Source organism: Pseudomonas sp. 2725, assembly GCF_050434585.1.
In the GTDB taxonomy this organism is placed as follows: Bacteria; Pseudomonadota; Gammaproteobacteria; order Pseudomonadales; family Pseudomonadaceae; genus Aquipseudomonas; species Aquipseudomonas jessenii.
Genome location: NZ_JBNDIV010000003.1, coordinates 686,549 through 794,975, shown reverse-complemented (window position 1 = coordinate 794,975; position 108,427 = coordinate 686,549). Strand labels below are relative to the sequence as shown.

Annotated in this window: 73 protein-coding genes, 3 tRNA genes, 2 pseudogenes and 2 riboswitches; of the genes and pseudogenes, 32 read left to right on the top strand and 46 right to left on the bottom strand. The window is 60.8% G+C overall.

Features of this window, described 5'->3' with window-relative positions; all coding sequences use genetic code 11:
- Positions 1–152: 152 nt before the first annotated feature.
- From ABIE16_RS11340 to ABIE16_RS11320, 5 genes and pseudogenes are all read left to right on the top strand, one after another.
- A pseudogene (locus ABIE16_RS11340) lies at positions 153–273 on the top strand (gamma-butyrobetaine hydroxylase-like domain-containing protein); the annotation flags it as partial.
- A gap of 165 nt (positions 274–438) precedes the next feature.
- On the top strand, positions 439–1,056 hold the full coding sequence (gene lexA, locus ABIE16_RS11335) for a transcriptional repressor LexA (RefSeq protein WP_429521154.1): 618 nt from the start codon (positions 439–441) through the stop codon (positions 1,054–1,056).
- Positions 1,056–1,673: a translesion DNA synthesis-associated protein ImuA gene (gene imuA / locus ABIE16_RS11330; RefSeq protein WP_057714343.1), complete on the top strand. Its 618-nt coding sequence runs from the start codon at positions 1,056–1,058 to the stop codon at positions 1,671–1,673. Before lexA ends, imuA begins: the two co-directional genes overlap by 1 nt.
- Positions 1,674–1,680: 7 nt before the next feature.
- Positions 1,681–3,096: a Y-family DNA polymerase gene (locus ABIE16_RS11325; protein WP_429521153.1), complete on the top strand. Its 1,416-nt coding sequence runs from the start codon at positions 1,681–1,683 to the stop codon at positions 3,094–3,096.
- The gene (locus ABIE16_RS11320) at positions 3,072–6,170 is read left to right on the top strand and encodes an error-prone DNA polymerase (protein ID WP_429521152.1); all 3,099 of its coding nucleotides are present in this window, start codon (positions 3,072–3,074) and stop codon (positions 6,168–6,170) included. Before ABIE16_RS11325 ends, ABIE16_RS11320 begins: the two co-directional genes overlap by 25 nt.
- A 186-nt stretch (positions 6,171–6,356) precedes the next feature.
- On the opposite strand, the gene ABIE16_RS11315 is transcribed toward ABIE16_RS11320, so the two are convergent.
- The 7 genes from ABIE16_RS11315 to ABIE16_RS11285 all read right to left on the bottom strand — a co-directional run bounded on the left by ABIE16_RS11315 (position 6,357) and on the right by ABIE16_RS11285 (position 13,722).
- Entirely contained in the window at positions 6,357–7,019 is a 663-nt protein-coding gene (locus tag ABIE16_RS11315; RefSeq protein WP_007973324.1) for a flavin reductase family protein, read from the bottom strand.
- Positions 7,020–7,031: 12 nt separating this feature from the next.
- Positions 7,032–8,519, bottom strand: coding sequence for an amidohydrolase family protein (locus tag ABIE16_RS11310; protein ID WP_154909261.1), 1,488 nt, complete (start codon positions 8,517–8,519; stop codon positions 7,032–7,034).
- Positions 8,516–9,712 carry an amidohydrolase family protein gene (locus tag ABIE16_RS11305; protein WP_429521151.1) on the bottom strand — a complete coding sequence of 399 codons (1,197 nt, stop codon included), beginning with the start codon at positions 9,710–9,712 and terminating at the stop codon, positions 8,516–8,518. The genes ABIE16_RS11310 and ABIE16_RS11305 overlap by 4 nt, the downstream gene beginning before the upstream one ends.
- Before the next feature lie 136 nt (positions 9,713–9,848).
- A complete protein-coding gene (locus ABIE16_RS11300; RefSeq protein ID WP_429521150.1) occupies positions 9,849–10,916 on the bottom strand; it encodes an extracellular solute-binding protein in 1,068 nt (355 codons plus the stop codon).
- A gap of 16 nt (positions 10,917–10,932) precedes the next feature.
- Positions 10,933–11,721 (bottom strand): ABC transporter permease, encoded by a 789-nt coding sequence (locus tag ABIE16_RS11295; RefSeq protein ID WP_057714357.1) that lies wholly within the window; start codon positions 11,719–11,721, stop codon positions 10,933–10,935.
- Entirely contained in the window at positions 11,718–12,635 is a 918-nt protein-coding gene (locus ABIE16_RS11290) for an ABC transporter permease (RefSeq protein ID WP_090455669.1), read from the bottom strand. Before ABIE16_RS11290 ends, ABIE16_RS11295 begins: the two co-directional genes overlap by 4 nt.
- Position 12,636: 1 nt before the next feature.
- Positions 12,637–13,722, bottom strand: coding sequence for an ABC transporter ATP-binding protein (locus tag ABIE16_RS11285; RefSeq protein WP_429521149.1), 1,086 nt, complete (start codon positions 13,720–13,722; stop codon positions 12,637–12,639).
- Between the two features lie 140 nt (positions 13,723–13,862).
- Here ABIE16_RS11285 and ABIE16_RS11280 point away from each other — a divergent pair, with 140 nt between their 5' ends.
- The 4 genes from ABIE16_RS11280 to ABIE16_RS11265 all read left to right on the top strand — a co-directional run bounded on the left by ABIE16_RS11280 (position 13,863) and on the right by ABIE16_RS11265 (position 17,581).
- Positions 13,863–14,552 (top strand): GntR family transcriptional regulator, encoded by a 690-nt coding sequence (locus ABIE16_RS11280; protein WP_007973313.1) that lies wholly within the window; start codon positions 13,863–13,865, stop codon positions 14,550–14,552.
- A 226-nt stretch (positions 14,553–14,778) separates the two neighbouring features.
- Entirely contained in the window at positions 14,779–16,890 is a 2,112-nt protein-coding gene (locus ABIE16_RS11275; RefSeq protein ID WP_429521148.1) for an ATP-binding protein, read from the top strand.
- A gap of 224 nt (positions 16,891–17,114) precedes the next feature.
- Positions 17,115–17,348, top strand: coding sequence for a DUF465 domain-containing protein (locus ABIE16_RS11270; RefSeq protein WP_057714363.1), 234 nt, complete (start codon positions 17,115–17,117; stop codon positions 17,346–17,348).
- 107 nt (positions 17,349–17,455) lie between these two features.
- Complete coding sequence (locus ABIE16_RS11265) at positions 17,456–17,581, top strand: hypothetical protein (protein WP_429521173.1); 126 nt, start codon at positions 17,456–17,458, stop codon at positions 17,579–17,581.
- Positions 17,582–17,761: 180 nt separating this feature from the next.
- Here the strand turns inward: ABIE16_RS11265 and ABIE16_RS11260 are convergent, their stop codons facing one another.
- The 5 genes from ABIE16_RS11260 to ABIE16_RS11240 form a co-directional block, all read right to left on the bottom strand.
- Positions 17,762–18,841, bottom strand: a complete 1,080-nt coding sequence (locus tag ABIE16_RS11260; RefSeq protein ID WP_429521147.1) for an SMP-30/gluconolactonase/LRE family protein — start codon at positions 18,839–18,841, stop codon at positions 17,762–17,764.
- A complete protein-coding gene (locus ABIE16_RS11255; protein ID WP_218498204.1) occupies positions 18,838–19,983 on the bottom strand; it encodes a sterol desaturase/SRPBCC family protein in 1,146 nt (381 codons plus the stop codon). Before ABIE16_RS11255 ends, ABIE16_RS11260 begins: the two co-directional genes overlap by 4 nt.
- A gap of 106 nt (positions 19,984–20,089) precedes the next feature.
- Positions 20,090–20,953 carry a LysR family transcriptional regulator gene (locus ABIE16_RS11250; protein WP_057714369.1) on the bottom strand — a complete coding sequence of 288 codons (864 nt, stop codon included), beginning with the start codon at positions 20,951–20,953 and terminating at the stop codon, positions 20,090–20,092.
- Positions 20,954–21,206: 253 nt separating this feature from the next.
- Complete coding sequence (locus ABIE16_RS11245; protein WP_429521146.1) at positions 21,207–21,521, bottom strand: SCP2 sterol-binding domain-containing protein; 315 nt, start codon at positions 21,519–21,521, stop codon at positions 21,207–21,209.
- A gap of 64 nt (positions 21,522–21,585) precedes the next feature.
- Positions 21,586–22,296, bottom strand: coding sequence for a histidine phosphatase family protein (locus ABIE16_RS11240; RefSeq protein ID WP_429521145.1), 711 nt, complete (start codon positions 22,294–22,296; stop codon positions 21,586–21,588).
- Positions 22,297–22,497: 201 nt separating this feature from the next.
- On the opposite strand from ABIE16_RS11240, the gene sohB reads away from it, so the two are divergent.
- Positions 22,498–23,520 carry a protease SohB gene (gene sohB / locus ABIE16_RS11235; RefSeq protein WP_090455662.1) on the top strand — a complete coding sequence of 341 codons (1,023 nt, stop codon included), beginning with the start codon at positions 22,498–22,500 and terminating at the stop codon, positions 23,518–23,520.
- A 185-nt stretch (positions 23,521–23,705) separates the two neighbouring features.
- On the top strand, positions 23,706–27,593 hold the full coding sequence (locus ABIE16_RS11230; RefSeq protein WP_429521144.1) for a dermonecrotic toxin domain-containing protein: 3,888 nt from the start codon (positions 23,706–23,708) through the stop codon (positions 27,591–27,593).
- Positions 27,594–27,644: 51 nt separating this feature from the next.
- Here the strand turns inward: ABIE16_RS11230 and ABIE16_RS11225 are convergent, their stop codons facing one another.
- Both ABIE16_RS11225 and ABIE16_RS11220 read right to left on the bottom strand, forming a co-directional pair.
- Positions 27,645–28,139 (bottom strand): DUF934 domain-containing protein, encoded by a 495-nt coding sequence (locus tag ABIE16_RS11225; protein ID WP_057714377.1) that lies wholly within the window; start codon positions 28,137–28,139, stop codon positions 27,645–27,647.
- A complete protein-coding gene (locus tag ABIE16_RS11220; protein ID WP_057714379.1) occupies positions 28,123–29,781 on the bottom strand; it encodes a nitrite/sulfite reductase in 1,659 nt (552 codons plus the stop codon). Before ABIE16_RS11220 ends, ABIE16_RS11225 begins: the two co-directional genes overlap by 17 nt.
- 523 nt (positions 29,782–30,304) lie before the next feature.
- Between ABIE16_RS11220 and ABIE16_RS11215 the strand changes: the two genes are divergently transcribed.
- Positions 30,305–31,390, top strand: a complete 1,086-nt coding sequence (locus ABIE16_RS11215) for an ABC transporter substrate-binding protein (protein ID WP_429521143.1) — start codon at positions 30,305–30,307, stop codon at positions 31,388–31,390.
- Positions 31,391–31,396: 6 nt separating this feature from the next.
- Here ABIE16_RS11215 and ABIE16_RS11210 read toward each other — a convergent pair whose 3' ends face one another.
- On the bottom strand, positions 31,397–31,615 hold the full coding sequence (locus ABIE16_RS11210) for a DUF2970 domain-containing protein (protein WP_057714552.1): 219 nt from the start codon (positions 31,613–31,615) through the stop codon (positions 31,397–31,399).
- A 175-nt stretch (positions 31,616–31,790) separates the two neighbouring features.
- Between ABIE16_RS11210 and ABIE16_RS11205 the strand changes: the two genes are divergently transcribed.
- Entirely contained in the window at positions 31,791–38,369 is a 6,579-nt protein-coding gene (locus ABIE16_RS11205; protein ID WP_429521142.1) for an NEL-type E3 ubiquitin ligase domain-containing protein, read from the top strand.
- 117 nt (positions 38,370–38,486) lie between these two features.
- On the opposite strand, the gene metH is transcribed toward ABIE16_RS11205, so the two are convergent.
- On the bottom strand, positions 38,487–42,197 hold the full coding sequence (gene metH, locus ABIE16_RS11200) for a methionine synthase (protein WP_429521141.1): 3,711 nt from the start codon (positions 42,195–42,197) through the stop codon (positions 38,487–38,489).
- Between the two features lie 156 nt (positions 42,198–42,353).
- Here metH and ABIE16_RS11195 point away from each other — a divergent pair, with 156 nt between their 5' ends.
- Both ABIE16_RS11195 and nfuA read left to right on the top strand, forming a co-directional pair.
- On the top strand, positions 42,354–44,663 hold the full coding sequence (locus ABIE16_RS11195) for a fatty acid cis/trans isomerase (protein ID WP_429521140.1): 2,310 nt from the start codon (positions 42,354–42,356) through the stop codon (positions 44,661–44,663).
- A gap of 237 nt (positions 44,664–44,900) precedes the next feature.
- A complete protein-coding gene (nfuA, locus tag ABIE16_RS11190) occupies positions 44,901–45,485 on the top strand; it encodes a Fe-S biogenesis protein NfuA (protein ID WP_008059275.1) in 585 nt (194 codons plus the stop codon).
- Between the two features lie 194 nt (positions 45,486–45,679).
- Here the strand turns inward: nfuA and cobM are convergent, their stop codons facing one another.
- The 4 genes from cobM to ABIE16_RS11170 form a co-directional block, all read right to left on the bottom strand.
- Positions 45,680–46,426 (bottom strand): precorrin-4 C(11)-methyltransferase, encoded by a 747-nt coding sequence (gene cobM / locus ABIE16_RS11185; protein WP_057714560.1) that lies wholly within the window; start codon positions 46,424–46,426, stop codon positions 45,680–45,682.
- An 81-nt stretch (positions 46,427–46,507) separates the two neighbouring features.
- Entirely contained in the window at positions 46,508–46,921 is a 414-nt protein-coding gene (locus ABIE16_RS11180; RefSeq protein WP_102671349.1) for a cobalamin biosynthesis protein, read from the bottom strand.
- Entirely contained in the window at positions 46,918–47,625 is a 708-nt protein-coding gene (locus tag ABIE16_RS11175) for a CbtA family protein (protein ID WP_429521139.1), read from the bottom strand. The genes ABIE16_RS11180 and ABIE16_RS11175 overlap by 4 nt, the downstream gene beginning before the upstream one ends.
- A gap of 11 nt (positions 47,626–47,636) precedes the next feature.
- Entirely contained in the window at positions 47,637–47,828 is a 192-nt protein-coding gene (locus ABIE16_RS11170; RefSeq protein ID WP_057714565.1) for a CbtB domain-containing protein, read from the bottom strand.
- Positions 47,829–47,949: 121 nt separating this feature from the next.
- A riboswitch (cobalamin riboswitch) is annotated at positions 47,950–48,175 on the bottom strand.
- A 211-nt stretch (positions 48,176–48,386) separates the two neighbouring features.
- Positions 48,387–48,599, top strand: a riboswitch (cobalamin riboswitch).
- A 103-nt stretch (positions 48,600–48,702) separates the two neighbouring features.
- Here ABIE16_RS11170 and cobW point away from each other — a divergent pair.
- From cobW to ABIE16_RS11150, 4 genes are all read left to right on the top strand, one after another.
- Positions 48,703–49,773: a cobalamin biosynthesis protein CobW gene (gene cobW / locus ABIE16_RS11165; protein ID WP_218498195.1), complete on the top strand. Its 1,071-nt coding sequence runs from the start codon at positions 48,703–48,705 to the stop codon at positions 49,771–49,773.
- A gap of 3 nt (positions 49,774–49,776) precedes the next feature.
- Positions 49,777–53,619, top strand: a complete 3,843-nt coding sequence (cobN, locus tag ABIE16_RS11160) for a cobaltochelatase subunit CobN (RefSeq protein WP_429521138.1) — start codon at positions 49,777–49,779, stop codon at positions 53,617–53,619.
- Positions 53,620–53,769: 150 nt separating this feature from the next.
- Positions 53,770–54,777, top strand: coding sequence for an ATP-binding protein (locus tag ABIE16_RS11155; RefSeq protein WP_102671353.1), 1,008 nt, complete (start codon positions 53,770–53,772; stop codon positions 54,775–54,777).
- Positions 54,778–54,896: 119 nt separating this feature from the next.
- The gene (locus ABIE16_RS11150; protein WP_407516950.1) at positions 54,897–55,442 is read left to right on the top strand and encodes a vWA domain-containing protein; all 546 of its coding nucleotides are present in this window, start codon (positions 54,897–54,899) and stop codon (positions 55,440–55,442) included.
- Positions 55,443–55,588: 146 nt separating this feature from the next.
- Here the strand turns inward: ABIE16_RS11150 and ABIE16_RS11145 are convergent, their stop codons facing one another.
- The 7 genes from ABIE16_RS11145 to wecB form a co-directional block, all read right to left on the bottom strand.
- Positions 55,589–56,812: an NADH:flavin oxidoreductase/NADH oxidase family protein gene (locus ABIE16_RS11145; protein ID WP_429521137.1), complete on the bottom strand. Its 1,224-nt coding sequence runs from the start codon at positions 56,810–56,812 to the stop codon at positions 55,589–55,591.
- A 193-nt stretch (positions 56,813–57,005) separates the two neighbouring features.
- A complete protein-coding gene (locus ABIE16_RS11140; protein WP_429521136.1) occupies positions 57,006–57,734 on the bottom strand; it encodes a hypothetical protein in 729 nt (242 codons plus the stop codon).
- 186 nt (positions 57,735–57,920) lie between these two features.
- Entirely contained in the window at positions 57,921–58,997 is a 1,077-nt protein-coding gene (locus tag ABIE16_RS11135; protein ID WP_429521135.1) for a diguanylate cyclase domain-containing protein, read from the bottom strand.
- Positions 58,981–59,859: a DUF4434 family protein gene (locus ABIE16_RS11130; RefSeq protein WP_429521134.1), complete on the bottom strand. Its 879-nt coding sequence runs from the start codon at positions 59,857–59,859 to the stop codon at positions 58,981–58,983. Before ABIE16_RS11130 ends, ABIE16_RS11135 begins: the two co-directional genes overlap by 17 nt.
- Positions 59,859–63,023, bottom strand: coding sequence for an NfrA family protein (locus ABIE16_RS11125; RefSeq protein ID WP_429521133.1), 3,165 nt, complete (start codon positions 63,021–63,023; stop codon positions 59,859–59,861). Before ABIE16_RS11125 ends, ABIE16_RS11130 begins: the two co-directional genes overlap by 1 nt.
- A complete protein-coding gene (nrfB, locus tag ABIE16_RS11120; protein WP_429521132.1) occupies positions 63,020–65,194 on the bottom strand; it encodes a cyclic di-3',5'-guanylate-activated glycosyltransferase NrfB in 2,175 nt (724 codons plus the stop codon). The genes ABIE16_RS11125 and nrfB overlap by 4 nt, the downstream gene beginning before the upstream one ends.
- Complete coding sequence (gene wecB / locus ABIE16_RS11115) at positions 65,191–66,342, bottom strand: non-hydrolyzing UDP-N-acetylglucosamine 2-epimerase (protein WP_057714588.1); 1,152 nt, start codon at positions 66,340–66,342, stop codon at positions 65,191–65,193. The genes nrfB and wecB overlap by 4 nt, the downstream gene beginning before the upstream one ends.
- A 307-nt stretch (positions 66,343–66,649) precedes the next feature.
- On the opposite strand from wecB, the gene ABIE16_RS11110 reads away from it, so the two are divergent.
- The 4 genes from ABIE16_RS11110 (at position 66,650) to ABIE16_RS11095 (ending at position 70,309) form a co-directional block, all read left to right on the top strand.
- On the top strand, positions 66,650–67,039 hold the full coding sequence (locus tag ABIE16_RS11110; RefSeq protein WP_057714589.1) for a RidA family protein: 390 nt from the start codon (positions 66,650–66,652) through the stop codon (positions 67,037–67,039).
- Between the two features lie 171 nt (positions 67,040–67,210).
- Positions 67,211–67,975, top strand: coding sequence for an IclR family transcriptional regulator (locus ABIE16_RS11105; RefSeq protein WP_429521171.1), 765 nt, complete (start codon positions 67,211–67,213; stop codon positions 67,973–67,975).
- Between the two features lie 39 nt (positions 67,976–68,014).
- Positions 68,015–69,232 (top strand): amino acid deaminase, encoded by a 1,218-nt coding sequence (locus ABIE16_RS11100; RefSeq protein ID WP_429521131.1) that lies wholly within the window; start codon positions 68,015–68,017, stop codon positions 69,230–69,232.
- A 141-nt stretch (positions 69,233–69,373) separates the two neighbouring features.
- Positions 69,374–70,309 (top strand): sugar kinase, encoded by a 936-nt coding sequence (locus ABIE16_RS11095; RefSeq protein ID WP_218498187.1) that lies wholly within the window; start codon positions 69,374–69,376, stop codon positions 70,307–70,309.
- Positions 70,310–70,488: 179 nt separating this feature from the next.
- On the opposite strand, the gene ABIE16_RS11090 is transcribed toward ABIE16_RS11095, so the two are convergent.
- From ABIE16_RS11090 to ABIE16_RS11035, 12 genes are all read right to left on the bottom strand, one after another.
- The gene (locus ABIE16_RS11090) at positions 70,489–70,764 is read right to left on the bottom strand and encodes a peptidylprolyl isomerase (protein ID WP_007898282.1); all 276 of its coding nucleotides are present in this window, start codon (positions 70,762–70,764) and stop codon (positions 70,489–70,491) included.
- A gap of 65 nt (positions 70,765–70,829) precedes the next feature.
- Positions 70,830–73,367 carry a PAS domain-containing protein gene (locus ABIE16_RS11085; protein WP_429521130.1) on the bottom strand — a complete coding sequence of 846 codons (2,538 nt, stop codon included), beginning with the start codon at positions 73,365–73,367 and terminating at the stop codon, positions 70,830–70,832.
- Between the two features lie 190 nt (positions 73,368–73,557).
- Positions 73,558–75,513, bottom strand: coding sequence for an acetoacetate--CoA ligase (locus tag ABIE16_RS11080; RefSeq protein ID WP_429521129.1), 1,956 nt, complete (start codon positions 75,511–75,513; stop codon positions 73,558–73,560).
- Between the two features lie 206 nt (positions 75,514–75,719).
- Positions 75,720–76,493, bottom strand: a complete 774-nt coding sequence (locus ABIE16_RS11075) for a 3-hydroxybutyrate dehydrogenase (RefSeq protein WP_090455621.1) — start codon at positions 76,491–76,493, stop codon at positions 75,720–75,722.
- Positions 76,494–76,500: 7 nt separating this feature from the next.
- A complete protein-coding gene (locus ABIE16_RS11070) occupies positions 76,501–77,892 on the bottom strand; it encodes a GntP family permease (RefSeq protein ID WP_090455620.1) in 1,392 nt (463 codons plus the stop codon).
- Positions 77,893–78,178: 286 nt separating this feature from the next.
- Entirely contained in the window at positions 78,179–79,594 is a 1,416-nt protein-coding gene (locus ABIE16_RS11065) for a sigma-54 interaction domain-containing protein (RefSeq protein WP_349736621.1), read from the bottom strand.
- Positions 79,595–79,748: 154 nt separating this feature from the next.
- A complete protein-coding gene (locus tag ABIE16_RS11060; RefSeq protein ID WP_057714606.1) occupies positions 79,749–81,326 on the bottom strand; it encodes an ABC transporter ATP-binding protein in 1,578 nt (525 codons plus the stop codon).
- Between the two features lie 13 nt (positions 81,327–81,339).
- Positions 81,340–82,362 (bottom strand): ABC transporter permease, encoded by a 1,023-nt coding sequence (locus tag ABIE16_RS11055; protein WP_057714609.1) that lies wholly within the window; start codon positions 82,360–82,362, stop codon positions 81,340–81,342.
- The gene (locus ABIE16_RS11050) at positions 82,362–83,423 is read right to left on the bottom strand and encodes a microcin C ABC transporter permease YejB (RefSeq protein ID WP_429521128.1); all 1,062 of its coding nucleotides are present in this window, start codon (positions 83,421–83,423) and stop codon (positions 82,362–82,364) included. The genes ABIE16_RS11055 and ABIE16_RS11050 overlap by 1 nt, the downstream gene beginning before the upstream one ends.
- Positions 83,423–85,291: an extracellular solute-binding protein gene (locus ABIE16_RS11045; protein ID WP_429521127.1), complete on the bottom strand. Its 1,869-nt coding sequence runs from the start codon at positions 85,289–85,291 to the stop codon at positions 83,423–83,425. Before ABIE16_RS11045 ends, ABIE16_RS11050 begins: the two co-directional genes overlap by 1 nt.
- A gap of 134 nt (positions 85,292–85,425) precedes the next feature.
- A complete protein-coding gene (locus tag ABIE16_RS11040; RefSeq protein WP_008051985.1) occupies positions 85,426–85,707 on the bottom strand; it encodes a peptidylprolyl isomerase in 282 nt (93 codons plus the stop codon).
- Between the two features lie 106 nt (positions 85,708–85,813).
- Positions 85,814–86,695, bottom strand: a complete 882-nt coding sequence (locus ABIE16_RS11035; protein ID WP_429521126.1) for an esterase/lipase family protein — start codon at positions 86,693–86,695, stop codon at positions 85,814–85,816.
- 335 nt (positions 86,696–87,030) lie between these two features.
- Between ABIE16_RS11035 and ABIE16_RS11030 the strand changes: the two genes are divergently transcribed.
- A complete protein-coding gene (locus ABIE16_RS11030) occupies positions 87,031–88,095 on the top strand; it encodes a hypothetical protein (RefSeq protein WP_429521125.1) in 1,065 nt (354 codons plus the stop codon).
- Positions 88,096–88,155: 60 nt separating this feature from the next.
- On the opposite strand, the gene ABIE16_RS11025 is transcribed toward ABIE16_RS11030, so the two are convergent.
- A complete protein-coding gene (locus tag ABIE16_RS11025; RefSeq protein WP_429521124.1) occupies positions 88,156–89,232 on the bottom strand; it encodes a 3-deoxy-7-phosphoheptulonate synthase in 1,077 nt (358 codons plus the stop codon).
- A 653-nt stretch (positions 89,233–89,885) separates the two neighbouring features.
- Between ABIE16_RS11025 and ABIE16_RS11020 the strand changes: the two genes are divergently transcribed.
- From ABIE16_RS11020 to ABIE16_RS10990, 7 genes are all read left to right on the top strand, one after another.
- Positions 89,886–90,359: a GNAT family N-acetyltransferase gene (locus ABIE16_RS11020; RefSeq protein ID WP_429521170.1), complete on the top strand. Its 474-nt coding sequence runs from the start codon at positions 89,886–89,888 to the stop codon at positions 90,357–90,359.
- A 97-nt stretch (positions 90,360–90,456) separates the two neighbouring features.
- Positions 90,457–91,098, top strand: coding sequence for a response regulator transcription factor GacA (gene gacA / locus ABIE16_RS11015; RefSeq protein WP_032829778.1), 642 nt, complete (start codon positions 90,457–90,459; stop codon positions 91,096–91,098).
- A gap of 2 nt (positions 91,099–91,100) precedes the next feature.
- The gene (gene uvrC / locus ABIE16_RS11010) at positions 91,101–92,924 is read left to right on the top strand and encodes an excinuclease ABC subunit UvrC (protein WP_057714618.1); all 1,824 of its coding nucleotides are present in this window, start codon (positions 91,101–91,103) and stop codon (positions 92,922–92,924) included.
- Between the two features lie 32 nt (positions 92,925–92,956).
- A complete protein-coding gene (gene pgsA, locus ABIE16_RS11005; protein WP_057714620.1) occupies positions 92,957–93,517 on the top strand; it encodes a CDP-diacylglycerol--glycerol-3-phosphate 3-phosphatidyltransferase in 561 nt (186 codons plus the stop codon).
- A 63-nt stretch (positions 93,518–93,580) separates the two neighbouring features.
- Positions 93,581–93,656, top strand: a tRNA-Gly gene (locus ABIE16_RS11000).
- Between the two features lie 46 nt (positions 93,657–93,702).
- Positions 93,703–93,776, top strand: a tRNA-Cys gene (locus ABIE16_RS10995).
- 195 nt (positions 93,777–93,971) lie between these two features.
- Positions 93,972–94,058: transfer RNA gene (locus tag ABIE16_RS10990), tRNA-Leu, on the top strand.
- Positions 94,059–94,138: 80 nt separating this feature from the next.
- Here the strand turns inward: ABIE16_RS10990 and ABIE16_RS10985 are convergent.
- Positions 94,139–94,381: pseudogene (locus tag ABIE16_RS10985) on the bottom strand (integrase); the annotation flags it as partial.
- A gap of 335 nt (positions 94,382–94,716) precedes the next feature.
- Here ABIE16_RS10985 and ABIE16_RS10980 point away from each other — a divergent pair.
- A complete protein-coding gene (locus ABIE16_RS10980) occupies positions 94,717–94,920 on the top strand; it encodes a hypothetical protein (RefSeq protein WP_057714624.1) in 204 nt (67 codons plus the stop codon).
- Here ABIE16_RS10980 and ABIE16_RS10975 read toward each other — a convergent pair.
- The 5 genes from ABIE16_RS10975 to ABIE16_RS10955 form a co-directional block, all read right to left on the bottom strand.
- Positions 94,913–95,194, bottom strand: a complete 282-nt coding sequence (locus tag ABIE16_RS10975; protein ID WP_429521123.1) for a hypothetical protein — start codon at positions 95,192–95,194, stop codon at positions 94,913–94,915. The genes ABIE16_RS10980 and ABIE16_RS10975 overlap by 8 nt on opposite strands.
- On the bottom strand, positions 95,184–95,561 hold the full coding sequence (locus ABIE16_RS10970) for a hypothetical protein (protein ID WP_090455531.1): 378 nt from the start codon (positions 95,559–95,561) through the stop codon (positions 95,184–95,186). The genes ABIE16_RS10975 and ABIE16_RS10970 overlap by 11 nt, the downstream gene beginning before the upstream one ends.
- Before the next feature lie 809 nt (positions 95,562–96,370).
- The gene (locus tag ABIE16_RS10965; protein WP_429521122.1) at positions 96,371–102,808 is read right to left on the bottom strand and encodes a DUF5801 repeats-in-toxin domain-containing protein; all 6,438 of its coding nucleotides are present in this window, start codon (positions 102,806–102,808) and stop codon (positions 96,371–96,373) included.
- A gap of 558 nt (positions 102,809–103,366) precedes the next feature.
- Positions 103,367–103,579 carry a DUF1059 domain-containing protein gene (locus ABIE16_RS10960; RefSeq protein ID WP_008001113.1) on the bottom strand — a complete coding sequence of 71 codons (213 nt, stop codon included), beginning with the start codon at positions 103,577–103,579 and terminating at the stop codon, positions 103,367–103,369.
- Between the two features lie 384 nt (positions 103,580–103,963).
- Positions 103,964–108,193 carry a DUF5801 repeats-in-toxin domain-containing protein gene (locus tag ABIE16_RS10955; protein WP_429521121.1) on the bottom strand — a complete coding sequence of 1,410 codons (4,230 nt, stop codon included), beginning with the start codon at positions 108,191–108,193 and terminating at the stop codon, positions 103,964–103,966.
- Positions 108,194–108,427: the final 234 nt, after the last annotated feature.

The window sequence follows — 108,427 nt, the reverse complement described above, 5'->3', positions numbered from 1 at the left end:
TTCTTTACCAGTGGCGTGCACCCCTTCATTTATCTCGGTAGCGGAATCGTCGGCGGGATGGTCGGTTATTCCCAGACCCTTTCCCTCACGGCAATCCTCAGTGCCGTAGGTACACTGTTAATTGTTCTGGTGTCCTTTACGCTCATGCCGAGGATGCGCGGGTTCGGGTGATCGAATTGCACTCGCTATGGCTATGGCCTGCAACTGGTCTTCAGCGATGGGCATGAGCGGGGGATTTATCCGTGGGCGTACCTTGCACAACTCACCTCTTGAGTCACTGAAATCCAATGTGGGAGCGAGCTTGCTCGCGATGCGGCCCGGTCAGTCGACACACATGTTGAATGAAAGACCATCGCGAGCAAGCTCGCTCCCACAGGTCACTGGTCCTGCCACCAGATGATTGACGGTCCTTGCCAGGCAAAAGCCAAAAGAGTACAAATGTACTCCATGACGACTCTGACTCCCCGCCGTACCGCCATCCTGACCTTTATCCGCGATCGCATCGCCGAGCACGGTCAGCCTCCGAGCCTTGCTGAAATCAGCGAGGCGTTCGGTTTTGCCTCCCGTAGCGTGGCGCGCAAGCATGTGCTGGCGCTGACCGAAGCCGGGTTTATCGAGGTCAACCCGCATCAGGCCCGGGGCATTCGCCTGCTCGGGCAGCCGCCGCGTCCCGAGTTGCTGGACATCCCGGTACTCGGCCGGGTGGCGGCCGGTGCGCCGATTGGGGCCGATGCTGAGATCCATAGCCGCTTGCTGCTCGATCCGTCGATCTTTTCGCGGGTGCCGGACTACATGCTGCGGGTCCGGGGTGACTCGATGATCGAGGACGGCATTCTCGATGGCGATCTGGTGGGCGTGCACCGCAACCCCGAGGCGCTCAACGGCCAGATCGTCGTGGCGCGACTCGACGGCGAAGTCACCATCAAGCGCTTCGAGCGGGTCGGCGATGTGGTTCGCCTGCTGCCACGCAACCCGGCCTACCAGCCGATCATTGTCGAGGCCGACCGGGACCTGGCCATCGAAGGCGTGTTCTGTGGCCTGGTGAGGCAAGGCTGATGGGTGCCGTCGTTGCGCTGGATACGCTGTTCAATGGCGGCCAGGTCTGGAAGGGCCGGCCTGCGCCACCGGCCGCCAGCCCGCAACCCACCGGGCATGCCGCGCTGGACGCCGCATTGCCCAGCGGAGGCTGGCCGGAGGCGGCGCTGACGGAAATCCTCTTGGCCGGGCAGGGCGTGGGCGAGTTGCAACTGGTGTGGCCGACGCTGGCACGGCTGTCGGCGGCGGGCGAGCGCATCGTGCTGGTGGCGCCGCCTTATGTGCCGTATCCCCAGGCGTGGCAGGGTGCCGGGGTCGATCTGCGTCAGTTATCGATCATCCAGGCCAGCGAGCGCGATGCGCTGTGGGCCGCGGAACAATGCCTGCGTTCGGGCAGTTGCGGCGCGGTGCTGTGCTGGCCGCACAAGGCCGATGACCGCGCCTTGCGCCGGTTGCAGGTGGCAGCGGAAACCGGCCAGACCCTGGCCTTCGCCTATCGTCCTCTCAGTGAAGCGATCAACCCTTCGCCGGCGGCCCTGCGCATCGCCATCGATGCCCGACCGGCACAATTGCGCGTGCTCAAGTGCCGCGGCGGCCTGGCCCGTTCGGCGCCGATTGCCTTCGCCGTGGGGCATTGAGGTTGCCATGCGCTGGGTCTGCATTGTTTTCCCGCAATTGGCGCTGGACGCGGTATTGCGTCAGCGCGCCGATCCCGATGAGCCCCTGGCGTTGTTGACCGGCCCGGCTCAGCGCCGGGTGCTGCAGGCGGTTAACGACGCGGCGCGGGCGCTGGGGTTGCGTCCCGGTCAGTCCATGAGTGCGGCACAGGCCTTGAGCAAAGGCTTTGCCACGGCTGAATACGATGCCGCCGACATCGAACACTGGCAGCAGTTTCTCGCCGCCTGGGCCTATCGCTTCAGCTCCCAGGTCAGCGTGCATTACCCCCGGGCCGTGGTATTCGAGATCGAATCCAGCCTCGGCCTGTTCGGCGCCTGGCCGCAATTCGAAGCGCTTTTGCGCCGTGAGCTCGACGAACTGGGATTTCGGCACCGCATCGTGGCCGCGCCCAACCCGGTGGCGGCGCGGGTGCTGGCCAACGCCTATGACGGTCTGGTGGTGCCGGACGATCAAGCCTTGCAGCATCACCTGGGGCAAATGCCTGTCGACCGGATCGGCCTCGAAGCCTCGGTCGCCACGGCCTTGTCGCGCATGGGCTTGCGCACCTTGAGCCAGGTGCAGGCACTGCCCCGGCATAGCCTGGCCCGGCGTTTCGAGGCTCAGGTGCTCAAGCATCTGGATGCCCTGTCGGGTTTGCGGCGGCTGGCGCTGGCGTTTTACCTGCCGCCGGACCGCTTCGATGTGCGGATCGAGCTCAATTTCGATGTGCAGTCCCATCAAGCCTTGCTGTTTCCGTTGCGCCGGTTGACCGGCGACCTGTCGGCGTTCCTCTGTGGTCGCGACAGCGGCGTACAGCGTTTCGACCTGCATCTGGAACACGCCGGGTTGCCGGATACGCTCATCAAGGTCGGCCTGCTCAGCGCCGAGCGCGATCCGGCGATGCTCTTCGAACTGGCCCGGGGGCGATTGGAGCAAGTCCAGGTCGAGGCGCCGGTGCGCGGCTTTCGCTTGCGCGCCGAGGATTTGCCGACCTTCATACCCCAGTATCAGGAACTGTTTGACGATCGCCCGCAGCAGTCCTTGCTCTGGGAGCAACTGCGCGAACGCCTGCGTGCACGGCTGGGGGATGACGCGGTGCATGGTCTGCGCTTCCAGGCCGATCACCGCCCCGAGTGTGCATGGCAGGCCAGTGCCGACAGCCAGCCCTGCGCGGTGCCGGCCGCGGTGAAACGGCCGGGCTGGCTGCTGACTGAACCGCTGGCCGTGCATCAGGGCTCGGCGCGCATCCTCATGGGGCCGGAACGCATCGAGTCCGGTTGGTGGGACGGTGACGACGTACGCCGTGACTATTACCTGATCGAAACCCGTGCAGGCCAACAGGGCTGGGCCTACCGGGCGGTCGGTGAGGACGGCCCGCTGTGGTTGCAGGGCTGGTTCGCATGAGCATCGACTATGTCGAACTGCACTGCCTGTCGAACTTCAGCTTCCAGCGCGGTGCCTCCAGTGCCCTCGAGCTGTTCCAGCGCGCGAAAAAACAGGGTTATCAAGCCCTGGCGATCACCGACGAATGCACCCTGGCGGGCATCGTTCGCGCCTGGCAAGCGGCGAAGTCCGTGGAGTTGCCGCTGATCATCGGCAGTGAAATACGCATCGAGAACGGTCCGAAACTGGTGCTGTTGGTGGAGAGCCTTGAGGGTTATCAGGCGCTGTGCCGATTGATCACCCGCGCCCGGCGGCGAACGCAGAAAGGCCAGTATCAGGTGCTGCGCGAAGACTTCAGCGAACCGTTGCCGGGGCTGTTGGCGTTATGGGTGCCGGACGCTGTCGATGCCTTTGAACAGGGGCGCTGGCTCAAGCAGGTCTTCGCCGAGCGCCTGTGGCTGGCGGTGCAGTTGCACCGCGGTCAGGACGATGCCCGGCGCCTGAACGATCTGTTGAGCCTGGCCAGGGAGTTGCGTATTGCGGCCGTGGCCAGTGGCGATGTGCACATGCATGCTCGCGGCCGGCGCGCCTTGCAGGACACCATGACCGCGATCCGTCATCACCTGCCGGTGGCCGATGCCGGGTTGCGCCTGCATCCCAACGGCGAACGCCATCTGCGCAGCCTGGACGTGCTGGGGGAACTTTATCCGCCCGGCTTGCTGGCAGAAACGCTGAACATCGCCCGGCGCTGCACCTTTGATCTTGGCCAGTTGCGTTATCAATATCCTCGCGAACTGGTGCCAGAAGGGCACAGCGCAGAGTCCTGGCTGCGGGCGTTGACCGAGCGCGGCATGCGCGAGCGATGGCCCGACGGTGCAAGCGAAAAGGTTCGCGGGCTGATCGACAAGGAGCTCGGGCTGATCGCCGAGCTGGGTTATGAAAGCTATTTCCTGACCGTTCAGGACATCGTCGCCTTCGCCCGGCGCGAGAAGATTCTCTGCCAGGGCCGAGGCTCTGCGGCCAACTCGGCGGTGTGTTTCGCCTTGGGCATCACCGAGATCGACCCCGAGCGAATGAACATGCTGTTTGAGCGCTTTCTCTCCAGGGAGCGCAACGAGCCACCGGATATCGATGTGGACTTCGAGCACGAACGCCGCGAAGAAGTCTTGCAGTACGTGTTCCAGCGCTATGGTCGGACCCGCGCGGCACTGACGGCCGTGGTCAGCACTTACCATGCGGCCGGTGCGGTGCGTGATGTGGCCAAGGCGCTGGGTTTGCCGCCAGACCAGATCAATGCCCTGGCCGATTGCTGTGGTCACTGGAGTGATGAAACGCCGCCCGTGGAGCGCCTGCGTGAAGGCGGTTTCGACCCTGAAAGCCCGGTGTTGCGCCGGGTGTTGAGTTTGACGCAGCAACTGATCGGCTTCCCCCGGCACCTGTCCCAGCACCCCGGCGGCTTCGTCATTTCCGAGCAGCCGCTGGATCACCTCGTGCCGGTGGAAAACGCCGCGATGGCCGAGCGCACCATCATCCAGTGGGACAAGGACGATCTCGATGCGGTCGGGCTGCTCAAGGTGGATATCCTGGCCCTGGGCATGCTCAGCGCGATTCGTCGCTGTTTCGACTTGCTGCGCCGTCATCGCAACCGGGACTTGAGCCTGGCAACGGTGCCCTCCGAGGACTCACAGACCTACGACATGATCGGTCGTGCCGACACCATCGGCGTGTTCCAGATCGAGTCCCGGGCGCAAATGTCGATGCTGCCCAGGCTTAAGCCCCGCAAGTTCTATGACCTGGTGATCGAGGTGGCCATCGTTCGCCCCGGACCTATCCAGGGCGGCATGGTGCATCCGTACCTGCGTCGTCGAAACAAGGAAGAGCTTGAAACCTACCCCTCCGAAGAGTTGCGGGAGGTGTTGAAACGCACCCTTGGCGTTCCTCTGTTTCAGGAACAGGTGATGCAGATCGCCATCGTCGCCGCCGACTACAGCCCCGGCGAGGCCGACCAGCTACGCCGCTCCATGGCTGCCTGGAAACGCCACGGCGGGCTCGAACCGCACAAGGATCGACTGGCCGCCGGCATGAAGAAAAAAGGCTACACGCCGGAGTTTGCCGCGCAGATCTTCGAGCAGATCAAGGGCTTTGGCAGCTACGGTTTTCCCGAGTCTCACGCGGCCAGTTTTGCCTTGCTGACTTACGCCAGTTGCTGGTTGAAATGCCACGAGCCGGCGGCCTTCGCTTGTGCGCTGATCAACAGTTGGCCGATGGGGTTCTACAGCCCGGACCAGATTCTGCAGGACGTCCGCCGTCATCATTTGCAGGTTCGCCCGGTGGACGTGCGCACCAGCGACTGGGATTGCAGTCTGGAACCGATCAGCGGTGCGCAACCGGCGATTCGCTTGGGGCTACGCATGATCAAGGGCTTTCGCGAGGACGATGCCCGACGCATCGAGGCGGCACGCTCCAAAGGGGCGTTTGCCGACATTGCCGACCTCGGCGAACGGGCGCGACTCGATGCCCGCGCCCAGGAGCAACTGGCCGATGCCGGCGCGTTGCGTGGCCTGGCCGGCGACCGGCATCGGGCACGTTGGGAAGTGGCCGGGGTACAAAAGCAGCTGGGCCTGTTTGCCGGCCTGCCGAGCCGGGAGGAGGACGCGGTGTCGTTGCCAAAGCCCACTGTGGGCGAGGACCTGCAGGCCGATTACGCCAGTGTCGGCACCACCCTCGGGCCGCATCCGTTGGCCCTGTTACGCGGTGAGTTGAAGGCGCGGCGCTGCCGCAGTTCGAAGGAGTTGCTGGACGTCGAGCACGGTCGGCCAGTCAGCGTTGCCGGGCTGGTCACCGGCCGACAACGCCCGGCCACCGCCAGCGGCGTGACGTTCGTCACCCTTGAGGACGAGTTCGGCAACGTCAACGTGGTGGTGTGGCGCGACCTGGCCGAGCGTCAGCGTCAGGTGCTGGTTGGCTCGCAGTTGCTCAAGGTCGATGGGCGCTGGGAGAAAGAGGGCGAGGTCCGGCATCTGATAGCCGGGCGCTTGAGTGACCTGAGCCCGTTGCTCGATGGCATTACTGTGCGCAGTCGGGATTTTCATTGATCTGCTGCGGGAGCTTTTGTGGCGAGGGGGCTTGCCCCCGTTCGGCGGCGAAGCCGTCGTAAAACCGTTGAATGCGGTGTGCCTGAAATTATTGCGGTGATTGGTTTGGGGGCTGCTTCGCAGCCCAACGGGGGCAAGCCCCCTCGCCACAAAAGCCGCTCCCCTCAGGGTTTGTGTCAATGCCTGTTATTTGGCCAGCGGCCAAAACCGCTCGCCACCCCCCGGCGCATCCGTCCAGGCCTGCAACGAGCGTGTCGGCAAGTCGAAGTAATCCCGCGTACGCGCATAGCCATGCCCGCCCATGCGTCCGATCGCATCCAGCCCCAACTGGTCGATGTACAGGGTTTTCGGATCGATCAGTTCGTCACGCACATGGGCCATCAGCACTTCACCAAAGATAATCTCCCGGGATTGGCCGATGGACAGGGCCATCATCCGCCGACACTCCAGCGCCACCGGAGCTTCGCCGATGCGCGGGCATTTGACCGTGGTGCCGGGGATGGCAGTGAGGCCGGCGGCGGTCAGTTCATCGAAGCCGGGGGCGAAGGGCACGGCGCAGACGTTCATGGCTTCCACCAGGGCATCGCTGACGATGTTCACGGTGAATTCCTGATTGAGCTGGATGTTGCGAGTGGTGTCCTTGGGGCTTTGGTCGCCGTAGTTTTCCACGCCCAGGGCGAGGATCGGTGGATCGGCGGAAAGCGCATTGAAGAAGCTGAACGGCGCTGCGTTGATCCGGCCTTCGCCGTCGACGGTGGTGACCAGGGCTATCGGCCGTGGCACGACGCTGCCGATCAGGATCTTGTATTTGTCCCGTGGGCTCAATGTGCTGAAGTCGAAGCTTTGCATGGGCAGAAATCTCTAGAGAAGTGGATCAATCGCGCTCAGTGGCGCCTGTGCGCTGTAGTCGTCGGCGAACGGGATGGCGGGCTGGAACAGGCTTTTCCAGTCCGGTTGATCAAAGGCCCGGTCGCTGTGGCTGCGCATCAATTTTTCGAATTGGCGTTGGGCCTGGCGTTGCAGGGCGGGGTAATCGAGGCCCTCGACCTGGCCGTCCCGCATCACGCAGCGGCCGTCGATGTAGCTGGCGATACAGTCGTCACCGCGACCGGCCAGAACAAGATTTTTCAGTGGATCGAATAGCGGCCCCAGGTGCATCCCGCGCAGGTTGAACACGGTGATGTCGGCCTTGGCCCCGGGCGCCAGGCGTCCGAGATCGTCGCGGCCCAGTGCCTTGGCACCGCCGAGGGTCGCTGCGTTGTACAGGTCCAGCGTGCTGGTCAGATCGTTACCGCCTTCCATAAGGCGAGCGATGTTCAGGCCCTGGCGCATGTTGTCCAGCAAGTCCGCCGGCCAGGTGTCGGTGCCCAGGGCGAAGTTGATGCCTTTGGCCCGATAGCGTCCGAACGAATTCAGCGCCTCGCCATCCCGGGCGAACACCACCGGGCAATGCACCAGGCTTGCGCCACCATCCACCACCCGTTGCAGGTCGTCATCGCCGCGGGTGTAGATGCCGTGGGGCAGCAGGCTGCGCGGGGTCAAAAGCCCAAGCTGCTGCAGCCAGCCCAGTGGCGAGGTGCCGCGCAGTTGCTCGACCATCGCCACTTCACCGAGGCCTTGGCAGCAGTGCAAACGCATCGGTGCGTTGAGTTCGCGGCTCAGCGCGGCGGTGCGTTGCAGCAACGCCGGGGTACAGGTCTGGATGCGATCGGGCAGCAGCGCACCGCGAATCAGGCCGTTGTGCGCGCCGTCGAAATCCCGGAAAAACCGCTCGGCGGCGTCGAGCCCGGCCATTCCCCGGGCTTCGTCCCAGTGGTGCGCCAGGGTTCCATCGGCCTGCCAGTAACTCATGCCGCTCATGTAGCAGGGACCGAGGTAAGTGCGTAGCCCCAGTTCGACGGCTACACCTGCCACCGCCGCAAATTCGTCGTAGGTCTCGGCCCACTCGCGGTAATACATCGAGGTGATCGGCATGGCCGTGGTGATGCCGTTGCGGATCAGTTGGGTGAAGGCGTAGCGGTATTTGAAGACTTCTTCTTCGGGGCTGTAGCTTTCCCGCGATCCACGCGCCAGATACTGCGCCGACCACATCCGGCCCATGTCGCGCTCGTCGCCGTTGTCCAGGGTCAGCACCGTGGAATCGAGATCGCCCAAGGCATCCAGATCGATGAAGCCGGGACCGATCAGCGCATTACCGTAATCAACCCACTGATCCACCGGCCCCGCATAGCCACGCCCGACAAACTCGATGCGTGCGCCTTCGAACACCACTTCGCCATCGCGCCACAACACATGCCGCGTGCCGTCGAAACCGACCACGCAGCTGGCCCGCAAGCCGATGCGCTTCACAAACGGCTGTCCAGCAAGCGACCACCTGCAGCAATCAACTGGCCCGCGCGATAGACCTGACGCAACGGCCGCGAAACCACCGCCTCACCCAGTGTTTGTACCGGCATCAACAGGAAGTCCGCCGGCTGGCCAATCTCCAGGCGATTGGCTTGGCAACCCAGCGCCTGGGCGCCGTTGACGGTCGCCGCCTCGAACGCTGCCGCCAGTTCTTCGTCCTTGTTCAAGTCGAAGCGGAACGCCAGCAACATCGCCCGCTCCAGCATGTCGCCGTTGCCCATGGGCGACCAGGCATCACGAATACCGTCCGAGCCCAGGCACACATTCACGCCGGTTTCGCGCAGGGCCAGGAACGGCGGCACCGCGCAATCGGCCGGGGCCGAGCTCATCAGCGAAATGCCCAATGTGGCCAGACGTTCGGCCACCGGTTTGACCTGGCTCCACGGCAACATCCCCAGGCAGTACGCGTGGCTGATCATCACCCGGCCTTGGCGGCCGAAGCGCTCGGTGTAGTCGGCAATCAGGGCGATCTGCCACAGCCCCAGCTCACCTTTGTCATGCAGGTGAATGTCGACGCCCCGGTCGAATTCGCTGGCCAGTTTGAAGACGAAATCCAGTTGTGCGACAGGGTCGTTATCGATACCACACGGGTCCAGCCCGCCGACGTTCTCCACGCCCAGGGCCATGGCTTCGCGCATCAGTTCGGCGGTGCCGGGGCGGCTGATCAAGCCAGTCTGCGGGAACACCACCAGTTGCAGGTCGATCAGGTCGCGGTAGTTTTCACGCAGTTGCTGCATGGCCTCGACATGCCGCAGGCCGAATTCCGGGTCGATGTCGACGTGGCAACGCATGGTCAGCGAGCCGCGGGCGATGCAGTTTTCCAGCAGGGCGCCGGCCCGTTGCGCAATCGGTGTGGTGACTTCACGCAGGATGCGCCGTTCGTTGGCGATGTAGTCCTTGAGGGTCGGGCCGGCACTGTTGGGGCGCCAGGGCTGGCCCCAGAGGGTTTTGTCCAGGTGCACGTGGCTTTCCACCAGGGCGGGGGTGAGCAACTGGTCCTGGCCGTCGATGTCGGTGGCCGACAGGGCTTCGTTCGAAGCGGGGCGGCGTTGGCTGAAGCGGCCGTTTTCGATCAGCAGGTCTTCGGCGGTGGCGCCGTAGGGGCGCACGTTGCGCAGCCAGCGGGGTTGATTCATTGCAAACCTCAAATTCAATGGTGTCTTGGCGGGCCTCATCGCGAGCAAGCTCGCTCCCACAGTAGATCTTTGACGTTCACAAAATCCCTGTGGGAGCGAGCTTGCTCGCGATGGGCGCGACTCGGTCGAAAGGCAATCAGCCCTTGAGCTTGGCCCAAATGCGGTCCTGCAGCTCCCGCGCCTTGTTGCTGCATTCCTTTTCCGGGCGCAGGCGCGCGGCGAATTCGTCGGGCATGTTGATGGCGTCCATCACCCGCCATTTGGCGTCGATCAGCTTGTCGCTCTGGATGCCGTTGGCGTAGGCGATGGCGTTGGACACGGCGGCGGCGTTCTCCGGTTTCATCATCCAGTCGATGAAGATCTTCGCGTTGCCGGGGTGCGGTGCGCTTTTCGGTACGGCGAAGTTGTCCTGGAACATCGCCAGGCCTTCACGGGGGTAGACGTACTTGATGGTGCTCTTCTGCAAGGTGGCCCGCGCTGTAGAACCGTTCCAGTTCTGCATCATGATCACTTCACCGCTGGCCATGCGGTCGACGGTGTTGTCCGAGCTGTACATCTTCAGGAAGGGTTTCTGTTTTTGCAGCAGTTCGAGGATGCGCTTGGCGTCCTGCGGGTTTTCGCTGCACTCGTCGACATTCAGGTAGTGACTGGCGGCGTTGATCACGCTGCTGGAGGTGTCGAGGGCGGCGAGCTGACCTTGCAGTTCCTTGCGCGGCTCGAAGAACTCTTTCCAAGAGTCGTCAAGCTTGCCGCCGGGCACCCGGGCGCTGTCATAGGAGAACCCGGTGGTGCCCCACAGGTACGGTGCCGAGAACTTGCGACCGGGGTCGAAGCTCGGGTCGCGGAACGCCGGCTTGACGTACTGGAAGTTGGGCAGGGTCGAGGCGTCGATTTCCAGCAGCAGGTCCTGGTTGATCAGGGTGCGCATGATCGATTGCGACGGCACGATCACGTCGTACGCAGCGCCGCCGGCCTGCAACTTGGCCAGCAGGGTTTCGTTGCTGTCGTAGCCGTCCATGGTGACCTTGATCCCGGTCTCCTTTTCGAACTTGGCCAACAGTTCCACCGGGTAGTAGTCGGTCCAGTTGTAGAAGAACAGTTCCTTGGGCTCGGCGGCCTGGGCGCTGAACGCCGTGAACGCGGTGAAGCAACTCAAGGCCAGACCGGCAACGGCGAAACGCATGCTTTTCACTTTCTTGCTCATATAGAAGTCTCCAGGCTTATTGTTGTTTGCCGCGCTGTCCCAGCCAGAAGGCCAGCACTACCAGCACGATGGAAATCACCAGCATCAGGGTCGAAATCGCGTTGATCTCTGGCGTCACGCCGGCCTTGATGGCCGAGAAGATGTACACCGGCAGGGTTGTGGAGCCGGGACCTGCGACGAAGAAGGTCATGATGAAATCGTCGAGGCTGACCACGAACGCCAGCACCGAACCGGACAGCACCGCCGGCCACAGCAGCGGCAAGGTCACCCGGCGGAACACCTGCCAGGGGTTGGCGTACAGGTCGTTCGCCGCTTCCAGCAGGCTCTTGTCCAGGTCGTTGAGCCGCGCGCGGATCGGCAGGTAGGCGAAGGGAATGCAGAAGCCGATGTGGGCGACGATCACCGTCAGCAGACCGAGCTTGATCCCCAGTGCCATGAACAGCAGCAGGGTGGCCACGGCGGTGACGATCTCCGGCAGGATCAACGGCAGGTTGATCCCGCCCTCGACCATTTTCTGTCCGTAGAACGGCCGGTAGGTCGCCAGTGCCGCGAGCAGGGCAATCGCGGTGGCGCACACCGTGGCGATGCTGGCGACGATGATCGAGTTGAGCGCCGCGGTCTGGATCGACGGGTTGGCCAGGATTCGCCCGTACCAGTCGAACGAGAACTCGGTCCACACCGTCGCCGAGCGGTTGGCGTTGAAGCTGTAGGCGATCAATACAAAGATCGGCAGGTACAGGTAGGCCAGCATCAACAGGCTGACTTCACGGGTCAGGGGCAGTTTCTTCAGGTGCAGGGCGATCATGCTTGTGCTCCCGGGCGTTGGGTCTTGGCGGCTTTGCGGCTATAGAGGGCGTAGAGCACCAGGGACAGCAACATGATCCCCAGCAACAGGAACGACAGCGAACTGCCCAGCGGCCAGTTGCGCGCGGTACCGAACTGCTGCTGGATCAGGTTGCCGATCATCAGCGTCTTGCCGCCGCCAAGGATCGCCGGGGTAATGAAGGCGCCCAGGCTTGGCACGAACACCAGCAAGGCACCTGCGATCACCCCCGGCATCGACAGTGGCAGGATGATCCGCCGCAACGCGTGCCAGCGATTGGCACCCAGGTCATAGGCGGCTTCCACCAGACGCCAGTCGAGTTTTTCCAGGGTCGAGTAGATTGGCAGGATCATGAACGGCAGGAAGCTGTAGACCAGGCCGACGCTGACCGCGAAGTCGTTGTAGAGCAGGGTGATGCCACCGGCCTGGGGGAACAGCGCGTTGAGGCTCTGGGCGACCCAGCCGTGCTCGCGCAGGATGATCAGCCAGGCGTAGTTGCGGATCAGCAGGTTGGTCCAGAACGGGATGGTGATCAGCAACACCATCAGGTTGCGCCGACGGGGTGTCAGGCTCGACATCCACAACGCCACGGGGAAGCCGAACAGGAAACACAGGACCGTGGTGCCACCGGCCTGGAACACCGAGCGCAGCAATGCTTGGGCGTAGACCCAGTTCAGCTCCAGTTCGCCATCGAAACCTTCCTGGAAAAACAGTTGCACGTAGCTTTGCAATTGCCAGTCGGCCTGCCAGTCGACGCCGCCATAGACGTTGCGCGGCAGCAGGCTGATGTAGCCCATGATGCCCAGCGGAATGGCGATCAGGGCCAGCAGGGTCAGGACCACCGGGCTGAGCAACAGCGCGCGGTTGAGGGCTGGGGAAGTGCTGCTGACGCTCATCTCAGGCCTCCATCAACAGGCATGCGTGGGGCGGCAGGTTGACCGCGACGCGATCACCCACCACCCGCCCGTGGTTCAGGCCTTCGTTGTTCTCGCGCAGCATGACCTTGATGTCGTTGTTCAGGCGGCATTGATAGAGCGTGGCCGTGCCGACATACAGCACGGCCTCGATCACACCGCGCAGGTGATGCGGTTGGGTCGGCTCGACCAGTTGCGAGCGCTCGGGGCGGAACGCCAGTTGCACCTTGCTGCCGTCAAAGCCCTGGGCCGGGCAGGGGATTTCCACGGGCATGCCGTTGGGCACGAAGAGCTTTTCGTTCTGCTGGCCGCGCTTGAGGTGGCCGGGGAGAAAGTTGATGTCGCCGATGAATTGCGCGACGAACTGGTGTTGCGGCCGTTCGTAGATTTCATTGGGCGAGCCGATTTGCAGGATCTTGCCGGCGGACATCACGGCGATGCGATCGGACAGGGTCAGCGCTTCTTCCTGATCGTGGGTGACGAAAATGAAGGTGATCCCGGCTTCTTTCTGTACGCGCTTGAGTTCGACCTGCATTTCCTTGCGCAGCTTGAGGTCCAGGGCCGACAGCGGTTCGTCCAGCAACAGCACTTTGGGTTTTGGCGCCAGGGCCCGGGCCAGAGCCACCCTTTGCTGTTGGCCACCGGACAGTTCGGCCGGTTTACGCTTGGCCAGGTGCTGCATTTGCACCAGCGCGAGCATCTCATCGACCCGCTGCGGAATCAGTTTGCGATCAAGGCCCTGCATCTCGAGGCCGAAGGCGATATTCTGCGCAACACTCATGTGCGGAAACAGCGCGTAACTCTGGAACACCGTGTTGACCCGACGCTTGAACGGCGGCAAATCGTTGACCGGCTCGCCCGCGAGGCGGATCTCACCGTCGCTGACATGCTCGAAGCCGGCGATGGTGCGCAGCAGGGTGGTTTTGCCGCAGCCGGAGGGGCCGAGCAGGGTGAAGAATTCGTTGTCGGCAATGTCCACCGAGACGTTATCGAGGGCTGGTGCCAGCCCCGGATCGTCGGAATATCGCTTTGAGACGTTTCGCACTTCGATTGCTGTTGGACGACCCATTATGGTGCATTCCTCTAATTATTGTATGCAAAATCTGGATGCAATTTAGAAATACCCGGATTAATCTGTCCGTGCAAGCCCCTTTTTCAATGGCTGTTCATTCGCCAGGGTCGTTTGCACAGGGCGCAAGGAGTTGATGAATGACGGAAAAGAAACTGGAAACTACGGTCGACCGCGTCTACCAAGGGGTTTACGAGGCGATCAGCAAGCGTTCGTTGCGTCCGGGCATGAAGCTCGGCGAAGCCTCTTTGGCCGAGCTGTTCAATGTCAGCCGCACGTCTGTCCGGGCCGCGCTCAAGCAATTGGAAGCCGACGGGCTGGTCACCACCGAGCCCAATAAAGGTGCGTCGGTGTCGCTGCCCAGTGACGAAGAGATCCGTTCGCTGTTCGAAACCCGTCGCCTGGTCGAGATCGGCATCGTCAGCGAACTGTGCCGTCGGCGTGATACGGCGGTGACCCAGGACCTGCGCGATCACTTGCTGCTGGAAGATGAAGCGCATCAGAGCGGTGATCATGAACGGCTGATTCACCTGCTTGGCGAGTTCCACATCAAACTGGCGCGCAGCCTGAACAACCCGGTACTGCTGGACTGGTTCCAGAAGCTGATTTCCCGGGCGTCGCTGTATGCCGCCGCTCTGGATGACGACAGCCACGAAGCCTGCCGCGACGACGAACACCTGCGGCTGATCGAATACATCGAAGCAGGCAACCAGAGTGCGGCCATCGAACTGACCTGCATGCATTTGAATGGCATCGAGAAGGCCATTCTGGATGTCGCGGCCACCCTGAAAAGCAGTTACAACCCGCTAAAGCACTTGATCGAGGTGTAGTGCACGGACTCTCGGTTACCGAGGACCAAATTGTGGGAGCGGGCTTGCTCGCGAAAGCGGTGTATCAGCAGACGAATATGTTGAATGACACACCGCCTTCGCGAGCAAGCCCGCTCCCACAAGGGATCTCCAGTGGCCCGCGAGAATCAGCTATACCTCTATGAAACGAATAGCGTGCAGGATGCTCGAAACAAACGGGTGCAACTTACCGGGATAGAGCCAGCCGATGCAGTTTCTAGAGGAAAGCCACGGGTGCTCCGGGTGGAACGGCGAAATGGCCGGACGCATTCGTGCGTTCGACTGGAGCCGGACCGAACTTGGCCCGCTCGATTCATGGTCCAGGAGCCTGAGCAGCGCGGTGCAGTTGATGCTCGCGTCCCCACTGCCGATGGTGATGCTCTGGGGCCAGTCCGGGTACATGATCTATAACGACGCTTATTCCAAGTTTGCCGGTGGGCGTCATCCGTATCTGCTCGGCTCTGCCGTGGAACTGGGTTGGCCGGAAGTTGCCGAATTCAATCGCCACGTGGTCGACACCTGCCTGGCGGGCGGCACCTTGTCCTATCGCAACAAAGAACTGGTGCTGCTGCGTGACGGGGTTCCGGAAGATGTCTGGATGGACCTCTACTACAGCCCGGTGGCCGACGATGACGGGCGCCCGGCCGGGGTCATGGCCATGGTGGTGGAAACCACCGATCGGGTGATCTCCGAACACCGGCGACAGGCGGCTGAAGACGCCTACCGCGCCGACAACGAACGGGTACGCTTGGCGCTCAACGCCGGCGCCTTGCTCGGTTCCTTTGTCTGGGACATCAAGGCCAACGTGCTGTCGGGTGACGAGCGCTTCGCTCGCGCGTTCTCTTATCCACCCGGGCAAGACCTGCAAAACCTGTCTCAGGAAATCGCTGAAAGCCGGATCCATCCGGATGACCGCAGTTGGGTTCAGGAACGAGTCACACTGTCGGTGGAGACGGGCGAGCCCTACAACGTCGAATACCGGATCCGGCGTCCGGATGGCAGCTACCTCTGGGTACTCGCCAGTGGTTGTTGCGAGTTCAATGAGCAGGGCGAGGCGTTTCGTTTCCCCGGCGTGCTGATCGACATCCACGAACGCAAGACCGCCGAAGAGTCCCTGCTCAAGTTCACCCGCAACCTGGAACAGCGGGTGGCCGATGAGGTCGAGGCGCGGCTGGCGGCGGAAGAACAACTGCGCCAGTCACAGAAGCTCGAAGCCATCGGCGGTCTCACCGGTGGTGTGGCCCATGACTTCAACAACCTGTTGCAAGTGATCGCCGGCAACCTGCACCTGCTCGCGCGCCATGAGCCGGATAACGCCAATGTGCAGCGCCGGGTCTCGGCGTCGATTGCCGCCGTCGAGCGCGGTGCCAAGCTGTCTTCGCAATTGCTTGCATTTGCCCGCCGCCAACCGTTGTCACCCGCGGTCTTCACCTTGCGGCAGATTTTCGATGGCCTGGCGGAGCTGTTGCTGCGTGCCCTGGGTGAAACCCTTCAGGTTCACATGACGGCGCCCGAAGATTCCTGGAATGTGTTTGTCGATCGCAACCAACTGGAAAACGCCATTCTCAATCTGGCGATCAATGCCCGTGACGCCCTTCAAGGCGAGGGCAGGATTGACCTGTGCGCGGAAAACATCGTCCTCGATCGCAAATTTTGCGCCGCAAAGGGCATTGCCCCCGGGGACTATGTACGGGTGTCCGTGACGGATACCGGCGTCGGCATGCCGCCGCAGGTGCTGGCCCAGGCGTTCGAGCCATTCTTCACCACCAAGGCCGACGGGCAGGGCACCGGCTTGGGCTTGAGTATGGTGTTTGGCTTCGTCAAGCAGAGTGGCGGTCATATCGAAATCGCCAGCGACGTGGGGCGGGGGACTCGGGTGCAGCTGTACTTCCCGCGCACCTTGCGCGCGGCCCCCAGCGAAACGCCGGGCCCTGATGTGCCGCAACGGGGCGGGCACGAACGCATCCTGGTGGTCGAGGACAATGAGGCCGTGAGGGTATCGGCGGTGGAGTTGTTGCGCGAGGAGGGCTATCAGGTCCTCACGGCCACCAACGGTGACATCGCCATGAAAATGTTGCTGGAAGGGCTGGCGGTGGACCTGATTTTCACTGACGTAGTCATGCCCGGCCTGATCAAGAGTTCGGACCTGGCGGCCTGGGCGAAAGTGCAGGAGCCACCGGTGGCTGTGTTGTTCACCTCGGGGCATACCCGCGACATCATCTCGCGCAATCACCAGCTCAGCCCCGACACCCACCTGCTGAGCAAACCCTACAACCCCGAAGCACTGACGCAGATGGTGCGCACGGTGCTTAACGGCTGACAAAAACAGGTGATTCTCCACGCAGGTTTTCAAAGGTGACCGAGTGATCGTCAACCGGTGGAGGCGCCGGTGCAGGCAAGGTTTTATCGCATTGGCGACCGGACGACGAACGGACACCGCTGGTCTGACAGGTGGTCGACAGAACAGGCTAACCGAGGCCATTCTGATAGTTGGTGAACGCAATTGATCGCGTTTCGCTGCCGATCAACAAACGGAGGTGTTCCATGCCGGTGCCCCATGACCTTTATCAGGATCTGAAACGCTCAAAGGAAGAAGTCCAGCAGAAACGCACCAAGGATCCGTTACTGGATTCACTGCTTAACAAGTATTCCCAGGCGGATGCCGAAGTGGTGAAAGCAGAGGAGGCCAAGTCCAACGATGACACCGTAAGGAAGCTCAAGGAGGCACGTCTGCTGGTCAAGGACAAGATCGTCAAGCAACTTGGCTCGTCGTCCTGACCCAGCGAGCTGCCACCGACGACCGGTGGCGGGAAAGTTGGAACGGCATCACAACCGGCACCTCGAATGTTCAGAGACCGCTGTTATGGCTCTCAACGAGGTGCCTCATGACCCAGCCCAAATACCCCAGCGAACAACAGGGTGGCTACGACCCGATCCCCACTCATCCCGAACCCCTGAGCCCCGAACACACCACAGTCAATCCCGAGGAAGAGCCGGGCATCGATGAGTGACCGGATGATGAGGGTGTCGACATCGATCCAGAATGAACACCGCCCTCTGTAGGAGCGAGCTTGCTCGCGATGGTCGTTAACGATGCCGTATGTTTACTGACTAAACGCAGTGCATTTGAGTCCATCGCGAGCAGGCTCGCTCCTACAGGGGGGCTTCGGTGAGTTCAGGAAGGGGACTGTTCATTGCAATGCCTTACTTAGCGGCAATCGCACCATGTTCCGGGCTTTCAGCGAACCGAAATACAACCAGTCCCCATACTCGCGCACGGTAGTGATGGGGGAGTAATTGTCGCTGCTGCCGTCCTGCAGGTTGGCGATCACTTTGCCATCAAGGTCCAGGCCCAGGGCAAATCCGTGTTTTTCCACGGGCTTGGGCAACACGGTCATGGCCCGCACGATCATCTTGCGCACGAACGGATGCGCCGCCGTGGCGTCGAGCAAGGGGTTTCGGGGGGCATACAGCGCCACCCAGAACCGGTCGTGTCCATTGAACGACAGGTTGTCCGGCAGCCCTGGCAGGTTGTCGATAAACAGGTCGTGGGTGCCGGCCTTCGGACCGCTGAGCCAATAACGAGTGATGCGGTAGGCGCCGGTTTCATTGACCAGTACATAGGCATCGTCCGGTCCCAGGGTCACGCCGTTGGCAAACTCCAGCTTATCCAGCACAACCGAGGTTTTGCCGGTCTGGAAGTCGTAGCGCAGCAGTCGACCGTCGCCGCCGTGTTCGATCACGGCCTCACCGTCTTGGCCATAGCCGAAGCGGCTCGAAGCATCGCTGAAATAAGCGTAGTGACCGGGTTTGTCGATGGCCACGTCGTCGGTAAAACCGAAGGGAACGCCGTCGGCCTCTGTGGTCAAGGCCACCAGGCGTCCCTGGGCGTCGAGGGACAACAAGCCTTTGACGGCATCGGCGATCACCAGCAGGCCATTGGGATGCCGGGCCAGGCCCAGTGGCCGGCCACCGGTATCGGTCAGGATACTGGTGGTCTTGCCGTCCAGGCTCGTACGGATCAGGCGCCCGTCGTGCAGGCCGGTGATGAGCGTGTCGTTTTCCAGCAACAAGGCTTCCGGCCCGTCGATATTGGCGGCGCCGACGCGCTCCACCTCTTTGAGCCGCTGATTGTCGGCGTAGATTCCGCTGGTGAGGGACGGCGCGGCTTGTGGTGTCCAGGCCACCGGCCGCACCTTGGTGGGCATCAGCAGCAGGAAGGCGCCGATGACGACGATGACCAGCAACAGACATTTGAAGGTTCTGCTCACACGCCGACTCCTGTCGCGGCCAGATACTTCTGTGCCATGTCGCGCAATGCCAGCATCGACGCCGCCGATTCCCGGTCTATGCGCCGCTTGAGCAACAAGCGGTTGGCAATGCGCATTGCCAGGCCGCTGAACTGATATTCCAGGGTGCGGACGAAACGTGTGTCTTCGCCTGTGGCATCGCATTCATAGGTCACCACCAGCGACAGGCCGTGGTCACCCCGGGCCTCGGCGCTCCAGCGCCGCCCGGGCAGGTACTCCGCCACCTCCCAGCGCAAGTGCCCGTCGCGCCCGCCGGCACGGATGTCTTCCTCGAAACGTGCGCCGGCATGCAGCGGGCCTTTTGGCCCGTCGATGCGCAGCGACGACGGATGCCATTGCGGCCAAAGGGTCACGGTGCTGGCGTAGGCAAGTACCTGGATCGGGTTTCCGGCAATGACAACCTGATGCTGCATGCGGGTCATGGGGGTTCTCGTCGGGTTGAGCGGCTCAGGTTCCGGCTCCCAATAGAGGGTGCCGAACAGGTAGTCCATCAGCGGGAAAACGATGTTGAAATTACGCGCCTGCATCAGTTCACGGCGGTGGTGCAGTTCGTGCAGGCGGCGCATCTGGCGGATCCACGGCAGCCGTGTGAGCGGGTTGCGCGACGGCAGATGCTCGCAGGCATGAAACACTTCATAAGTCAGGTAGCCGAGGACAAGAAGGCCGCCGACCAATCCGGCGACGTTGGTATTGATGTGCTTGAGCAGCCACCAGAGGGGCAGGGCGACGGCGAGGGTGTGCAGCACGATCAGCCACGCCGGAAACAGAATTACCCGCCAGTCGCGGGCGCTGTCGTAGGTCATGTGGCCGGGGGTGAAAAAGCTGTGGTGGTCGCCTGCGTGACGGGCGTAAAACAGCCGGGCGAAGCTCTTTTTATGATGCCCCAGGTGGCGATGCACCATGTACACGCCGAGGTTGAACAACAGCAGCGTGACGGGCACCGCCAGCCATTCCGCTGGCCGCACCTGATGTACGTTGCTCCAGAAGACGCTGATCGCCAGTGCCCCGAACACCAGGACAAACGCGCCATGCAGCCAGGGGTTGTAGAGCGGATGAATGTCGGCGCGGTAACGGCCGCGGAATCCTTCGGTGGTCTGCCTCACTGCAATCACCTGTCGTTTTTGTTATCTCTTTCAGATTAGCCGATCCCGGTGATTTGACGGACCGAACCTTAAGGACACAACGGCCATGATCCGGTGCAAACCGGTCTCAGGTCAGCGGATCCCATCGCTGCGACCAGTCTTCGTCTGAGTCGATGACTTTGCGCAGCAGGTCGAAGGCGCGTTGCAGTGTCGGCGAGTCACGATCGCGCGAGTAGACCAGATAGGTCGGGTAGTTGAATTCCGGCGCCTTGGGCACCCGTTCCAGGGCGCCGCTTTGCAGATAACTCTGCACGACGCGGGTGCGGAAGTAGCCGCTGCCGCCGTTTTCGAGAAGATACTGCAAGCCCAGCGGGCCCAGATTGAAACTCAGCGCAGCCTTGGCCTTCTCCGGCAGCGCGGCGTCGTGCTGGCGTCGAAAATCAGCGCCCCAATCGATGTACACATAAGGATCGGGCTTGTCGGCCAGGCGCACTAGAATCAGTTTTTCTTCGAGAATCTGCTCGACCTGCAGGCGCGGCCAATATTCGGGCTGATACACCAGCGCGGCATCCAGAACGCCTAACTCCAGTTGGCGCAGCAGGTTTTCGCCGTCGCGGATTTCCATGCGCAGGGCATGGCTGGGGATGTTCTTGCGAATTTCGCCGGCCCAGCCGAGCATCAACGGGTTGCACAGACTCACCTCGCCACCGATGTGCAGCACATCGCGATAACCTTCGGGCAACGGCAAATCACGCCGCGCGGCTTCCCAAGTTTGCACCAGCTGATTGGCGTACACCACGAACGCTTCGCCATTGGGCGTCAGGCGGGCGCCGGCACGATTGCGCACGAAAAGGGTGCTGCCCAGTTGGCTCTCGAGTTTTTGTACCCGTGCGGTGATCGCGGTCTGGGTGACATGGAGTTTTTCCGCGGCGGCAGCCAGGCTGCCATGGCGGACGATTTCGAGGAAGGTGCGGGCGAGGTCGATGTCCATGGGGGGGCCGGTGGTGTAAGTGCCCGCATTGTAAGAGCACCACCTGACCTGTGGCGAGGGGGCTTGCCCCCGTTGGGCGCGAAGCGGCCCTTGACGTCCTTCCGATAAGTCGAAATCTCTGGTTGTGCGACTGCTTCGCAGTCGAACGGGGGCGAGCCCCCTCGCCACAGGACCAGCAAAAACGACGAATCCCGCCACTAAGGGCGGGATTCGTTTGCAGCAGGCACGCTCCCGAAGTTCGGGAACCAGGTGCTTACGACGGGAACAGCTCGGACAGTTTCATCGCCAGCATCATGTCGCCTTCAGCGCGCAGTTTGCCGCCCATGAACGCTTGCATGCCGTCAGTCGAACCGTCGACGATGCCTTGCAGGGTTTCGCCGTCCATCACCAGGGTCACCTGGGCGTCCGGGTTCTCGCCTTCCTGCAGCTCGCAGGTGCTGTCCTTGACGATCAGCGAGAAGTTTTTGCTATCGTCGATGCGGAAACCGAAGACCAGGTCCAGACCGGCGGCAGCGGCTGGGTTGAACTTGGCTTTCATTGCTTGTACGGCATCAGCTACGGAGGTCATGGTTCGATCCTTTCTTGGGTAATAAGAGCTGGGTGATTACAGCCAGGGTCACAATAATCCGGACTCAGCGAAACGTGATGAGTTCCGGGGCCTTCAACAGTTGCAGGTGCACATGACTGTTGAAGGAAGCCAGGGACACCTCGCGACCACGAAACTTAAGCTGGTTGAGCGAGGTGTTGACGATTTGCCAGTTCAATTCAAAGGCCTGCCGGGCAGGCATTTGCGTAATCAGGTGGAGCAGGGCGGTGATGGTGCCGCCGGACGTGAACACGGCGATTTTCTGGGTGTTGTCGGCCTGGTCGAGAATGCGGTGCAGACCGGCCCGTACCCGCTCGACAAACCCCAGCCAGCTCTCCAGGCCCGGTGTGTCGTAGGTGCCGGCCAGCCAGCGCTCGATGATCAGGGCGAAGATACGCTGGAACTCACCACGGTTTTGCGCGGCGTTGCGCAGGATGTCCAGGGCCTCGGGTTCGTCCGGCAGCATGGCCGGCAACAGCGCGCGGATCACTGCATCGGCGTCGAACTCATTGAAGGCGGAGTCGGTTTCCAGCACCGGCACCGGCAGGCCTGCCGCGGCGAATTGTTCCAGCGCGCTGTTGGCCGTGTGCTGCTGGCGGCGCAGATCCCCCGCCAGGCAGCGGTCGAAGCCGATCCCGAGTTCGGCCAAGTGCCGACCCAGGATTTCAGCCTGACGAATACCGGTCGGCGACAGCACGTCGTAGTCGTCTGCACCGAAGGAGGCCTGGCCATGTCGAATCAAATAGATGCTGCCCACGTCCGCGTCTTCCCGGTACGTTGAAGGTTTGGCGAGGTTATGAGGATGGCGGTGTGCTGTCAATGAAAAAACATACGCTTGTTTGAAATGCCCGTTACAGGCCTGTTACCAGAGCTTTCACGGCTGGTAGCAAGGTCGACGCATGGGTATGCTGGAGGTATCCCGCGCGCGTTCAAGCCGCGCATCGTTTGAGGAGTCCCTGTGGAGTTTTTTTCCGAGTACGCCATTTTTCTGGCCAAGACCGTGACCCTGGTGATCGCCATTCTGGTGGTCCTGGCCAGTTTTGCGGCCTTGCGCAGCAAGGGGCGGCGCAAGTCGTCGGGCCAGTTGCAGGTCAGCAAACTCAATGATTTCTACAAAGGGCTGCGCGAACGCCTGGAGCAGACGTTGCTCGACAAGGATCAGCTCAAGGCCTTGCGCAAGACCCAGGCTAAAACCGACAAGAAACAGAAGAAAAAACCCGAGGCCAAGCCCCGGGTGTTCGTGCTCGATTTCAATGGCGATATCAAGGCTTCGGCCACCGAAAGCCTGCGCCACGAAATCACTGCCTTGCTGACCCTGGCCACACCGAAGGACGAAGTGGTTTTGCGCCTGGAAAGCGGCGGTGGCATGGTTCACAGCTACGGCCTGGCCTCCTCGCAACTGGCGCGTATCCGTGAGGCCGGCGTGCCCTTGACCGTGTGCATCGACAAGGTCGCGGCCAGCGGTGGCTACATGATGGCGTGCATCGGCCAGAAGATCATCAGCGCACCCTTCGCGATCCTCGGCTCGATTGGCGTGGTGGCGCAGTTACCCAACATCAACCGCTTGCTGAAAAAGCACGACATCGACTTCGAAGTGCTGACCGCCGGTGAGTACAAACGCACACTGACCGTGTTTGGCGAAAACACCGAGAAGGGCCGGGAGAAGTTCCAGCAAGACTTGGACATCACCCATCAACTGTTCAAGAACTTCGTGTCGCGCTATCGCCCGCAACTGGCGATCGATGAAGTGGCCACCGGCGAAATCTGGCTCGGCGTGGCGGCGCTGGAAAAACACCTGGTCGACGAACTCAAGACCAGCGACGAGTACCTCGCCGAACGCGCCAGGCAGTCCGAGCTTTATCACCTGCACTATGCCGAGCGCAAAAGCCTGCAAGAGCGCATTGGCATGGCCGCCAGCGGCTCGGTCGATCGTGTGCTGTTGAGCTGGTGGAGCCGTTTGACCCAACAACGCTTCTGGTAACGGGGCAGGAGATATTGCAAAACATCCAGCCGGGGCATTAGCCCCGGTTTTTTTGCCTGCGAATACTTGCCTGATGTCCTCCACGGCCCGGCGAAATCTCTGTAGGCAGCAGGCGACCGTTCCTGCTTTCGGTAATGCGGCGGTTGGTTATGTTGGTGTTCCGGAATAATTGCCATGGAACGCATATGAATGACCATCAGACACCGCTTCATCCCGATCTTGCGCCGCTGCGCGAAACACTGAAATCCGTGGTGGGCGCGGCTTTGCCGCAGTCTCCCGAGCAGTTCGGTGCCCAGTTGATCAAGGCAAAATGGGGGCAAGACATCGACCCGCAAAAGGCCCTGTTGGTCACCCTGGATTACCGCTATCGCGGGCACCCACCGCAGGACGGTATCGAGCAAGGCCAGGTGGCAAACACGCAAACCCTGGTGCAGGCGTTGCTGGCGAACTACCAGACCGTCGGTGACGGGCGTTTTGCCGAAAGCGCATTTGGCTTGTACACACCGCCCGATGTCGGTCCGTCCGTTCGCATCGTGGAGCATGTCGATGAATTCGCCGATCACGGCAATGGCAATCACCACACCTACGAAGGCATTTATCGCCAGACCACGCCCCAGGTGTATGGACCGGCAACGCAAATTGCCCTCAGGCCAGCAGCATTCAAACAGTGGGTGTGGGAGCTGGATTTGCAAACCCGCTATCAGGCTTACCTTGATCGCACCTGGCCCTCCGATAAGCGTATCGTCCAGGCGGCGCCTTACGACCTGAGAACCTCGGCCAAGGCCGCCTTTATCATGAGCGCCTGCCTGCAACATCAGGAGGGCAGTTTGAGTCAGGAAGGCCTGGTCTTGGCCATGCAGGCCGCCGGGTTGCCAGCGCAGCAGACCTGGAATGCGTTGACCATCGGCCAGGTGCAGGCGCCCACCCGCATCAGCGCGCCGATCGAGGTCGGGCGGCTGACGATCTATCGCTATACATCGGACGATATCTGGTGTTATCGCCACCGTCACAGCGGCCGGGTCTTGCTGAACATTCCCGGCAACTCCTCACCCTTGCATGAATTCGCCGACTTCCGGCACCTGCGCCAATGGATCGTGGACCAAGGCAGGGGTGCCGCCACACGGCAAGCGCTGGTCGCGCATTTTGCCGAGGACGATCGTGAAGACGGTACCTTCCATGCGGGGGTGTCGACGGCGTTGGAGGGTATGGCGGTTTACCCGAAGGAACACTGGCTGAAAAAGAATGCAGGGTTGTTCAACAACGACGGTTTCTGGGACCCGCAGGACTATATCGACCTTGAGCGTCCGCCTGCCGACACCGATCCGTTCGCGCAATTGGTGCTGACCATGAAGCAGGCCTCCATGGCCAGCGTCAAAACCATCCGCGACGATGCCCAGGTCAATCGCGACAACCTGAGCGCGGTGGTGGAACCGCTCGTGCAGTGGATCAACCGGCTGGGGCCATTGGCACTGTTCATTCCGGGAGGTGAGGGCGTCCTGGTACTGGCCGGCCTGATCGACGCCGGTTATGGCCTCGATCAGGCCGTCAACAGTAAAACACCGGAGCAACGCTCCGAGGGCGTGACGCGCACGGTGTTCGGCTTGCTCAATGCACTCCCGCTGGCCGGGGCGGTGGCGGCACTCAAGGGCGAAGAAAAAATCGCCGGAACGTTGTACGAACCCCGGGAACCCGGGAGCGAGCCGCATCCCGAAACGCCGGCCGAGCCCGCACCCGGATCGGCTCCGGCGCCGGTGTCGACACGTGTGGAGCTGATGCGTGGCGTCTGCACACCCCTTGCTGCCTTCAGTGATGAGGTATTGGCGCAGATCGCCCGGGTCAGTACGGTCGACGACGATATGCTGCGCCTGATGCAGACTGGCCGTCCGCCGACGCCGTTGCTCGCCGACACCATCACACGCTTCAAGCTCGATCAGGAACTCGAAATCGTCGCCGACCCGCAAGCCCGGGCCGGATTGTTCAACGCCCGATATCAGGCGCTCCAGCACTCGGACAAAGAGTGGGTTCGCCTGTTTCAGCGTGAGTACCAAGGTTTGCCGAAAAGCGCCGTGGAGCAGATCCTCGACCGTTCGGGAGTTGACATCAATCGGCCCGTCGATGCTGACGAGGCGCTGCTACTGTTCAAGCGCCTGGACAGCAAGTCGCGGGAGTATCAACAACATGCACGACTCAACCGGGCTTATGAAGGTCTGTACTTGCGTTCGATCGTCCATCCGGAAACCGATGTCCTGGCGTTGCATTCCCTGCCACGCCTGCCCGGTTGGCCGAAAGACTTACGCATCGAAGTGCACGACGGGTCAATCAGTGGCCGGGTCCTGGACCGTTGCGGTCCGCCCGATTCGGCGGATTGCCGGCGCTTGATCAAGGTCGGTGATCGCTATCGGTATTCCACGATGGCGGCTACCGACGGCGAGGGTTCGGATCTGTTTACCGCACTGGTCGATCTATTGTCAGGGGAGGAACGCGCGGCGATGTCGCTGCGCTCCCCAGACGCGGCCAGCCAGTTGCGCCTGCGTATTGGCACACATGCCTTGCCCCGCTCCGAGCTGATACTCGGCTTGAATCGAATGGATTCGCGGTTGCCCTTCGAAGCCAGGGGGTTGCGCGGCGGTGGCTTTCCGAATACGCCCCAGGCCGCTGCGCTGACCCATGAAATCATGCGACTGCAGGTCAAGAATCTGTATCCGGATTTCACCGATGCCCAGGCGGATGAGCTGCTCCTGATGGCGGGTAACGGCGCTCAAGCGCTGGTGGATCGCCTGATTCTCGAGATGCAGCAGTTGCATGCCGATCTGCGCCAGTGGATCGACCAGGCCGTGCTGGATGTCGATGACATGGACGTGGATTTTCTTGCGGTGGACGATGATGACGCCGCAGGCATGAGCCCTGAGCAGGTGGCGGCACACAATGTCGAACTGCTGCAAACCGTGATTGGCTATGAGCGTGAAACGCGAATTGAATTGGGCGACGAACTGATGGGCATCTGGCAAAAATGCCCGCCCCAGATCAATAGAGTCATGTCCGGCGAGACGTTCTCTGGTTACAGGCTGGATCTGGGTTTCGAGGACTACCATAGGTTGCCAACGATGAACGTGCGCTTCAATGAGGTCGTCGAGCTATCGATGCGGGGCTTGCACCTGGTCGAGCGCGAGAGCCTGAGCGTCTTTCTCGAAAGTTTTCCGAACCTGCGTTCCCTGAACCTGGAACGTGTCGACCTGCGGCGGCTCAACGCAGACGGCGTGCTGGAAGGTGTGTTGCCTCCACCGATTCGGCAAATGCCCCACCTCACTACGCTCAACCTGAGTTCTACCTTTTTGCAGCTTCAGGAGCGCACGGCTTCGCAGTTTCGTGAGCTGGCGAGCTTGCAAATACTGGATCTGAGTGACAACCCGTTGACTGTACCGCCCGTGGTATTGGGGATGAATGAGCTGCGTGTGTTGAACCTGAGAAACACCGGAATCAGCCATTGTCCGATAGGGATCGCCGATCAGCCGTACTTCACCTCGCTCGACTTGCGAGGCAACCGGATCGGTCGGGTTCCCTACTCGATACTGAGTCAGGCGGTGTCCCGGGACCGGGTGAAACTGTGGGGTAATCCGCTGACGGATGAAGACACGTTGTTGCGCCTGGTGAGTCATCGTGAGCGTACCGGTATCAATTTGTGGTTGAGTGAGCCGGGTGCCGATTACGGCAGTGCGACGCCCTGGCTGGAGGAGGGTGATGAAAGCGTGCGCGAGGCGCGGCAACAGATCTGGCAACGATTGGCCGTCAAACCATCGGGCAGTGCGTTGCTCCGGGTCATGGATGGATTGAGCCTGACGGCGGATTTCCGGGTCGGTTATTGGTCGCTGCAGGCGCGTGTGTGGCGCTTGCTCCACGAAGCGGATGCGTCAGAAGAGTTGTGGGGCTGGTTGCTGCACTGTGTCGAAACGCGGACGGCCGATGCGGATAATCCGTTCAGGCTGTTCGTGTTGCTGGAAGATCGAGTCCGGCTGTACTGCGACTGGGTCGCCATGGGGCGTCCGATTCCGCTGGTGGATAATCCGGTGTTTTAGCGCGAAGGGTAAAACCCCTTGAACCCCGGGTCGGGGTTCAAGGGGTGACGGTCAGCGACGACGGAACAGCGGCAGCGGTTCGTCGGCAGCGGCCTGGTAGGTCACCGAGAAGTCCTTGAGGCCTTCAAGGGCTTCGTGCGGGTCTTTGTCGGCGCGAATGGCGAACGCGTCGAAACCACAGCGATGCATGTAGAACAACTGGTCACGCAGCACGTCGCCAATGGCCCGCAATTCGCCCTTGAAACCGTAACGGTCACGCAGCAGGCGGGCATTGGAGTAGTTGCGGCCATCGGTGAATGCCGGGAAGTTCAGGGCGATGACCTGGAATTGCGCCACGTCTTCACCGATTTCCTCGGCTTCTTCATCGGCGTCCAGCCAGATGCCCAGGCCGCCATCGCGGGCCAGGAGCATGCGGCTATGTTCGCGCCACAGCTGCAACGGCACGATGAGGTCGTCGCAGTTGCTGATCTCGTCGATGTTGAAGTCCTTGGGCAGCAGGTGCCAGGTTTCGTCGACGACCTCGTTGTTCTTAATGATTCGCTGCATAGACACGCTCCTTGAAGAGGTCGATACCAATACGCTGATAGGTGTCGATGAAGCGTTCGTCTTCGGTACGTTGTTCGATGTACACGTCGATCAGCTTTTCGATCACGTCAGGCATGGCTTCCTGGGCGAAGGACGGGCCGAGGATCTTGCCCAGGCTGGCGTCACGGCTGGCGCTGCCGCCGAGGGAAACCTGGTAGAACTCTTCGCCTTTCTTGTCCACCCCGAGAATGCCGATGTGGCCGACATGGTGGTGACCGCAGGCGTTCATGCAACCGGAGATGTTCAGGTCCAGCTCACCGATGTCGAACAAATAGTCCAGGTCGTCGAAACGGCGCTGGATCGATTCGGCGATCGGGATCGACTTGGCGTTGGCCAGGGAGCAGAAATCACCGCCCGGGCAGCAGATGATGTCGGTCAGCAGGCCGATGTTCGGCGTGGCGAAACCTTGCTCGCGCAACTCGCCCCACAGGGCGAACAGCTTGTCCTGCTCGACGTCGGCCAGGATGATGTTCTGCTCGTGGGAGGTGCGCAGTTGACCGAAGCTGTAGCGGTCGGCCAGGTCGGCCACGGCGTCGAGCTGTTTGTCGGTGATGTCGCCCGGTGCAACGCCGGTTGGTTTCAGGGACAAGGTCACGGCCACGTAGCCCGGCTTCTTGTGGGCCAGGGTGTTGCGCACGCGCCAGCGGGCGAAGCCCGGGTGCTGCTGGTCGAGCTCGGCCAGGGCGGCGGTCTGGTTGTCCAGCGCCTTGTAGTCCGGATCGACGAAGTGTGTGGCGACGCGCTGCACTTCGGCTTCGGTCAGCGTGGTCTGGCCACCGCGCAGGTGCTCCATTTCCGCATCGACTTTCTGCGCAAAGACTTCAGGCGTCAGCGCTTTGACCAGGATCTTGATCCGCGCCTTGTACTTGTTGTCGCGACGGCCATAGCGGTTGTAGACCCGCAGGATGGCGTCGAGGTAGCTCAACAGGTCTTGCCACGGCAGGAATTCATTGATGAACGCGCCCACCACCGGCGTACGACCCAGGCCACCGCCGACAAGTACGCGAAAGCCCAGTTCGCCGGCTGCGTTGTGCACCGGCTCAAGGCCGATGTCGTGGACTTCGATGGCGGCACGGTCGGAAGTCGAACCGTTGACGGCAATCTTGAATTTGCGCGGCAGGTAGGCGAATTCCGGGTGGAACGTGGTCCACTGGCGGACGATCTCGCACCATGGGCGCGGGTCGATCAGTTCGTCGGCGGCGACACCGGCAAACTGGTCGGTGGTGACGTTGCGCAGGCAGTTGCCGCTGGTCTGGATCGCGTGCATCTGCACGGTGGCCAGTTCAGCGAGAATGTCCGGAATGTCTTCCACGGCCGGCCAGTTGAACTGCACGTTCTGCCGGGTACTGATGTGGGCATAGCCCTTGTCGTAGTCGCGGGCAATCCTGGCCATCATTCGCATCTGGCGCGAAGTCAGTTGGCCGTAAGGCACGGCGACTCGCAGCATAGGCGCGAAACGCTGGATATAAAGGCCATTTTGCAGGCGCAGGGGGCGGAATTCTTCTTCGCTCAGCTCGCCTGCCAGATAGCGTCGGGTCTGATCACGGAACTGCTTGACGCGGTCCTCGATGATCCGCTGATCGTATTCGTCGTATACGTACATATAAGTCCTGTTCTCAGGCTTGGGCCGGTCGGAAACAGCGGCGTTTTTTGGCTTGCTGGCGTCCGATAATACCTCGGCAATTCTGCGCGCACGGCCGCGCACTCCCTACGGAGCCGGGGCACGATACCAGTTTGCAGTTATGCGTAAAAGTGATGTTTGAGCATATGTAAAGAACCAAATCGACTAATGAGCGGCGTTGTTACAAAGACCCTGTTTGTGATGCGGGCAATCGTCGTCTTTACTCTGCTCGAGTCTTTATGCAATCACCGATAAAACCGACAAGAGGCGATGCAATGAGCAACCCAACCAAAGCACGGAAAAGCGATAGCACCGTTGATGCATGGGCCATTTTGTTCCTGATCATTCTGGTCGTGGGGACCGCGGTATTCTGGGTCAGTCATCAGTAAGCGACCCCGTCCGGGCCCGGTTCCGACGATTGTCTGACAAAAACCGGAAAAGTCGCCGTTTTACGGACGTTCGCTGGCTATAATGCGCGGCGAATTTCCGGGGGCTCGGACGACACATGTTGAAGTTTCTAAGTGGTGTATTACTGGCGCTGGGCATGGTCGCGGGACCGTGCGCTCAAGCGGCGTCAGTGCTGTTCCTTAACCCGGGAACCACCAAGGAAGCTTTTTGGGTCAGTTACTCGCAGTTCATGCAGGCCGCCGCCAGGGATCTGGGCATGGACCTGCGGATCCAGTACTCCGACCGGGTGCCTGAAAACATCATCAAGCAGGCGCGCGAAGCCCTCCAGGGACACAATCGTCCCGACTACCTTGTGTTCGTCAACGAACAATCCGTTGCCCCCGAAGTGCTGCGCCTGGCACAAGGCAGCGGGGTGAAGTTGTTTCTGGTCAACAATGCCTTGACTGTGGATCAGGTAAAACTGCTCGGCGCCCGACCCGACAAATATCCCGACTGGATCGGCAGCCTGGTGCCCAACGATGAGGAGGGCGGCTACCTGATGCTCAAAGAGTTGATTCGGTTGCATCCCCCGGTGGCCCCGGGCCAGATGATTGACCTGCTGGCTTTTTCCGGTTTGAAGGTCACGCCGTCGGCGCAGTTGCGTGAGAAGGGCATGCGTCGGGCGCTGGCCGAACACCCGCAAGTGCGTTTGCGTCAGTTGGTGTACGGCGGCTGGACACGTCAGCGCGCGTACGAGCAAGCCAAACTGTTGTTCACGCGTTATCCGCAGACTTCACTGGTGTGGGCGGCCAACGACGAAATGGCGTTTGGCGTCATGCAGGCGTATGTCGAATCGGGCGGTGTTCCGGGCAAGGATGCATTGTTCGGCGCCATCAACAATTCACCCGCAGCATTGCAAGCGCTGCTCGACAACCGCCTGAGCGTGTTGCTGGGCGGGCATTTCAGCCTGGGTGGCTGGGCACTGGTTGAGCTGCATGACTATGACCAAGGGGTCGACATCAGCCAGTACGGCGGTCGGGACCGACAACTTCCGCTGTTGCAACTGATTAACCGGGCGCAAGCCAAACAACTGCTGGCGTTGGGCAGCGCACAGAATTTCGGGGTGGATTTCCACCAGCTGTCGGCGAAGGGGCGACCAGCGTCCTACCGCTATCCATTCAGCCTGCAAATCCTGATGCACTGAGCCGTTTCAGATCCCTGCCAGCAGCAACACCAGTTTGACGATGCCAAACAGCGTCAGGGCAAACACCGTGGTGAACAAAATCCCCAGGATCACGAAATGACTGGGCTTGCCGTGGGTAAAATCCCGCGCCCGGTTCTTGTTGCTCTGCACTCCGAACGCTGCCGCCATGACACTGTGCAACATCTGCCAGAAGGTTGGCGGCTTGTTGTCGACCGGATCGTCCATAAATCCCTCGCCTGTCAGTAAGTCCTCAGAGCATAGACAATCTGCCGGCCAGTGGTGCGGCCGGCCTGCGAATCGACGCATTTTGAAATCAGTCTGGGCCGATGCGATAACTATCTACCGCAGATACGGTTCACTGAAATGATGTTCTGTCGTTCCATTTTTCAGGAGCGACACAATGTCTACTCATCCCCCCTCTGTACCCCGTCAACCTTTGGTTGCGGGCCAAACCAGCATTCACCGCGAACTACTTGAACAGCTGACGCCTGATTGGTTGGTCGATGCCACGCCGCAGCGGCGGGCGGCCATAAAAGCCAGCGGCTCGCTCGCGCCGCGCTGGTACTCGCGAGCCTCCAGCGAGCAACAGCAGGCACTGAAAGACCGTTTCAACGACAGCCTGGTTTGCCAGACCCTGCTCGACAAAACCATGTCGTCGCTGCCAGATGCCGAAAGCTTTGCCGAGCCGATACTGCAAAAGGCGCTGAAGGATCAGTTCGGGGTCGAGGCCGATGTCAACAAAACCCTGGTGTGCCTGAGGCGAGCGCTGGAAGTCAGCGATCTTGAAATCGAGATCAGCACATTCGAGGTGATGAAGCTTTCGTTGTTGCAGGCGGCACTGCATAACTTCGAAGCGTCCGAATGCGAGGCGGGTGCCTTTCATCGCGGGTCGGGCTTTGTAGTCGAGACTTCCACGCCTGGTACGTTCGAGGTCACTGCCCTCAACATGTCGGTCACGCATTTCCTCTCACTCTGCCGCAAGCTGGATATCGGCGCGCAGTATCAAACCCGTGTCGAGGCGTTTTTCCAGGCAACGGCTGCGCAGAAGAAATCGACAGTGTCCGAGCAATTCATTGCCAGTCAGAAAGCGGCAATGAGAGCAGCCGCTGAATTGGCGCTGCTGAAAAAAGACATCGAACCCGACGATTACGCAATGATCCTTTCGGTGGTTAATGGCGAGGTCCATCCCCGTGTAGGCAGCAGGCCAGTCTGGTTTCGTGACCTGAACCTGATGAAGCGCAGGATGACGGGCTGCGTCGTGTTCAGCATCAGTGAACAATATCGTTATACCAACGACTACATCGTCTACATTCCCCACGATCCCGAGCACCCGCTCAAACGCTATACCTCTGAGCAGCTGCGTGAAGAATTCAAGCGTCAGTTCACCGCCCAGGATGCATTGCCCGCCAGTGGCAGTGGGCCGACCGCCCACCAGCGCTTTTTCAGCCAGTTCGTCGCCTACGCCGACCGCCCTTATTACTTCAGCCAGTTCACCCGCAAGGCCGCCGACTCTCCGACTGATCCTTTGCATTCATTCTGGTTGAAGGTCCTCCAGTACGTGCCCCCGTTGTCGTCCGTCGCCCGCATCAAAGAGCTGCCGCCAGAACCTGCGGGCAAACGTGAGCCGGTCGAAGATCCTTATCTCAATCCATTCGGGATGATTCGCGAAGGCGTGGCGGGCATCTGGTCCGCCAACAGTGATCTGTGGACTTATCTCTACGAGCAAAACCGCAAGAAAGTCATCGCCGACGCACGCAGCCATGCGGTGCCCACGGCGGACGTCGATGCGCGAGTGCGGGCGCAAAAGCTCAATCATCTGCTGGAATTAGGCATGCTGGGCCTGAACATGGTGTCGATGTTCGTGCCGGTGCTGGGGGAGATCATGCTGACGGTCATGGCGGGTCAGCTGCTGTACGAGTCGTTTGAGGGGGCGATCGAGTGGAGTGAAGGAGATCGAACGGCGGCCAAGGCGCACCTGGTCGATGTGGCCGAGAATCTGGCGCTGGCCGCGGTGATGGCCGGTGCGGGCAAAGGCTTGGCCAAGCTGACGGCGGTGAAACCCGAACCGCTGGTCGAGCGCCTGCAATCCATCAAACGCGACGACGGCAAAACCCGCTTATGGAAACCTGACCTGAGCGGTTACGAACGCAACCTCATCCTGCCTCGCCATTCAGTCCCTGATGCGTCTGGGCTGCACCGGATAAATGGCAAAACCTTCATTCGGCAGGGTGCCAAGGTCTACGAAACAACCTTTGACCCTTCGCTGAAGAAATGGCGCATTCGGCATCCGACGGATACCAGCGCCTGGCAACCCATACTCGAACACAACGGGCATGGCGCCTGGCGCCATGCGCTGGAGCGTCCCCGGACCTGGGATCGGCTGACACTGCTGCGGCGCATCGGCCATATCACCGAGGCTTTTTCCGATGAGCAACTGCTCGACATCGCCGAGGCCTGTGGTGTCGAGGACAATGCCTTGCGCAAGATGCACATGGATCATCTTGCGCCGCCGCCGGAGCTGGCGCACGCCTTGCGGCTGTTCGAAGCCGACCCCAGCATTGGCGGACCACTGCTCGAAAAATTGCAACGCGCCAGCCCGGGGCTGAGTAATGCCGCCGCTCGCAGGGTTCTGCTCGATGCCAATGCCGAAGAGCTCACCCGCCTGAAAACAACGAGTCGAATTCCCCTGAAAATGCTGGAGGAGGCCCGTTGGTATGCACAACAGGGGCGTCAGGCCCGGGCTTTCACTGGCCTGCGCATGGAATCCGCGCTGTCCGCTGACAGCCGGTGGCTCGCACTGCATGCCCTGGAAAAAATGCCGGGGTGGTCCGGCGAGGTGCGGCTGGAGATTCGCGACGGCCACATCGAGGGTCCGCTCATCGACGGCATTGGTAGCGAGGCCGCGACAATCCGTAAGTACGTGGTTAAAAACGGCCCGTCCTATCAGGCATTTGATGAGCGTGGCGAGACGCTCAATGGCGTGCCCGCCACCGGCGATAACTTTTACGCCTCGATCATGCACGCATTGCCCGATGAATCCCGTCGCGCATTGGGCGTTCCACACGTGGGCCAAAGCGTCGATCTGAAGCAGGCTGTCATCGACTCGGCCTTCGAGCATCGGGCGCAATTGTCGCAAATGCTGGAACAGCGCAGCGGTAACGGCAAGGCGTTCAAGCCGCCCGTACGCGTAACGGAGCGTCGGGTGGGCTACTACGCCAGCGGGCGCGGGCAAGGTTTGAATCCTTCTCTGGTGTCGCGGGTTCAGGACGTCTATCCAGCGCTGACGGATCAGCAGGCCAATGGGTTTATCCTGGCGCAACTGCGCGCGGGTAAAACCGACGCACAGATTTATAGCCTCCTGCAGGAGCGTATGCGCGAGTGGGAGACCCTCGAGGCGACGCTCGATCAATGGGTCGGCGAGCCGATAGCGGGTTCTGTCCTGGAGTCGATGCTCGGAGGCAAGGCCTCGGTCGCGCAGAGTCTCAAGCAATCCTGGCGTAATTCGCCGCTGGCCGGGGAGCATCCGCGCTACAGATTGCTTGAGTTGGTCTGTGACGACCCGATCCCTGCGCTGTCGGCGGACTTCTCCCATGTGGGTGATCTGTATGTCCGGGGTCGAAGCATCACCGACGCCAATGTCGATGCGTTGTTGGCGAATTTTCCCAAGCTCAAAAGACTGCGGATCAATGCCACGGGCAACGATTTCGGCACCGTGCCCCAAGTGCTGAGCAGCATGCCGGACCTCAGGGGGCTGAGCCTGTATTCAGCCGCGCCCTTCGCCGCAGACATGCCGTCGAGACTGGGTGCGTTGACGGCGCTCGAGGAGCTCAGCGTGTATTCAACCTGGGGCGTTCCCGTGCCGTTGGACGTAAGCCGGCTGCGCAATCTGCGTCTGCTCGACGTGATCGCGCCGTCAATGGATCAGTGGCCAACCGGGGTTCTGGAACTGCCCCGTCTTGAACGTCTGAACCTCACCGGTACAGCCATCAGTACATTCCCCGAAGGCATTTTCGAAGGGCATGAAAAACTCTGGTCCGGGTTGTCGCTGGATTGGTCGAACATGCCGCGCCCAAACTTCAAGCAGGCCTATGAGTATCTCCGGCGTCAGCCCCGGCACCTTGTTGATCTGGAAGAAATGGTCAGGGATTACTGCAAGGGCGAGTTGAAACGTCTTGCTGAAGGCATCAATGACCCGTCCGCGGGATTATTCAATCAATTTGTCGAACAGTGGCAAGACGCAGGGGCGAGATTCGACGCCGTCGAAGCATTGAGTGAGCAGCATCATCAGCTCAACCGGCATCTTGAGGACTGGTCCCAACGCGCGCTGCGAATGCCTGCAGCGGCCAACGAAATCATCGGACGTACATGGACGGCAGATGCCCTGAGAATCTGCTGGCGCAATGGCGCATTCAAACGCTACGGCTCGACGGCCGATGCCTCGGTACTGGATCTGCCGAGCCTGGCGTTGAGCGAGTTTCCAGAATTGCCGGACGGTGCCTTCCCTGAAGTACGAACCTTGTATCTGAAGGGTAATAGAGCCCCCGTCGAGCAGACTCGCAAGTTCGTCCGCGGTTTTCCCGGGCTTGAAAAACTCGACGTGAGTGGCAGCGGTTTGACCGAAGTGCCCTTTGCGCCCGGTGATCTTGAAAAACTGACTGATCTGGATCTTTCCAATAACCGGATTGTTGGCGACGCCGGGGTTCAGCAGGCTTTTGATGGATTGCAGGCACTGCGATACCTGGACTTGAGCAACAACCCGTTGAATGCCTTGGATGTCAGTGCAATGACCCGCCTCAAGTCCTTGAACCTAAGTGGCACAGCGCTGCAAGAATGGCCGACCGGGGTACAGGAGCTGCCAGAGCTGTATTGGCTGGACTTGCGCGACAGCAGGGTCAACGCGCTGCCGGAGCCGCTTGCGGATGAGACGCTGCTCAAGACCAACCTCGCGGGCACACCTTTAACCCCTCAAGCCATCGCCGCGCGCAATGCGGCTCGACATCGAATGGAAATGGCCAAAGGTCTTCCGGCCGGCGCGCTGGAACGGTTCGACCTGGAGCAGGTGCCACAGGATTTCCCGCCGTTCGAAAGCGCCAGTTCGATCGCGCTTCAATTGTTGCCGCTGCCGGAAGTCCCGGCGGGAGAAGGGGTTGCAGTTTTAACAAAGCGCCTGCAACGGCTGAAACCGACACTCGCCGATGATGACGCCTTGCAAATGATCGAACAGATGCAGGGCAGCGAAGCTGCGAGCGTGAAAATTGCCGAATGGGAGAAAACCTATGAAACGCTCACGCGCCAATTGAATGACTGGCTGTTTACCCGGGGATCTCGCGGAAACGGCTGGATGACATCTTCCAGCATTCGCAGGCAGGCTGCCTTGCGGATCGTCGAATGCTGGCAAAAAGGTCTGAGCAGCACGGGCGCGGTGGCTGATGCGGTGCTGGATCTCAACGGTCTGCAACTGGGTGACCTGCCTGAGGTGCCGGCATCGTTCGAGCATGTCGGCACGTTGAAACTGACGAGCGTAAAACTTACCCGGCAAGGTTCCGACGGGTTCCTCAAGGCCTTTACCCGCCTGAAAACCCTGGACCTCAATGGCAATGGGCTGGATGGCGTTCCAGAGCCGGTCTGTGACATGGACAGGCTCGAGCGTCTGGAGTTGTCCTCGAACCGGATGGACGATGCCGAACTGCTGTATGCCGCATTGAGTAATCTGGAGCGTCTGCGCTGGCTGGACTTGAGCTACAACGAACTGGATACCTTTGATATCGGCGTTTTCGAGCAATTGGAGACGCTGGATCTGCGCAACAATAATTTGACCGAATGGCCGGACGGGGTGTTCGACAGCCAGCACCTGGGCACGCTCAATCTCAGTGGCAACGACATCACGTCGATCCCCGAGCAGGCCCTGAGTGGCGACCATGACGTTTTGACGGCCGGTACGGATTTGAGCGACAACTTCAACCTGTCGCTTGAGAGCCTTGAACGCCTCAGGGATTACCGTGAAGCGGGTTTCCACGACAGGGTGCTGGGGATCTCGCGGGCCGATCTTGACGAGTTGATCGATGACGCCAACGGCGATGGCGACGATAGCAGTGAAGGCATCGATACGGATGAGGAACTGCCTGAGACTGAGCCGGATACCGAACAAAAAACACCGTGGTTAACCCATCTTCCTCCCGAGGAAGTGGCCAGTAAAACCGGGATGTGGAATCAACTCGCGGCGGAACCGGACAATGCGGCGTTCTTTCACCTGCTTTCGCGACTGCAGGATACGCAGGAGTTCAGGGTGGCAAACGCCGATCTGACGCGGCGGGTCTGGACGGTCATTGAAGCCGCCGCCAGCAATACCGAACTACGGGAGATCCTGTTTGCCAGTTCCAGCACCCACGGCACGTGTGTCGACGGTCGAATCCTGACGTTCAGTGGGCTGGAAAGCAGAGTCTTCACCCACAACGCCTTGCTAGATATTCCCGTCGGGCGCCCGAGTGTGAAGGGGCATGCACTGCTGAATTTATCCCGGCAGCTGTTTCGACTGGACAAGGTCGACGACCTCGCGAGGAAAATCGCCGCGCAAACCGGGCAGGATGAGGCCGAAATACGCTTAGGCTATCGAATCGGGCTGACACAAGGATGGGCGGACGGCCTGGAGCTGCCAGGGCAACCGAAACACATGACCTATGCCTCGGGAGTGACCGCTCAACAACTGGCGGACGCGCGAATCGAGATCGTCAACGCAGAGCAGTCCGATGGTTTCTTTGAAGACTTGATCCAGCGCGACTATTGGGAAAGTTATCTCAAGGAAAAACATCCTGACGTGTTCAAGGCGCTGGATGAGATGGATGTTCAGGAGGAAGTTGAAAGCGCTGACGATGCGGCATTACTGACTCAGCTTTTCGAGCAGAGGGCGGCGCGCAACGCGAAGATGATCGAATTGTCCCGACAGGAGGTCGCGGAGCTGACGGCTGCCTCAAGCAGGTAAATCACCTGTGGGAGTGAGCTTGCTCGCGATGGGGGCTTGATGTTCAACATCAATGTTGACTGATACGCCGCTATCGCGAGCAAGCTCGCTCCCACAAGGTTTTTTTCAGTTGATCACTCAGTTGTCGTAACCGAGATTCGGCGCCAGCCAGCGCTCGGTAACGCTCAGTTCCTGGCCTTTGCGCGACGTGTAGCTCTGCACCTGGTCCTTGTCGATCTTGCCCACGGCGAAGTACTGTGCCTGCGGGTGAGCAAAGTACCAGCCACTGACCGCTGCCGCCGGGAACATCGCGTAGTGCTCGGTGAGGAATACACCACTGCGGCCTGCGCGCATTTCCTGGGCTTCTGGATCGAGCAGGGCGAACAGCTGAGCTTTCTCGGTGTGATCCGGACAGGCGGGGTAGCCCGGAGCAGGGCGGATACCGCTGTACTGTTCCTTGATCAGTGCCTCGTTATCCAGCGCTTCATCCTTGGCATAACCCCAATAGTCTTTACGCACCTGCTGGTGCAGCCACTCGGCGCAGGCTTCGGCCAGGCGGTCGGCCAGGGCCTTGACCATGATCGAGTTGTAATCGTCGCCGGCGTCCTGGTAGGCCTTGGCCACTTCTTCGGCGCCGATGCCGGCGGTGGTGATGAAACCACCCACGTAGTCAGTCACTTCACTGTCCTTGGGCGCGACGAAGTCGGCCAGGGAGAAGTTCGGTTTGCCGTCGGTCTTGATGATCTGCTGGCGCAGGTGATGCAGCTTGGTCATTGGCTTGCCGTCATCGCCATAGAGCTCGATGTCGTCGTCATGCACCTGGTTGGCCGGCCAGAAGCCGAACACCGCGCGAGCGCTGATCAGCTTTTCGTCGATCAATTTGCGCAGCATTTCCCTCGCGTCGTTGTACAGCGAGGTGGCGGCTTCACCGACCACTTCGTCCTGGAGAATGCGCGGGAACTTGCCGGCCAGGTCCCAGGATATGAAAAACGGCGTCCAGTCGATGTATTCGGCCAGAACGTCGAGGTCGATGTTGTCCAGCACCCGCGCTCCGGTGAAGGTCGGTTTGACCGGCGTGTAGGTTGCCCAGTCGAATTGCGGCTTCTTGGCGATGGCTGCGCCGTAGCTCAGACGCTCGGTGCGGGCACTGCGGTTGGACGTGCGCTCGCGAACTTCGATGTAATCCTGGCGGGTTTTCTCGACAAAACCGGCCTTCAGTTCCTTGGACAGCAACTGGGTCGCCACGCCCACGGCGCGGGAGGCGTCGGTGACGTAGATCACCGCGTCGTTGCTGTATTTCGGCTCGATCTTGACTGCCGTGTGCGCTTTGGAAGTGGTGGCGCCACCGATCATCAACGGCAGGTGGAAGTCCTGACGCTGCATTTCGCGGGCGACGTGGACCATCTCATCCAGCGACGGGGTGATCAGGCCGGACAGGCCGATGATGTCGCACTTCTGTTCCCTGGCCACCTGCAGGATTTTTTCCGCCGGCACCATCACGCCCAGGTCGACGATGTCGTAGCCGTTGCAGCCCAGCACCACGCCGACGATGTTCTTGCCGATGTCGTGCACGTCGCCTTTGACGGTCGCCATCAGGATCTTGCCCTTGGCTTCTGGCTTGTCGCCTTTTTCCAGTTCGATGAACGGGATCAGGTGGGCCACGGCCTGCTTCATCACGCGGGCGGATTTAACCACCTGCGGCAGGAACATTTTGCCGGCGCCGAACAGGTCGCCGACGATGTTCATGCCGGCCATCAACGGGCCTTCGATCACTTCGATCGGGCGGGCGAAGGACTGGCGCGATTCTTCGGTGTCTTCGACGATGTGGGTGGTGATGCCTTTGACCAGCGCATGCTCCAGACGCTTGTTGACGTCCCAGTTGCGCCACTCTTCGGTCTCGGCTTCCTTGACGCTGCCGTCGCCCTTGTACTTGTCGGCGATGGCGAGGAGGGCGTCGGTGCCTTCCGGGGTGCGGTTGAGGATCACGTCTTCCACGGCGTCGCGCAGCTCCACCGGGATCTGGTCGTAGATCTCCAGTTGCCCGGCGTTGACGATACCCATGGTCAGCCCGGAACGGATCGCGTACAGCAGGAACACCGAGTGGATCGCCTCGCGCACGGGGTTGTTGCCACGGAACGAGAACGACACGTTGGACACGCCACCGGAGGTCAGCGCATACGGCAGCTCGTCACGGATGTAGGCACAGGCATTGATGAAGTCGACGGCGTAGTTGTTGTGTTCTTCGATACCGGTGGCCACGGCGAAGATGTTCGGGTCGAAGATGATGTCTTCCGGCGGGAAGTCCACTTCGTTGACCAGAATGTCGTAGGAGCGTTTGCAGATTTCTTTCTTGCGCGCTTCGGTGTCGGCCTGGCCGGCTTCGTCGAAGGCCATCACCACCACGGCGGCGCCGTAGCGCTTGCACAGCTTGGCGTGGTGAATGAACTGCTCGACGCCTTCTTTCATGCTGATCGAGTTGACGATGCCCTTGCCCTGGATGCACTTGAGGCCGGCTTCGATCACTTCCCACTTGGAGGAGTCGATCATGATCGGTACGCGGGAGATGTCCGGTTCACCGGCAATCAGATTGAGGAAGGTGACCATGGCCTTCTTCGAATCGAGCATCCCTTCGTCCATGTTGATGTCGATCACCTGGGCGCCGGCTTCGACCTGCTGCAGGGCGACTTCCAGGGCCTCGGTGTAGTTGTCTTCACGGATCAGGCGGGCGAACTTGGCGGAACCGGTGATGTTGGTACGCTCGCCGACGTTGACGAACAGCGAGTTGCGATCGATGGTGAACGGCTCTAGACCCGAGAGGCGGCAAGCCTTCGGGATGTCCGGAATCTCGCGCGGCGCATAACCGGCCACGGCCTTGGCGATGGCCTCGATGTGGCCCGGCGTGGTGCCGCAGCAGCCGCCGACGATGTTGAGGAAGCCGCTCTGGGCGAACTCTTCGATGACCTTGGCGGTTTCCGATGGCAGCTCGTCGTACTCGCCGAACTCGTTCGGCAGGCCGGCGTTCGGGTGCGCGGAAACGTGGGTGTTGGCCTTGTTCGACAACTCTTCGAGGTACGGGCGTAATTCGCGGGCGCCGAGGGCGCAGTTCAGGCCGACGGAAATCGGCTTGGCGTGGGCCACGGAGTTCCAGAATGCTTCGGTGGTCTGGCCCGACAGTGTGCGGCCGGAGGCGTCGGTGATGGTGCCGGAAATCATGATCGGCAATTCGACGCCCAGCTCTTCGAACACGCCTTGTACGGCGAAGATCGCGGCCTTGGCGTTGAGGGTATCGAAGATCGTTTCGATCAGGATCAGGTCGGCGCCGCCCTCGATCAGGCCTTTGGTGGCTTCGGTGTAGTTCTCCACCAGCTCATCAAAGGTGACGTTGCGGTAACCAGGGTTGTTGACGTCCGGGGACAACGAGCAGGTACGGCTGGTCGGGCCGAGCACGCCGGCAACAAAACGCGGTTTGTCCGGGTTCTCGAGGGTTTTCGCATCGGCGACCTTGCGCGCCAGGCGAGCGCCTTCTACGTTCAATTCGTACGCCAGTTTTTCCATGCCGTAATCGGCCATGGAAATCCGGGTGGCGTTGAAGGTGTTGGTTTCCAGAATGTCGGCGCCGGCGTCCAGGTAGGCTTTTTCAATGCCGCCAATCACGTCCGGGCGAGTCAGGACCAACAGGTCGTTGTTGCCTTTGACATCGCTTGGCCAGTCAGCGAAGCGTTTGCCACGGTAATCCTGCTCTTCGAGCTTGTAGCTCTGGATCATCGTGCCCATACCGCCATCGAGAATCAGGATGCGCTCTTTGAGGGCGTGCTTGAGAGCTTGAAGGCGAACGCTGCGATCGGACATTTGGACTACTCGGTAAGGCCATGACGAAGGGCCGGGATGATAGCAAACCTGTGCGCTTTTGGAGCGTGACTCGAATTTGCATGAATATCGTTCATGTTGGTAAGGGTGACAGACCGGTAGAATCGCGACGTTTTTTCAGGATTCGGGACCAGGGACATGTCGTATCGCTTCGTCATCGGCACATTGCTGCTGTTTTTAAGCTGGGGCGCCGTGGCGCAAGGCCCGGCGATTTCCTCTGCCATGTCACCTGTTATCTCCTACAGCCGCGACATTCAACCGATCTTCACTGAAAAGTGCGTGGCCTGCCACGCCTGCAATGACGCCGCTTGTCAGCTCAACCTGGGCAGCGGTGAGGGCGCGGTGCGGGGCGCGACGAAAGTCCCGGTCTATGACGGTGACCGCCGCCAGGCGGTTGCACCGACCCGACTGTTCTATGACGCTTCCGGCAAACAGGCCTGGCAGCAAAAGGGCTTCTATTCGGTGCTCGATGCCCAGGGCAACCAGGCCGCACTGATGGCGCGGATGCTGGAGCTTGGCCACAAGACTCCGTTGCAGCCCAACGCGAAGCTGCCGGAAGACATCGTCCTGGGCCTGAACCGGGAAAACATGTGTGCCATGCCCGCGGAGTTCGACGGCTATGCCGCCAAGCATCCGAAGGAGGGCATGCCGCTGGCAGTGACCGGCCTGACCGACCAGCAGTACCAGACGCTGCAACGCTGGCTGGCGGCAGGCGCGCCGATCGATCAGCAGGCGCTGGCGCCCAGCGCCAGGGAAGCCTTGCAGGTGGTGCAATGGGAAAACCTGCTCAATTCACCGGGAGCCCGGGAAAGCCTGGTGGGGCGCTGGCTGTACGAGCACTGGTTCCTGGCCCATCTCTACTTCAAGGACGGTGACCCTGGGCATTTCTTCCAGTGGGTGCGTTCGCGCACCCCGACCGGCCAGCCGATTGACCTGATCAACACTCGTCGCCCGAACGATGATCCGGGCACGCAGTTTTATTATCGCCTGTGGCCGGTACAGGGCGTGATCGTGCACAAGACCCACATCACCTATCCGCTGGGTCCGGCGAAGCTGGCGCGGGTCAAGAGCCTGTTCTACAGCGGCAACTGGCAGGTCGACGCATTGCCGGGCTATGGACCGCAGAGCCGGGCCAACCCGTTTGCCACTTTCGAAGCGATTCCGGCCCAGGCGCGCTATCAGTTCATGCTCGATAACGCCGAATACTTTGTGCGCACGTTCATTCGTGGGCCAGTGTGTCGCGGCCAGATCGCCACGGACGTGATCCGCGATAATTTCTGGGCGCTGTTCCAGGCGCCCGAGCACGACCTGTATGTCACGGATCCGAACTATCGCGGGCAGGCCACGCCGTTGTTGGCGATGCCGGGGCAGAACGATGATGTCGGCAGCGTCCTCAGCCTGTGGCACGACTACCGCGACAAGCGTAACGAATATGAAGCCTTGCGCCGGGACAGCTACGCCGATGAACCAGCACCGAGCTGGTCGACCCTGTGGGCCGGCAACGACAATGCGTTGCTGAGTATCTTCCGCCATTTCGACAGTGCTTCGGTGACCAAAGGCCTGATCGGCGAGGTGCCACAAACGGTATGGCTGTTCGACTATCCGCTGCTGGAGCGCACCTACTATCAACTGGCAGTGAACTTCGATGTGTTCGGGAACCTGTCACATCAGGCTCAGACGCGCTTGTATTTCGACTTGATCCGCAACGGTGCCGAACAGAATTTCCTGCGCCTGATGCCCGCCGACTCCCGGGATGACTACCTTGATGACTGGTATCAGAACAGTGGCAAATTCAAGATGTGGCTCGACTACGAGACCATCGACGACGACAAGCCGACCGCGCTGAAGCTTGACGCGCTGGACCCCAAGCGCGACTTTGCCATGCAGTTGCTGGCCCGTTATGGCGATCTCAATGCAAGGCCCGACCCGATCAATCGCTGCGACGGCGCTTACTGTTCGCGGCCAAACATCGATCCGGACCTGCAAAGTGCCGAGCAGGCATTGAGCCGCCTGACTTCGCGTCCGGCCGCCGGGCTGAAGGTCATCGATCAGTTGCCGGAGGCTACGCTGCTGCGTATTGAAACCGGCAGCGGCAAGCGTGAGGTCTACAGCCTGTTGCGTAACCGTGCCCACAGCAACGTGGCGTTTTTGCTCGGTGAATCACTGCGCTATCAACCGGGGCTCGACACTTTGACGATTTTCCCGGGTGTGCTCAGCAGCTACCCGAACTTCATGTTCAACATCCCGGCCGGGCAAGTTCCGGCGTTTGTGGATGCGATGGAAAGCGCCAAGGACACCGACAGCTTCGAGAAAATCGTCGAACGCTGGGGAATACGCCGCAGTCATCCGCAATTCTGGGCTTATTTCCATGACCTGAGCCGCTACATCCACGAAAACGATCCGGTGGAAGAGGGCGTGCTGGACATGAATCGCTACGAGAACCTCTGAACCACCGCAGATCCCCTTATGGGAGTGGGCTTATGTGGCGAGGGGGCTTGCCCCCGTTGGGTCGCGAAGCGGCCCTAAAAAATGGGACCGCTGCGCAGTCCAACGGGGGCAAGCCCCCTCGCCACATAAGACCACTCCCATAAGGGGAATTGTCGGAATCTTTCCCGACAAAAATACTAGGACTTTGTCCGGCGCGTTGATTGGCGTAAACTGCGCCCAAGCCTGCGAGGAGTTTCCATGACCGCTATTACCATCACTGACGCCGCCCACGATTATCTGGCTGATCTGCTCTCCAAGCAGAACACCCCGGGCATCGGCATCCGCGTCTTCATCACCCAGCCTGGCACCCAGTACGCCGAAACCTGCATTGCCTACTGCAAGCCGGGCGAAGAAAAACCCGAAGACACCGCGCTGGGGTTGAAAAGCTTCACTGCGTACATCGACCACTTCAGCGAAGCTTTCCTGGACGATGCAGTTGTCGACTACGCCACCGACCGCATGGGCGGCCAGCTGACTATCAAAGCGCCAAACGCCAAGGTACCGATGGTCAACGCCGACAGCCCGATCAACGAGCGCATCAACTACTACCTGCAAACCGAGATCAACCCGGGGCTGGCCAGCCACGGCGGTCAGGTCAGCCTGATCGACGTGGTCGAAGACGGCATCGCCGTCCTGCAGTTCGGTGGTGGTTGCCAGGGCTGCGGCCAGGCCGACGTGACGCTGAAGGAAGGCATCGAGCGCACCTTGCTCGAGCGCATCCCGGAGCTCAAAGGTGTTCGCGACGTGACCGACCACACGCAGAAAGAAAACGCCTACTACTAAGGTGTTCGCTGCGAATTGAAAAAACGGCGCCCCGTGAGCGCCGTTTTTTTTATGGGTGATTGGAAACCTGTGGCGAGGGGGCTTGCCCCCGTTGGGCTGCGAAGCGGCCCTGGTTTTTTTACGGGTAAACAGGATTTGCGACGGCTACGCCGCCGAACGGGGGCAAGCCCCCTCGCCACAGGGTTGGTGGTGAATCAGGGCCTGTAAAGATGCGCATGCCCCGCACGATACAGCGATGACTCGCTGAAGTGGTCACTGCCCAGCACCCGACCCACCAGAATCAACGCCGTACGACGAAATCCCTTTGATTCAACCTTCCCGGCAATATCTGCCAGCGTGCCCACCACCCAATCCTGATCCGGCCAGCTCGCTCGATGCACCACCGCAATCGGGCAATCGGCGCCGTAATGGGGCAGCAGTTCCTCGACGATCTTCGCCAGGTGACTGACCCCCAAATGAATCGCCATGGTCGCGCCGTGCTGCGCCAGGCTGGAGAATTCCTCTCCGGGTGGCATGGCGGTTTTGTCGGCGTAGCGCGTCAGGATCACGCTCTGCGAAATGTCCGGCAGGGTCAGTTCCGCGCCCAAGAGCGCTGCGCAAGCGGCTGCGGCAGTCACGCCGGGTACGATTTCGAACGCAATGCCCAGTTCACGCAGATAGCGAATCTGCTCGCCAATGGCGCCATACAGGCTTGGATCGCCAGAGTGCACCCGGGCCACATCCTGGCCTTTGGCGTGGGCGGTCTTGATCAGGTCGATGATCTGTTCCAGGTGCAGTTCGGCGCTGTTGACCACCTGTTCGGCACAGTGACCTTCCAGTACGGCGGCCGGCACCAGTGAGCCGGCATAAATGATCACCGGGCAACTGCGAATCAGCCGCTGGCCCTTGACGGTGATCAGTTCGGGGTCGCCGGGACCTGCGCCAATGAAGTAGACGGTCATCGTCGGTTCCTGTGGGAAAAAGGGGCTGAACAGGTCTTCAGATGAAGAATGTTCATGATCAAAGGCGGGGATTATCGGTTTTTACGCGGCACCAGCCAATGCCAGGGTTGCCTGGGCATATTTTTGTCGTGGAATCAGCAGTTTTGCCGGGGCCTGGGCCAGTTGTTCGGCCAGGGCAAGTGCGGCGCTTTCCGCAACGCCGTAGCAACCGGTGCGTTCAAACGCTATTTGCGATTGATGGCTGAGTTGCGGTTCATAAGCGGCCAGTTGCTCACTGCTGAAATACATCAGTTCCAGGCCGAGTTGCTGAGCCAGTTCGATCAGTGCAGGTTCGTCGCGCTTCGAATCGATGCTGGCCAGCGCCTTGATTTCATGACGGGCAATCTGGTGCGCCTCCAGCGCCTGATCGAGCAGCGCCAGCAACGTGCTAACGGGGCAGCCCCGTTGGCAGCCCAGACCGACCACCAGGGTCGGCGCTGTGCTGACGTCAGTCATGCGTTGTATTGACCATCGCTTTTGCGACGGAACAACCAGGCGCTGATCAGGCCCAGGGCCAGCCAGAATGCCACGTTGGTCAGTTGCGAAGCGATTTTGAACCGGGTTTCCAGTGCCTCTGGAGCAAGCATCGAATGCACCTCCGGTTGCGGCGCGCCAATCACATGGGGAACGGCGAGGATCGCCGCGCCGAGGACTTTCATCAGCCAGTGACGGCTGAATACGATCAGCGCAATACCGACAGCGGTGGAGGCGGCGGTACCGATCCACCACAGTTGCCGTTGTGCCAGGTCGGCGGCGGCAGTGCCTGGCAATTCAGGTGGCAGGCCGAGGGTCGGCGCGAGCACGAAGGTTGCGTAACCGGCCAGGCCCCAGAGCAGGCCTTGAGAGGTTTTGGTCGGCGCACGCAAGGTGTACAGGCCGGCCAGCATCAGGGCGAAACCGACCGCCACCACCAGGTTGCCACCAGTGGTCGACAGCACGCGCTGCCAGCCATCTTGCGGCTCCCAGGCTTGAGCATCATGAGTGTGGGCAGCCACCGCACCGTCGGCGTGTTCATGCATTTCAACAGCGGCCGGTTCGGCTTTTTCGTAGGTCTCGGCCTGCAAAATCAGCGGGGCGACCCAGAAACTTTGCAGCAGGGTCAGCAACAGGGCGGCCAGCAGCCCGGTGAAACCTGCGGTTTGCGCAATACGCTTGATCATGTCGACAGCTCTCAATGGCACGGGAACGCGGAGCTGTGGCGGGTATCGTGGGCGGCGTTGTGCACCGCTTCGATGTGCGAGAAACCGGCGAAATACACAAGGCACGCGCCCAGGATCGACGCGCAGACGGCAGCGGCCAGACGTTGGGTCAGGGTTGAGGTGGTGCTTGCGGCTGTGTGTTCGGCGCTGCTGATGATCGACATGGCGTTTCCCTCTGGTCTGTCAGCGGGGAATAAGAGCGCATGCAAAACCCCGCACGACCAGGCGCGCAAGGTTTCAAACAGCGCCCGCCCACCGCGGGTTTGTTGGTTCAGTGATCGTACTGGTCACTTTGTGTTGCGGGCCGGTCTCCGGGCTCACGAGGGGCAAAGGCTTGCGCCTGGACCTGAAAACATCACCTTCCCATGCCGCAGTGGCACAGTGGATCTGACGCTTCGCTCGCTTACCGTTGCGGGGGCAGCACCGGACTGACATGGCTTAAGAGTAAAGCACATGATTCACCGGTTTCCCGTTTCACCCTGTGAAGGGCACCCGTAACAAGGTGTGTAGGAGAGCATGGGCGGGGGTTGGGCGTCAATTGGCAGGGGTTCTCGTTTGAGTTTCTGTGGCGAGGGGGCTTGCCCCCGTTGGGCTGCGAAGCGGCCCCCTTACTTTTATCCAGACAAAGCGTGCACTCTGGATTTGCGACGGCTTCGCCGCCGAACGGGGGCAAGCCCCCTCGCCACAGGGATCGCAAGCATTGACCCGCCCCAAGACCATGCGTAGCCTTGCGCTTTCGAGGTTCTTCGGCGTTTGTCGAAGCTAAGAAGGGAACGCGGTCAATGCCGCGGCTGCCCCCGCAACTGTGAACGGTGATGTTCGTTGCCACGCCACTGCTGACTCAATTCATGAGGCCGGCGGGAAGGCGCAGCGAATGCCAGGCTCAAGCCCGGCACACCGTCAGCCAGGAGACCTGCCTCGTCACAGATTCTCACTTTCAACCGGGCGGGGTGATCCGGTGGCGAACTCTTCAGGCAATCGCGTGCGCGTTGCCGGTCGTCGTCCCGTATGCCCGCCAGCTTAGCCATAGGGCATCCGATGAAAACACTGGCCAAACTCCCCGTCACCATCGTTACAGGCTTTCTCGGCTCGGGTAAAACCACGCTGCTGCGCCACATGCTCGACAACGCCCAGGGTCGCCGCATCGCGGTGATCGTCAACGAATTTGGCGAGTTGGGCATCGACGGCGAAATCCTCAAGCAATGCTCCATCGGTTGCACCGAAGAAGAAGCCAACGGCCGTGTCTATGAACTGGCCAACGGCTGCCTGTGCTGCACCGTCCAGGAAGAATTCTTCCCGGTGATGCGCGAACTGGTGGCCCGTCGCGGCGACCTGGACCACATTCTCATCGAAACGTCCGGTCTGGCGTTGCCCAAGCCGCTGGTGCAGGCTTTCCAGTGGCCGGAAATCCGCAGTGCCTGCACGGTGGATGCGGTAATCACCGTGGTCGACAGCCCGGCCGTGGCCGCCGGCACCTTCGCCGCGTTCCCGGATCAGGTCGACGCCCAGCGCAAACTCGACCCGAACCTGGACCACGAATCGCCGCTGCACGAACTGTTCGCCGACCAATTGGCCAGCGCTGACCTGGTGATCCTCAACAAAACCGACCTGATCAACCCGACGGACCTGGCCCGTGTGCGCCTGGAAGTCGCCGAAGAGTTGCCGCCAGCGGTGAAAATCATCGAAGCCAGCAGTGGTCGCCTGCCGCTGGACGTGCTGATCGGCCTGGGTGTCGGCTCCGAAGAACACATCGACAGCCGCCACAGCCACCACGACCATCATCACGATGGCGACGACGATCATGATGACCACGATCACGACGCCTTCGATTCGATCTCCATCGAACTGCCGCAAGCCGACGAAAGCCTGCTGCTGGACGCGCTGACCCAGTTGGTGGTCCAGCACGGCATCCTGCGCGTCAAGGGGTTTGCGGCGATTCCGAACAAGCCGATGCGCCTGCTGATCCAGGGCGTGGGTACGCGTTTTGACAAGCATTTCGACCGCCAGTGGGGCGTCGAAGAAACGCGAGTCACCCGTCTGGTGCTGATCGGCCAGGAACTGGACGCCACTGTTCTCGAAGCGCAATTGCGCGCCGCGCTCAGCGTGTAAGCCATGCACCTGCTCAGGACCCAGCCCGGCGGTTTCGTGTCGGATGACAACATTGCCGACCTTGGACAAACCCCTGCCGAGCTAGTGGTCCTGTGCAGCGGCGATTCCAGCCTGGCGCTGCTCGCCGAAGCGGCGCAGCAGTTGCCCGACGATTACCCGAGCGTGCGCCTGGCCAATCCGATGCAGGTGCAGAACCATGCCTCGGTTGACCTGTACGTCGATGAAGTCTTGCGCCACGCCAAGGTCATTCTGATCTCGCTGCACGGCGGCATCGCCTATTGGCGTTATGGCATCGAGCGTCTGGTCGAGCTGTCGCAGCGCGGCGTGCAGCTGATTCTGGTGCCGGGTGATGATCGCCCGGACCCGGAACTCAGCGACTTGAGCACCGTCGGTGCCGAGGATCGCGACCGGCTCTGGCAGTTTCTGCGCCAGGGCGGCATGGGCAACGCTCTCGACTTCTTCCGCTGCCTGGCCAACCGCTGGCTGGCGCGTGATTACACCTGGGGTGAGCCGCAAATCCTACCGCGTACGGCGATTTACCATCCGCACAAACATTCTGCCGCGCTGAGCGACTGGCAGGCCGACTGGCACGCCGATCAACCCGTGGCGGCGGTGCTGTTTTACCGCTCGCATTTGCAGGCGGCGAACACCGCTTTCATTGATGTTTTTTGCCAACGGTTGCAGGCAGCGGGGTTGAATCCGTTGCCGATTGCGCTGGCCAGCCTGAAAGAGCCCGGCTGCCTCTCGGTGGTCGAGGACTGGCTGGATGAAGTCGAAGCTTCAGTGATTCTGAACACCACTGGCTTCGCTCAATCCAGTCCGGAAGCACCTCATCTGCGCCCGTTTCGCCGCAATATCCCGGTGATCCAGGCGATTTGCGCCCAGGACAATGAACCCGGCTGGCGCGCCAGCGAACAGGGGCTTGGCCCCCGTGACCTGGCGATGCATATCGCGTTGCCTGAGCTGGACGGGCGCATCATCAGTCGCCCGATCAGCTTCAAGGACCTGGCGTGGCGCAGTGAGCGTAGTCAGTCGGATGTGGTCTGCTACCGGCCGCAGCCGGAACGCATGGATTTCGTTGCCGAACTGGCGCGACGCTGGATCGATCTGGCGCGGGTGCCCAATGCTGAAAAACGCATTGCCTTGATTCTCGCCAACTACCCGACCCGCGACGGTCGCATCGGCAATGGCGTGGGCCTCGATACCCCGGCAGCGGCGCTGAATATCCTGCGGGCGCTGCATGCCGAAGGTTATCCGTTGCCGGCTCAATTGCCCGACAGCGGCACCGCGCTGATCCAGCAGTTGCTCGGCGGCGTCAGCAACGATCTCGAGACCCTCGACCTGCGTCCGTGCCAGCAAAGCCTGGGCATGGATGATTATCTAGTGATGTTCAACGCCCTGCCTGAAGCCAATCGCGCGGCGGTGCTCGAACGTTGGGGTGCGCCGGAAAGCGACCCGATGTGTCGCAGCGGGCGGATGATGATCGCCGGCCTGCGTTTTGGCCTGACCTTCGTCGGCATTCAGCCGGCCCGGGGTTATCAGGTCGACCCGAGCGCGGTGTATCACGACCCGGACCTGGTGCCGCCCCACGGCTACCTGGCCTTCTACTTCTGGCTGCGCAACACCTATGGCGCCCACGGCGTGATCCACGTCGGCAAACACGGCAACCTCGAATGGCTGCCGGGCAAGGGCGTGGGGCTGTCGGAACATTGCTGGCCAGACGCTTTGCTCGGGCCGCTGCCGAACATCTATCCGTTCATCGTCAACGACCCGGGCGAGGGCGCCCAGGCCAAGCGGCGTACCCAGGCGGTGATCATCGATCACCTGATGCCACCGCTGACCCGCGCCGAAACCTACGGCCCGCTGCGTAACCTCGAGCTGTTGGCCGACGAATATTACGAAGCGCAGCTGCTCGATCCGCGCCGCGCCCGAGAGTTGCAGCGCGACATCCTGCAACTGGTGCGTGACACCCACATCGACCGTGAACTGCAACTGGACGAACAACTCGACAGCGATGCCGACGCGGCGATCTGGTTGCCGCGGCTCGACACTTACCTGTGCGACTTGAAGGAGTCGCAGATCCGCGACGGCCTGCATGTGTTCGGCGAATCGCCCACCGGGCGATTGCGCATCGATACCTTGCTGGCGCTGTTGCGCATTCCACGGGGCGATGGCCGGGGTGCGCAGTCGAGTCTGCTGCGGGCGCTGGCGAAGGCCTTCGGACTAGGATTCGATCCGCTTGATTGCGCCTTGGCCGAGCCGTGGACCGGGCTCCGACCGAATGCCTTGTCGTTGATTAGCACTGAACTGTGGCGCACCACCGGCGATACCCGCGAACGCCTCGAACTGTTCGCCACACAACTGATTTCGCAGGCATTAGCTGACCACTGTGGGAGCGAGCTTGCTCGCGATGGTGTGTCAGTCGACACCAATGTGGCTGACACACCATCGCGAGCAAGCTCGCTCCTACAGGAGGCGGGTTGGTCTGAGGTGCAAGCCATCCTCGACAGCCTGCGCGAAGTGGTCGCGCCAAGGCTGGACGCCTGCGGCCCGGCGGAAATGCGCGGATTGCTCGACGCGCTTGGCGGTCGCTTCGTCCCGGCCGGTCCCAGCGGCGCGCCCAGTCGTGGTCGTCTTGACGTGCTGCCCACCGGGCGCAACTTCTATTCGGTGGATGTACGCAACCTGCCGACCACCACGGCGTGGCGCATCGGGTTCCAGTCGGCCAACCTGATTCTCGAACGGCACCTGCAAGACCACGGCGATCATTTGCGCCAGCTCGGCTTGTCGGTGTGGGGTACCGCAACCATGCGCACCGGTGGCGATGACATCGCCCAGGCGATGGCGCTGATGGGCGTGCGTCCGGTCTGGGCCACCGGCAGCCAGCGGGTCGATGATTTCGAGATTCTGCCGTTGAGTTTGCTCGACCGCCCGCGGGTGGACGTGACCTTGCGTGTGTCCGGTTTCTTCCGTGATGCCTTTGCCAATCTGATTCGTTTGTTCGACGCGGCGGTGCAAGCGGTGGCCGATCTCGATGAGCCGGACGACCTGAACCCGTTGGCGGCCAAGGTACGCGCCGAGCGTGCAGCCTTGCTGCAGGCGGGGCTCGATGAAGACGCAGCGCGACGTCAGGCCGGCTGGCGGATATTCGGGGCCAAACCCGGTGCCTACGGCGCGGGTGTGCAGGGCGCCATCGACGGTCGCCTGTGGCAGAGCCGCGAGGACCTGGCCGAGGTCTACCTCAACTGGGGTGGCTACGCTTACGGCGGTTCCGACGAAGGCACCGCCGCCCGCGAACAGTTCAGACAGCGCCTGAGCCAGGTACAGGCGGTGCTGCAAAACCAGGATAACCGCGAGCACGATTTGCTCGACTCCAACGATTACTACCAGTTCCAGGGCGGCATGCTCGCGGCGGTGGAAAGCCTGAAAGGCGAGGCGGCGGCCAGCTATCATGGCGACCACAGCCAACCGGACCTGCCGAAGATTCGCACCTTGAAGGAAGAGCTGAACCGGGTGATCCGCTCCCGGGCGGCCAACCCGAAGTGGCTTGAAGGCGTTAAACGTCACGGCTACAAAGGTGCGTTCGAAATGGCTGCGACGGTCGACAACCTTTTCGCCTTCGACGCCACCACGCAGTTGATCGACGATCACCAGTACGCGTTGCTGGCCGATGCCTATTTGCTCGATCCGGGCACCCGGGATTTTGTCCGCGAACACAATCCCCATGCCTTGCGCGATATGACCGAACGCATGCTCGAGGCGCAACAACGGGGAATGTGGAAGGAGCCCGGCGAGTACCGCGAGGCGCTGGAGAATCTGTTGCTGGATATAGAAGAAGATGGCTGACGCACTTAAACCTGTGGGAGCGAGCTTGCTCGCGATGACATGCGTTCAGTCGACAAAAATGTTGCCTGACATTCCGCCATCGCGAGCAAGCTCGCTCCCACAGGGATTGGGGTGGCTGTGACGATTACCGACCATGACCGAGATAGAACAATGACCGACACCCCGCATTTCCCGCTCTGCGCCGTGGTCGGCGCCGACGATTTGAAGCTGGCCCTGTGCCTGACCGCCATCGACCCGAAAATCGGCGGTGTCCTGATCGAAGGCCCGCGGGGCATGGCCAAGTCGACGCTGGCCCGCGGTCTGGCGGATCTGCTGGCCAGCGGTCAGTTCGTCACCTTGCCGCTGGGCGCCACTGAGGAGCGGCTGGTCGGCACCCTCGATCTCGATGCGGCACTGGGCGAAGGTCGCGCACAGTTTTCCCCCGGCGTACTGGCCAAGGCTGACGGTGGCGTGCTCTATGTCGACGAGGTCAATCTGTTGTCCGATCATCTCGTTGACCTGCTGCTCGATGTGGCCGCCAGCGGCACCAATCTGGTAGAGCGTGACGGCATTTCCCATAGGCATTCGGCAAAATTCGTGCTGATTGGCACCATGAACCCGGAAGAGGGAGAACTGCGTCCGCAATTGCTTGACCGTTTCGGTTTGAACGTCGCCCTCGGTGGTCACACCGCGCCGGTCGAGCGTGGTCAGATCATCCGTCGTCGCCTGGATTTCGACGCCGACCCGCAAGGTTTCTGCGCCGAATGGGAATCCGCACAGGCGACTCTGCGTGACCGTTGCCAGAACGCACGCAATGCACTGGCAAGCATTCCCCTCGACGACCAGGCGCTGGCACACATCACCGAACGTTGCTTCGCCGCTGGCGTCGATGGTTTGCGCGCCGATCTGGTCTGGCTGCGCGCTGCCCGGGCTCACGCTGCCTGGCGCGGGGCGAACGCCATCGCCGAGGAAGATATCGACGCAGTCGCCGAGTTCGCCTTGCGCCATCGCCGTCGCGAACATTGCGCACCGACGCCTCAGTCATCCCAGGCGACGCAACAATCGGCGCCTCAGCACGCCAACCCGAGCGAAGGGCAGGGCCAGTGGGGCGAGTTGCCTGCCCAGGCGCTGGCGGTCGGTGCTCGACGTGAAGTGCCGAGCTGGCCAAAAAAGCCCTAGGCATTCGCCCACGCTCCGATGCGGGGGCGAATGCCAGACCCCGAGCCGGGCGGCTGGACCACGGCAAACAGGGTAAGCGTCATACGGCCCGTAGCGGCTCGGTCAACTGGCCTGGCACATTGCTCAATGGCCGACCGCGTCAGCGCGACGACCTGTTGTTTCAGCTGCGAACTCGCTCGCCCCACGAACTGTGGCTGGTGATCGTTGATGCCTCCGCATCGACCCGCCGTCATCAGGCATTGAGCGATGCCAAGGGCTTGCTGGCGCAGTTGTTCGACGATGCCTATCGCCAGCGTGCGCGTCTGGCGCTGCTCACAGCCAGCGGTGCTACACCGAAGTGGCAGGTGCAGGGATTGAAGGCCTCGACCGGGTTGCGCCATTGGCTCGATGGCCTTGGCGCCGGGGGCGGCACGCCGTTACTGGCCGCGTTGGGCGAAGCGGGGCGATGGCTTGGTGCACGGAAAAAGCGTTTTCCGGCAGAGCAGCAGCGGTTGTTGCTGGTGACCGATGGACGGCTGAAGGACTGGCCGTTGTTGCCCGTGCTGGAGTGCCCGGGGGTGCTGATCGACATCGAGCGCGGGCCGATCCGGCTCGGGCGCAGCAGGGTGTTGGCGACGCAGTTGCAGGCCGAGTATCGGCACATTGACGAGCTGCTTCCTGGCTGAAGTTTGCTTTGTCTGCACGGGCCTCATCGCGAGCAAGCTCGCTCCCACATTGGTCCGGGTGAACACAAAGTCTGTGAACACCGAATGATCCCTGTGGGAGCGAGCTTGCTCGCGAAAGCGGAGGGTCAGTCAACATCAATTCCAGATTACTTACCCATCGCCTGCCGATACTGCCGGGTGCGCTTGCCAATGTATAACCGGTCGAGAATCAACGCCCACAACGCCGAGACTTCAGGCCGGGTTTTGCGTCCACGGCTCAAGCGATGCAGCTGGAATTTGACCACCGCCATGCTCGCCAGCGCCGCCAAGGGCTTGCGTTTCCAGCGGATCGGCGGCAGTTGCGGATGGCTGTCCTGCCCTTCGCGCCAGTGCTTGACCAGGTGTGGTTCCACAGCGAGCGCGGTGCCGATGCCGGCCATGGCAAGGCCGCTGTCGAGGACCTGTTCGACGATTGCCAGACGCCGGATCCCGCCGGTCACCATCACCGGCATCCGCGCCACGCTGGCCAGTTCGCCGGCCATTTCCAGAAAGTACGCCTCCCGCGCCAGGGTTCGACCGTCGCGCGCCTCGCCTTGCATGGCAGGTGCTTCGTAACTGCCACCGGAGAGTTCCAGCAGGTCGATCGGTTGTTCGTTGAGCCACTGGATCACTTGCCGCGCATCATCGGCATCGAAACCACCGCGCTGGAAATCTGCTGAGTTGAGTTTTACCGACACACAAAATTGCGGCGACACCGCTTGGCGAACCGCCTCGACGACGGACAACAGCAGTCGCGCACGATTTTCCAGGGATCCGCCCCATTGATCGGTGCGCCGATTGGTCAGCGGCGAAAGGAACTGGCTGATCAGGTAGCCGTGGGCGGCGTGGATCTGCACGCCGGTAAAACCGGCTTTCTCGGCCAGTGCGGCGCTGGTGGCGAAACGTCGGATCACCTCCTGGATGTCGTCCGCGTTCATGGGTTTGGGTTCGGCGAACATCCTCGAGAACGGGCCCAGATCCAGCGCAACCGCCGACGGCGCCAGAGCTTGCTGGCCAAGGTTGGCCATGGTCTGGCGGCCAGGATGGTTGAGCTGCACCCAGAAATGCGCACCGCCGGCCCGACCAGCGCTGGCCCACTGGCGGAAGCGCTCCAGGTGGCGCTCGTCTTCCAGCGCTACTCCGCCGGGACCGGTCATGGCGCGACGGTCGATCATTACATTGCCGGTCAGCAACAAGCCGGCCCCGCCCTCGGCCCAGGCCTGATACAGACGAAGCAGGGCCTTGTCGGGTACTTGATCAGTATTGGCGAGGTTCTCTTCCATCGCGGCTTTGGCAATGCGATTGCCGATGGTCTGGCCGTTGGGCAAATTCAACGCTTGAAAGGGCGACATGCTTGGCTCCTCGTAGTGATGAGCAGAGGCTAACCTTAAAGTTAACTTTAATGTCAAGCAGATAAATGGGCCCGCAATGAAGATCGGTGAATTGGCGCAGTTGAGCGGGTTGACCGCATCGCGGGTGACCCATGGCAAGGCGCAGTTGCCGGGCTGGATCGACACCCTCCAGGCCCGGCCCGAAGGGGGATTTTTACTGTTGAGCGGGCAAAACAGTTTGAGTGACAGGGTAGGCAAAAGACTCAGTGTTATCGATAGTCGCAAAAACGGTTTGCTCCTCTCCCGGCTTTATGGGAGCAGAAACGTTTCGTAAGAAGCTGATGTATCGGTCTGGCCTCCAGCGGGTTGTACTTAAACCCATGAAAGACGGGAGCAAGGTAGCCCCAGTATAAAATTCCCCAGGTGAAACAGAGAAAATGGTGGTAACGGAGGTTTTGATTGGAAAAAAGATCGCGCCGGGATAAGTGCCACATAACGGATAGCCCGGAGCTCCTTGTGAACATTTTGACGGTGGCTCCTGGCCGACTACCAGTTTGGTGGGCGGTGAACTTACACCCGTTACCACAACCGAAAATGAAATGCCCTTGCCTGGCAGGTTTTGCAGATTCAATTGTGACATCGTGAAGTTACCGTTAGACAGCGTGGATACCTGCTTCAAAATGACGTCATCGCTGGTTTTCGCCGTTACCATGAACGGGCCTGTAGCCGTGGTCCCAACGATCGTGCCCGAGATGGATGTGGCACTTTTTGAAAGCGGTGTCGTAATGCAAACTTCAGGGCCATTCTGGCCGATGTACTTTCCATTGACCAAGCTGCTGCACTCTTCGCTGACCGTGGAAACAGTCGCGTCCGGATCAATATTGCAACCCGTTAAACCCATCCCCAGCGTCGCGCAAACAAATAAAGTTCTCGCCGTATTCATGTTCGATCCCCTTTGGTTTCGATAGTCAGATGCGGCGCCAGTATTTCCTTGCCTGCTCAGAAGCGTCTACTGTCATATTTGACAGTAGCAAGCAGATTGGTCGGGTTTAAACAGATCTTTTTTCGATGGCACACATCGCTCGGTTAGCGATGAGGAGGCGCTTTGCAGTAGGTGGGATAGATAGCTTTATTGATGAAATGTGTAGCGATCCTTCCCGGTATGTTTTGACTCATACAAGGCCGCATCGGCCTTGATCAGCGCCTGGTTCAGTGTGTCACCGTCGAGCACCCGGGCCAGGCCGATACTGATGGTCACCGGGTGTCGAGTGGGTTGCTCGCGTACCACCCGACACAGGTCGCCGGCCAGCGTCTCGACGTCTTCGCGGCGAACCCCGGCCAGGTAAATCGCGAACTCCTCGCCACCCAATCGCGCATATTCGTGGTGGGCCGTCACCGACTTGATGTCCTGCGCGATGCGCTTGAGCACCTCATCGCCAATGTCGTGGCCGTAGACGTCGTTGACCTTCTTGAAGTTGTCGATGTCGATCATCGCCAGGTAGTGGTCGTTTTCCCGGGGCACGCTGTTCAACTGCAGGCTTGCGCGGGTCATGAACGAACGGCGATTGGGGATTTCGGTGAGGGTGTCGATGTAGGCCTGGTCCAGCAGCAGCCTGGACATGATGAAGTTGTTGAGCTTGGCCTTGTGCAGCGTCAGGAAGCTGTAGAGGGTCAGGCCGCAGATAAATGTCGTGTAACTGAGGGCCATCACGCCCCCCAGTTCAAACTGTTCGATACCGGTGTTGTAGAAGGGATTGAGAAACCACCAGGTCACCAACTGCGCGGCAAAGAATGACCAGCGGCTCAGCGGCAACACCGAGGCTGTGAACAGGGTGGTCGAAGCCGCCAGCAACAGCCAGGCCGGTTGGTGGTCGTTTCCCAGGCCTTCGATGAGCAGCCGCGTGCCGAAGGCAATGGTGAGCACAAACAGCAGGTTGAGTTTCTGGAAGTGCCGGGCGTCGCGGATAAACAGCAGAATGATGACGAGAATGGTGAAGACACCGAAGAACACCAGCGAACGCCAGGTGAATGGCTGCCCGCCGATGAAACTCAGGATCAGGTCGTAAGCAACCCAGACCACAATGCTGGCGATGTAGATCAGTACGCAAAATGTGTGCAGCCGATCGAATTCATGTTGGAGGAACTCGGCCTTAAGCTCAGCCGGCGCCGATTTTTTCAGCACTTCGTCTTCAATGGTTTTGTACATCGCCGACCTTGCCCTTCTGCTGGTTGTCGAGAATCACCTTGCCCCAGGGTCGGTAGCGCAGGGAGAAAACCGATGTCGGGTGGCAACCCGGTGAAGAGGTTTGTGGCGGCATCGGTTCGGCACGGAAGGGTTGTCCGGCAGCGCTGACTTGCCGGAAGGCTTCCCTGACAATGCCGATGGAGCAGGGCAGCGCATTGGCGTAGCCATTGCGAATCAATGGTGGCAAGCGTCCGGTGCCGGCACCGTCTTGCCACCACACCTGGATTCCGGCGTTCGCCAATTCCCCCAGCCATTGGCCATTCACTTGTGGCGCGAGTTTGCCGACGTTGAACACGCTGATGTGCAATGGTGCGTCGAGCTTGCCGGAAAAATCCTTGAGCTGGCGTTGCAATCTTTGTCGGCGATCCAGCGCCAGAAAGTGCAGGTCATCCAGTTCCATGGGCAGATACCAGCCGCTGACGGGGAGTTTCCAGTCCTTGCGCAGTTTCTGCTGCCGGGCCAGCGACTGCCCCAGTTGCGTCTGCCAGTACGTTGCCAGCCCGGCACTGTCAAGCTCATTGATACGCTGGTAATAGGCCGGGTCCATGTACAGGCCCAGCACCAGTTTCAGGCCTTGGGCCTGGGCCTGTTTCAGGCTGCGGGCAAGCCAGCCGTCGGCACCGCCGAAGTCCGAATCGCCGTAGGCCGTCCACTGTACGATCACCGTGTGCACGCCCTGGCGGGCGCTGTCCTGCCAGATCCGCTGCCATTGCGCCTGGCTCAGGTTGGCATCGACATTGAGCGGTTGATAGAAAATCCGTTCGTCGGCATGGGTCGCCGCGGCGCCCAGCAACAGGCACAAAGCCAAAAGAAGTCGCTCCATCAGAAATTCAACTCCACGCCCACCAGCACGCCGTTGCCGCCTTCATACAGATTGCCACCCAACGCTTGTTGATACTCGGTGCGCACCGTCAAGTGCGCGCGATAGGCGTTGTAGACATCGTCGTCGAACCACCATTGCCAACGCAGGCCCAGACCGGTGCGCAGATCCTGGCGCCAGTCGTTGCTCGGGTCCTGGGTAGCGAATTCGAGAAAGCCGTACGGCATGATCGTTTGTGCGCCGTTGAACGGAAGTTTCCAGGTGTGCCCTTGCTGGAAGCGCGATAACCATTGATGGTCGCCGGCCTTGGTCCACCACGCCGCGTCGAGGTAGAGGAAGCGCTCCTCCCAGTCGCTTTCATCGACCCGCCAATCGTTGCGGAATCGACCCTGATCAAGGAACGACGCGGTTGTCCGCAGCAGGTAGTCGGTGGTGGTGTGGCCATCATTGCGGTGATCCTCGGCCTGATCGGACACCTTGTCGGGGACCAGCATCTGGCCGAGGCTCAGGCCATGGTTGTCCTGATCATCGAACTGGCTTTGCTTGTAGATCTCGCCATAGAAGTTGATGTTGGCGGTGCCCCAGGGCTTGTAGCGCAGGCCGACGCCGGTACCCAGGGATTCGGCATAGCTCGACCTGCCCACGCCGCCAAGCAACACGCGGCCATAGACCGACAGCGTGCTGCCGGCGCGGCTGGGTTCATCGCCCAGTGCATGGTCCCACATGGCCAGTTGCACGTTCTGTGAACTGGAGCGTCGCTGTGTGCCGATGCTGTCGTCGGGACGCAGGATGTCGTTGGTCGATATCCCGGCCGGTGACCAGGTGCTGGCGATGGTGACTGTGTCGCGACGGGACAGGCTTTCGTGGGCGCGACGCTGGCGATAGCGGCGCGCTTCCATGCTGCCATCCTCGTCATCGGCGGCCACCGGGTTCTGCTCCAGATCGATCACCCGGCGCAGTTCCTTGCGCGCCGAAGCGCTGTCTTCGACCTCGTCATAACGCCAGGCCAGGGTTTCGCCGAGGCGATAGTCTTCCGGGAAATCCTGGGTGGCGCGTTGCAGATACGGGATGGAGCCGGCGCGTGCTGCCTTGGTCTCGGCACCGGCCAGGCGCACGCCGTAGTCGGCCCGATAACGGGGATTGTCCGGTTCGCGGCGCGCCGCTTCGGCAAGCCATTCGGTACTTTGTTGCAGGTCGCCGGCCTTTTGCGCCGTGACCGAGGCCGCATAGTAATGCTCGGCATCCGGTACCAGCTGCAGGGCGGACCGCTGGCGTTGCAGCGCGAGGGTGTGATCGCCCTGGGCATCGGCAATCGCCGCGCCCAAGGTCCACTCATTGGCACCACGGGTGCGGCTTAGTTGCCAGTAGCGTTCAGCTGTTTGCGTGTCGCCGATATTCAGGGCGCCGCGGCTGGCGGTGAGGCGGGCATTGTCGCTGAGTTCGGCATCTGGAATGCTGCGCCAGATGGCCAGGGCACCGGCCGAGTCTCCGGCCGCCTCCAGGGCGTAGGCGAGTGGCAGGCGAGTGTTCTGGTCACCCATTTTTTCGGCGGTCTGGTAATACACCACTGCTTCGCCGGGGCGCTCGGGCATTGCACAACGGCCGAGGGCGCGGTAGTCGCCCGCAGCTTGCGGGAGATCACCGATGGCCTGTTGAACCGCGCCGCACTGGCCGTTTTCCGCCAGTTGCGCCAGCAGTTGCCCGCGAGTGGCGGGGTCGACGCGCTTGAGCAGCGAAACAATGCGTTGCTGTTGTGCCGCGGTCGGTGTCGACGCGGCATACAACCCCGCCAACCTTTGCAGCAGGGGCGTCGGCAGCTTGCCGCCGTGGCGGTCGAAGGCGCTCTCGAGCAACCGTTGCGCATGTTCACGATGGCCGGCATTCAGCGCCAGGTAGGTAGCCTGGTTGAGTGAATCGAGGTTGCCGGTCTGCTGGTAATGCCGCTCCCAGAATGCCGCCGCTTCGGTATCGTGATCCGATGCCTGGAGCAGTTCAGCGCGGCGTTTGACCACATCGGCGGTCTGCGGCTGGCTGGCGAGGTAGGCCATGACTTTGTCGCTGCGGCCTTCATCCTGCCAGACGTCGAGCAGGTGTTCGCGGCGTCGCGTGTCCCAAGGCTCCGGCAGACGGGTCGTTTGCAGCAGGTCGGTGGCTTGCAGGCGCTGGGCGAGGACCAGCCAGACCTGCGGGTTTTCTTCGGGTTGGCAACTTTTCAATTCGCTCAGCGCAGCTTGCGGATCACGACGCGACAGCCAGTCGGCGGTCTCCAGGCATGGCCGCTGCAACTCACCACTCAAGCGTTGTACCGTGGCGCTGTCGCCGGTTTGCCGCGCCAGTTCCCACAGACGCTGGCGTTGCGCCGGGTCGGCAAGATCGGCAGGCGGCAGCGATTGCATCCAGCGCTGCGCCTGCTGGACCTGGCCCATGGCAATCGCCCGGTCGACCATGGCCAGCCGGGTCTTGCGCGCGGCTTCCGGGCTTGGCGCCGTTTGCAGCAGTTGCTGCAAGGATTGCTCGTCGAGGCGTTGCACGTAGGCGTTGGCCAGGCGTTGCCAGCTTTGGGCATCGAGTTGTTGGTTAGCGGCCAGTGGCGCCAGTTCCTTGATGGTGCCATCCCAATCGCGCAGTTGCTCGGACCAGTTGGCCCGGGCCTGTTGCAGCGCTTGCTCATCACCCTTGGGTGGCAGTTGCGCCAGCCAGTCATGGGCCGAGGCCGCGCCGCCGCGCTTGGCCAGGCTCGCGCTGTAGGCCTGCCACAGGCGCACGCGATGCTCCAGATTGCTGGAGGCTATCCATTGCTCCACCTGTTTTCTGTCCGGCGGATCCTGTTCGATCCAGGCCAGGCGCAGGTTGAGCAGGCTATCGCTGTTGGACGGGGTATCCGGCAGCGCTTGCAGGGCATCTTCGTAGCGTTGCTGCTTGACCAGCGACTGCACCAGTAACGCCCGTGCTTCATCGTTTTGCGGCACTTTGCTCAGCAGGTGGCGCATCAGCCGTTCGACTTCCTTCCAGTTGCCGTTTTTCGCTTCGCGGTAACTGCGGTCCATATAGGGGTAACTGCGGAACTGATCGAAATCGGTCAAGGGTTCGGCTTGCACCCACGCCGTGGTGTTCAGGCAGAGCAACAGGCTACCGGCCATCAAGGTCTGACGATGGACAGGCTTCATGCGGCCTCCCGGGCAATGCAGTACGCTGCGTGCTGCTCGCTCGTCTGATCGACCAGGGCCTGCTCGAGGATTTCCTGTGTGATCATGCCGCGTTCAATCAAGTGTTCACCGAGAGACATTTTTTCCGCATCGAAATCGATCAGCGCCTGATTGAACAGGGTTGGCGGCACCATGCCGCGTACTTGCAACAGATTGCCCAGCAACACTTGGTGATGGCTGACGCGCTCAATCAGGTCTTCGTCGTCCTGATTTTGCTCAAGCACCTCAAGCATCTGATGCACTTCCTCGCTTTGACGAGGGCTGGCGTACCAGTAGCGGATCCCCAGCGTCACCCGGCCTTGTGGTGCAAGGCGGCAACGCACCGGGCGTTTCAGTTGACGGCTGATGGCGCCCAGGGACACCTGGCTCACCGGACCTTCGGAGGCCAGCACCAGGGTTTCGTTCTCCTCGGCGACCGGCAACACGCCGTAGTGTGTAGCGATTTTGCGCGGCACGGCGTCGATCAGGCGTTTGTCGAGCTTGAACGGATTGAGTGGCGCCCATTCCAGGTCCAGTTGTTCGGCCAGGGCCTGCACCAGTTGCGTGGTGTCGATGTGCCCGCGCAGCAGCAGTTCCTGACCCAGGCGTCGGCGTACAGGGTTGGTGATCGCGGCTTCGAGTTGATCTTCAGACAGCAGGCCTTTTTCCACCAGACGATGGCCCAGCGGGGTGCGCTGGGCTTCAGCCAGGGCTGGAAACTCATGGGTGGTCTTGTCCCAGGCGACGCGACGGGAATCGCCCATTTCCATCACCTGGCGCAACGCCCGAACGTTGGCGAAAAAATTCACGAAATTGCTCCACACCATCCGGGGCGCCGACAGCAGTCCTTCGCCGAGTCCGTAAAAACGGGTGACAAACCAACCGCGCTGGAATAGCCGGTTGAGCAGCATGAAGCCATTGAGCCACAGCAGGCCCGCCAACAACGTGCTGTCAGAGAGGATCGACGGGAACCGCCAGGCGTTCGGCGCGATCACGGTGACCAGCCACATCGCCAGCAACACCACCAGCAGTATGTTCACCAGGAAGCTCAACAGGTACGCAATCAGGCCACGGCGGTCGCGCCACAGAAAATAATTGAGCAGGCCTTTGCTGCTCCAGCCCAGATTCTTGGTGCCCTGGAACACGATGCCGACGATCCAGCGCGACTTCTGCCGGATCGCGTACTGCAAGTCACGGGGAAAGTGCTCGCGCACACAGATCACCTGGGAAAAGGCGAGGTCCATGCCGAACACCCATGGTTGTTCCAGTGCCAGTTTCGGGTCGGTCACCGAATAGCGGGCAAAGATGCACTTCATGCCTTTTTGCTTGAGGCGGAAACCGATGTCGTAGTCTTCGGTGAGGCTCTGCACGTCGAAGGCGATACCGTCACCGTCTTCGAGCAGGGCACTGATGGCCTTACGGCTGAAACAGGTGCCGACCCCGGCGCTGGGCACTTGTCCGGTCAGTGCTTCACGCACGATGACGTCCTTGCCATGGTTCTCGGCGAACTCGTCGACGTAGTGCCCGGCAGTGAAGCCATGCCATTCCGGCGCGTAGGGATAGACCGGAATCTGGATCAGGTCCTTGGCCGGCAGCAGGTAGTTGAACAGGCGCAACTCCATGGGTGAAATCACGTCCTCGGCATCGTGCAGGATGAAGCCGGCGAACTGGATCTTTGCATCGTTTTCAAAGCGCAGGATGGCGTCGATCACGTTGTTCAGGCAGTCAGCCTTGCTGGTAGGACCGGGACGGGCGCACACCACTTTGTGCACGTTGGGATAATGCAGGCACACCGCATCGACGTCGGCCTGGGTCTCGGCGTCGTTGGGGTAGGTGCCGACGAAAATCTGATAGTTCTCGTAGTCGATGGTCGAGGCGGCCAGGCGCGCCATTTCACCGACCACGCCGACTTCGTTCCACGCCGGCACCATGATCGCCAGGGGTTTTTCGCCGATGGAATACAGCCGTTGCTCATCGGCTCGGTCGAATTTTTCATAGATCCGCCAGCGCCGGATCAGCTTGCGGGTCCAGTACACCAGGTCGATGAACAGGTCATCGAGGCCGAGTATGAACATCAGCAGGGCCAGGGTAATCGCGAGGTATTTGAGACCGAACAACACATAGGCAAAGAAGTCGACAAACACCAGGCTCATACGGCTTTACCCGCCGTGCGGTGTTTGAGCCAGATGCCGAGGCGATTGGCGATGCGTTCGCTGGCGTGTCCGTCGCCATACGGGCTATGGACCCGGCTCATTCGCTGGAAGGTGGCTTCATCATCGAACAACAGGCTCGATTCCCTGACGATGCGGTCGGTGTCGGTGCCCACCAGCACCACGGTCCCGCCTTCGAGCGCCGATGGCCGCTCCGTGACATCGCGCAGCACCAGAAGCGGCTTGCCAATGGCCGGTGCTTCCTCCTGGATGCCACCGGAATCGGTGAGAATGAAATAGGCGCGGTCCATCAGCCAGACGAAATGCTGGTAATCCTGCGGCGCCACCAGATAGATATTGGGTTTGTCCGAGAGGACGCTGTAGACCGCCTTTTGCACCTGCGGATTGAGGTGCACCGGGTAGACGAATTGCGCATCGGGATAACGTTCGGCAAGGGTGGCCAGAGCCAGGCAGATGTTGCGAAAGCCGCCGCCGAAATTCTCCCGGCGATGCCCGGTGATCAGCACCATGCGCCTGTTGTCGTCGAGCACCGCCAGCGGCGAGTCGGCGGCCGGGTGCCAGTGGATTTCCTGCTGGTGTTTGCGCATCCATACCAGCGCATCGATCACCGTGTTACCGGTGACCTCGATGTTGGCCTTGGACACACCTTCGCGCAGCAGGTTGTCCTGGCTGATGGTGGTCGGCGCGAAATGCAGGTCGGCGATGACACCGGTCAGGTGCCGGTTGGCTTCCTCAGGCCAGGGTGCACGCAAGTTACCGGTACGCAAACCTGCCTCGACGTGGCCGATGGGTATCTGGCGATTGAAGGCGGCGAGGGCGGCAATGAAGCTGGTGGTGGTGTCGCCGTGTACCAGCACGATATCCGGATGCACCCGCTCGTAGGCTTTGTCGAGATGCCCCAGCAATTGTTCGGAGAGACCGTTGAGGGTCTGGCCCTGGGTCATCACCTGCAAGTCTTCATCGACCGTCAGCTCGAACGAGTCGAGGACCTGCTTGAGCATTTCCCGGTGCTGGCCCGTGGAGCAGATGTTCAGGGTTATACCTGGCCAATTGCGCAGGACCCGTGCCAGGGGGGCCATCTTGATGGCCTCCGGACGCGTACCGAAAACCATCATGACTTTAAATGACATCAACCCTCCTGGGACCGCGCACGCCGAACACGTCACGGCTGCTAAAACCGGTAATTTCCTGAACATAGAATAAAGCAGTCGGGTGGGCGGTTGTCCAATGAAGCTGCTCTGAGTCGCGGGTGTTGCTTCGAGTGGGGTCATGTGCACCCAATTGAGAACCAGATACCCGTCCCTCTGATTCAAAACAAACTTCAATCCCTCTCACATTCCCTCCACATCCTGTGGCACACTTTCTGCCGCTTATTCCGTTATTGCACAATTAATTCCGCTATAGCGGAACAATAACTTCCAGTCAGGAGAAACACCCATGAGCATTACTCGTTACGGCACCGGCAGCACCGCCGGGGGTGGTCAGCCTCGTCCATTCGCCCGCGCTGTCGAAGCCGATGGCTGGCTGCACGTGTCCGGCCAGGTGCCGGCGCTGGATGGCGAGATCATTGTCGGTGGTATCGTCGAGCAGACTCACCAGACCATGAAGAACCTGATCGCTATCCTTGAAGAGGCCGGTTATGGCCTTGAAGACGTGGTGCGTACCGGCGTGTGGCTGGAAGACCCGCGGGATTTCTGGAGCTTCAACAAGGTGTTCTCCGAGTACTTCAAGCCAGAACATGCCCCGGCGCGGGCCTGTGTGCAGGCGAACATGATGGTCGACTGCAAGGTCGAGATCGACTGCATTGCGTACAAGAAAAAGGCTTGAACCGAGTCGCGCCCATCGCGGGCAAGCCACGCTCCCACAGGTTTGTGTGCTGCCACAGATTGCAGACACACGACCATTCCCTGTGGGAGCGGGCTTGCCCGCGAAGGCGGCCTAACGGTGAGCGCGGCACACTGGGTAAACTCCAGGCGACCATGAATGGGAACCACTGAAATGACCGAAGACACCATCAAGCGCCGGGCACGCGGGCTGGACCGGGCGTTCGATATCCTCGATTTCCTCAAGGAGATCGGCCAGCCCCTGCGTCCGAACGACATCGCCAGCGGCATCGGCAGCCCCAAATCCACGGTCTACGAACTGGTGGCCTCGCTGCTGGAACGACGCATCCTGGAGCCGGTGGGCAAGGACGGTCATGTCTACCTCGGTCGCCAGTTGTACTTTCTCGGGCAGGCACACCTGCGACATTTCGACCTGACTCGCGAGGCCGATCACGCCTTGCAGGAAATCGTCAGCCAGACCCGTGAAACGGCGCAGATGTGCCTGCTCAACGGGCGCAAGTACACCGTTGCGCTGATGAAGGAGGGGGAGCGGCATTTCCGCATTTCCTCGGACATCGGTGAAAACGCGCCCATCCCCTGGACCGCATCCGGGCGCTTGCTGCTGGCGCACCTGAGCGACCAGGCAATCGTCGACCTGATCGACCACGACGACTTCATCCTGCCCAATGGCGAACGCTTGGAACTTGCGCAGTTTCTCAAGGAAATCCGCCAGGCCGGAATCGATGGTTTCTTTTCCTTCGATAGCGTCGCCGACACCTTTACCCATTGCTTCGCCGCACCGGTCAAAGAACCCAACGGCGTGGCCATCGCGACCCTGTGCATCGTCGCCCCCCGGGCCGATGCCAAGAACAACTACAACGACTACCGCCGGGTGCTGATCGAAAGCGCCAATAGCCTGGCCCGTCGCATCAACGAATAACAGCGGCTGCCTGCGGCCGCGTGAACGAGGAGTTCGACCATGTCTTCTGCCCCCAATACCGCCGCCGTGGAAAAAGGCACCGCACCCAAGGGCGCCAGCCTGGTGCGTGACGTCAGCCTGCCTGCGCTGGTACTGCACCGCGAGGCGCTGGAACACAACATTCGCTGGATGCAGGCGTTCGTCAGCGACAGCGGAGCGGAACTCGCGCCCCATGGCAAAACCAGCATGACCCCGGCGCTGTTCCGGCGCCAACTGGACGCCGGTGCCTGGGGCATCACCCTGGCCAGCGCCACCCAAACCCGTGCGGCCTACGCTCATGGTGTGCGCCGGGTGCTGATGGCCAACCAGTTGGTCGGTACGCCGAACATGGCGCTGATTGCCGACCTGCTGGCCGACCCGACGTTCGACTTCTATTGCATGGTCGATCACCCGGACAACGTAGCCGACCTCGGTGTCTATTTCGCCTCCCGTGGCGTGCGTTTGAACGTCATGATCGAATACGGCGTGGTCGGTGGTCGCTGCGGTTGCCGCAGCGAGCAGCAAGTGCTCGACCTGGCCAAGGCCATCGCCGCGCAACCGGCGCTGGCCCTGACCGGGATCGAAGGCTACGAAGGGGTGATCCACGGCGATCACGCGGTGACCGGTATCCGCGATTTCGCCGCATCACTGGTGCGCCTGGCGGTGCAGTTGCAGGACAGCGGTGCCTTCGCCATCCCCAAGCCGATCATCACCGCGTCGGGTTCGGCCTGGTATGACCTGATTGCCGAGTCGTTTGAAGCACAGAACGCCGCCGGGCGTTTCCTCAGCGTGCTGCGTCCCGGCAGTTACGTGGCCCATGACCATGGCATCTACAAGGAAGCGCAGTGCTGCGTGCTCGACCGTCGCAGCGACCTGCACGAAGGCCTGCGTCCGGCGCTGGAGGTGTGGGCGCACGTGCAGTCGCTGCCGGAGCCGGGGTTTGCGGTGATTGCCCTGGGCAAGCGCGACGTGGCCTACGACGCCGGTTTACCGGTGCCATTGCTGCGTTACAAGGCGGGCGCCGTGCCGGCCAAAGGCGATGATGTGAGCGTCTGCAAGGTGACTGCAGTGATGGACCAGCATGCGTTCATGACCGTGGCACCGGGGGTTGATCTGCGGGTGGGCGACATCATTTCGTTTGGCACTTCGCACCCGTGCCTGACGTTCGACAAGTGGCGTGTCGGTTGCCTGGTGGATGAGCAACTGAACGTCATCGAGACGATGGAAACCTGTTTCTAAGGGTTTGAGATCGAGTTGCGGCCATCGCGAGCAAGCTCGCTCCCACAGGGTTTTGTGTACACCGAAGATCCAATGTGGGAGCGAGCTTGCTCGCGATGAGGCCAAACCAGACAACACCGAAACACCAGAGACCCCACAACAATGAACACCATCAACACCCTGGGCCCCAACACTCCACGCATCGCCCTGATCGGCGAGTGCATGATCGAGTTGCAGCATCGCGCCGACGGCAGCCTGCAACAGAGCTTCGGCGGCGATACATTGAACACGGCCGTGTACCTGTCCCGGGAACTGGGAGAGGACGGCTCCGTGGACTACGTCACCGCCCTGGGCGATGACAGTTTCAGCGACGCGATGTGCCAGAGTTGGGCGGCGGAAAATATCGGGCTCGCCATGGTCCAGCGTCTGCCCGGACGCCTGCCGGGTTTGTATTGCATCCAGACTGACGCTGCCGGTGAGCGACGCTTCCTGTACTGGCGCAACGAAGCGGCCGTCCGCGATTGCTTCACCACCCCGGCCGCCGCGCCGATTCTCGCCGCGCTTCCGGATTATGATGTGCTGTACTTCAGCGGCATCACCCTGGCGGTACTCGGTGCGCAAGGTCGGGAAAAACTGCTGGAAACCCTGATCGAAGCCCGCCAGCGCGATGCGCGAATCGTGTTCGACAACAACTACCGGCCACGGCTGTGGGCATCGGTCGAGGACGCCCGGGCGGCATATCGCAGTGTGCTGGCGTATGTCGACCTGGCGTTGCTGACGGTGGATGACGAACAGGCGTTGTTTGGTTATGCCGATGGTGACGCGGTGTTTGCCGCGTATGAGCAGATCGGTACGCCGGAAGTGGTGCTCAAGCGCGGCGCACAAGCGTGCCTGATTCGTTGTGATGGAGAGTCGTTCGAAGTGCCGGCGCAGAAGGTCGAGCGGGTGGTGGACACCACGGCGGCGGGGGATTCGTTCAGCGCGGCGTATCTGGCTTCGCGGCTCAAGGGCGGCAGCCCTTCGCAAGCCGCCGAGGCCGGGCATCGGTTGGCGAGCCGGGTGATTCAGGTGCCGGGGGCGCTGATTCCCAGAGATTGAAATGCATTAACTGGGGCGAGGGGGGGCTTTGTGGCGAGGGGGCTTGCCCCCGTTGGGCTGCGAAGCAGCCCCAAACCCTGTCTACCGGATTTATCTGACATGCCGAGTGCAGCGAACTCACGAGTGCTGCGCACTCGAACGGGGGCAAGCCCCCTCGCCACAGGGGCCTGACCAGCCACTCAATCCCGGTAAAACACCTGCACCAGGTGATACCCGAACTTGCTCTTGATCGGCCCATGCACCACCCGCAGCGGTTTCTTGAAGATCACCGCATCAATCACGCCGACCATCTGTCCCGGCCGCACTTCACCGAGATCGCCGCCGCGCTTGCCCGATGGGCAGGTCGAATACTTCTTGGCCAGCACGTCGAACGCTTCGCCCTTGGCGATGCGTTGTTTGAGCTGCTCGGCTTCTTCCGAGGTTTTCACCAGAATATGGCGGGCTTGAGCTTTCATTGGCGGTACCTTGCAACGGTGGTGGCTATGTGGGCGGCAGTGGGGGCGCGCGATTATGCCTCAACTCAGTCCGGTTGACTGATCATCGTGCGAATCTTGTTGGCCAGCAGATCGATGGAAAACGGCTTGGCTACCATGTCCATGCCCTCTTCGAGAAAACCCTGGCGCTCGGCGGCGATCTCGGCGTAACCGGTCATGAACAGCACTTTCAGTTCGGGACGATGCTGACGGGCGATTTCCGCCAGTTGGCGGCCGTTCATGCCCGGCAACCCGACGTCCGTCACCAGCAGGTCCACTCGCAGGTCCGACTCCAGCAGCGGCAGGGCGCCCTTGGCATCTTCGGCTTCATGGGCTCGGTAACCGAGCTCATTGAGCAGGTCCAATACCAGCATGCGCACCGCCGCATCGTCCTCGACCAGCATCACGGTTTCGCCGGCAATGGCCGCCGGTGCCTCGCCGATGACGGGCGACAAAACTTTTTCCGACTCGGTCGAATGCAGGCGCGGAAGGTACAAACGCACGCTGGTGCCCCGTCCCGGCAGGCTGAACAGACTGACGTGGCCCCCCGATTGCTGGGCGAAACCGTAAATCATCGACAAGCCCAAACCGGTGCCCTGGCCGATGGGCTTGGTGGTGAAGAACGGGTCGAATGCCTTGGCCAGCACCGAGGGCGTCATGCCGGTGCCGTTGTCGCTGACGGCAATCATCACGTAGTCACCGGCCTTGACCGGTTCCAGGGTCGTCATGTCACTGCCGTCGAGGTACACGTTGGCCGTTTCGATCTGCAACTCGCCGCCATCGGGCATGGCGTCCCGGGCGTTGATCACCAGGTTGAGCAGGGCGTTTTCCAGTTGGCTGACATCGGTGTTGACCCGCCAGATGTTCTCGGCCAGTTGCAGGTCGAGCTCGATATGGTCGCCCTTGGTGCGCCTGAACAAGTCTTCCAGAGAGTGGATCAGCTCGTTGGGGTTGAGCGGCTTGCGATTGAGTGATTGGCGGCGGGAGAACGCCAGCAGGCGATGGGTGAGGGCGGCGGCGCGGTTGGCCGAGGACACGGCCGCTTCGGTGAATCGACCGATCTCGCTGGCGCGGCCGTCGGCAATGTAGCGTTGCATCAGGTCGAGGCTGCCGATGATGCCGGTGAGCATGTTGTTGAAGTCATGGGCGATGCCGCCGGTAAGCTGGCCGACCGCTTCCATTTTCTGCGCATGGCGCAAGGCGTCTTCGGCACGTTCGCGCTCGAACATCTCGTTTTGCAGGCGCTCGTTGGCTTCGGCCAGTTGGCGGGTGCGGGCGGCAACCCGTTCTTCAAGGGTTTCGTTGAGGTTACGCAGGGCTTCTTCGGTCTTTTTGCGCTCGGTTTCGTCGATCACAAAGATGTAGAAACCGTTCACGGCGCCATCCGCGCCGTGGCGTGGCAGGTAATTCATCAAGGCCTGGCGGATGCTGCCGTCGCGGTGTGGCGTGCTGATGCTGAAACAGCACGGCCTGCCGGACAGCGCTTCCTTGATGTGCGGGGCGCGCAGCGCATAGGCTTCTTCGCCGAGCACCTCAAGAATGGTTCGCCCGTAAAGTTCTTGCGGCGTCAGCCCGTACCAGTCGAGGTACGCCGCATTGTTCAGGCGAAAGCGTTCTTCGCGGTCGACGTAGCTGATCAGGACCGGCATGGCGTTGATGATCAGTTGCAGCTCGGTCTGGCTCTGGCGCAGGGCCTGTTCGGTGTGTTTGCGCTCGGTCAGGTCCAGGGCGGCGCCGAGGAAGCGCACCGGCCGGCCATGGTGATCCTTGTAGCAGCGACCGCGGGCAAATACCCAGCGCATCTGGCCGTCGGTTTGCAGCAGGCGATACTCCTCGGCGTATTCGGTGCCATGGGTGATGCAATGCTTGATGCTGCGGGCGATCAGGGCGCGGTCTTCGGGGTGTACGCCGTGCAGGTATTCACTGATCGGCAATTGGCTGGCCATGGCCGGGTCGATGCCATGCAGTTGGGCAAAATGCGCATCGGCGATGAAACGGTCCTCGCTGATGTCCCAGTCCCAGGTACCGACCGCATCGGTGGCGGCGAGGGCCAGTTGCAGGCGTTCCTCGGTTTCACGCTGGGCCTTGAGGCTGGCCGCCGAGCGCTGTTCGAGTTCGAGGGCGATACGCCGGCGTTCGTTGGTTTCGATGGCGGTGACCAGGATCCCGGACACCTGGGCACCTTCGTCGCGGATCGGGCTGTAGGTCAGGTCGAGCCAGAAGTCAGACTCCTGGCCCCCGCGTTGCAGGGTAAAGCGCTGCTCGCTGTAGGTGCGCACCTGACCTTGCAGGACGGCGCTGTAGATCGGGTCGGTGAAGTCTTGCAACTCTGGCCAGATCAGGTGTGTCGGTTGTCCGAAAGCGTGCGGATGCTTGTTCCCGGCGAGCAGGGCGAAGCCGTCGTTGTAGATTTGCGTCAGTTGCGGGCCCCATAACAGCAGCATCGGCATCGGTGAGTGAATGACGATGTCCACGGCGGTTCGCAGGCTTTGTGGCCAAGTGCTGGCAGCGCCCAGCGGGCTGCTCGCCCAGTCGATTCGGGCGATCAAGGCCTGGGCATCGCTGGCGGTTGGTATTGCGTTCATCTGGGAGTCCTGCACATGAGTCGCTTTGGCTGGGACTATTCTTGCACAGGTGATAGGTGCAGGTTGATTCGAAGGCTTGAGCGGTTACTGTGGGAGCGAGCTTGCTCGCGATGGCGTCGGGTCACGTTGCATTGATGTGAACTGACACTCCGCTATCGCGAGCAAGCTCGCTCCCACAGGTAATCCCATTTCAATCCATCAGTTCGGGCCGGTCACGAAATTGCTCCAGCGCCTCGGGATTGGCCAAGGCATCAGTGTTCTTCACTTTCTGCCCATGCACCACATTGCGTACCGCCAACTCAACGACCTTGCCGCTGATGGTCCGGGGAATGTCCGTCACTGCCACAATCTTCGCCGGCACATGACGCGGCGTGGTATTGGCGCGAATCACCTGGCGGATCTGCTGTTGCAGGGCCTCGTCCAGTTCGAGCCCGTCGCGCAAGCGCACGAACAGCACCACCCGCACGTCGTCCTGCCACTGCTGACCGATCGCCACGCAGTCGAGCACCTGGGGAACTTTCTCCACCTGGCGATAGATTTCCGCCGTGCCGATGCGCACGCCGCCGGGGTTGAGAACGGCATCCGAGCGACCGTGGATCATCATTGCGCCATGGGTCAGCTGTTCGGCGTAATCACCTTGGGCCCAGACGCCGGGGAACAGGCTGAAATAGGATTTGCGCAGTTTTTCGCCATCAGGATCGTTCCACAGGCCAATGGGCATCGCCGGGAAATGCCGGGTGCAGACCAGTTCGCCTTTTTCACCGATCACCGGGTGGCCTTCGTCGTTCCACACTTCAACGGCCATGCCCAGGCTCTTGCCCATGATTTCGCCGCGCCGCACGGGCGACATCGGGTTGCCGTTGACGAAGCACGAGACGATGTCGGTGCCGCCGGACATCGAGGCCAGGCACACGTCAGCCTTGAAGTCGCGATAGACGAAGTCGTAACTGTGCGGCGACAGCGCCGAGCCGGTGCAAAGCAACGTCTTGAGGCTGCTCAGGTCATGACTTTCACGGGGCTTGATACCGCTGCTTTCCAGGGTTGCGAGGTATTTGGGACTGGTGCCGAAGACGCTGATGCGTTCGTCGTCGATCAGGTCGATCAAGCGTTGTGGCTCGGGCTGGAACGGTGAGCCATCGTACAGCACCACGGAGCTGCCGGTGGCCAGTGCCGACACCAACCAGTTCCACATCATCCAGCCGCAGGTGGTGTAGTAGAACAACCGTTCACCGGGGCCTAGATCGCCATGCAGGCCGTGTTCCTTGACGTGTTGCAGCAACACGCCGCCGGTGCTGTGGATGATGCATTTGGGCACGCCGGTGGTGCCGCTGGAGTAGAGGATGTACAGCGGGTGGGCGAAGGGCACGGGGACGAAATCCGGCTCGCCGCCGGGTTCGTAGAAATCGTCCCACAGCGTCACGTTGGCCTGGGTGTGGAATTCTTCGATGTGCGCCTGTGGCCGAGCGTAAGGCACGACGATCAGCTGTTGCAGCGAAGGCAGACGCTGGAGGATCTCGTTGACCTTGGCGGTCTGGTCGATCTCCTTGCCGGCATAGCGGTAGCCGGCGCAGGTCACCAGTACTTTCGGTTCGATCTGACCGAAACGGTCAACCACCCCTTGGGTGCCGAAGTCCGGTGAGGAGCAGGACCAGATAGCGCCAAGGCTGGTGGTGGCGAGCATGGCCACCAGTGTCTGCCAGGTGTTGGGCATGCACGCGGCGACCCGGTCACCCACACCGACGCCGGCGGCGATCAAGCCATTCTGAAAACCGGCGACCTGTTCGGCGAGTTCAGCCCAGGTCAAATGTTCACGCTGACCGTTTTCGCCGACGGCTATCACGGCGATCGCATCGTCGCGACGCTGTAGCAGGTGTTCGGCAAAGTTCAGCGTTGCACCGGGGAACCATTGGGCGCTGGGCATCCGGGGGCCTTCGAGCAGCACGGCGTCGGGTTGCTCGTGGAAGCGGATGTCGAAGAAGTCGACGATGGCCTGCCAGAAGTCCGGGCGCTGATCGATGGACCACTGGTGCAGGGCAGGGTAGTCGTCGATCTTGAGGTGGTGTCGCTGATTGATGAAGCGCCGAAAGGCTTCCATGCGGGTCTTGCCAATGCGTTTGGCGTCGGGTTGCCAGAGGATGTCGGACATGGTTTGCCTCTTCTTTTTTATGCCTTCACACAGGCTGATGTGGCGCCGGCTTTTGTGGCGAGGGAGCTTGTGTGGCGAGGGGGCTTGCCCCCGTTCGGCTGCGAAGCAGTCGTAAAATCAGACAACCTGAATCGTCTGTGAGTTTTTGGGGCGGCTTCGCCACCCAACGGGGGCAAGCTCCCTCGCCACAAGGGTCTATCAGCCAGTCACTGCGCCAACCACCCACCATCAACATTCCACGCCGCGCCCCGCACCTGGCTGCCGGCTTCGCTGCACAGGAACAGCACCAGTTCACCCAGTTGCGGCGGTGTCACGAATTCCAGCGATGGCTGCTTTTCAGCGAGCAAATCGTGCTGCGCCTGCTGCGGGTCAACTCCACTGGCGGCACGATCATCAATCTGCTTTTGCACCAGCGGCGTCAATACCCAGCCTGGGCAGATTGCGTTGCAGGTGACCTGGGTGGTTGCGGTTTCCAGCGCGACCACTTTGGTCAAGCCGATCACCCCATGCTTGGCGGCGACATAGGCTGACTTGCCCACCGAACCGACCAGACCATGCACTGACGCAATGTTGATCACCCGGCCCCAGCCCTTGGCGCGCATGCCCGGCAGGCTCAAGCGGGTGCTGTGGAACACCGACGACAGGTTGATGGCGATGATCGAATCCCAGCGCTCCACCGGAAACTCATCCACTGCTGCCACGTGTTGAATGCCAGCGTTGTTGACCAAGATGTCGACGCCGCCGAACTCGCGCTCGGCGTAGGCAATCATGTCGGCAATTTGCGCCGGATCGCTGACATCGGCCGGGTGATGGCCGACCTTGCCCCCGAACTGTTGCACCTGGGCGATCACTTGGGAGGCATCGCCAAAGCCGTTGAGGATCAGGTTGGCCCCGGCCTTGGCCAGGCTGAGGGCGATCCCCAGGCCGATGCCGCTGGTGGATCCGGTGACCAGTGCGGTCTTGCCCGAAAGAGTCGTCATGAATACCTCACACAATGCCAGTGGCGTAGAAAGTGCCGATCACCACGAAAACCGCCAGGGTCTTGATCAGCGTAATACAGAAAATATCTTTGTAAGCTTCGCGGTGGGTCAGCCCGGTGACCGCCAGCAGGGTAATCACCGCGCCATTGTGCGGCAGGGTGTCCATACCGCCGCTGGCCATCGCGGCGACCCGGTGCAACACTTCCAGCGGAATGTTCGCCGCATGGGCTGCGCTGATGAACTGCTCGGACATCGCCGCCAGCGCGATGCTCATGCCGCCCGAGGCGGAACCGGTGATGCCGGCCAGCAGAGTCACGGTAATCGCTTCGTTGACCAGTGGGTTGGGAATGCTCTTGAGCCAGTCGGCCAGTACCAGGAAACCCGGCAGGGACGCGATCACCGCGCCGAAACCGTATTCCGAGGCCGTGTTCATCGCCGCCAGCAAGGCACCGCTGACCGCACTTTTACTGCCTTCGGCCAGCTTGCGGCTGATCGCCTTGTAGCCGAACACCAGCACCATGAGGATGCCGACCAGCAAGGCTGCCTGTACCGCCCAGATCGCCGTGAGCTTGGCGATTTCCGTGGTCACCGGCGTGGCCATGCCCGGCAGCGCGAGGCTGTGGGTCTTGCCGTACACCTGCGGAATCCAGTGGGTGAACAGCAGGTTCATGATGCCCACCGCCAGCAGTGGCGACAGCGCCAGCCAGGGGTTGGGCAGCTTCAGGTCGGGGGCGGTTTCCGGCTCGTTGCGCAGGTCCGAACCATAGCCTTCACCGGTACGCTGGGCCTTGTTGCGCTGGCGCTGGAGAAACAGCATGCCGGCGCAGAACACGAAGATCGTGCCGATCACGCCCAGCCACGGCGCTGCCCAGGCGGTGGTGTTGAAGAAGGTGCTGGGGATGATGTTCTGGATTTGTGGCGTGCCGGGCAGAGCGTCCATGGTGAACGAGAAGGCGCCCAGTGCAATGGTCGCCGGGATCAGTCGCTTGGGGATGTTGCTCTGGCGGAACATTTCAGCGGCAAACGGATAGACCGCGAACACCACCACAAACAACGATACGCCGCCGTAGGTCAGCAGGGCGCAGACCAGCACGATCACCAGCATCGCCTGGCGGGTGCCGAGCAGGCGAATGGCTGCCGCGACGATGGAGCGCGAGAAACCGGACAGTTCGATCAGCTTGCCGAACACCGCGCCGAGCAGGAACACCGGGAAATACAGCTTGATGAAGCCAACCATTTTTTCCATGAACACCCCGGTGAAAGCGGGGGCGACGGCAGACGGGTCAGTCAGCAGGACAGCGCCGAGGGCGGCAATCGGGGCAAAAAGGATAACGCTGTAGCCACGGTAGGCAGCCAGCATCAGCAGCGCGAGGGCTGCCAAGGCAATGATCACACTCATGGTGTGTCTCCTGGGTTGTTATTTTTGTTGGGTGAAGCCTGGTGGGAGAGGCGTATAGCGAGTTTTGTGCCATCTTGCTAAGTTATTGAAATATAAGGATATATTTGATTTGCGAGGGTTGAGTTCGAATGCTTTGTCTCTAATTCGAGACTTTTGGCGATGGTGCTGGCCTCATCGCGAGCGAGCTCGCTCCCACAGGGGGACGGAGTAGTTCAGTAGAACAAGGTCTAATGTGGGAGCGAGCTTGCTCGCGATGATCTATCTATCAATGGAGATTGCTGTCTCTCTATTGAGACTCGGCAATCCCCAGCGCCGCCATTTTCTTGTACAACGTCGACCGCCCCAGCCCCAGCCGCGCCGCCGCATCAACCACCTTGCCCCCGCATTGCGCGAGGGTGGTTTCGATCAATTGCCGGTCAAATCGCTCCCGCGCCACACTGAACGTCTCGTGGGCAAGCGGTTCGATGGTCAAGGGCGCCACGCGTTCCACCGGTATGAATGTACCGATCGCCCCGCGGATGTCCGCCACCGTCAGGCGCAAATCATCACTGAGCAGCGCGGCCCGCTCCAACACATTGCGCAGCTCCCGGATGTTCCCCGGCCAGGCGTGTTGCCCCAGCAGTTCCAGGGCTTCATGGTGCAATTCATGCTGGCTGCGCAGTTCTTCGAGAATGGCCTCACTGAGCGCCGGCACGTCATCGAGGCGGTCACGCAGGGGCGGAACCTGGATCGGCAGCACGTTGAGCCGGTAGTACAAGTCGGCGCGGAATTCGCCGCGCTTGATCGCGGCTTCCAGGTCCGTAGAGGTCGCGGCGATCACCCGCACATCGCTCTGGATCACTTCGTTGGAGCCCACCGGCTCGAATTCCTTTTCCTGCAGCACACGCAGCAGTTTGCTTTGCAGGGGCAGCGGCATGTCACCGATTTCGTCGAGGAACAACGTGCCGCCCTGAGCGATCTGCAATTTGCCGGCGCGGCCCTTGCGGTCGGCACCGGTAAACGCGCCTGGGGCGGTGCCGAAGAATTCGGCTTCCAGCAGCGATTCGGGAATCGCCGCGCTGTTGATACTGACAAACGCCTTGTGCGCGCGGGGCGAGGCGTTGTGGATCGCCTGGGCCAGCAACTCTTTGCCGGTGCCGGTCTCGCCGAGCAGCAATACCGGCGATTCGGTGCTCGCACTGCGCCGGGCGCGGCGTTTGACTTCCAGGCTGGCGGCGCTGGTGCCGATGAAATGGGCGAAGTTGTATCTGGTCTGCCGCGCCCGCAGCAGCGAGCGGGTGGAGGCCAGTTCTTCCTGCATGCTCATATAGCGCTTGAGCATCGGTGACAGGCTACGCAACTCGTCGAACAGGGCGAAACCGATGGCGCCGATGACTACGCCGGCATCGTCGTGAATCGGCAGGCGCATGACCACCAGCGGTTCTTTGGAGGTGTCTTGCATATCCAGCAGAATCGGCCGGCCGGTGCGTACCACCTCACGCAGCAGGCTGCCGGGGATCACGCTTTCGCAGGGCTTGCCGATCGCAACTTCCGCCGATTGCAGGCCGAAGCGCCGGGCATACCGCTCATTCATCCAGACGATGTTGGCATCGCGGTCGACAATCACCGTGCCCTCGCTTGATTGTTCGATGATTTCGAACAGCGAACGGATCGCCAGCAAGCGAACGCGCTGGTAGTCCTTGAGGCTTTCGGTGGTGTTCATGGACACTGATCCTGATTGTGTATTGCTTGTGGTGGCCTCATCGCGAGCAAGCTCGCTCCCACAGTTGATCTGTGTCGTTCACAAATCCCCTGTGGGAGCGAGCTTGCTCCGGGCGGCGTTCCGACGATGGCCGCGATGCGGTTTAACGGCCAGATTATGCCTGCCCCAACATCGCCGCCGCCAATAGCTCCTTGGTGTACGGATGCTGCGGTGAGTCAAACACCTCATGGCTGGCGCCGCGTTCCACCACTTTTCCGTCCTTGATCACGATCATGTCGTGGGCCAGGGCGCGCACCACTGCCAGATCATGACTGATGAACAGATAGGTCAATCCGTACTTTTCCTGAAGCTGACGGAGCAGGGCGACCACTTGTTTTTGCACCGTGCGGTCCAGCGCCGAGGTTGGTTCGTCGAGCAGGATCAGTGCCGGTTTCAGCACCAGCGCCCGGGCGATGGCGATACGTTGACGCTGCCCGCCAGAGAACTCGTGGGGATAGCGATGGCGACTTTGGGGGTCAAGGCCGACTTCGTTCAGTGCCCGGATCACTTCGGCATTGCACTCTTCAGTGCTCAACTGGCTGTGCACCTCCAGGCCTTCGCTGATGATCTGCGCGACCGACATTCGCGGGCTGAGGCTGCCGAAAGGGTCCTGGAACACCACCTGCATCTTCTTGCGCCACGGCCGTAGCTGTTTTTGCGTCAGGCCGTCCAGCGCCTGGCCTTGAAAGCGAATACCGCCTTCGGAGTCGAGCAAACGCAGGATCGCCTGGCCAAGGGTGGACTTTCCCGAACCGGACTCGCCGACGATGCCCAGGGTCTTGCCGCGTTGGATATTCAGGCTGATGCCATCCACTGCACGCAGCCAGGTCTTGCGCTGAAACAGGCCACCACCGACGGGAAACCGCACCTGCAGGTTGTCCACCTCCAGTACGTTTTCGCGCTCGTCCCGGGGCAAGGCTTCGCCCTCGGGTTCGGCGTGCAGCAGTATGCAGCTATAAGGGTGCCTGGGTTCGGTGAACAGGGTTTCGCACGGCGCCTGCTCGACGATTTCCCCGGCCTTCATAACGCACACGCGCTGGGCGATGCTGCGCACCAGATTGAGGTCATGGCTGATCAGTAGCAGCGACATGCCCAGCCGCTGTTGGAGGGATTTGAGCAGCAGCAGGATTTTGCGCTGCACCGTCACATCCAGCGCGGTGGTCGGTTCGTCGGCAATCAGCAGTTCCGGTTCACACGCCAGGGCCATGGCGATCATCACCCGTTGGCGCTGCCCGCCAGACAATTGATGGGGATAGGCCTTGAGGCGCTCTTCGGGTTTCTGGATGCCTACCAGATGCAACAATTCGAGGATCCGCGCTTGCGCCGCCTTGCCCGCCAGGCCTTTGTGCACCAGCAAGGTTTCACCGATCTGTTTTTCGATGCTGTGCAGCGGGTTGAGGGAGGTCATCGGCTCCTGGAAGATCATCGCGATGCGATTGCCGCGCAGTTTGCGCAACTTGCCGGCATCGGCGCCCACCAGTTCCTGGCCGCGATAGCGGATGCTGCCTGTCGTCTCGGTATCGGTTTGCGGCAGCAGTTGCAGGATCGAGTGGGCCGTCACCGACTTGCCCGAGCCCGATTCGCCCACCAGCGCCAGGCATTCGCCGGGGCGGATGTCCAGGCACAGATTGCGCACCACGGTCTGGCCACTGAAGGCCACGCTGAGGTCACGGATTTCGATCAGGTTGGTCATATCAACATCCGCATCAAGATCGGGGGTCAAAAGCGTCGCGCAGTGCTTCGCCAATGAACACCAGTAAAGAAAGAATCAGCGCCAGGGTGAAGAACGCCGTCAGGCCCAGCCATGGCGCTTGCAGGTTTTGCTTGCCCTGACCGATCAGTTCACCCAGGGAAGCGCTGCCGGCAGGCATGCCGAAGCCGAGGAAGTCCAGCGCCGTCAGGGTGGAAATCGCCCCGGTCAGAATGAACGGCAAGTAGCTCAAGGTCGCGTTCATGGCGTTGGGCAGAATGTGCCGCACGATGACTTTGCGGTCGGTCAGGCCCAGCGCGCGCGCGGCCTTGACGTATTCCAGGTTGCGCCCGCGCAGGAACTCGGCGCGCACCACGTCCACCAGGGCCAGCCATGAAAACAGCGCCATGATTCCCAGCAGCCACCAGAAATTCGGCTCGACGAAGCCCGACAGGATGATCAGCAGGTACAGCACCGGCAACCCGGACCACACCTCCAGCAGACGCTGGCCGAGCAAATCCACCCAGCCGCCGTAATAGCCTTGCAGGGCTCCGGCCGCGATGCCGATCAGGGCACTGACAAAGGTCAGCATCAAGGCAAACAGGATCGACACCCGGGCACCGAAGATCACCCGGGCCAGAACGTCCCGTGCCTGGTCGTCGGTGCCCAGCCAATTGACGCTGGAGGGTGGGCTGGGGGCAGGCTTGTTCAGGTCGTAGTTGGGGGTGTCGTCACTGAACGGAATCGGTGGAAACAGCAACCAGCCGCCATCCTTCTTGATCAGTTTCTGCACGTAGTCGCTGCGGTAGTCGGCCTGGAACGGCAGTTGCCCGCCGAAGGCCTGTTCGGTGTGGCGCTTGAAGACCGGGAAGTACCACTGGCCTTGATAGCTGACCACTAACGGTTTGTCGTTTGCGATCAGTTCGCCGCCCAGGGTCATCAGGAACAGGCCGACAAACAACCAGAGCGACCACCAGCCCCGACGGTTTTTCTTGAAGCGCTCGAAGCGGCGACGCGCCAGCGGTGAAAGCTTGAGCATCAGGCGTTCCTCGCGGCGAAGTCGATACGCGGGTCGACCAGGGTGTAGCAGAGGTCGCCGACCAGTTTTATCAGAAGGCCAAACAGGGTGAAGATGAACAGCGAGCCGAACACCACCGGATAGTCCCGGGACACTGCCGCTTCGTAGCTCATGCGGCCGAGGCCGTCGAGGGAGAAGATCACCTCGATCAGCAGGGAACCGGCAAAAAACACACTGATGAACGCCTGGGGAATGCCCGACACCACCAGCAGCATGGCGTTGCGGAACACGTGCCCGTAGAGCACCCGTCGTTCACTCAAGCCCTTGGCCCGGGCGGTGACCACGTACTGGCTGGTGATTTCATTGAGGAACGAGTTCTTGGTCAGGATGGTCAGCGTGGCGAATCCGCCGATCACCAGGGCGGTCACGGGCAACACCAGATGCCAGAAATAGTCGGCCACCTTGCCAAGGGTCGACAGCGATTCGAAGTTGTCCGAGACCAGCCCGCGGACCGGAAACCAGTTCAGCGAAGTGCCACCGGCAAAGATCACGATCAGAAACATCGCAAACAGGAACGCCGGCATGGCATAGCCAATGATGATCGCGGTACTGCTCCAGATGTCGAATTGGCTGCCATGGTGCACGGCCTTGCGGATGCCCAGGGGAATCGACACCAGATAGGTGATCAGCGTCGCCCAGAGTCCGAGGGAAATGGTCACGGGCATTTTTTCGAGGATCAGGTCGGTGACGGTGGCGCCGCGGAAGAAGCTTTTGCCGAAGTCCAGGCGCGCGTAGCTGGTGAGCATTAGCCAGAGGCGTTCGTGGGCCGGTTTGTCGAAGCCGTACTGTTTTTCAATGTCCTTGATCAGCTGCGGGTCGAGCCCGCGACTGGCCCGTGATTTGCCGCTCATGGACTCGCCGGAACCGCCGCCAACCGCGGCGCCGCCAATGCCTTGCAGGTGCGCGATGGCCTGTTCGACCGGCCCGCCCGGCGCGGCCTGGACGATGACAAAGTTGACCAGGAGAATAATCACCAGCGTCGGAATGATCAGCAGCAGACGCCGCAATATGTAAGCCCACATCAGTGCGGCCCTCCGGGTTTGCCTCGGCTGATACGCTCGGCCGTCATCTGTTGGTTGGTCAATGGCGTGGTGCTCATCTCCCACCAACTCTCGATGGCTTCGTCATTACTCGCTTGCACGTTCGGGATGCCGAAGCGGTTCCACCACACCGTTGAGGTGCCCGGCGGGTAATAGTTGGGAATCCAGTAGTAATTCCATTGCAGCACCCGGTCCAGAGCATGGGCGTAATGCAACATGTCAGCCTGGGTATTGGCGCGGATCAGCCCGGTGATCAGGGTGTCCACCGCCGGGTTCTTCAACACCATGTAGTTGTTGGAGCCAGGGTCGGTGGCCGCCTCCGAACCGAAGTAATTGACCAGTTCGCCCCCCGGAGAGGTGGTGACCGGGTAGCCGGTGACGATCATGTCGTAGTCGCGGCTCATCAGGCGATTGACGTACTGGGACGAGTCGATGCGGCGGATGTTCAGGTCGATGCCGATCTGTTTCAGCGTGCGTTTATAGGGCAACAGCAGGCGGTCCATGCCGTTTTGACTGACCAGGAACGTGAAGCTCAGCGGTTCGCCGTGGGCATTGACCAGTTGGTCGCCATCGGGTTTCCAGCCGGCCTGTTCGAGCAAGTCCAGGGCCTGCAACTGCTTGTCACGAATCACGCCGCTGCCATCGGTCTTCGGCGCCTCGAACACCTGGGTGAAGACCTCGTCGGGAATCTGCCCGCGCAGCGGTTCGAGAATCGCCCGCTCACCGGCATCCGGCAGTTGCCGGGCCGCGAGATCGGTATTGGAAAAAAAGCTCTGCTGGCGGATGTACATGTCGCGCATCATCTGCCGGTTGCTCCACTCGAAGTCCCACAGCATCACCAGCGCCTGGCGCACGCGACGGTCCTGGAACAGGGGCTTTTGCAGATTGAACACAAAACCCTGGGCCGGTTGCGGCGCCTCTGTGGCGAGGTGGGCTTTTTGCAGGCGACCATCGCTCAGGGCCGGGCTTTCGTAGCCGATGGAGTAAGCGGTGGCGGAAAATTCCCGGTTGTAGTCATAGGCGCCCCCGCGCAGGACCTGGCGCGCCACGTCGGTATCGCCGAAGTACTCGATGCTGAAATGATCGAAGTTGTACAGGCCACGGCTGACCGGCAGATCCTTGCCCCACCAGTCGGGATTGCGTTCGAACGTGATGCTGCGCCCCGAATCGATCTTGCCGACTTTATAGGGGCCGCTGCCCAACGGCGCTTCATAGCCGCCGCCACCGGCGAAATCGCGGCTCTTCCACCAGTGTTCGGGAAACACCGGCAAGGTTGCGATATCCAGGGGCAGGGTGCGATTTTCGTTGTTCTTGAAATCAAAGCGGATGGTCAGTGGCGATTCCACTTCGACGCTTTTGACATCGGCGAATTGGGTTCGGTAGCGCAGGCTGCCCTGGGTCATCAGCAGGTCGAAGGTGTAGCGCACGTCTTGGGCGGTAATCGGTTTGCCATCGGCAAAACGCGCTTTGGGGTTGAGGTAAAAGCGCAGGGACAGGCCGTCCTCTGAGCGCTCCATCTTCTCAGCCACCAGACCGTAAACGGTATAAGGTTCGTCCAGCGAGCGTTGGGCCAGTGGCGAGTAGATCAAGCCGTCAATCTGTGTAACGCCGATGCCTTTGTCGATGTAAGGCAAAACATGATCGAACTGACCGATTTCGATCGCCGATCGCCGCATCGTGCCACCCTTGGGGGCCTGCGGGTTGGTGTAGGCGAAATGACTGAAGCCGGGAGGGTATTTCGCCGGTTCGCCGTACACGGTCATTGCCGGTTGCGGTGCCGCATGCACGCCCCAGGCACCCATCAGCAGGGCCACGGCCGTCAACAGCAAAGTAGGGAAAGCCAGTCGCATTGTCAGCCTTAGAGCCGGAGGTCGTTAACGACAATTTGTACGCTAGCGGCGCGTCCCTCGCCAGCCGTATTGCACGTTGAAAACACAACGGCCCACCAATAGGCGGGCCGTTGTGTGAATAGCTCAGGCGTCGATCAGTCCTGACGGCTGGTCACTTCCAGCAGGTGGAAACCGAACTGGGTCTTGACCGGGCCCTGGACCACGTTGAGCGGTGCGCTGAAGACCACGGTGTCGAATTCCTTGACCATCTGGCCCGGACCGAACGAACCCAGGTCACCGCCCTGGCGGCTGGAAGGGCAGGTGGAGTTTGCCTTGGCAACTTCGGCGAAATCGGCGCCAGCCTCGATTTGGGCCTTGAGTTCGTTGCACTTGGCTTCGGAGGCAACAAGGATGTGACGGGCAGTGGCTTTAGCCATGGGAAAATACTCCTTTCAATACTCGATAAAGTGCTGAGCCTACCGGATTCAGTGAGCTATTTCTCCTCAAAGTTCCGTTCCACGCGGGATCCGCGGCAGTCGCACCTCAAAGGCCGGCGTCCCTCGAGCGCCTGGCGTGCTGGACATACAGTTCAATCGGGTTGACACCTTTACGCAGTTGACCGGCCGGCTGGCCAATGGTGTCCAGATGATCCAGTGAATAGTCGGACCGGATAACCGTTCCCAGATGGGAGCTGAAACGACCGACCAAACCGTCGTTCTGCTCGCTTTCCGTGACGAAATAACCGGAAAGGGCTCGACAGAAGACGTTGAACGGATCGAGCGCATAAAGCCCTTCTTGGAGCGCATTCGGCGGCAGCACGCCGCTCCACGAGTAGTAATGAACACCGTTGACCCGTTCGCACCCCTTGCCACCCCAGGTGGTAGGCAGTCCTTGTGGGTATTTGTCGTTGAATGCGCCTACGCCTTCGGTGGTCAGCGCGTTGAGGGCGGCAATGGCGTTCCGCGGTAGATACTGATTGTCGCTTAATGCCGCGAGGAAGTCGGCGAACAGGGTCACCACTGTCTCGGCCACATGTTCCGGCAGGCAGCCCGGTGTCAATGCCTTGCGCAGGAAGTCGGCCAGTTCCGAACCATGGTTCGGCCCGCTGACAGAGGTGACCGATGCCACGCTGTGTGGCGCAATCGCCGCGGCATAACGTGCGGTCAGTGCGCCCTGGCTATGACCTATGAGGTTGACTTTGTGTGCACCGGTTCCTTCCAGTACCCGCTCGATCTGTGCGAGCAATTGGTCTCCGCGTACCTCGTTGTCATGGATGGCCGACAAGTGGGGAACGAACACCCTGGCTCCGGCGTTCCTCAGCGCCTGCCTGATATCGTGAAAGAGCTCGAACTTGCCGATTCTTTCGAAGCCGAAAAGGCCGTGGACCAGCAGTATTGGGTAACAAGTGCTTGCATTCCTTTGCATGTTCATACCTTTACGCAGAAGTTCATTGGGGCTGCATGGCGCTTCACTCTAAAACACTCGAGGTTGGCGCGATGTATGAAAAGTCCGGCGAAACTTGCGGAAAACGGAATAGAACAAGTGCGAATACCCAAGAGTGGCTGAAGCCTTGGTCGGAATCGATTGAGGACTTTTCGCGGCAATCAGCTTGTTGCTGATCAAAGACCTACTTTGCATGTATCGACTTTCCGAGCGGGTCAGCGTTTGAGGCCGACATCGCGATTGTTTGCCATGGGGTTAAATAGCCGTCCAGAGCCGGCCACCTGTCCGGTGTCTATTCCAGGGAATGGAGCGAATGAATGACTGCTTATGAACCCGATACCTTGAATCTCGTGCAGCAACCATTACCACCTCCCAAGCTGGAGCAGGCGCAAAACGGTGTTCTGAACCCTTCTGACAAAAAAGCCGTCATCAGGGTCCAGCCGTATCCAGGCATGACCTGCGGCGACAAATTACTATTGAGTTGGGCGGGGCTGGATGCCGATGGCCTCGCCTGCAAGCATCAGGTGGCGCGTTTTGTCAGTGAGGAACGGGTCGGCGAGGACATCATCTTTGCCGTAAGTGGTGCAAATATCGCGGCGCTTGAGGGTGGCTCACTGGAAATCGGTTACTCACTCACGAGCACTCGATTTGCCGACCCCGTGCATTCCCATCGTCTGCAGCTGAGTGTCGGTGACGTGCAATGCAACCTGTTGCCCGCGACGGTGAGCGATGTGGTGGGTAGAACGCTTGATCCGGATCGGGTGAAAGAAGGGGCGATCGTTACGATCAAACCCTATGCGCACATGGCGGCGGGCGACTGGGTGTTGCTGACCTGGGCGGGCGTTTCGGTCGACTCAAGTTTCAGTGATGCACTCAAGGTCGAGTCCTTCGCGGTGGGGGACGAACTGTCGTTTTGGGTCAGTCCGGAGTGCATTACGCTGAATCTGGGCTCCTCAGTGTCCGTCGATTATTGCGTCAAGCAAGCAGGGCAGGGGCCTCGTTATTCTGAAGTAACGGCACTGATGATTGACATCCTGGAGCGCCGACCACTGCAAGCACCCACTGTGCTGGAAGCCGACGAAGGTTGGGTGGACCTGCATGATGCGCAGGATGGCGTGACCGTCGTCATCGAGAACGCCAGCGCTGAAAAAGGAGAACGGATTTACCTGGAGTGCGACGGGGAGAAACTCAATCACCATGACGACCGCGAAATAACCAGGGACACCGTTGGCGAGCCGTTGGTGTTCATCATTCCCTACCCGTTCTGGAGGGAACATCGAGATTCGGCGATCCGTGTTTCCTATTCAGTCGAGCGCCTTGACGGCACTCGACAGCAATCGGGGGTGACGCTGGTTCAAGTGCAGTCCCTGATGGGACATTGATTGCCATTTGCCCTCCAGACTTTCCATGAAGGCCGGAGGGCGGACGGATGATGCCGATTATCAGGCGTTTTTTGACGCTCGCAGCCGATCTGCCGCTTCAAGCAACAACTGTTCTGTCCCGGCCCAACCGAGGCAACCATCGGTCACCGACACACCGTATTTCAATGACGAACTCAATGGCTGGCAGCCTTCGAACAAATGGCTCTCGATCATCATGCCGATCAGCGAACGGTCACCTTGCAGGCGTTGTTCAAGTACATCGTTGAAAACGGCTGGCTGGCGCAACGGGTCTTTGCCGCTGTTGGCATGACTGCAATCGACCATGATTCGAGCCGGAATCCTGAGCCTGGTCAGGTCGCTGTTCACTTGGGCGATGCTGGCGCTGTCGTAGTTCGGACCGCGATGGCCGCCGCGCAGTACCAGGTGCGTGTCTGCATTACCCGGAGTTTGAATGATCGCCGGATGTCCCTGGCTATCGACACCGAAATGGCGATGGGGATGGGCGGCGGAGCGCATGGCGTCGCTGGCGACGCCGACACCGCCGTCTGTCCCGTTCTTGAACCCTACAGGCATGCCCAGGCCGCTGGCCATTTCCCGATGGATCTGCGACTCCGTGGTCCGGGCGCCAATTGCGACCCAGCTCAACAGATCATCGAAGTAGCCGGCCGCCATCGGTTGCAGCAGTTCAGTGGCGACGGGCAGGCCCAGGCGGAGCATTTTGCGCATCAGCTCTCGGGACAGCGTCAGGCCGGCGGCCATGTCATCGCTGCCATCGAGGTGCGGGTCGTAGGCGAGGCCTTTCCAGCCAACCGTGGTACGGGGTTTTTCGACGTAGGCACGCATCACCAGCAGCATTTCGTCGCTGACTTCGGCGGCGAGGCGGGCAAGGTTGCCAGCGTATTCGAGGGCTGATTCGGGATCGTGTATCGAGCAGGGGCCGACGATGACCAGCAGGCGGGAATCCTCACCGTTGAGGATCGCGCGAACCGCCTGGCGGTGGGCGGTGACTTGCCGGGTCAGGGCGTTGCCGAGGGGCAATTGCTGTTTGAGTTGCAATGAGCTGGGCAGGCGCAGGGTCAGCGCTTCATTGGCAGGGCTCAAGGTGGACAGCGGCAGTGCAGAGACGGACGAGTTCATATTCAAGGCTTCCTGGGCTGGTGGCGGGTTCGTGCCCGCGCTCTCGGCCCTACTGGGGTGTTCGACAATTGGCCGGATTGGCTGCGTGTGTGTGCTTGCCACCTGTGGGTGACCGATCGGAGGCGGCAGGCTGTCCCGAGCGGAGGGTGGTAAATCGCCAGGCGGTAAAACTGTCGTAACGGTAATAAGTGGCGTAGTTCATGTTCTTAATCCTCTGAATGTCTGGTGTGTCGCTAAAAGTGTTGGGGCTGAAAAAACAAAACCCCCGGTCGGGAGGCCGACCGGGGGTTGAGAATTCTCTGGTGGCGACCCGTTTAAAGTGGGCGCCGTGTGGGTATCAGGCGCGCCAGTGGCTAAACCAATACCCAAAATAAAAGCTGACCGGAGCACAACCGTCGTTCACCCGGGCAGCCGCAACCGAGCGCGGGGCGCTGGCGGTACCAAGCTGTAAGAGGGCGTTGAACATGGTCTGTCTCCGATGGATGGGTCGAGCTTACTAGAGGCCGGTACGCAGATTCAATCAGAAAATGCTATCGGCCAACGACGTCCCTTTCTATCGCTTGAGTACCCCGAAGGTTGTGACACACTCTGCGCTTCAATAAAAAACATATCGTCACAAGGACGCACCTGACCCTCGCCGTGGAGCTGGAATGATGGAATGCCAATGGCGTCCGGCAACACCGGATGACCTGGAATTTGCCCGCGAACTGACCTGTAGAGGCATGCTGCGTTACTACATTGAGCATGACCTGTTGTGGCTGGACGAAGCGTTTGACGTGGCCTGGGCCGGGCGGGACAACCGCTTGATCGCATGGGGCGACAAAGTGCTGGGTTATGTCAGCCTGAGCCGTGACGCCAGGGCCTTGTATATCCGTGAATTGCATATCGTTGAAGCGTTTCGTGGGCAGGGCGCTGGATCCTGGGCGATCGATCAGGTACTGGTTCTAGCGCGCCGGGAACGGCGCCCGGCGTTGCGCCTGACGGTTTTCGAAAACAACCCGGCGCAAGCGTTGTACGAGCGCAAGGGATTGAGGGTGGTGGGCAAGGACGAATGTTTCCTGAGGATGCAGCTGGATATCCCCGGCCTGGATCGCTGCAACACGCTTGCGGCAAGCCTTTCAAGATGAATTGAAACTTTTAATCTGACGCTTTCCGCTAGGTCTGCCAGATGCTTTTTGCTAAGGTGTCTGACAACCCAATAAGACCAAATCGCGAGGTGTCTGCTTGATTAGGGTGCTAGTAGTCGATGACCATGATCTCGTTCGTACAGGCATTACACGAATGCTGGCTGACATCGATGGCCTGCAAGTAGTCGGCCAGGCCGAGTCGGGTGAGGAATCCCTGATCAAGGCGCGCGAGCTGAAACCCGATGTGGTGTTGATGGACGTCAAGATGCCGGGTATCGGCGGTCTTGAAGCCACTCGAAAATTATTGCGCAGTCATCCGGATATCAAGGTCGTCGCGGTGACCGTGTGTGAAGAGGACCCGTTTCCTACGCGGCTGTTGCAGGCCGGTGCGGCAGGTTACCTGACCAAGGGGGCAGGTTTGCCGGAAATGGTCCAGGCCATTCGCCTGGTGTTTGCCGGGCAACGCTACATCAGTCCGCAAATTGCCCAGCAATTGGCGATCAAGTCCTTCCAGCCGACCAACGATTCGCCTTTCGATGCCTTGTCGGAGCGGGAAATCCAGATCGCGCTGATGATCGTCGGCTGCCAGAAAGTACAGATCATTTCCGATAAACTGTGCCTGTCCCCGAAAACCGTGAACACCTACCGTTACCGCATCTTCGAAAAGCTTTCGATCAGCAGTGATGTCGAGTTGACGCTGTTGGCGGTTCGTCATGGCATGGTCGACGCCAGCCTCTGAAAATGAACGACACCTTTGATCCGAGCGCCTTTCTGTCGACCGTTAGCGGGCGCCCCGGTGTGTACCGCATGTTCGACAGCGAAGCGCGGTTGCTCTACGTCGGCAAGGCGAAGAACCTCAAGAATCGCCTGTCGAGCTACTTTCGCAAGACCGGGCTTGCCCCCAAGACCGCCGCGCTGGTGGCGCGTATCGCCCAGGTCGAGACGACGATCACCGCCAACGAAACCGAAGCCTTGCTGCTTGAGCAGACGCTGATCAAGGAATGGCGCCCGCCCTATAACATCCTGCTGCGCGACGATAAATCCTACCCCTACGTCTTTCTCTCCGACGGAGAGTTTCCGCGCCTGAGCATTCATCGCGGCGCGAAAAAGGCCAAGGGCAAGTATTTCGGGCCTTATCCGAGTGCCGGCGCGATCCGCGAAAGCCTGAGCCTGCTGCAAAAGACGTTTTTCGTTCGGCAATGCGAAGACAGTTACTACAAGAACCGCACGCGCCCTTGCCTGCAATACCAGATCAAGCGCTGCAAGGCGCCCTGTGTCGGGCTGGTGGAGCCGCAGGTGTACGCCGAGGATGTCCGCCATTCGGTGATGTTTCTTGAAGGGCGCAGCAATGCACTGACTGACGAGTTGTCCGCCGGGATGGAAGAGGCGGCGATCAATCTCGAATTCGAACGAGCAGCCGAGTTGCGGGACCAGATTGCGTTACTGCGCCGGGTCCAGGATCAACAGAGCATGGAGGGCGGGACCGGGGACGTCGATGTGATTGCCGCCTTCGTCAACCCGGGCGGCGCCTGTGTTCATTTGATCAGCGTGCGGGGCGGGCGGGTACTGGGAAGCAAGAACTTTTTCCCTCAAGTCGGTATTGAAGAAGACGTTTCCGAAGTCATGGCCGCATTTCTAGGCCAGTACTTCATCAGCAGTCCTGAACGCGACTTGCCAAGCGAACTGATCGTCAATGTGGTCCACGATGACTTTCCCACGCTGATCGCCGCCATCGACGAGTTGCGCGGTCGTGAACTGACCATCAGCCATCGCGTGCGGGGCACGCGGGCGCGCTGGCAGCAATTGGCGGTGACCAATGCCGAGCAGGCACTGAGTGCGCGCCTGGCGAATCGTCAGCACATTACGGCGCGCTTCGATGCACTGGCCGAGGTGCTGAAGCTGGATGAACCTCCACAGCGCCTTGAGTGCTACGACATCAGTCACTCCAGCGGCGAGGCGACGGTGGCGTCCTGCGTGGTCTTCGGTCCCGAAGGTCCGATCAAGGCCGATTACCGCCGGTACAACATTGAGGGCGTTACGGCCGGCGATGATTACGCGGCGATGCATCAGGCGCTGACCCGACGCTTCAGCAAACTGAAGGACGGGGAGGGCAAGCTGCCGGATATCCTGCTGGTGGACGGCGGTAAAGGTCAGTTGTCCATGGCCCGTGACGTGCTCGATGAACTGGCCGTGCCTGACCTGATTCTGCTGGGCGTGGCAAAAGGTGCGACGCGCAAGGCCGGTTTCGAAACCCTGTACCTGAACGACGCTGCACATGAGTTCACCTTGCGCGGGGATTCGCCCGCGCTGCACCTGATCCAGCAGATTCGCGACGAAGCCCACCGGTTTGCCATTACAGGGCACCGCGCCCGACGTGGAAAAACCCGTCGGACGTCTACACTGGAAGGCGTCGCCGGCGTCGGACCCACACGTCGGCGTGATTTGTTGAAACATTTTGGTGGATTGCAGGAGCTGTCTCGTGCAAGCATCGAAGAAATTGCCAAAGCCCCCGGGATCAGTAAAAAGCTCGCAGAGTTGATTTATGCAAATCTGCACAGCGAGTAGAATGCCCCCTCACCTCGCAGCCAGTTGTGCCGATGAATATCCCTAATCTGATTACCGTTCTACGCGTTCTGCTCATACCGATCTTCATTTTGCTGTTCTACCTGCCTTACCAGTGGAGCTACATGGCCTCCGCTTCGGTCTTCGCATTCGCTGCCGCGACCGACTGGCTGGACGGGTACCTGGCCCGCCGGCTGGAACAAAGCACACCGTTCGGGGCTTTCCTCGATCCGGTTGCCGACAAGCTGATGGTTGCGGTTGCATTGGTCCTGTTGGTGCAGGAACACGGAAACCTGTGGCTCACGCTGCCGGCTGCCGTGATCATCGGTCGCGAGATTGTCGTCTCGGCACTGCGCGAGTGGATGGCCGAACTGGGCGCTCGTGCCCACGTCGCCGTATCGAACCTGGGCAAATGGAAAACCGCCGCGCAAATGTTGGCGCTGGTGATCCTGCTGGCCAATTCCAAGGATTTCAGTTTCTGGGTCTTGCTGGGCTACACCTTGCTGATGGTGTCGGCTGGCCTGACTTTGTGGTCGATGGTCCAGTACCTGCGGGCTGCCTGGCCACATCTGAAGACCGACGTTGAAAAGAAATAAAACTTTTTTGAATCAAAGGGTTGACGGGGCTTCTGGATTCTATAGAATGCGCCACACCAAGACGCGGGAATAGCTCAGTTGGTAGAGCACGACCTTGCCAAGGTCGGGGTCGCGAGTTCGAGTCTCGTTTCCCGCTCCAAGTTTGTACGCATTTGATGTCGCGCTACTGACAGCAAATGTTTTGAGGCCGAGTAGCAAAATGGTTATGCAGCGGATTGCAAATCCGCCTACGCCGGTTCGATTCCGACCTCGGCCTCCACTAATAAACAAGCTCCGTAGATCTATGATTTACGGAGCTTTTTTATTTGCAGTAGCCTGCAAGATTTAGTCTTGAAAAGGGTATTTGCGAACTTGCTTCACTGGGGCGGGATGTATATATTTCCACCTCTGCTGCACAAGCGTCAGAACTGCCAGAGCGTTATTTGGCAAAAGCTTGACGCTTCACCGCGCTACCGCCCGAATGGCGAAACTGGTAGACGCATGGGACTTAAAATCCCCCGCTCGTAAGGGCGTGCCGGTTCGATTCCGGCTTCGGGCACCATATAAATCAAGGGTTTGCGAGCGAAAGCTGGGCAAACCCTTGTTCGTTTCTGGTCCGGAATTATTGGATTGGTCCGCAATTCACTTGGTTGGTGAGACTTTTTTCCCTTTCCTGTTGCGGTTGTACTGCTCGGTCATTACAACGGTTGTATGCCCAAGTTGATCTCTGGCCTGCAAAATGTCACCGCTTGATTCGGCCTTGTCCGTACCGGCTTTGGAGCGTAAATCGCGCATTTGAAACTCGGACTTTGCGACACAAGCCGCTTCCCTGGCCAAGTCAAATCTTCCTCGTAACATCGCCACCGACATTGGTGTGCCATCCTCGAAAGCTTTTCCGATGACCAATTTTGATGATCTCCGAACGGTGGCTACGACTCAGTCAATCGGCAGTTGATTGAGGAGATGACGTTAGCAAGACAGATCTTTCACACCGAGCGCACCCAACAATGCTTGCTGATCCATTCTCGTCGGGCCAAGTGCCTGCGATTAAGCGTGTCGAGGCTACAAAGCATCGATTGATTGTGGAGAGCACGCGAAAAGGGTTAGGGTGGCTCAAGCGCCGTACTCCGTGACCGGATGCGACAGGGGGTAGTGGCAATTTGGTTGTGGGTGAGCGATTAATCTTTCAGGCCGGCATGGGGTCGGTTTAAGGAGATGCAGTGGTTAGTGATCGCGAAATTGCACTGGAACAAGCGCTTGTAGCAATTATTGGAGCGGCCGTCGCCAGCGGGCTTGATGTAAAAAGCCTGATGGACAACGCGACAGCCGGCTTACTTGGAAATGCTGCATACCGCTGGGCTGAACATCCGCATGTGTTAAACGCCATTAAAGTGATGAATGATGCATATGATCAAGTCAAGTAGTGGAGACTGCGCCAGCGCAGTAGCTAGACCGCCACATTTCGACACCGGTCTTGGCGAGCCCTACTAGCTTTCGCGACCACTTTTCAGAAACTACGATTTCAGGTCGCGACATGTTGGCGAAGCGGGCAGACTGATCGGCAGGTGCTTTGGCCAGATTGATGAGGAGCGTGGACACCGTCTCCTGCCACTCCTCGAAGTCGTGGCGCTCGCCCGGCACGTGGTTGTTGATAAGCGCTTCCAGAGTTTCTTGGTGGATGGTTTTTTTATGACTCATCCCACCGGAACGCGGCGATCTTTTCCATCCCGCTAAAGACCAAGTTCATCGTCGAATGATAGCCGCAGCTGATGCTTTCCAGCAGCATGACGGTCAGGTAGGCCGCTATGAAATCGACTTCATTCTGCTGATCTCTGGCTTCGTTCATTTGCGAAATGATGGGAATCATGTAATTGACTTTTCCCTCAACCGACAACGCCATAAACCCAGGTAGTCCGCCTATGTCGTTTTCCAGGGCCCGTTGATACTTCCGCAGCCTGTGAGACGTCATCAGCTTGATGGTGGTACTGAGGGGTTTGAGACGGAGCGAGAGTCCCTCGAGGTCTAGTTCAAGCGCTAGTTGTCGCTCGGGTTTGAAAAACAGCATGCCGAACTCCCATCCTGATTAGCGCCTTCACTCTTAAGACGCAAATGTATGCGCTGCTGCGCCAGAAGTTGGGGTCTTGGTTCGCCATCAGTGGCGCAGTTTTCAACCAGCAGGGCCTTGTCGGTACTGGGCAATTGAACATAGCCCCCGTTACTCGTAACGCGCGGGCTACCTTTTTGTTGCGGCCCGCGCTTCAGCGTTTTGCACCGCTCCTTGAATGTAGTCAAAGCCCATCGATCACCGGCAAGGCTTGCAGCGGATCTCGATCAACCCCTGAACTGTCTCCCATACTCAAGCATGATCCATGCCCGTTCGTTGTTCACGTCGGCCACCCACTGCGTCGCTTCCTCGGCTCTGATCTCCCCGGCCAGGCATTCGTTTCTTGCACCAGATGCCGCGCCTTGGCGTACTTGGGGGCGGAGGAGGGCTTTTTGACCTGCGCGCGCCGTCGTCCCCCAGCCACGCCTGCGGTCTGAATGTGTCGTTTTTTCTGCATACCTGCACCCGGCTAAAACAGGCCCAGGTTGGGGGTTGTGTACGCGAATGTGGGGCGGAGAAAGCCTGCAGATCGATGGGTCAACATGAAAAGCCTGAAGCACCTAAGGGGAGGGTGCAGGCAGAGGTCCATCTGCTGTTTTTGCGTGCAAACACACAAACGGACCCCAATATGCACGCAGCGGCGTTCTTTAAGCCTTGTGCTGCTCGTCAGTTCAAAGCGGCTGCGATCAAGGGGATCTCGTATCTGGACTGCAAAAAGAATGCGAGGGTGGTTTCCTAGGCCACCCTCGCATCCGTTCACGCGCAAAGCTTCAAGCACTGCCAAAAAAGACGTCGGTATTCAGAACATCAACCCCGACCAAGGTGATGGTCGTTGTTTGTCCGCCCGTCTCGGCAACCGTCACGATGCTGTCGGCACCGGTGTTGTTGATCGATTGGACAACGGCGTTCGGGTCGCCGTTGAGCACCAGCCTGTCCCGCACGCCCAGGCCCGCATCGAAGCCGCTGACCTGGTACAGGTTCTCATTGACTGACAGATCGATGTTGAACGCATCCTGCTCACCGCCCGTGCCAACCAGCGTGAAGTCGAAGGAAGCGTTGGCCGGGTCGTTGGCGAACAGGTTGGCGTCAAAGGTACTCGTCGCCGAGTCCCCATCCTTGTCCGTCAGCGTCGCGCTGAACGCCAGCTGGACATCGCTGGCCAGACTCTCGCTCTGCTGAATGAACTGGATCACGGGGATCTTGACATCGCCCCGGCCCATCGTCAGTTGAACCGCGTCGATCAGTGTCGCGCCCGCCTTCTCGACGAGGAAGGACACCTGCCCGCCAGCCTCCGGCGTCAGGGTGTTCACCTCGATGCGGTCCGAAAACGTGCCATCCGCGTAGTAGATCCGGTAGTACAGGTCCTCGGTCGCGGTGTTGTAACCCGCCACGGAGTTGTCGATGAAGACCTTCATTGCCGTCAGCAGGCTCTCTGGGTTGATGACGAAACTTTCATCGGCGGCGCTGATTGCCGCCAGGTTATCGCCCTGGAACACGTTGTTGGCGACGCCGATGCCGGACGTGCTGACGTTCATGGATGCGGGGTCGATGTACGACGGCAGGGGGTTGGTCTGTAGCGCGGCTTCCGTAGGGTCGGGTGCTCCGAGCCCGATACCGGTCAGGATGTCCGCGGTCGACGCCAGCGCCTTCGCGGAAAAGAACACGATCTCCTCGGATGTCGAAGGAATAGCCGGGTTACTCGTCTGCGGAATCAACAATGTGCGCACCGAATCCGGGCCACCGGCAGCGAGCGAGCCGTCGGCACTGCTGAGCACGATCGTCGAACTGAAGCCTTGCACCAGATCCAGTGCATAGCGACCATCGGCATAGGCGGTCAACGTGTAGTCGACGGTGGTATTCGCCGTTGCGGCATTGTTGTCGAAATCACCGGTCAAGGTTCCCGCGAACCGGTACGCGCCATTGACATCCGGTGATGGCGACAGCTCGCTGAGCGTGCCGGTCCCGGTCGTGGTCGTGTTGTCCGGCCTGACGAGAGTGAACTGGTTATTGACCAACGAGATATCCAGACCGGCCGCCCCCAGCCCGTCGGCTCCCGTCGCCATATTCCAGAACCCGGATTGCGCAAGGACGCTACCGGTCCCGATCAGGTTGCCGAAACTGAGTGCCGGCCCATCGTCCTTGAACACCAGGTTCTGCCCGATGTTCAGCGTTGCCTGGGCGCTGTCGCCGTCCCTGTCGGTCTTGGTCGCCGTCAGCGTCACCAGATTGTCAGAGGTCAACGTCTTCGAATCATCGGGATTGCTTGGGTCGGAATGCACCACGGCGCGGAGCTGGTCGAGCGTGACACTGCCATTGGCGGCGACGCTGACCGTGAACACCAGCAGATTACTCGTGGCCGTGCGGCCTTCCACCACGGTGCCATTGAGCGACAGATTCACCGCCTGGTTCGAGGCCGTGTCCGTCAATCCAGAAGCCCCGGCCACCACGCCCAGCGCATAGGTCAGGGTGCCCGCACCATCGGCGCCAAACGCCGAGGTGAAGTTGGCGGCAAAGCTCTGGGTATCATTGGTCGCCAGCACCGTCTCGTCCACTGTCAGCGTCGGTTCCGCGCCGGTGGTACTGATGCTTGGCCCGTCGTCCTTGAACACCAGGTTCTGCCCGATGTTCAGGGTCGCCTGGGCGCTGTCGCCCTCCTTGTCGGTAATGCTCGCGGTCAGCGTCACCAAGTTGTCCGAGGTCAGGCTCGTCGAGTCATCCGGATTGGTGGTGTTGGAATGCACCACAGCGCGGAGCTGGTCGAGGGTGACATCACCGTTGGCGGCCACGCTGGCCGTGAACACCAGCAGGTTGCCGAGGGCCGTGCGGCCTTCGACCACGGTGCCGTTGAGCGACAGGTTCACCGCCTCGCCTGTCTCCGTGTCGGTCAACCCGGAAGCTCCGGCCACCACGCCCAACGCATAGGTCAGGGTGCCGGCACCATCGGCACCAAACGCCGAATTGAAGTTGGCGGCAAAGTTCTGGGTGGCGTTGGTCGCCAGTACCGTTTCGTCCACCATCAGTGTCGGTTCCACGCCGGTGGTGGTGATGCTCGGCCCGTCATCCTTGAACGCCAGGTTCTGCCCGATGTTCAGCGTCGCCTGGGCGCTGTCGCCGTCCCCGTCGGTCTTGGTCGCGGTCAGCGTCACCAGGTTGTCCGAGGTCAGGCTCGTCGAGTCATCCGGGTTGGTTGGGTCGGGATGCACCACGGCGCGGAGCTGGTCAAGCGTGACGCTGCCATTGGCGGCCACACTGACGGTGAACACCAGCAGGTCGCTCGTGGCCGTGCGGCCTTCGACCACGGTGCCATTGAGTGACAGGTTCACCGCATGGCCCGTGGCCGTATCGGTCAACCCGGAGGCTCCGGCCACCACGCCCAGCGCATAGGTCAGCGTGCCCGGACCATCAGCGCCAAACGCCGAGGTGAAGTTGGCGGCAAAACTCTGGGTGGCGTTGGCGTCCAGTACTGTCTCGTCCACCGTCAACGTCGGTTCCACGCCGGTGGTACTGATGCTCGGCCCGTCGTCCTTGAACACCAGGTTCTGCCCGATGTTCAGCGTCGCCTGGGCGCTGTCGCCGTCCCCGTCGGTCTTGGTTGCCGTCAGCGTCACCAGGTTGTCCGAAGTCAGGCTCGTCGAATCATCGGGATTGGTGGTGTTGGAATGCACCACGGCCCTGATCTGGTCGAGCGTGACGCTGCCGTTGGCGGCCACACTGACGGTGAACACCAGCAGGTCGCTCGTGGCCGTGCGGCCTTCGACCACCGTGCCGTTGAGTGAGAGGTTCACCGCATGGCCCGTGGCCGTGTCGGTCAACCCGGAGGCTCCGGCCACTACGCCCAGCGCATAGGTCAGCGTGCCGGCGCCATCGGCGCCAAACGCCGAGGTGAAGTTGGCGGCAAAGCTCTGGGTATCGTTGGTCGCCAGTACTGTTTCGTCCACCGTCAGCGTCGGCTCCGTGCCGGTGGTATTGATGCTTGGTCCGTCGTCCTTGAATACCAGGTTCTGCCCGATGTTGAGGGTCGCCAGGGCGCTGTCGCCGTCCTTGTCGGTCTTGGTTGCCGTCAGTGTCACCAGGTTGTCCGAGGTCAGGCTCGTCGAGTCATCAGGATTGGTGGTATTGGAATGCACCACAGCGCGGAGCTGGTCGAGGGTGACATCACCGTTGGCAGCCACGCTGACCGTGAACACCAGCAGGTCGCTCGTGGCCGTGCGGCCTTCGACCACAGTGCCGTTGAGTGAGAGGTTCACCGCATGGCCCGTGGCTGTGTCGGTCAACCCGGAAGCTCCGGCCACTACGCCTAGCGCATAGGTCAGCGTGCCGGCACCATCGGCGCCAAACGCCGAGGTGAAGTTGGCGGCAAAGCTCTGGGTGGCGTTGGCGTCCAGTACTGTCTCGTCCACCATCAACGTCGGTTCCACGCCAGTGGTACTGATGCTCGGCCCGTCGTCCTTGAACACCAGGTTCTGCCCGATGTTCAGCGTCGCCTGGGCGCTGTCGCCGTCCCCGTCGGTCTTGGTTGCCGTCAGCGTCACCAGGTTGTCCGAGGTCAGGCTCGTCGAATCATCGGGATTGGTGGTGTTGGAATGCACCACGGCCCTGATCTGGTCGAGCGTGACGCTGCCGTTGGCGGCCACACTGACGGTGAACACCAGCAGATCGCTCGTGGCCGTGCGGCCTTCGATCACAGTGCCGTTGAGCGACAGGTTCACCGCATGGCCCGTGGCCGTGTCGGTCAACCCGGAGGCTCCGGCCACTACGCCCAGCGCATAGGTCAGCGTGCCGGCGCCATCGGCGCCAAACGCCGAGGTGAAGTTGGCGGCAAAGCTCTGGGTGGCGTCGGCGTCCAGTACCGTCTCGTCCACCGTCAGCGTGGGTTCCACGCCAGTGGTACTGATGCTTGGTCCGTCATCCTTGAACACCAGGTTCTGCCCGATGTTGAGGGTCGCCTGGGCGCTGTCGCCATCCCCGTCGGTCTTGGTTGCCGTCAGTGTCACCAGGTTGTCCGAGGTCAGGCTCGTCGAGTCATCAGGATTGGTGGTATTGGAATGCACCACGGCGCGGAGCTGGTCGAGGGTGACGCTGCCATTGGCGGCGACGCTGACCGTGAACACCAGCAGGTTGCCGAGGGCCGTGCGGCCTTCGACCACTGCACCGTTGAGCGACAGGTTCACCGCCTCGCCGGTGGCCGTGTCGGTCAGCCCGGAGGCTCCGGCCACCACGTCCAGCGCATAGGTCAGGGTACCCGCACCATCAGCGCCAAACGCCGAATTGAAGTTGGCGGCGAAGCTCTGGGTGGCGTTGGTCGCCAGCACCGTTTCGTCCACCATCAGTGTCGGTTCCACGCCGGTGGTGTTGATGCTCGGTCCGTCGTCGTCGAAGATGATCTTGGAGCCGATTTCGGTTTTCGAAATAGAGGCCTGGACCAGCGTGAAACCACCGATATCAAAGTCGGCGTGCTCATTGCCCTTGGCATTGACGGCCGCACCGTTCTCGATAAGCACGCGGTTGTGATCCGCCGTAGTGGTGTATTCAATCTGGTAGCCGGCTTTAATGCCGGTGAGGGTTGCGACCCCTGCAGCAAAGCTGATGGTAATGGCCGGATCATTCGCCGAGCCGTCTGAATTCTCGATCACCTGCCCGGCGCTGTTGAAGACGCGAACATTGGTGATGGCCACCGTCGCATCATTCGCATATCCATTGATGAAATTCACGCCAGGTTCAGCCGCGGTGCTGGATGCGCTGATTCTTACCACGGCACTCTTGCCGCTTTGCAGCTGCACAACGTCGAAACTGGCCGACTTCGCATTGAAGACGTCGGTAAAGTCGACGTTGGATTCAAGATCGGCTTCGTTCTGGTCCAGGTTGGGAATGGTCACATTCTGCCTGGCACCCGTGACGAACGAAAAGCGAATGCCCTCTTGCTCCACAATCATCTGATTGTTGGTGCCGAAGGTGGTCGGGCCACCCGCCTGGCTGGTATTGATCGTGTCGCCAGTCGTTATATTGGCGCCGCTTGACTGGTCTGCGGGGTCTTTGCCGGTGGCGATGATGGTGGGATCCGTGATCCGCAACACACCACCAACATCGACAACGTTCGGGTTCGCCTTCGTGAACATCAGGAACAGGTTCTGACCGGAGGGTGCATTGGCCAGACTGAATTCCATGTCCTGGCTGGCGCCGATGAAAACCTTATCCAGCAGATTGAGCGAATCATCGGCATTCGTCATAACGGGATGTTTGAGCGGTTGGTACTCCACGGTCCAGATCTTGCCGCCCGTGACCGGCGAACCGGTTTCTTCAATGTAGGCAGCGAACACGATCGCGCCGCTTGCGCTTCCGGCTCGACCCACGACGATGTTGTTGTTCGTATCCGTATAGAGAAGGATGCTGGTGCCATCGAGGGTATCCAGCCCGCTGTCCACGCCATTGAGCGGTGCGCCAGAGATGCCGACGAAGCTGATATCGGTAATGCTTGCTCCGGGGTCAGCGGTGATGGTGAATGCATTGCTGCCGGTGTTGCCCACGGCACCGGTATAGCCACTCAAGGCCGCACCCGTTGCGGTACCTGCCCCCAGTGCGGCCAAACGGGTGGCGAAGGTCGAGGGCAGCGACGCCACCAAAATGTCATTGTCGTCAGCGTCCCCCGCAGGGGTTGGCGTGGCAGTGGCATTCTGCAACCCGGCCGTTTCGTCCAGCGTTACGTCCTCGCCGGTCGCCACTACGCCCAAAACGCTGTCCGTAAAGGACGTAGTCGCCATGGCGTCGTCACCCGTGCCGACCACTCCATCGGCGCCCGCAGAGGCCGCTGTCAGCAGAAACGTTGCGCCTGCCGAGTCGTCGGGATTCACGTACCACGAAGTGGTGACGCTGCCGTTGACTTGGCCGTCAAGATCGCCGGCGCCACCGTCGGTCACGGACCAGGGCTCGTGTCCCTCGCCGGTATTGGTATCGAGCACGTCGTCGGACGTACCCCACACACTATCCGCGCCGGCACCGATGGCGTGGTCCACTTCGAGTGTCACGGTGCTGCCGGCGGCGAAAGCGCTGGCCGTGATGATGGCGGTGCTGCCGGGGGCGTAGTCTTCAAGGTTGGTGGTGACGGTCGGAATGTAGGTAAAAGTCCAGTCGTGGCTGACGGGTGAAGGATGGTCACCGGCGTTATTGGCCAGGTCACTCGTGGGCGATGAGGTTTTTTTGCGCATAGTCATGACTTTCTCCTGAGCGGGGTCCAGTCATCGGGGGGCGACCTTGGACCATTTTTGGTTCTATTGGTCACAACTATGAACATGCGCCGCAGGCTGCACATCGACTGATACTCCTAGGCGGACTAGGAGTTTCAGGCTATTGGGAAGGGGAGACGGGATGACGCGAAGGAACCGAGCCGCATATTCCGCTTGTGAATGAGGACATGGCGCTGCTGTTCAAGGTCGCCGGGGCTTTAACCGCCAGCGCGTCGAACTGAGGCTGAACCTGCTCAGGCGGTCGGGTAGAAAGGCGACATGGATTTAACTGGTCGAGAAGGGCCGCTTTTTGGCCGATAGCAGTCTGTCGAATCAGTTTGAGCTTGGCTTGAATGAACACGCAGCCAGATTAAACAGGCACTCCAAAGCACCCCCAAGGAGCAGCCATTGGCAGTTCCTTGGGGATCTCCTTCGTCATTCAGATTGTGCCGGGCATAAAAAACTACCCTCAGGCCTGCGGAACTCATCGAAATGAGCCTCGTAGGTGCTTATCGATGACAATCACTCCTCTGAAACCCCTGGGTGCTAAGCAGGGCGCGGTGCTTCAACAGGCGGGGTTCCGTCGTGAAACATCGTCTTCAGTTGAGCACGCAGTTCTGGTGAGTCGGTGTGCTTGTGAACACTGACCGCATGTTGCGCGGCGGCCTCGAGCAGTTCGTTTTCAGAGTCTGCGGACAGTGCGATTGAGCAGTGGGAATCGCTCGGAAACTCGCGGCAGTCGATGTATTTACGCGCCATGAATGTTTTCCTCCCTACGACGAAGGCAGGCCGTGGCCTGCGTGAACGATCGCTCGACGCGTCCCCCCTACATCAAACACGACTGCATGCCGCATCGAGTGTGCCGATCGTTAAAGTATAGGCCCACCGATGTCAGGGTAGTTGTGCCAGACATAGAAAACGGTCGCGCGGAAACAGGGAGCAGATCGCGACGGCTCGGCATTTACCTGAAACTGCTGCGCATCGAAGAAAATCTCTCAGCCGCGTGGGCAGGGTGATGGTCAGTATCAATGACCACCCGGACATTCGCCGCGCATGCGATCATCCGAATCTCTTATCTGAACTGCAAAAAGAATACGAGGGTGGTTTCCTAGGCCACCCTCGCATCCGTTCACGCGCAAAGCTTCAAGCACTGCCAAAAAAGACGTCGGTATTCAGAACATCAACCCCGACCAAGGTGATGGTCGTTGTTTGTCCGCCCGTCTCGGCAACCGTCACGATGCTGTCGGCACCGGTGTTGTTGATCGATTGGACAACAGCGTTCGGGTCGCCGTTGAGCACCAGCCTGTCCCGCACGCCCGGGCCCGCATCGAAGCCGCTGACCTGGTACAGGTTCTCATTGACTGACAGATCGATGTTGAACGCATCCTGCTCACCGATCGTGCCAACCAACGTGAAGTCGAAGGGTGCGTTGTCCGGTTCGTTGGCGAACAGGTTGGCGTCAAAGGTACTCGTCGCCGAGTCCCCGTCCTTGTCCGTCAGCGTCGCGCTGAACGCCAGCTGGACATCGCTGGCCAGACTCTCGCTCTCCTGAATGAACTGGATCACCGGGATCTTGATATCGCCCCGGCCCATCGTCAGCTGAACCGCGTCGATCAGTGTCGTACCCGCCTTCTCGACGAGGAAGGACACCTGCCCGCCAGCCTCCGGCGTCAGGGTGTTCACCTCGATGCGGTCCGAAAACGTGCCATCCGCGTAGTAGATCCGGTAGTACAGGTCCTCGGTCGCGGTGTTGTAACCCGCCACGGAGTTGTCGATGAAGACCTTCATTGCCGTCAGCAGGCTCTCTGGATTGATGACGAAACTTTCATCGACGGCGCTGATTGCCGCCAGGTTATCGCCCTGGAGCACGTTGTTGGCGACGCCGATGCCGGACGTGCTGACGTTCATGGCCCTCGGGTCGATGTACGACGGCAGGGGGTTGGTCTGTAGCGCGGCTTCGGTAGGGTCGGGTGCTCCGAGCCCGATGCCGGTCAGGATGTCCGCGGTCGACGCCAGCGCCTTCGCGGAAAAGAACACGATCTCCTCGGATGCCGAAGGAATAGCCGGGTTGCTCGTCTGCGGAATCAACAATGTGCGCACCGGATCCGGGCCGCCGGCAGCGAGCGAGCCGTCGGCACTGCTGAGCACGATCGTCGAACGGAAGCCTTGCACCAGATCCAGTGCATAGCGACCATCGGCATAGGCGGTCAACGTGTAGTCGACGGTGGTATTCGCCGTTGCGGCGTTGTTGTCGAAATCACCGGTCAAGGTTCCCGCGAACTGGTACGCGCCATTGGCATCCGGTGACAGCGCCAGCTCGCTGAGCGTGCCGGTCCCGGTCGTGGTCGTGTTGTCTGGCCTGACGAGAGTGAACTGGTTATTGACCAACGAGATATCCAGACCGGCCGCCCCCAGCCCGTCGGCTCCCGTCGCCATATTCCAGAACCCGGATTGCGCAAGGACGCTACCGGTCCCGATCAGGTTGCCGAAACTGAGTGCCGGCCCGTCGTCCTTGAACACCAGGTTCTGCCCAATGTTCAGCGTCGCCTGGGCGCTGTCGCCGTCCCCGTCGGTCTTGATCGCCGTCAGCGTCACCAGGTTGTCCGAGGTCAACGACTTCGAATCATCGGGATTGCTTGGGTCGGAATGCACCACGGCGCGGAGCTGGTCCAGCGTGACGCTGCCATTGGCGGCTACGCTGACCGTGAACACCAGCAGATTACTCGTGGCCGTGCGGCCTTCCACCACGGTGCCATTGAGCGACAGGTTCACCGCCTGGTTCGAGGCCGTGTCCGTCAATCCGGAAGCCCCGGCCACCACGCCCAGCGCATAGGTCAGGGTGCCCGCACCATCGGCGCCAAACGCCGAGGTGAAGTTGGCGGCAAAGCTCTGGGTATCATTGGTCGCCAGCACCGTCTCGTCCACTGTCAGCGTCGGTTCCGCGCCGGTGGTACTGATGCTTGGCCCGTCGTCCTTGAACACCAGGTTCTGCCCGATGTTCAGGGTCGCCTGGGCGCTGTCGCCCTCCTTGTCGGTAATGCTCGCGGTCAGCGTCACTAGGTTGTCCGAGGTCAGGCTCGTCGAGTCATCCGGATTGGTGGTGTTGGAATGCACCACAGCGCGGAGCTGGTCGAGGGTGACATCACCGTTGGCAGCCACGCTGGCCGTGAACACCAGCAGGCTGGTGGTGGCCGTGCGGCCCTCGACCACGGTGCCGTTGAGCGACAGGTTCACCGCCTCGCCTGTCTCCGTGTCGGTCAACCCGGAAGCTCCGGCCACCACGCCCAACGCATAGGTCAGGGTGCCGGCACCATCGGCACCAAACGCCGAATTGAAGTTGGCGGCAAAGTTCTGGGTGGCGTTGGTCGCCAGTACCGTTTCGTCCACTGTCAGCGTCGGCTCCGTGCCGGTGGTATTGATGCTCGGCCCGTCGTCCTTGAACACCAGGTTCTGCCCGATGTTGAGGGTCGCCTGGGCGCTGTCGCCGTCCCCGTCGGTCGTGGTCGCCGTCAGCGTCACCAGGTCGTCCGAGGTCAAACTCGTCGAGTCATCCGGATTGGTTGGGTCGGGATGCACCACGGCGCGGAGCTGGTCGAGGGTGACATCACCATTGGCGGCCACGCTGACCGTGAACACCAGCAGGTTGCCGAGGGCCGTGCGGCCTTCGACCACGGTGCCGTTGAGCGACAGGTTCACCGCCTCACCGGTGGCCGTGTCGGTCAACCCGGAAGCTCCGGCCACCACGTCCAGCGCATAGGTCTGCGTGCCGGCCCCATCGGCGCCAAACGCCGAGTTGAAGTTGGCGGCAAAGCTCTGGGTGTCGTTGGTCGCCAGTACCGTCTCGTCCACCGTCAGCGTCGGCTCCGTGCCGGTGGTGCTGATGCTCGGCCCGTCGTCGTCGAAGATCATCTTGGAGCCGATTTCGGTGGTCGTAACAGAGGCTTTGACCAGCGTGAAACCACCGATATCAAAGTCGGCGTGGTCATTGCCCTTGGCATTGACGGCCGCACCGTTCTCGATAAGCACGCGGTTGTGATCCGCCGTAGTGGTGTATTCAATCTGGTAGCCGGCTTTAATGCCGGTGAGGGTTGCGACCCCTGCAGCAAAGCTGATGGTAATGGCCGGATCATTCACCGATCCGTCTGAATTCTCGATCACCTGCCCGGTGCTGTTGAAGACGCGAACATTGGTGATGGCCACCGTCGCATCATTCGCATATCCATTGATGAAATTCACGCCAGGTTCAGCCGCGGTGCTGAATGCGCTGATTTTTACGATAGCGCTCTTGCCGCTTTGCAATTGCACAACGTCGAAATTGGCCGACTTCGTGTTGTAGACGTCGGTAAAGTCGACGTTGGATTCAAGGTCGGCTTCGTTCTGATCCAGGTTGGGAATGGTCACATTCTGCCTGGCACCTGTGACGAACGAAAAGCGGATGCCCTCTTGCTCCACAATCATCTGATTGTTGGTGCCGAAGGTGGTCGGGCCACCCGCCTGGCTGGTATTGATCGTGTCGCCAGTGTTTATGTTGACGCCGCTTGACTGGTCAGCAGGGTCCTTGCCGGTGGCAATGATGGTGGGATCTGTGATCCGCAACACACCGCCGTCATCGACAACGTTCGGGTTCGCCTTCGTGAACATCAGGAACAGGTTCTGACCGGAGGGCGCATTGGCCAGGCTGAACACCAGATCCTCACTGGCTCCGATGAAAACCTTATTCAGCAGATTGAGCGAGTCATCGGCATCCGTCATATCGGGATGCTTGAGCGGTTGGTACTCCACGGTCCAGATCTTGCCGCCCGTGACCGGCGAACCGGTTTCTTCAATGTAGGCAGCGAACACGATCGCACCGGCCGGGCCCCCGGCTCGGCCCACGACGATGTTGTTGTCGTTCGTATCGGTATAGAGAAGGATGCTGGTGCCATCGAGGGTATCGAGTCCGCTGTCCAGGCCATTGAGCGGTGCGCCTAAACTGTCGGTGAAGCTGATATCGGTAATGCTTCCTCCGGGCGCGGCGGTGACGGTGAATGCATCGCTGCCCGTGTTGCCCGCGGCACCGGTATAGCCGCTCAAGGCCGCACCCGTGGCGGTGCCTGCCCCCAGTCCGGCCAAACGGTTAGCGAAGGTCGTGGGCAGGGACGCCACCAGAATGTCGTTGTCGTCAGCGTCCCCCGCAGGGGTTGGCGTGGCAGTGGCGTTTTGCAACCCCGCCGTTTCGTCCAGGGTCACGTCCTCGCCGGTCGCCACGACGCCCAAAGCGCTGGCTGTAACCGACGTTGTCACCAATGACTCGTTGAGGTCAGTGGTGAGGGGCTGGGTGAATAGAGCGATCTGATCGTTCGTTGACGATGAGTTTTTTTTCTGAGTAGCCATGACGTTCTCCAAAGCAATTGCAGTCACCAAGGCCGGACCGCGGACCTTTTTTTGGTACATGCCACAACTATGGATAAACGCCGGACGATATACATCGGCCGATACTCCCAGGCGGGGCAGGAGATTCAGACTACTGGGAAGGGGAGACGGGATGACGCGAAGGAGCGGAGTCGAATATTCCGCCTGTGAATGAGGGCATGGCGCGGGTGTTCAAGGTTACCGGGGCTTTAACCT

Excerpts from the sequence above, each read along its gene's own strand:
- ABIE16_RS11270 (WP_057714363.1), top strand. The coding sequence starts at position 17,115 with ATGCCGGTGCCCCATGACCTTTATCAGGATCTGAAACGCTCAAAGGAA.
- ABIE16_RS11215 (WP_429521143.1), top strand. The coding sequence starts at position 30,305 with ATGTTGAAGTTTCTAAGTGGTGTATTACTGGCGCTGGGCATGGTCGCG.
- ABIE16_RS10960 (WP_008001113.1), bottom strand. The coding sequence starts at position 103,579 with ATGGCGCGTAAATACATCGACTGCCGCGAGTTTCCGAGCGATTCCCAC.
- ABIE16_RS11125 (WP_429521133.1), bottom strand. The coding sequence starts at position 63,023 with ATGAAGCCTGTCCATCGTCAGACCTTGATGGCCGGTAGCCTGTTGCTC.
- ABIE16_RS11020 (WP_429521170.1), top strand. The coding sequence starts at position 89,886 with ATGGAATGCCAATGGCGTCCGGCAACACCGGATGACCTGGAATTTGCC.
- ABIE16_RS11110 (WP_057714589.1), top strand. The coding sequence starts at position 66,650 with ATGAGCATTACTCGTTACGGCACCGGCAGCACCGCCGGGGGTGGTCAG.
- wecB (WP_057714588.1), bottom strand. The coding sequence starts at position 66,342 with ATGTCATTTAAAGTCATGATGGTTTTCGGTACGCGTCCGGAGGCCATC.
- cobM (WP_057714560.1), bottom strand. The coding sequence starts at position 46,426 with ATGACCGTCTACTTCATTGGCGCAGGTCCCGGCGACCCCGAACTGATC.
- ABIE16_RS11225 (WP_057714377.1), bottom strand. The coding sequence starts at position 28,139 with ATGCAGCGAATCATTAAGAACAACGAGGTCGTCGACGAAACCTGGCAC.
- pgsA (WP_057714620.1), top strand. The coding sequence starts at position 92,957 with ATGAATATCCCTAATCTGATTACCGTTCTACGCGTTCTGCTCATACCG.
- ABIE16_RS11250 (WP_057714369.1), bottom strand. The coding sequence starts at position 20,953 with ATGGACATCGACCTCGCCCGCACCTTCCTCGAAATCGTCCGCCATGGC.
- lexA (WP_429521154.1), top strand. The coding sequence starts at position 439 with ATGTACTCCATGACGACTCTGACTCCCCGCCGTACCGCCATCCTGACC.
- ABIE16_RS11090 (WP_007898282.1), bottom strand. The coding sequence starts at position 70,764 with ATGAAAGCTCAAGCCCGCCATATTCTGGTGAAAACCTCGGAAGAAGCC.
- ABIE16_RS11195 (WP_429521140.1), top strand. The coding sequence starts at position 42,354 with ATGTCGTATCGCTTCGTCATCGGCACATTGCTGCTGTTTTTAAGCTGG.
- ABIE16_RS11075 (WP_090455621.1), bottom strand. The coding sequence starts at position 76,493 with ATGACGACTCTTTCGGGCAAGACCGCACTGGTCACCGGATCCACCAGC.
- ABIE16_RS10975 (WP_429521123.1), bottom strand. The coding sequence starts at position 95,194 with ATGAGTCATAAAAAAACCATCCACCAAGAAACTCTGGAAGCGCTTATC.
- ABIE16_RS11085 (WP_429521130.1), bottom strand. The coding sequence starts at position 73,367 with ATGAACGCAATACCAACCGCCAGCGATGCCCAGGCCTTGATCGCCCGA.
- ABIE16_RS11105 (WP_429521171.1), top strand. The coding sequence starts at position 67,211 with ATGACCGAAGACACCATCAAGCGCCGGGCACGCGGGCTGGACCGGGCG.
- ABIE16_RS11245 (WP_429521146.1), bottom strand. The coding sequence starts at position 21,521 with ATGACCTCCGTAGCTGATGCCGTACAAGCAATGAAAGCCAAGTTCAAC.
- ABIE16_RS11045 (WP_429521127.1), bottom strand. The coding sequence starts at position 85,291 with ATGCGACTGGCTTTCCCTACTTTGCTGTTGACGGCCGTGGCCCTGCTG.
- ABIE16_RS11180 (WP_102671349.1), bottom strand. The coding sequence starts at position 46,921 with ATGACTGACGTCAGCACAGCGCCGACCCTGGTGGTCGGTCTGGGCTGC.
- ABIE16_RS11060 (WP_057714606.1), bottom strand. The coding sequence starts at position 81,326 with ATGACCAACCTGATCGAAATCCGTGACCTCAGCGTGGCCTTCAGTGGC.
- ABIE16_RS11035 (WP_429521126.1), bottom strand. The coding sequence starts at position 86,695 with ATGCAAAGGAATGCAAGCACTTGTTACCCAATACTGCTGGTCCACGGC.
- ABIE16_RS11140 (WP_429521136.1), bottom strand. The coding sequence starts at position 57,734 with ATGAATACGGCGAGAACTTTATTTGTTTGCGCGACGCTGGGGATGGGT.
- ABIE16_RS11205 (WP_429521142.1), top strand. The coding sequence starts at position 31,791 with ATGTCTACTCATCCCCCCTCTGTACCCCGTCAACCTTTGGTTGCGGGC.
- ABIE16_RS11275 (WP_429521148.1), top strand. The coding sequence starts at position 14,779 with ATGCAGTTTCTAGAGGAAAGCCACGGGTGCTCCGGGTGGAACGGCGAA.
- cobN (WP_429521138.1), top strand. The coding sequence starts at position 49,777 with ATGCACCTGCTCAGGACCCAGCCCGGCGGTTTCGTGTCGGATGACAAC.
- ABIE16_RS11210 (WP_057714552.1), bottom strand. The coding sequence starts at position 31,615 with ATGGACGATCCGGTCGACAACAAGCCGCCAACCTTCTGGCAGATGTTG.
- ABIE16_RS10965 (WP_429521122.1), bottom strand. The coding sequence starts at position 102,808 with ATGACTATGCGCAAAAAAACCTCATCGCCCACGAGTGACCTGGCCAAT.
- ABIE16_RS11295 (WP_057714357.1), bottom strand. The coding sequence starts at position 11,721 with ATGATCGCCCTGCACCTGAAGAAACTGCCCCTGACCCGTGAAGTCAGC.
- ABIE16_RS11095 (WP_218498187.1), top strand. The coding sequence starts at position 69,374 with ATGAACACCATCAACACCCTGGGCCCCAACACTCCACGCATCGCCCTG.
- ABIE16_RS11305 (WP_429521151.1), bottom strand. The coding sequence starts at position 9,712 with ATGAATCAACCCCGCTGGCTGCGCAACGTGCGCCCCTACGGCGCCACC.
- ABIE16_RS11080 (WP_429521129.1), bottom strand. The coding sequence starts at position 75,513 with ATGTCCGACATCCTCTGGCAACCCGACGCCAAACGCATTGGCAAGACC.
- ABIE16_RS11300 (WP_429521150.1), bottom strand. The coding sequence starts at position 10,916 with ATGAGCAAGAAAGTGAAAAGCATGCGTTTCGCCGTTGCCGGTCTGGCC.
- metH (WP_429521141.1), bottom strand. The coding sequence starts at position 42,197 with ATGTCCGATCGCAGCGTTCGCCTTCAAGCTCTCAAGCACGCCCTCAAA.
- cobW (WP_218498195.1), top strand. The coding sequence starts at position 48,703 with ATGAAAACACTGGCCAAACTCCCCGTCACCATCGTTACAGGCTTTCTC.
- imuA (WP_057714343.1), top strand. The coding sequence starts at position 1,056 with ATGGGTGCCGTCGTTGCGCTGGATACGCTGTTCAATGGCGGCCAGGTC.
- ABIE16_RS11280 (WP_007973313.1), top strand. The coding sequence starts at position 13,863 with ATGACGGAAAAGAAACTGGAAACTACGGTCGACCGCGTCTACCAAGGG.
- ABIE16_RS11285 (WP_429521149.1), bottom strand. The coding sequence starts at position 13,722 with ATGGGTCGTCCAACAGCAATCGAAGTGCGAAACGTCTCAAAGCGATAT.
- nrfB (WP_429521132.1), bottom strand. The coding sequence starts at position 65,194 with ATGAGCCTGGTGTTTGTCGACTTCTTTGCCTATGTGTTGTTCGGTCTC.
- ABIE16_RS11055 (WP_057714609.1), bottom strand. The coding sequence starts at position 82,362 with ATGCTCAAGCTTTCACCGCTGGCGCGTCGCCGCTTCGAGCGCTTCAAG.
- ABIE16_RS10970 (WP_090455531.1), bottom strand. The coding sequence starts at position 95,561 with ATGCTGTTTTTCAAACCCGAGCGACAACTAGCGCTTGAACTAGACCTC.
- ABIE16_RS11070 (WP_090455620.1), bottom strand. The coding sequence starts at position 77,892 with ATGAGTGTGATCATTGCCTTGGCAGCCCTCGCGCTGCTGATGCTGGCT.
- ABIE16_RS11100 (WP_429521131.1), top strand. The coding sequence starts at position 68,015 with ATGTCTTCTGCCCCCAATACCGCCGCCGTGGAAAAAGGCACCGCACCC.
- uvrC (WP_057714618.1), top strand. The coding sequence starts at position 91,101 with ATGAACGACACCTTTGATCCGAGCGCCTTTCTGTCGACCGTTAGCGGG.
- ABIE16_RS11290 (WP_090455669.1), bottom strand. The coding sequence starts at position 12,635 with ATGAGCGTCAGCAGCACTTCCCCAGCCCTCAACCGCGCGCTGTTGCTC.
- ABIE16_RS11025 (WP_429521124.1), bottom strand. The coding sequence starts at position 89,232 with ATGAACTCGTCCGTCTCTGCACTGCCGCTGTCCACCTTGAGCCCTGCC.
- ABIE16_RS10955 (WP_429521121.1), bottom strand. The coding sequence starts at position 108,193 with ATGGCTACTCAGAAAAAAAACTCATCGTCAACGAACGATCAGATCGCT.
- ABIE16_RS11050 (WP_429521128.1), bottom strand. The coding sequence starts at position 83,423 with ATGTGGGCTTACATATTGCGGCGTCTGCTGCTGATCATTCCGACGCTG.
- nfuA (WP_008059275.1), top strand. The coding sequence starts at position 44,901 with ATGACCGCTATTACCATCACTGACGCCGCCCACGATTATCTGGCTGAT.
- ABIE16_RS11170 (WP_057714565.1), bottom strand. The coding sequence starts at position 47,828 with ATGTCGATCATCAGCAGCGCCGAACACACAGCCGCAAGCACCACCTCA.
- ABIE16_RS11030 (WP_429521125.1), top strand. The coding sequence starts at position 87,031 with ATGACTGCTTATGAACCCGATACCTTGAATCTCGTGCAGCAACCATTA.
- ABIE16_RS11135 (WP_429521135.1), bottom strand. The coding sequence starts at position 58,997 with ATGTACAAAACCATTGAAGACGAAGTGCTGAAAAAATCGGCGCCGGCT.
- ABIE16_RS11065 (WP_349736621.1), bottom strand. The coding sequence starts at position 79,594 with ATGAACACCACCGAAAGCCTCAAGGACTACCAGCGCGTTCGCTTGCTG.
- ABIE16_RS11265 (WP_429521173.1), top strand. The coding sequence starts at position 17,456 with ATGACCCAGCCCAAATACCCCAGCGAACAACAGGGTGGCTACGACCCG.
- ABIE16_RS11155 (WP_102671353.1), top strand. The coding sequence starts at position 53,770 with ATGACCGACACCCCGCATTTCCCGCTCTGCGCCGTGGTCGGCGCCGAC.
- ABIE16_RS11220 (WP_057714379.1), bottom strand. The coding sequence starts at position 29,781 with ATGTACGTATACGACGAATACGATCAGCGGATCATCGAGGACCGCGTC.
- ABIE16_RS11130 (WP_429521134.1), bottom strand. The coding sequence starts at position 59,859 with ATGGAGCGACTTCTTTTGGCTTTGTGCCTGTTGCTGGGCGCCGCGGCG.
- ABIE16_RS11175 (WP_429521139.1), bottom strand. The coding sequence starts at position 47,625 with ATGATCAAGCGTATTGCGCAAACCGCAGGTTTCACCGGGCTGCTGGCC.
- ABIE16_RS11040 (WP_008051985.1), bottom strand. The coding sequence starts at position 85,707 with ATGGCTAAAGCCACTGCCCGTCACATCCTTGTTGCCTCCGAAGCCAAG.
- ABIE16_RS11230 (WP_429521144.1), top strand. The coding sequence starts at position 23,706 with ATGAATGACCATCAGACACCGCTTCATCCCGATCTTGCGCCGCTGCGC.
- ABIE16_RS11325 (WP_429521153.1), top strand. The coding sequence starts at position 1,681 with ATGCGCTGGGTCTGCATTGTTTTCCCGCAATTGGCGCTGGACGCGGTA.
- ABIE16_RS11315 (WP_007973324.1), bottom strand. The coding sequence starts at position 7,019 with ATGCAAAGCTTCGACTTCAGCACATTGAGCCCACGGGACAAATACAAG.
- ABIE16_RS11145 (WP_429521137.1), bottom strand. The coding sequence starts at position 56,812 with ATGTCGCCCTTTCAAGCGTTGAATTTGCCCAACGGCCAGACCATCGGC.